Annotated in this window: 92 protein-coding genes and 1 pseudogene (2 of these 93 cut by a window edge); 49 read left to right on the forward strand and 44 right to left on the reverse strand. The window is 64.6% G+C overall.

Features of this window, described 5'->3' with window-relative positions; genetic code table 11:
• On the forward strand, positions 1-53 hold the 3' portion of the coding sequence (locus I6F28_RS01565) for an AAA family ATPase (RefSeq protein ID WP_225139117.1). 790 nt of this gene lie to the left of the window's left edge; only the last 53 of its 843 coding nucleotides appear in the window; the start codon falls outside the window, past its left edge; it ends in the stop codon at positions 51-53.
• 1362 nt (positions 54-1415) lie between these two features.
• Here I6F28_RS01565 and I6F28_RS01570 read toward each other — a convergent pair.
• The 5 genes from I6F28_RS01570 to I6F28_RS01590 all read right to left on the reverse strand — a co-directional run bounded on the left by I6F28_RS01570 (position 1416) and on the right by I6F28_RS01590 (position 5862).
• Entirely contained in the window at positions 1416-3062 is a 1647-nt protein-coding gene (locus I6F28_RS01570) for a GMC family oxidoreductase (RefSeq protein WP_036028528.1), read from the reverse strand.
• 16 nt (positions 3063-3078) lie between these two features.
• Entirely contained in the window at positions 3079-3672 is a 594-nt protein-coding gene (locus tag I6F28_RS01575) for a GNAT family N-acetyltransferase (RefSeq protein WP_225139118.1), read from the reverse strand.
• Between the two features lie 119 nt (positions 3673-3791).
• On the reverse strand, positions 3792-4718 hold the full coding sequence (locus tag I6F28_RS01580) for an SMP-30/gluconolactonase/LRE family protein (RefSeq protein WP_225139119.1): 927 nt from the start codon (positions 4716-4718) through the stop codon (positions 3792-3794).
• A gap of 136 nt (positions 4719-4854) precedes the next feature.
• On the reverse strand, positions 4855-5688 hold the full coding sequence (locus tag I6F28_RS01585) for an AraC family transcriptional regulator (protein WP_225139120.1): 834 nt from the start codon (positions 5686-5688) through the stop codon (positions 4855-4857).
• Positions 5689-5694: 6 nt separating this feature from the next.
• A complete protein-coding gene (locus I6F28_RS01590) occupies positions 5695-5862 on the reverse strand; it encodes a hypothetical protein (RefSeq protein ID WP_225139121.1) in 168 nt (55 codons plus the stop codon).
• Between I6F28_RS01590 and I6F28_RS01595 the strand changes: the two genes are divergently transcribed.
• Entirely contained in the window at positions 5861-6964 is a 1104-nt protein-coding gene (locus I6F28_RS01595; RefSeq protein WP_225139122.1) for a mandelate racemase/muconate lactonizing enzyme family protein, read from the forward strand. The two genes, I6F28_RS01590 and I6F28_RS01595, sit on opposite strands and share 2 nt — an antisense overlap.
• A 9-nt stretch (positions 6965-6973) precedes the next feature.
• Here the strand turns inward: I6F28_RS01595 and I6F28_RS01600 are convergent, their stop codons facing one another.
• Positions 6974-7330, reverse strand: coding sequence for a hypothetical protein (locus I6F28_RS01600; protein ID WP_225139123.1), 357 nt, complete (start codon positions 7328-7330; stop codon positions 6974-6976).
• 183 nt (positions 7331-7513) lie between these two features.
• Between I6F28_RS01600 and I6F28_RS01605 the strand changes: the two genes are divergently transcribed.
• Positions 7514-7738 carry a hypothetical protein gene (locus tag I6F28_RS01605; protein ID WP_036028537.1) on the forward strand — a complete coding sequence of 75 codons (225 nt, stop codon included), beginning with the start codon at positions 7514-7516 and terminating at the stop codon, positions 7736-7738.
• Positions 7739-8018: 280 nt separating this feature from the next.
• Here I6F28_RS01605 and I6F28_RS01610 read toward each other — a convergent pair whose 3' ends face one another.
• The gene (locus I6F28_RS01610) at positions 8019-8675 is read right to left on the reverse strand and encodes a glutathione S-transferase family protein (RefSeq protein ID WP_109144728.1); all 657 of its coding nucleotides are present in this window, start codon (positions 8673-8675) and stop codon (positions 8019-8021) included.
• Between the two features lie 165 nt (positions 8676-8840).
• Between I6F28_RS01610 and I6F28_RS01615 the strand changes: the two genes are divergently transcribed.
• The gene (locus tag I6F28_RS01615) at positions 8841-10064 is read left to right on the forward strand and encodes a polyhydroxyalkanoate depolymerase (protein WP_081492994.1); all 1224 of its coding nucleotides are present in this window, start codon (positions 8841-8843) and stop codon (positions 10062-10064) included.
• Positions 10065-10095: 31 nt separating this feature from the next.
• Here I6F28_RS01615 and I6F28_RS01620 read toward each other — a convergent pair whose 3' ends face one another.
• From I6F28_RS01620 to I6F28_RS01670, 11 genes are all read right to left on the reverse strand, one after another.
• Positions 10096-12000 carry a diguanylate cyclase domain-containing protein gene (locus I6F28_RS01620; RefSeq protein WP_225124021.1) on the reverse strand — a complete coding sequence of 635 codons (1905 nt, stop codon included), beginning with the start codon at positions 11998-12000 and terminating at the stop codon, positions 10096-10098.
• A gap of 172 nt (positions 12001-12172) precedes the next feature.
• Positions 12173-14365, reverse strand: a complete 2193-nt coding sequence (locus tag I6F28_RS01625; RefSeq protein ID WP_225139124.1) for a glycosyltransferase — start codon at positions 14363-14365, stop codon at positions 12173-12175.
• A gap of 12 nt (positions 14366-14377) precedes the next feature.
• Entirely contained in the window at positions 14378-15658 is a 1281-nt protein-coding gene (locus tag I6F28_RS01630; protein WP_225139125.1) for an HlyD family secretion protein, read from the reverse strand.
• A 316-nt stretch (positions 15659-15974) separates the two neighbouring features.
• Entirely contained in the window at positions 15975-19304 is a 3330-nt protein-coding gene (locus tag I6F28_RS01635; protein WP_225139126.1) for an adenylate/guanylate cyclase domain-containing protein, read from the reverse strand.
• A gap of 302 nt (positions 19305-19606) precedes the next feature.
• The gene (locus I6F28_RS01640; RefSeq protein ID WP_225139127.1) at positions 19607-20125 is read right to left on the reverse strand and encodes a hypothetical protein; all 519 of its coding nucleotides are present in this window, start codon (positions 20123-20125) and stop codon (positions 19607-19609) included.
• 442 nt (positions 20126-20567) lie between these two features.
• The gene (locus I6F28_RS01645; protein ID WP_225139128.1) at positions 20568-22436 is read right to left on the reverse strand and encodes an ABC transporter ATP-binding protein; all 1869 of its coding nucleotides are present in this window, start codon (positions 22434-22436) and stop codon (positions 20568-20570) included.
• Positions 22437-22445: 9 nt separating this feature from the next.
• On the reverse strand, positions 22446-23372 hold the full coding sequence (locus I6F28_RS01650; RefSeq protein WP_225139129.1) for a 2-hydroxyacid dehydrogenase: 927 nt from the start codon (positions 23370-23372) through the stop codon (positions 22446-22448).
• Positions 23373-23379: 7 nt separating this feature from the next.
• Positions 23380-24708, reverse strand: a complete 1329-nt coding sequence (locus tag I6F28_RS01655) for an NAD(P)/FAD-dependent oxidoreductase (RefSeq protein ID WP_109144734.1) — start codon at positions 24706-24708, stop codon at positions 23380-23382.
• Between the two features lie 52 nt (positions 24709-24760).
• On the reverse strand, positions 24761-25636 hold the full coding sequence (locus I6F28_RS01660; protein ID WP_109144735.1) for an ABC transporter permease: 876 nt from the start codon (positions 25634-25636) through the stop codon (positions 24761-24763).
• A gap of 4 nt (positions 25637-25640) precedes the next feature.
• Positions 25641-26591 (reverse strand): ABC transporter permease, encoded by a 951-nt coding sequence (locus I6F28_RS01665; protein ID WP_225139130.1) that lies wholly within the window; start codon positions 26589-26591, stop codon positions 25641-25643.
• 27 nt (positions 26592-26618) lie between these two features.
• Positions 26619-28307 (reverse strand): peptide ABC transporter substrate-binding protein, encoded by a 1689-nt coding sequence (locus I6F28_RS01670; protein WP_225139131.1) that lies wholly within the window; start codon positions 28305-28307, stop codon positions 26619-26621.
• A gap of 219 nt (positions 28308-28526) precedes the next feature.
• On the opposite strand from I6F28_RS01670, the gene I6F28_RS01675 reads away from it, so the two are divergent.
• The gene (locus I6F28_RS01675; protein WP_225126063.1) at positions 28527-29159 is read left to right on the forward strand and encodes a cupin domain-containing protein; all 633 of its coding nucleotides are present in this window, start codon (positions 28527-28529) and stop codon (positions 29157-29159) included.
• A 29-nt stretch (positions 29160-29188) separates the two neighbouring features.
• On the opposite strand, the gene I6F28_RS01680 is transcribed toward I6F28_RS01675, so the two are convergent.
• Positions 29189-30214 carry an AraC family transcriptional regulator gene (locus I6F28_RS01680; RefSeq protein WP_109144736.1) on the reverse strand — a complete coding sequence of 342 codons (1026 nt, stop codon included), beginning with the start codon at positions 30212-30214 and terminating at the stop codon, positions 29189-29191.
• Between the two features lie 188 nt (positions 30215-30402).
• On the opposite strand from I6F28_RS01680, the gene I6F28_RS01685 reads away from it, so the two are divergent.
• The 6 genes from I6F28_RS01685 to I6F28_RS01710 all read left to right on the forward strand — a co-directional run bounded on the left by I6F28_RS01685 (position 30403) and on the right by I6F28_RS01710 (position 39178).
• A complete protein-coding gene (locus tag I6F28_RS01685) occupies positions 30403-30852 on the forward strand; it encodes a cupin domain-containing protein (protein ID WP_036027225.1) in 450 nt (149 codons plus the stop codon).
• Between the two features lie 99 nt (positions 30853-30951).
• Positions 30952-32442, forward strand: coding sequence for a flavin-containing monooxygenase (locus I6F28_RS01690; RefSeq protein ID WP_225139132.1), 1491 nt, complete (start codon positions 30952-30954; stop codon positions 32440-32442).
• 82 nt (positions 32443-32524) lie between these two features.
• Positions 32525-33601, forward strand: coding sequence for a hypothetical protein (locus tag I6F28_RS01695; protein ID WP_225139133.1), 1077 nt, complete (start codon positions 32525-32527; stop codon positions 33599-33601).
• Positions 33602-33668: 67 nt separating this feature from the next.
• Entirely contained in the window at positions 33669-34649 is a 981-nt protein-coding gene (locus I6F28_RS01700; protein ID WP_109144739.1) for an NAD-dependent epimerase/dehydratase family protein, read from the forward strand.
• 167 nt (positions 34650-34816) lie between these two features.
• Positions 34817-36013 carry an efflux RND transporter periplasmic adaptor subunit gene (locus I6F28_RS01705; protein ID WP_057026060.1) on the forward strand — a complete coding sequence of 399 codons (1197 nt, stop codon included), beginning with the start codon at positions 34817-34819 and terminating at the stop codon, positions 36011-36013.
• A gap of 12 nt (positions 36014-36025) precedes the next feature.
• On the forward strand, positions 36026-39178 hold the full coding sequence (locus I6F28_RS01710; RefSeq protein WP_225139134.1) for an efflux RND transporter permease subunit: 3153 nt from the start codon (positions 36026-36028) through the stop codon (positions 39176-39178).
• Here the strand turns inward: I6F28_RS01710 and I6F28_RS01715 are convergent.
• Positions 39175-41436, reverse strand: a complete 2262-nt coding sequence (locus I6F28_RS01715; RefSeq protein WP_225139135.1) for a cation:proton antiporter domain-containing protein — start codon at positions 41434-41436, stop codon at positions 39175-39177. The two genes, I6F28_RS01710 and I6F28_RS01715, sit on opposite strands and share 4 nt — an antisense overlap.
• 396 nt (positions 41437-41832) lie before the next feature.
• A complete protein-coding gene (locus I6F28_RS01720; protein WP_036027240.1) occupies positions 41833-43005 on the reverse strand; it encodes an MFS transporter in 1173 nt (390 codons plus the stop codon).
• Positions 43006-43066: 61 nt separating this feature from the next.
• Between I6F28_RS01720 and I6F28_RS01725 the strand changes: the two genes are divergently transcribed.
• Together I6F28_RS01725 and I6F28_RS01730 are read left to right on the forward strand one after the other, a co-directional pair.
• Positions 43067-43918, forward strand: a complete 852-nt coding sequence (locus I6F28_RS01725; protein WP_225139136.1) for an AraC family transcriptional regulator — start codon at positions 43067-43069, stop codon at positions 43916-43918.
• Positions 43919-44142: 224 nt separating this feature from the next.
• Positions 44143-45495, forward strand: a complete 1353-nt coding sequence (locus I6F28_RS01730; RefSeq protein WP_057026055.1) for a malonyl-CoA decarboxylase — start codon at positions 44143-44145, stop codon at positions 45493-45495.
• Positions 45496-45803: 308 nt separating this feature from the next.
• On the opposite strand, the pseudogene I6F28_RS01735 reads toward I6F28_RS01730, so the two are convergent.
• The 6 genes and pseudogenes from I6F28_RS01735 to I6F28_RS01760 all read right to left on the reverse strand — a co-directional run bounded on the left by I6F28_RS01735 (position 45804) and on the right by I6F28_RS01760 (position 50570).
• Positions 45804-46089 (reverse strand): annotated as a pseudogene (locus I6F28_RS01735) (GIY-YIG nuclease family protein).
• 525 nt (positions 46090-46614) lie between these two features.
• Positions 46615-47784, reverse strand: coding sequence for a D(-)-tartrate dehydratase (gene tarD, locus I6F28_RS01740; RefSeq protein WP_225112127.1), 1170 nt, complete (start codon positions 47782-47784; stop codon positions 46615-46617).
• Between the two features lie 161 nt (positions 47785-47945).
• Positions 47946-48188, reverse strand: coding sequence for a DUF3297 family protein (locus I6F28_RS01745; protein WP_036007363.1), 243 nt, complete (start codon positions 48186-48188; stop codon positions 47946-47948).
• An 11-nt stretch (positions 48189-48199) separates the two neighbouring features.
• The gene (locus tag I6F28_RS01750; RefSeq protein WP_225139137.1) at positions 48200-48676 is read right to left on the reverse strand and encodes a glutathione peroxidase; all 477 of its coding nucleotides are present in this window, start codon (positions 48674-48676) and stop codon (positions 48200-48202) included.
• A gap of 2 nt (positions 48677-48678) precedes the next feature.
• Entirely contained in the window at positions 48679-50079 is a 1401-nt protein-coding gene (locus I6F28_RS01755; RefSeq protein WP_036027256.1) for an amidase family protein, read from the reverse strand.
• 233 nt (positions 50080-50312) lie between these two features.
• Entirely contained in the window at positions 50313-50570 is a 258-nt protein-coding gene (locus I6F28_RS01760) for a DUF6894 family protein (protein ID WP_036007354.1), read from the reverse strand.
• Positions 50571-50832: 262 nt separating this feature from the next.
• Here I6F28_RS01760 and pqqA point away from each other — a divergent pair, with 262 nt between their 5' ends.
• The 10 genes from pqqA to I6F28_RS01810 all read left to right on the forward strand — a co-directional run bounded on the left by pqqA (position 50833) and on the right by I6F28_RS01810 (position 60826).
• Positions 50833-50913 carry a pyrroloquinoline quinone precursor peptide PqqA gene (gene pqqA, locus I6F28_RS01765; RefSeq protein WP_007595659.1) on the forward strand — a complete coding sequence of 27 codons (81 nt, stop codon included), beginning with the start codon at positions 50833-50835 and terminating at the stop codon, positions 50911-50913.
• Positions 50914-51043: 130 nt separating this feature from the next.
• The gene (pqqB, locus tag I6F28_RS01770; protein ID WP_225126078.1) at positions 51044-51973 is read left to right on the forward strand and encodes a pyrroloquinoline quinone biosynthesis protein PqqB; all 930 of its coding nucleotides are present in this window, start codon (positions 51044-51046) and stop codon (positions 51971-51973) included.
• 20 nt (positions 51974-51993) lie between these two features.
• Entirely contained in the window at positions 51994-52749 is a 756-nt protein-coding gene (gene pqqC, locus I6F28_RS01775; RefSeq protein ID WP_249781794.1) for a pyrroloquinoline-quinone synthase PqqC, read from the forward strand.
• Positions 52750-52760: 11 nt separating this feature from the next.
• Positions 52761-53072, forward strand: coding sequence for a pyrroloquinoline quinone biosynthesis peptide chaperone PqqD (pqqD, locus tag I6F28_RS01780; RefSeq protein ID WP_057026049.1), 312 nt, complete (start codon positions 52761-52763; stop codon positions 53070-53072).
• A complete protein-coding gene (gene pqqE, locus I6F28_RS01785; protein WP_225139139.1) occupies positions 53069-54250 on the forward strand; it encodes a pyrroloquinoline quinone biosynthesis protein PqqE in 1182 nt (393 codons plus the stop codon). Before pqqD ends, pqqE begins: the two co-directional genes overlap by 4 nt.
• A complete protein-coding gene (gene pip / locus I6F28_RS01790; RefSeq protein WP_225139140.1) occupies positions 54240-55226 on the forward strand; it encodes a prolyl aminopeptidase in 987 nt (328 codons plus the stop codon). Before pqqE ends, pip begins: the two co-directional genes overlap by 11 nt.
• A 13-nt stretch (positions 55227-55239) precedes the next feature.
• On the forward strand, positions 55240-55917 hold the full coding sequence (locus I6F28_RS01795; protein ID WP_036027271.1) for a DUF4286 family protein: 678 nt from the start codon (positions 55240-55242) through the stop codon (positions 55915-55917).
• 240 nt (positions 55918-56157) lie between these two features.
• Positions 56158-57957, forward strand: coding sequence for an FAD-dependent oxidoreductase (locus I6F28_RS01800; protein ID WP_036007315.1), 1800 nt, complete (start codon positions 56158-56160; stop codon positions 57955-57957).
• Positions 57927-59774, forward strand: a complete 1848-nt coding sequence (locus I6F28_RS01805; protein WP_225112121.1) for a 2-oxoacid:acceptor oxidoreductase subunit alpha — start codon at positions 57927-57929, stop codon at positions 59772-59774. Before I6F28_RS01800 ends, I6F28_RS01805 begins: the two co-directional genes overlap by 31 nt.
• Positions 59771-60826 carry a 2-oxoacid:ferredoxin oxidoreductase subunit beta gene (locus tag I6F28_RS01810; RefSeq protein WP_225139141.1) on the forward strand — a complete coding sequence of 352 codons (1056 nt, stop codon included), beginning with the start codon at positions 59771-59773 and terminating at the stop codon, positions 60824-60826. The genes I6F28_RS01805 and I6F28_RS01810 overlap by 4 nt, the downstream gene beginning before the upstream one ends.
• On the opposite strand, the gene I6F28_RS01815 is transcribed toward I6F28_RS01810, so the two are convergent.
• Positions 60827-61273: a DUF4399 domain-containing protein gene (locus I6F28_RS01815; RefSeq protein ID WP_036007306.1), complete on the reverse strand. Its 447-nt coding sequence runs from the start codon at positions 61271-61273 to the stop codon at positions 60827-60829.
• 17 nt (positions 61274-61290) lie between these two features.
• On the reverse strand, positions 61291-62856 hold the full coding sequence (locus I6F28_RS01820) for an SUMF1/EgtB/PvdO family nonheme iron enzyme (RefSeq protein WP_225139142.1): 1566 nt from the start codon (positions 62854-62856) through the stop codon (positions 61291-61293).
• 321 nt (positions 62857-63177) lie between these two features.
• On the opposite strand from I6F28_RS01820, the gene I6F28_RS01825 reads away from it, so the two are divergent.
• The 6 genes from I6F28_RS01825 to I6F28_RS01850 all read left to right on the forward strand — a co-directional run bounded on the left by I6F28_RS01825 (position 63178) and on the right by I6F28_RS01850 (position 65951).
• A complete protein-coding gene (locus tag I6F28_RS01825; RefSeq protein ID WP_225139143.1) occupies positions 63178-63798 on the forward strand; it encodes a hypothetical protein in 621 nt (206 codons plus the stop codon).
• Positions 63799-63837: 39 nt separating this feature from the next.
• Positions 63838-64287: a DsrE family protein gene (locus I6F28_RS01830; RefSeq protein ID WP_225139144.1), complete on the forward strand. Its 450-nt coding sequence runs from the start codon at positions 63838-63840 to the stop codon at positions 64285-64287.
• Positions 64288-64503: 216 nt separating this feature from the next.
• Positions 64504-64827 carry an ArsR/SmtB family transcription factor gene (locus I6F28_RS01835; RefSeq protein ID WP_225139145.1) on the forward strand — a complete coding sequence of 108 codons (324 nt, stop codon included), beginning with the start codon at positions 64504-64506 and terminating at the stop codon, positions 64825-64827.
• Positions 64824-65252 carry an SRPBCC family protein gene (locus I6F28_RS01840; RefSeq protein ID WP_225139146.1) on the forward strand — a complete coding sequence of 143 codons (429 nt, stop codon included), beginning with the start codon at positions 64824-64826 and terminating at the stop codon, positions 65250-65252. The genes I6F28_RS01835 and I6F28_RS01840 overlap by 4 nt, the downstream gene beginning before the upstream one ends.
• 43 nt (positions 65253-65295) lie before the next feature.
• On the forward strand, positions 65296-65499 hold the full coding sequence (locus I6F28_RS01845) for a hypothetical protein (RefSeq protein ID WP_225139147.1): 204 nt from the start codon (positions 65296-65298) through the stop codon (positions 65497-65499).
• Between the two features lie 11 nt (positions 65500-65510).
• A complete protein-coding gene (locus I6F28_RS01850; RefSeq protein WP_109145916.1) occupies positions 65511-65951 on the forward strand; it encodes a DUF1801 domain-containing protein in 441 nt (146 codons plus the stop codon).
• 213 nt (positions 65952-66164) lie between these two features.
• Here the strand turns inward: I6F28_RS01850 and I6F28_RS01855 are convergent, their stop codons facing one another.
• From I6F28_RS01855 to I6F28_RS01865, 3 genes are read right to left on the reverse strand one after another with little or no spacing between them, the layout of a single operon-like run.
• Entirely contained in the window at positions 66165-67703 is a 1539-nt protein-coding gene (locus tag I6F28_RS01855) for a SpoVR family protein (RefSeq protein ID WP_225112114.1), read from the reverse strand.
• On the reverse strand, positions 67700-68977 hold the full coding sequence (locus I6F28_RS01860) for a YeaH/YhbH family protein (RefSeq protein ID WP_193374965.1): 1278 nt from the start codon (positions 68975-68977) through the stop codon (positions 67700-67702). Before I6F28_RS01860 ends, I6F28_RS01855 begins: the two co-directional genes overlap by 4 nt.
• A gap of 30 nt (positions 68978-69007) precedes the next feature.
• Positions 69008-70951 carry a PrkA family serine protein kinase gene (locus I6F28_RS01865; RefSeq protein WP_036007284.1) on the reverse strand — a complete coding sequence of 648 codons (1944 nt, stop codon included), beginning with the start codon at positions 70949-70951 and terminating at the stop codon, positions 69008-69010.
• A gap of 849 nt (positions 70952-71800) precedes the next feature.
• On the opposite strand from I6F28_RS01865, the gene I6F28_RS01870 reads away from it, so the two are divergent.
• The 7 genes from I6F28_RS01870 to I6F28_RS01900 are packed head-to-tail and all read left to right on the forward strand — an operon-like array spanning position 71801 to position 79991.
• Positions 71801-74650: a bifunctional transaldolase/phosoglucose isomerase gene (locus I6F28_RS01870; RefSeq protein ID WP_225126087.1), complete on the forward strand. Its 2850-nt coding sequence runs from the start codon at positions 71801-71803 to the stop codon at positions 74648-74650.
• A 13-nt stretch (positions 74651-74663) separates the two neighbouring features.
• Positions 74664-75662, forward strand: a complete 999-nt coding sequence (gene gnd / locus I6F28_RS01875) for a phosphogluconate dehydrogenase (NAD(+)-dependent, decarboxylating) (RefSeq protein ID WP_225139148.1) — start codon at positions 74664-74666, stop codon at positions 75660-75662.
• 28 nt (positions 75663-75690) lie between these two features.
• Positions 75691-77202 (forward strand): glucose-6-phosphate dehydrogenase, encoded by a 1512-nt coding sequence (zwf, locus tag I6F28_RS01880; RefSeq protein WP_036007281.1) that lies wholly within the window; start codon positions 75691-75693, stop codon positions 77200-77202.
• A complete protein-coding gene (gene pgl, locus I6F28_RS01885; protein WP_225139149.1) occupies positions 77202-77951 on the forward strand; it encodes a 6-phosphogluconolactonase in 750 nt (249 codons plus the stop codon). Before zwf ends, pgl begins: the two co-directional genes overlap by 1 nt.
• A gap of 22 nt (positions 77952-77973) precedes the next feature.
• A complete protein-coding gene (locus I6F28_RS01890; protein ID WP_050996012.1) occupies positions 77974-78480 on the forward strand; it encodes a gluconokinase in 507 nt (168 codons plus the stop codon).
• Complete coding sequence (locus I6F28_RS01895; RefSeq protein WP_036007275.1) at positions 78477-79289, forward strand: Cof-type HAD-IIB family hydrolase; 813 nt, start codon at positions 78477-78479, stop codon at positions 79287-79289. Before I6F28_RS01890 ends, I6F28_RS01895 begins: the two co-directional genes overlap by 4 nt.
• Positions 79290-79313: 24 nt before the next feature.
• Positions 79314-79991: a phytanoyl-CoA dioxygenase family protein gene (locus I6F28_RS01900; protein WP_036007272.1), complete on the forward strand. Its 678-nt coding sequence runs from the start codon at positions 79314-79316 to the stop codon at positions 79989-79991.
• Positions 79992-80193: 202 nt separating this feature from the next.
• On the opposite strand, the gene I6F28_RS01905 is transcribed toward I6F28_RS01900, so the two are convergent.
• Complete coding sequence (locus I6F28_RS01905) at positions 80194-81996, reverse strand: glycoside hydrolase family 15 protein (RefSeq protein ID WP_225139150.1); 1803 nt, start codon at positions 81994-81996, stop codon at positions 80194-80196.
• A gap of 30 nt (positions 81997-82026) precedes the next feature.
• Complete coding sequence (malQ, locus tag I6F28_RS01910) at positions 82027-83988, reverse strand: 4-alpha-glucanotransferase (RefSeq protein WP_225139151.1); 1962 nt, start codon at positions 83986-83988, stop codon at positions 82027-82029.
• A 204-nt stretch (positions 83989-84192) separates the two neighbouring features.
• On the opposite strand from malQ, the gene I6F28_RS01915 reads away from it, so the two are divergent.
• From I6F28_RS01915 to treY, 6 genes are read left to right on the forward strand one after another with little or no spacing between them, the layout of a single operon-like run.
• Positions 84193-86139, forward strand: coding sequence for a maltotransferase domain-containing protein (locus tag I6F28_RS01915; protein ID WP_225139152.1), 1947 nt, complete (start codon positions 84193-84195; stop codon positions 86137-86139).
• 11 nt (positions 86140-86150) lie between these two features.
• On the forward strand, positions 86151-89444 hold the full coding sequence (treS, locus tag I6F28_RS01920) for a maltose alpha-D-glucosyltransferase (RefSeq protein WP_036007260.1): 3294 nt from the start codon (positions 86151-86153) through the stop codon (positions 89442-89444).
• Complete coding sequence (gene glgB, locus I6F28_RS01925; protein WP_225139153.1) at positions 89437-91575, forward strand: 1,4-alpha-glucan branching protein GlgB; 2139 nt, start codon at positions 89437-89439, stop codon at positions 91573-91575. Before treS ends, glgB begins: the two co-directional genes overlap by 8 nt.
• A 3-nt stretch (positions 91576-91578) precedes the next feature.
• Positions 91579-93657: a glycogen debranching protein GlgX gene (glgX, locus tag I6F28_RS01930; protein ID WP_225139154.1), complete on the forward strand. Its 2079-nt coding sequence runs from the start codon at positions 91579-91581 to the stop codon at positions 93655-93657.
• A complete protein-coding gene (treZ, locus tag I6F28_RS01935; protein ID WP_225139155.1) occupies positions 93654-95405 on the forward strand; it encodes a malto-oligosyltrehalose trehalohydrolase in 1752 nt (583 codons plus the stop codon). The genes glgX and treZ overlap by 4 nt, the downstream gene beginning before the upstream one ends.
• 1 nt (position 95406) lies before the next feature.
• Entirely contained in the window at positions 95407-98193 is a 2787-nt protein-coding gene (gene treY / locus I6F28_RS01940; protein WP_225139156.1) for a malto-oligosyltrehalose synthase, read from the forward strand.
• A gap of 2 nt (positions 98194-98195) precedes the next feature.
• Here treY and I6F28_RS01945 read toward each other — a convergent pair whose 3' ends face one another.
• Complete coding sequence (locus tag I6F28_RS01945; RefSeq protein WP_036027316.1) at positions 98196-98513, reverse strand: polyhydroxyalkanoic acid system family protein; 318 nt, start codon at positions 98511-98513, stop codon at positions 98196-98198.
• Between the two features lie 179 nt (positions 98514-98692).
• Between I6F28_RS01945 and I6F28_RS01950 the strand changes: the two genes are divergently transcribed.
• The gene (locus I6F28_RS01950) at positions 98693-98857 is read left to right on the forward strand and encodes a DUF3309 family protein (RefSeq protein ID WP_009798696.1); all 165 of its coding nucleotides are present in this window, start codon (positions 98693-98695) and stop codon (positions 98855-98857) included.
• A gap of 130 nt (positions 98858-98987) precedes the next feature.
• Here I6F28_RS01950 and ligD read toward each other — a convergent pair whose 3' ends face one another.
• Positions 98988-101663, reverse strand: a complete 2676-nt coding sequence (ligD, locus tag I6F28_RS01955) for a DNA ligase D (RefSeq protein ID WP_225126108.1) — start codon at positions 101661-101663, stop codon at positions 98988-98990.
• 118 nt (positions 101664-101781) lie between these two features.
• On the opposite strand from ligD, the gene ku reads away from it, so the two are divergent.
• A complete protein-coding gene (gene ku, locus I6F28_RS01960) occupies positions 101782-102666 on the forward strand; it encodes a non-homologous end joining protein Ku (RefSeq protein WP_225139157.1) in 885 nt (294 codons plus the stop codon).
• Positions 102667-102783: 117 nt separating this feature from the next.
• On the opposite strand, the gene I6F28_RS01965 is transcribed toward ku, so the two are convergent.
• The 7 genes from I6F28_RS01965 to I6F28_RS01995 all read right to left on the reverse strand — a co-directional run bounded on the left by I6F28_RS01965 (position 102784) and on the right by I6F28_RS01995 (position 111175).
• Complete coding sequence (locus tag I6F28_RS01965; RefSeq protein WP_109144771.1) at positions 102784-103473, reverse strand: response regulator transcription factor; 690 nt, start codon at positions 103471-103473, stop codon at positions 102784-102786.
• On the reverse strand, positions 103470-106193 hold the full coding sequence (locus tag I6F28_RS01970; RefSeq protein WP_225139158.1) for a DUF4118 domain-containing protein: 2724 nt from the start codon (positions 106191-106193) through the stop codon (positions 103470-103472). The genes I6F28_RS01965 and I6F28_RS01970 overlap by 4 nt, the downstream gene beginning before the upstream one ends.
• Positions 106194-106233: 40 nt before the next feature.
• On the reverse strand, positions 106234-106839 hold the full coding sequence (locus tag I6F28_RS01975) for a K(+)-transporting ATPase subunit C (protein ID WP_109144773.1): 606 nt from the start codon (positions 106837-106839) through the stop codon (positions 106234-106236).
• Positions 106840-106950: 111 nt separating this feature from the next.
• Complete coding sequence (gene kdpB / locus I6F28_RS01980; protein WP_225139159.1) at positions 106951-109068, reverse strand: potassium-transporting ATPase subunit KdpB; 2118 nt, start codon at positions 109066-109068, stop codon at positions 106951-106953.
• Positions 109069-109091: 23 nt separating this feature from the next.
• Positions 109092-110795, reverse strand: a complete 1704-nt coding sequence (gene kdpA / locus I6F28_RS01985; RefSeq protein WP_225139160.1) for a potassium-transporting ATPase subunit KdpA — start codon at positions 110793-110795, stop codon at positions 109092-109094.
• Positions 110796-110906: 111 nt separating this feature from the next.
• On the reverse strand, positions 110907-110996 hold the full coding sequence (locus I6F28_RS01990; RefSeq protein WP_035698142.1) for a K(+)-transporting ATPase subunit F: 90 nt from the start codon (positions 110994-110996) through the stop codon (positions 110907-110909).
• A gap of 11 nt (positions 110997-111007) precedes the next feature.
• On the reverse strand, positions 111008-111175 hold the full coding sequence (locus I6F28_RS01995; protein ID WP_225139161.1) for a hypothetical protein: 168 nt from the start codon (positions 111173-111175) through the stop codon (positions 111008-111010).
• 356 nt (positions 111176-111531) lie between these two features.
• Between I6F28_RS01995 and I6F28_RS02000 the strand changes: the two genes are divergently transcribed.
• Positions 111532-111996, forward strand: coding sequence for a hypothetical protein (locus I6F28_RS02000; protein ID WP_225139162.1), 465 nt, complete (start codon positions 111532-111534; stop codon positions 111994-111996).
• Between the two features lie 23 nt (positions 111997-112019).
• On the forward strand, positions 112020-112211 hold the full coding sequence (locus tag I6F28_RS02005; protein WP_225139163.1) for a hypothetical protein: 192 nt from the start codon (positions 112020-112022) through the stop codon (positions 112209-112211).
• Positions 112212-112251: 40 nt separating this feature from the next.
• Here the strand turns inward: I6F28_RS02005 and I6F28_RS02010 are convergent, their stop codons facing one another.
• Complete coding sequence (locus I6F28_RS02010; protein WP_036007209.1) at positions 112252-112833, reverse strand: TetR/AcrR family transcriptional regulator; 582 nt, start codon at positions 112831-112833, stop codon at positions 112252-112254.
• 85 nt (positions 112834-112918) lie between these two features.
• Here I6F28_RS02010 and I6F28_RS02015 point away from each other — a divergent pair, with 85 nt between their 5' ends.
• The 3 genes from I6F28_RS02015 to I6F28_RS02025 all read left to right on the forward strand — a co-directional run.
• A complete protein-coding gene (locus I6F28_RS02015) occupies positions 112919-113659 on the forward strand; it encodes a crotonase/enoyl-CoA hydratase family protein (protein WP_225139164.1) in 741 nt (246 codons plus the stop codon).
• Positions 113660-113743: 84 nt separating this feature from the next.
• On the forward strand, positions 113744-114379 hold the full coding sequence (upp, locus tag I6F28_RS02020) for a uracil phosphoribosyltransferase (RefSeq protein WP_225139165.1): 636 nt from the start codon (positions 113744-113746) through the stop codon (positions 114377-114379).
• 33 nt (positions 114380-114412) lie between these two features.
• Positions 114413-115343: the 5' portion of an AMP-binding protein gene (locus tag I6F28_RS02025; RefSeq protein WP_225139453.1), read on the forward strand. The gene runs 644 nt beyond the window's last position; 931 of the gene's 1575 nt are visible here — the first part of the coding sequence; it begins with the start codon at positions 114413-114415; its stop codon lies off the right edge, out of view.

Here is a 115343-nt window from a genome sequence, read left to right on the forward strand (position 1 = left end):
AGGACGTGCACCTGTTCGAGCGGCTGGCGTTCTTGAGCCGACGGGAAGTGTAAGGCACGCCGTAACGCATCGTACGGTGCCGTAGGGTGGGCAAAGGCGCAAAGCGCCGTGCCCACCATTCCTCCGTGATGGATGCAGATCGTGGGCACGCTTCGCTTTGCCCACCCTACGATATCGAGTGTGTCGCGAGCAGCCTCCCCGATCTCGTCATTGCGAGCGCAGTGACTTGTCCGCCGAAGCCTTGGCGAAGGCGGAAGCAATCCAGAATGCCTCCGCGGCGGCAGTCTGGATTGCTTCGTCGCAAGGGCTCCTCGCAATGACGGAGCAAGACGCATTGGCGTCGCTCTCTGACTCACATTTTGACCTGCAGACACAGCTTCGCAGCCTCGCGGCTCATCTCGCCCGAGCTTTGCTTCATTCCATCGCCCCAAAAGAAAGAGGGCGCAGGGAAGACCGGGTGCCGACGGGCACCCGCGGTCCGCTGCGCGAAAAGCACACGCAGAGAAACCGCACAGCAGCATACAGGTGTCGCCGATCACTCGGCCTTCCCTGCGCGATGGTCGGACGGCTTATGCCGTGCTCTCCCGGGAGCCGAATTCCTTCTGGCCTCCCTCGCCCCGCGAATTGACGATGCCGTCTGCCCGGTTGGGCTCGCGCGCATCTCCGCAAAGGGCTTGACCGTAGCAACGACGGCCAGGACCACACGGTTTTGCCGTACGCAGCTCATCCGGCTTCGCCCAAGAGGCTTCGCCGGACTTCAGCGCCGCTCGTCCGCACGCGGCCTCGGGCTCACAGGGACTACCCGCCCTGCCCGCGCCTCTCGCGCACGACGCTGCCGCGTCCACCGCAACCCGGCCCGCGTTTCGAACGACTCGCGAACCGCCCCTCTTTCGTGAGCCGGGCTGGTTCGATCTATGCCGCAATTCCGAATTTCGGTAAAGCGGAATATTTTATGGAGAGGGGTTGACGGGGTGACGGGGTGTTTTGCCCGACGGGCTACGGGCCGTGAAGCGTCGCCGCCCACTCCAGCGCCGGCAGCACCGTGCCTACGAGCAGACCATATGAGAAGGCCTTTTGAACTGGTGTGGGCCGAGGAAACCATCCTATTCCGCCCATGAAGTACATTATCGCCCAGAGGCCGGCAAGGAGGGTCCAATCGCGCCAGCCCACGCGGAGCAGCAGACCGAGCGGAATAGCGGTGCAGAGAAAGACGATGCCGCAGATGGCAATCTGGCCAACGGATTGCCGCTCAGCGCCGGATTGGGGCATTTGGCGTTTTGCCTATCGGTGAAGCGCGTAGGGCGGATTGGCCGAAGGCGTAACCGCCACGGCTCGTTTTCACATCGAAAGAAACGGTGGGTTACGCCTACGGCCGCGCTTCGCGCCGCCGCTGGCTAACCCACCCTACGAAGATATCACGCCACCGCTGCGTCCGGAATCCTTGCGGCTTCCAGCGGCTGCTTACCGCGGATGAGGTCGGAGGCGCGGTCGGCGATCATCATCGTCGACGCATTCAAATTCGCCGAGATCATGCGCGGCATGACGGAGGCGTCGATGACGCGGAGGCCTTCGAGGCCGTGGACGCGGAGGTGGTCGTCGACGACGGCCCAGGTGGAATCCGCCGGGCCCATGCGGCAGGTGCAGCCGGGGTGGAAGGTGGTGGTGCCGCGTTGGGTGGCGGCGGCTAGGAATTCGTCGTCGGTGTTGACGTTGGGGCCGGGGAAATCCTCGTAGGCGTAATAGGGCGAGAGCGGCGCACTCTTCAAGAGGCGCCGCGCCAGCTTCATGCCGCCGACGATGACGCGGCGGTCGAGCTCGGCGTCGAGATAATTGGTCTGGATGATCGGCGGCGCGAACGGATCGCTGGAGCGGATCCGGACATAGCCGCGGCTCTCGGGACGCTGCTGCCAGGACGCCACGGTCATGCCGGGCTCGTCCTCGAGCTGGCCCTGCACGCCTTCTTTGTAAGAAGCCGGCGTGAAGGTGAGCTGCAGGTCGGAGCTCTCGGCGCTCTCGCCGGAATGCCAGAAGCAATAGACCATGGTCGGCGACAGCGACAGCAGGCCCTTGCGCTGGGTCGCCCATTTCAACGCCTCGATCCACAGCGAGAAGCCGCGGCGGAGCTCGTTGATGGTCTTGATGTCCTTGACGCGCGCCACCGTGCGCGGGGCGTAATGGTCCTGCAGGCCTTCGCCGACCGGTAGCGCGTGACGCACGGCAATGCCGTGCTGCTGCAATAGGTCCGGCGAACCGATACCGGAGAGCTGCAGCAGCTGCGGCGAATTATAGCTGCCGCCGGACAGGATCACCTCCTTGTTGGCGCGCACCTCGACCGGCTGGCCGCCGCGACCGCCCTTCATGTAGCGCACGCCGACCGCGCGCTTGCCCTCGAAGATGATCTCGGTCGCGTGCGCATGCGTATGCACATGCACGTTGGGCCGCTTCATCGCCGGCTTGAGGAACGCGGTCGCGCCGGAGACGCGCAGGCCGTTGTTGATGGTGCGCTGGCAGTAGGAGACGCCTTCCTGGGTCTTGCCGTTGTAATCGGGGTTGCGGGGAATGCCGAGCGAGACCGCGCCTTCCATGAAGGCCTCGCAGAGCGGATCGCGCCAGTTCATGGTGGTGACGATGAGGCTGCCGTCGCGGCCGCGATAGGTGTCCTCGCCCTCGCCGATCCGCTTCTCCAGCCGCCGGAAGTAGGGCAGCACGTCGGCATAGCCCCAGCCGCGATTGCCCATCTGCGCCCAGGTGTCGAAATCCATGCGCTGGCCGCGATTGTAGATGTGGCCGTTGATCGAGGACGAGCCGCCGAGCGTCTTGCCGCGCGGCGCGTAGATGCTGCGCCCGCCGGTCCACGGACCGGGCTCCTGCTGGTAGGCCCAGTTGATGCTCTTCATGTGGAAGGTCTTGATGAAGCCCGCCGGCAGATGGATGTAGGGATGCCAGTCGGACGGGCCCGCCTCGAGCACGCAAACGGAGGTGTTGGGGTCCTCGCTGAGCCGGCTGGTGAGCACGCAACCGGCGGAGCCCGCGCCTACGATCACATAATCAAATCTATCCATGGTCCCTCGGCCGCCCCTAGCGCGGCTTGTCGTTGAGTTGGAATTCGAGATGCGCCTGCACCGTCGGCCATTCAGCGGCGGTGATGCTGTAGACGACAGTATCGCGCAAGGTGCCGTTCGGCGCGATCTGGTGGCTGCGCAGGATACCGTCCTGCTTAGCGCCCAGGCGCTCGATGGCGCGGCGGCTCTGGTGGTTGAAGAAGTGCGTGCGGAACTCGATCGCGATGCAGTTCAGCGTCTCGAAGGCATGGCGCAGCAGCAGCAGCTTGCACTGCGTGTTGAGCGGGCCGCGCTGCGCGCTCTTGCCATACCAGGTCGAGCCGATCTCGACGCGGCGGTTGGTGGCATCGATGTTCATGTAGGTGGTCATGCCGACGATCTTGCCGCCGGCATCGAACACGGTGAAGGGCAGCATCGAGCCCGCGGCCTGCAGGCCTAAGCGGCGGTCGATCTCCTTGCCCATGTCCTCCGGCAGCGGGATTGCGGTGTACCACAGCTTCGACAGCTCGCCATCCTTGACCGCCTCGACCAGCCCTTCGCGATGGTCATGCGACAGCGGCTCGAGACGGGCATGCTGTCCGCGCAGGGTGATGGGATCGGGCCAGGGCATTCTATCGTTCCTTATGATTGTCATTCCGGGGCGGCTTGAAGAGCCGAACCCGGAATCTCGAGATCCCGGGTTCTATGCTCCGCATAGCCCCGGGATGACAATCGCGTTTTACGCGATTGTCACTTGTTCAGAAAATTCAACGGCAATCCGGCGCGCGGCCAGTCCATGGCGATCAGCTCGCCCTTGCCCGACAGCGTGATATAGGCGGTCTTCAGCTCGGGGCCGCCGAAGGCGATGTTGGTGGTGACGCGGTCGCCGGTCGGAACCTGTTCCACCGGGGTGCCGTCGGGCGCGATCACCGAGATGCAGCCGGAGACGAGCGTGGCGACACAGACATTGCCGTTCGCTTCCACCGCGAGCGAGTCGAACATCTGGTAGCCGCCAAGGCCGCAGATCGGCTGGCCGCGCTCGCCGCGATAGATCGGATCGCGCGGCTTGAGCGTGCCCGGCGCCGAGAGCTCATAGGCCCAAAGCCGCCCGGTCGGCGTCTCCGCGATGTAGACCGTATTCTCGTCCGGCGACAGGCCGATGCCGTTCGCCGGCAATACGCCATGCACGATTTCGACGATCTCGCTCATGCCGGGCTTGAGGTAATACATGCCGCCGACATCCATCTCGCGCGCGCGCCGCTTGCCGAGGTCGGAGAACCAGAGGCCGCCGTGCTTGTCGAAGACGAGGTCGTTCGGCCCGCGCAGATCGTGCGCGCCACATTTGGTCACGACGGTCTCGACCTTGCCGGACTGCAGATCGACGCGCTGGATCGCGCCGCCGAGATAATCGTCCGGCTGCGGACCCGGCATGATCATCTTGCCGGCCGGAATCCAGGAGAAGCCGCCATTGTTGCAGATGTAGATCTTGCCGTCGGGCCCGAGCGCGGCGCCATTCGGGCCGCCGGGAATCTTCGCCACGATCTCCTTGCGGCCGTCGGGATAGACGCGCGTCAGCCGCTGGCCGCGGATCTCCACCAGCACCACCGAACCGTCCGGCATCACGACCGGCCCTTCGGGAAATTCGAGGTCGGTGGCGAGAACGCGGACGTTGGACATTGGAGACCCTCCCGGCTGCTTGTTATGGCTTGCACGGGATGTCCGGCACGGGCCCCCGCAGGCAAGATTTGCCTGCGGTTATGGCAAAGTCGCCGGAGCTTGCCAAGCAAGCGGGACGGTATGCCAGCGTTGCGTGTTATTCTCTGACCGGTATCCAGATTTCGAAGCCGCCGTTGCCGGTCGCGGGATCGAATTTTTCGTCATAACGCTCGAAGTTCGGCGCGTCCGCGGCTTTCAGGCCAGACGCCGGCAGCCATTGATTCCAGATCGTGTTGACGGTGCGCCGGATCGAGGCGACGTGATCCTTGTGCGTGAACACCGCATAGCGCTGCTCCGGAATGCGGATGCGACCGAAGCGGCGCGGCAGGTCGGAGAAATCGGCGACCTCGACGCCGGCAATGTAGTCGAAATTGCCGGCATCATCGCCGTTGCAACAGACGCCATAGGCGATGTTGCCGACGCGCGCGGGAATGTCGGCGACCTCCCGATTGAAGCGCTGCCATAGACCGGGGATCATGGCACCGTTGTCGCAGGAGATGCGCTCGGCGGGGCCGGCGACGAGGAAGGCCTTTGCCGTCTCGAAGCGCGGTGGGGCGAGAGTATCGAGCATGGTGGAATCCATGAGGATCGGCTCCTGTAGCCTGAGCTGGTTGACGCACGCTGCCGCCCTCACCGCTTCGGGCGTAGCGCCGAATTGGTCGCGGAACGCGCGGGTGAAAGCTTCGTGCGAGCCGTAGTCCGCCTCCAGCGCCAGTGACAGGATGTCGGGTGCGCCCTTTGCCAGACTGCGCGCGGCCTCCGTCAGCCGCCGCGCGCGTACGTAGCGCATCACCGGCAGACCGACGGCTGCGGCAAACGCACGCACAATGTGGAACCGCGACACGCCCGAGATCGCAGCGATCTCGTCGAGCGTCATCGGCTCGGCCAGATGGCTCTCGATATACCAGAGCGCGCGCTGGGCTGGATTCATGGTGGTTCAGGCCCTCGTTCGAAGCGCGGTGATGATGCGCCGATCGGCATCGCTCTGCTTGATCGGCATTGCTGTCGTTTGCATGATGATAGCCGGCCAATGGAAGCTGGCAACGCCCCGGTGTTCGTGGCTACACTCGCCGAAACCGCTCACGAGAAAGAGGAACCGGGTCATGGAAATCACCGATGTGCGGGCGCACCATATCCGTATCCCCTATGATGCCGGTGTCGCGAGCTTCCGCCAGGGCGCTTCCGCCATCACCGCACTCGACATGGTCCTCGTCGAGGTCACGACCGATGCCGGGCTGACCGGCTGGGGCGATGCTTTCGCCTATGTCTGCCCGCGCACGGCGCGCAGCGCGGTCGAGGAGATGATCGCACCGCAGGCCCGCGGGCTGGAGGTGCCCGATGCCGCCGGCATCCCCGCCGTGATGGAGCAGATCCAGCGCAATTTGCATCTGTTCGGCCGCTACGGCATCACCATGTTCGCGATCTCCGGGCTCGATATCGCATTGTGGGACCTCGCCGCAAAGATCAAGGGCGTGCCGCTGCACCGCCTGCTGGGCGAGATCAGGCGCACGGCGATCCCGGCTTACGCGAGCCTGCTCCGGATCGGCTCGCCCGACAACATCGCCGCCGAATGCAGGAAGGCGCTCGCGCTCGGCTATGGCGCGATCAAGCTGCACGAGACCACGACGCCTGCGGTGCTTGCCGCGCGCGAAGCGATCGGTCCCAACATTCCACTGATGGTCGACATGAACTGCCCGCTGACCGGGGAGCAGGCGATCGCTTTCGCGGCGACATGCCGCGACGCGCAGCCGATGTTCCTGGAAGAGCCGGTCTGGCCGCCGGAAGACTTCGCCACGCTTGCCGAGGTGCGCAGCAAGAGCGGGCTCGGAATTGCCGCCGGCGAGAATGCCTGCACCGAATATCAATTCCGCCAGATGATGGAAGCGGGCGCGGTCAGCCACGCCCAGCCGTCAGTCATCAAGGTCGGCGGCATCACGGAATTCCTGAAGGTCGCAGGCTTGGCCGATCGGCTCGGCATCAGGATCGTGCCGCACTCGCCTTACTTTGGCCCGGGCCTGCTGGCGACGCTGCATCTGCTCGCGACGCGCGACGACGGGCTGGTCGAGATGTTCTATTTAAAGCGCGAAGCCTGCCTCTGGGGCGGCCGCGCCGATGTCGATGCAAGCGGCCATGTCGCGGTGCCTGCGGGTCCCGGGCTCGGCTACGAGCCCGATCGTGGCGTGATGGAGCGATATCGCGTCGCGTGATCGACGCGCCTATTTCGCAGCATCCTTCGCCGGCGGCGCGTCCTGCTTCTTCTTCAGATCCTCAGTGGTCTTTGCGTGCGCGGCCTGGAGATCGAGAAGCGTCTTCTGCAGGCCGGCGATGGTCGTCTTCAACGCGTCGATCTGACGACCCGCCGCATCCAGCTTTTGCTGGTGGTCGAGGCTGAGCTTGGTGATCGTCTTCTGCAGGAAGTCGACATTGCTCTGGAGGCAGCTGGTACGGCGCTCCATGGTTTTCTCGACCGTGCAGATCTCGATGCCGGGCACGTCCTGCGCGAGCACCGGCAGAGGCGCCAGCGTGGCGAGCAGCAACATTGCGAAACAAATTCCGGCGTTTCGAAGCAGCATGAAAGTTCCTCGGCCAGTCGATCACATCAATGTGCGCTGTTTGCGCGCTGCAGCGTGAGGCTACCACACTCGCACCGCATTCTCGCGTTGAGCTTGGGCCCGTTCCCCTGGGACGGGGAGCAGTGGACCGCTTGCGGGAGAAGTGGGCGCTCTCCGCGGCTTTGTTTAGGGGAGATTGTTGGAATGGCAACGCGCGATAGACGTTTGGCGGAATTCGACGGCGCCGGAGAACCACCGCCGGGCCTGCCACTCGAAGTGCTGTGCGAGGATCACAGCGGGACATATCAACTGCCGTTCGCCTGCCGCTATGTCGAGGGACGCTGGCAAAACCACGAGGCCGGGATTGCGGTGGAAGCAACCGTGATCGGCTGGCGCCTGCCGCGCCTGAAGCAGCGCGGGGCCGCCTGAAGGCGGTGTCTGTTTCAAAATGCGACGGGGCCGCGCTGCGCTTTAACCTTCGGAACGCGGCCCGAACGAATCACGTCCGAATCAGCCGAAGCGCCTTGTACGCACCTGTTCACGGCTAGATCTCGCTGCGGTTCGGCAGGCGCGCACAATATCTGCGCAGCCGGCCGGATCGCAGGCGCCTGTCGCCGGGTCCAAAGGTTAATTGTTGCAAGGGCATAGCGCCGCGGTCCGCAGCGGAGGGCCGCCGCCCTCGAAACAGGCACAGCCGTGCAACGCCTGCCTAATACTCGACCTCGAGCTCCTCGATCTCGGCCGGCTCCTCCTTCGCCGCCGCGACCCATTCCTGCATCTCGGGCATGGCCATGATGGTGTCGGCATAGGCCTTGAGCGGCGGTGCGAGCTTGACGTCATAGGTCACGAAGCGCGTTACGACGGGAGCGTACATCGCATCCGCCATGGTGCGCTTCTCGCCAAACAGGAAGGGACCGCCCGATTTCTCCAGGCAGTCGCGCCAGATGAACCAGACCCGGTCGATATCGGCCTGCGCCCGCGACCAGATCTTGAAGCCGGGAAAGTGCCCCTTCAGGTTGACCGGCAGCGAGGCGCGCAGCGTGGTGAAGCCGGAATGGATTTCGCCCGAGATCGAGCGGCAATGGGCGCGCTGGATGCGGTCGGCCGGCAACAGGTCGGCGTCCGGCATGACCTCGTTGAGATATTCGGCAATCGCCAGCGTGTCCCAGACCACGGCGCTCTCGTGCCGCAGGCACGGCACCAGGATCGAGGACGACAGCAGCAGGATCTCCGCACGCGCCGACGGATCGTCCGGCGCGGTGACGATCTCCTCGAAATCGAGCCCGGAGAATTTCGTCAGCAGCCAGCCACGCAGCGACCAGGACGAGTAGTTCTTGCTGCTGATGGTCAGTGTCGCCTTCGCCATAGAGCCCTTCCCTCACGCCTGGGCAACGCACCGCCGCGCGTGCGTGCCCGTGATCTGTGCCTACCCGACCGGGGCGCAGCAAGCGACGTGCCAATTTTCCGGGCGGTCCGGCTCCCGTCTGGCTTCGATATTGCATCACGACAGGAGGCAAGTGGGCGCTTCAGTATGATGTCGATGTATTATCAGGCTTTTCAGAACCACATGGACCTGACGGCGCCATGGCGCGCGGGGGCTTCGTCCGCACTCAAATTCCTCAATCTGGTGCCTCAGGGCTCATCGGACCAAGTGGTCGGCCGGCTTTCGGCCGCGCTGGAGCTGATCTCGCGCTCCACCCTCACCTATGACCGTCCCGCCTACGGCATCGACAGCGTCATGGTGGGCAACCGCGACGTCGCGGTCAGCGAGGAGATCGCCTACGCGACGCCGTTCGGCTCGCTGCTGCACTTCAGGAAACACGGCGTGGCCGAGCAGCCGCGCATGCTGCTGGTTGCGCCGATGTCCGGACACTTTGCCACGCTCCTGCGCGGCACCGTGAAGACGCTGCTGCAGGACCACGACGTCTACATCACCGACTGGCACAATCCGCGCGACATCCCGCGCAGCGAGGGCCGCTTCGGGCTCGACGACTACACCGAGCACCTGATCGATTTCCTCGGGCAACTGGGGCCGCGCCCGCACATGGTGGCGATCTGCCAGCCGTCCGTCTCCGCGCTGGCGGCCGCCGCGATCATGTGCGAGGACAACCATCCCTCGCGTCCGGCGACGCTGACGCTGATGGCCGGCCCGATCGACACGCGGATCCAGCCGACCAGGGTCAACGAATTCGCCAAGAGCAAGCCGATCGAATGGTTCGAGCGCAATCTGATCAACTACGTGCCGGTGCAGTGCCGCGGCGCTCTGCGCAAGGTGTATCCCGGCTTCGTGCAGCTCACCGCCTTCGTCTCGATGAATCTCGAGCGCCACATCAAGCAGCATCTCGACCTCGCCAACCACATTGCCAAGGGCGAGAAGGAGAAGGCCGCGACCATCAAGACCTTCTACGACGAATATTTCGCCGTGATGGATCTGCCGGCCGAATTCTACATCGAGACCGTGCGCGACGTGTTCCAGGAGCATCTCCTGCCGCAAGGCAAGCTGATGCATCGCGGCCGTCCGGTGAACACCAGGGCGGTCAGCCGCATGGGGCTGATGACGGTCGAGGGCGAGAAGGACGACATCTGCTCGATCGGCCAGACGCTCGCCGCCCAGGACCTCTGCACCGGCGTACGCGCCTATCGCCGCGTGCACCACATGCAGGCCGGCGTCGGCCATTACGGCGTGTTCTCCGGCAAGCGCTGGAACAACGAGATCTATCCGCTGCTGCGGGATTTCGTGCACGTGAATTCGTGAGGCGCACGCCGCGGCGCACGAGAGCTACTCTTCAAGCTCGTATCGCGCTGGGCCACGCGATGATTTGCCCTGACATCACAAGGCGGTTGCGCCCGCTCTCCTTGGCGGCGTAGAGCGCCTTATCCGCGGCCGCTATCAACGACGTGAAATCAGCATTATCGCCGAACGACATATGTGTGGCGCCACCAATACTGAGGGTGACCTGCTTGGATGGCGGGTTGAGCGCGTGCAGGATGCCGAGGTCTTGAATCGCTTGCCGGATTCGCTCGCCGACCTGCTCGCACCCTCCCGTGTCCGTATTTGGTAGCAGCAAGGCGAATTCCTCACCACCATACCGAGCGGCCAAGTCTGCTGGCCGCCGGGCCTGTTCTGCCAGGACCCCGGCGACCGAGCGGAGACATGCATCGCCCGCCTGATGCCCGTACTGATCATTGAAACTCTTGAAATGATCGACATCCATCAGCAACAGTGACAGAGGCCTTCCTTCGCGCCTGGCTCGGTCCCATTCCGCCTCTAGCCGCTCGTCGAAGTGTCTGCGGTTTGCCAAGTCCGTCAGGCCATCCGAACTGGCGAGAGCCGCCAGCTTATCCTCCAGGTCCTTACGTTCGGTCATGTCGCGCGAGATCGCCACCACGCCGTTGATGTCTCCACTCTGCGCACTCCTGGCGACGCGCAGCGCGGTTTCGATCCAGACCTCGCCTTTCTCGCGATGCCGAGTGCGATAAGTGATTCTCGCCTCCTCGGCTTCGCCGTTCATCAACGCGGAGATCGTCTCCTCAACCCGCGCCAGATCCGCCGGATTTATGCCGGCGAGGGCCGACGTATCCACCAATTCGTTCGGAGCCCAGCCGAGGACTCGCGCGCTGGACGGCGACGTATAGAGAATCCGTCCATCGACCGCTATACGCATGACCATGTCTCCCGACTGCTCCGCGAGGAGACGAAAATCCGCCTCCTTGGCGATCAGAGCAGCGGCCATCTTCTGCCGCATGTGCAACTGGCGCACCAGCCAAACCCCCGCAACAGCGAGCCCTCCTATCAGTCCCAGCACCGCAGCCACGCGCGTCAGCGCCGCTTTGCGCCAGGGGGCCAAGACGTCGTCTTCCGATTCCGTCGCAACCACGACAACAGGGTAGCGACTGCTGAGTTGATAAAAGCTCAGACGCCGAACGCCGTCGAGAGGCGACGTGAAGTAGTAGACGTCCGCACTTGGCCGCTCGCGGAAATTCCTAAAAAGCGGTGCATTCGACAGATCGCGACCCGTATATCCGTTGTCCGGGCTACGCGCGAGGACAACGCCCTTCGCGGTCGCCAGTGCAATTGAGCCGTTCTGGCCAACGTCGAATCCGCGATAGAATTGCAAAAAATAGTCGACATCGATCGTGGTAAGAGCCACTCCGGCAAAACTGCCGTCAGGATGGTCGAAGCGCCTTGACGCTGTGATGATCCATTGCCCCCCCGATCTGCTCCTCACTGGACCCCCAATGAAGGTTCCTCGCTCAGCCACGGCGCGATGATGCTGGAAATACTCGCGGTCGCTGTTGTTGAGGCCGGCGAAATCCACGGGCTCGCTGGTTGCGAGCCAGCGGCCGGTCTCGTCATAGACGAACACAGCTCGAATGCGGTTCGCGGCTTTGCGCCGGGAAAGAAAGGTCTGAATCTTCGCGATCGCCGCCGGGCTGGTCCCCTCGAGTTCGAGTTGGCCGACCAACACATTGAGAACGGTGTCCGCGAGTTCGAACGTATCGTCCGCGTGTTGCGTCACCGACCGGGCCAGATTGGCCACGTCTGTTTCGGAGCCCTTCAGCAGCGTCTGTCGCTGGGACCACTCCCGCCAGCCGCTGAGCGCGACAATCGCCAAGCAAGCGACCGCCACGAATGCGGAGGCCCAGAGCGTCAGACGCCCCTTCCGAAGATCGCTGCGGTGATCGATCAAGAGATGCTCCCTGCACCCTCAACCCCGTAAACGCCTTGGGCTAAAGGATGGTTGCTCGTTCCGCTTGTGATTTTTTGGGAGAACACCGGAAGGAGATTGACGGCATCGATGAGCGGCTTGACCGTCGATCGATAGCGCATGGACTGGTCCGGCGAGAAAGACAACACAGCAATCAACTCGGCGCGACGGCTTCGATTACTGTGCCGGCCACTCGGCCAAAGCCAGGTTCAGTAAAACTCGTCGGATGCAGGCTTCGAGCTCCGGCAAGAAGTGCAAAATCGTCTGTCCGCGGTTGAGGCCGAATGACCATGCTCTCTGCCGGCAGACGCTCGGTCGGCGAGACCGACGCGGGCTTCGCGCCGCCTGCAACAATGTGGGGCAACGGTGCGGCCATCAACCAGATGTTCTTAAGCATCGCCCTATTCACCGAGCACGCGACGACACCTTTCCGCTTCAGACGGGCGACGGTAAAGAGCTTGCGGATCAGCAGGTCTCGTTCAAGCGACTGCGGCAATTTGAACTGCACCCCGATGAGCCGGCCCCTTTGTTGCGCAATCACCGCATCGACCCATCCGACCTGCATGATGTGCACGCGCAGCGGTTCTCCGGCGCGAGGAAAGTCAATACCGGAGCCAAGCAGAACGCCGGCGCCAGAGAGGGAGATGTTGCTCACGCGTCCAGAAAGCTGCTCGCCGGTCGCGGTCTGGATCAAGATAGTTTCGTCGATGTCGAAACGCTCCTCGGTACGTCCCATCCGCGCCTGCAGCGAGGTCATGCAGACGAAGAAAAGCACGACGATGTTCACGACCGACCAGAAGGCGACCATCGGTAGAGCGGCCGGATGATCGATGATGCGCCATTCCGGGATCGTGTTCAGAACCACACCGACAACCGTCAACGCCATCAAGACCGCCGACGGCCAGAATATCTCCGCAGCGTAACTTGCGCGCCGCGCGGCAGCGCCCTTCGGCGTCACCCTGAACGCATGTCCCGCCGGCTTGACGAGAGTCCCCAGCACCGTCGGCAATATCTTGAAGCTCTGGATCGTCGCCGACACCTGAGCGGCGAGCGGAAAATGCACGTGCGGCGCGAACCAGGAGATGCCGCCGTTGAGCGCCAGGATCGCGGGGAACAAGTAGTAGAACACCGATTCGGGGGTGACATCGACGACAGGCGCCAAGCCGGTCCACATGAACACGATCGGAACCACCACGACCATGAGCGCCCGCAAGCCCAATGAGAGCCAATGCGTCGGAAAGAAGAGGAGCCGATGCATCAAGCCCAGTCCGGGGCCGAGCGGACCGGCGGCGAGGTACAGCGTCTGAATCGCGCCACGCGCCCAGCGTTGCCGCTGCACGAAAAAGGCATCAAGGCTTTCCGGCGCCAGTCCAATCGCCAGCGGTTCGCAGAGATAGCGGGTGACGTATCCCTTGCGCAGCAGGACGAGCGTCAGCAGGATGTCTTCCGTAATGGACTGGGTCGGCAAGGCATCGCCTACCGCGCGGAGTGCTGCGCGACGCGTGACGGAGTTGGAACCACAACAAAAGGCACCATCCCAGCCGTCGCGCGCGGGCATGATGGAATCGAAGAAGAACCGTTGCTCGTCCGGCAATCCCCTGTGCAGGCCGAGATTCGCCTGCATCGGGTCCTCATTGTAGAAGGCGTGCGGGATCTGAACGATTCCGACCTTTGGATCAGCGAAGAAGCCCATCGTGCGCATCAGGAAATTCCGCTGCGGCACGAAATCCGCATCAAAGATCGCGAAGAACTCGCCGCTCGTCTTGGTCAGGGCATGATTGATATTGCCGGCCTTGGCATTCAAATTGTCGGCGCGCGTGAGATAGCCGGCGCCCTTTTGCGTGCAGAGTGCCCTGAGCCAAGGCCTGCGACCATCATCCAAGACCCACACCTGGACGTCCGGATAGTCCAGGCACAGCGCGCCGGTGATCGTCTTTTCCAGCACCTCGAATGGCTCGTCGTAGGTCGGAATAAAGACGTCGACCGAGGGCAGCTCATCATCCGGCAGGCTGCGAAGCCGACGCTCGTGCTGATCTGCTTCGCTTCGGCGATCGGTCCTGCGAAGGAACGTCAGATAGAGAATGAACTGATCTGTGAAAGTCAGAAGCTCGACGAACAGACAGAACCAGATCCAGCCGACCTGATACCAGGTCCCGCTTGCCGGCAGCACTGTGGTGAAAATACGCCATTCGAGATAGTGGGCCACCACAAGCCAAACCACAACAAAGACCGCAAGACGCGCCCAAGGGCGCGCGACCGGAAAGGTCGGCGCCAACAGATACATCGCAGCAAAGATGCCCAGCATCGGCGCGAACAGCTGAGAGAGAGGCAGAGTCATGGCTTGCATGGAACATCTCGCTCACAGGAGCGATTGGTCGAGTTCCAGGCGAGCGGTCAGCCATTTCAACTTCGAGCTGACCAATCGTAGCAGGCCGTCGGCTCTGCGCTCGAAGCGCACCTCAGCCAATCGTCCGATATCGCAGGAGCCGTTGCGGTCGGCCGACGTCTCATTGGGCGGAAGCGATATCTCAATGGTAATGTTGCCCGGATCAGGCCGCGGCACCCGAGCCGCAAGCAGCCGATCATCGCCGTACGCGGCCGATCCGCGGACCTGCCGGATCTGGCCGCTCTTCCATTCGCGACTCCCAATCAGACGGACGGTAGCCGCATCTCCAGCCTTGATCTTCTCGAAATCGCGCTCGGGTAGTTCAACGACGATAAACCGGCGTTTGCAATCTGCGAAATCGAAGACCGACTGCCCTTCCGTGACCATCGAGCCCGGGCTGGCCGCGACCGACCAGACCACATGGGCTGCGGGCAAGGACAGATCGTAGTGATCGAGACGATCAAGTCGAGTGCGTTCCTCTGCAATTTCCGCGGCCAACTGCGCGGCACGTGAGCTGTTCTGCAACAGGTCTGTCTCGAGCTCCTGGCGGCGGAGGACAAGCCGCTCGCGCTGCTGCTGAGAATAGGGCACGTCGTTGGCATCGCCACGAAGATAAATGCCCTTGTCGGCCGCCTCCAATTCCGTCTTGAGGCGCCGCAGGCGTTCATCGGCCATCTGGCACCGCGTTGCGGTTGCCTCCTGCGAGGCCTGGGCCTCACCGGAGCGGATCTGCGAACTGATGCCGAGCTTCACGAGCCTCTCCATCCGGCCCGCGACATCGTTCCGCTGCCGCGCCTCAGCGAGACAGCCGCCTTTTTCAACTTCCGTTTCACCTATCTCGTGGCGCAGGCGCGCTACCATCCCCGAACGATAGTCCTCGCTTCGCTCGCGGAGCTTGCGATCGAGCTCGGCGATTTCCTCGAGTTGCCGGCGTGCGAGCTCGGCGCGTTTGGTGGACATGGCCAGCTGCTGATCAAGGTCCATGAGGTGCCGGCGATCCGGCGAACGCGCCTCGACCAGCGGCACCATCCGGGTGTGCTCGAAATATTCGCCCTTGCGTGGAAGATCTGACGAGAGCTGACCCGCCATCGGCGCAGTCACCCGCATGAGCTCGGCATTGACATAGGCGGAGGGCGCGATTCGGTAGGTCACATACGGCAACAGGGCCCATCCGCTGAGAGCGATGATCCCGAGCGCCAGGGACCGCCGAGCGATCCGGCTGCGAATGAAACGTTCGACATGCAGGCGAACCACGACTGGATCTCCAAATGGGCTTTGGTCGCTCCGCCTGCCCTTGCGAAGGCAAGCCTATCACCGCATGGCCCAGGTGTTGGCCTGAAGCCTGCGCCTTGAGACAATGAGCAATCCGACAACAGCTGCTTGCCGAAATCAGGATTCGCCGCCGCAGCAGACTCCCCCTCGCAACCACGAGAAGCATATCTAGCTTTCACCACAGCAGGTTAAGACGTGTCAAAACCGGAGAACTACGGCTCGGGAATCGAGAACAAGATGCCGACCTATTCTGGCTTGAAGTCGGCGCGGCGCTTGTACTGATCGAATGGCGGCGCGGCTAACGCCCATTCCTAAGCAGCTCTTTCGCTTCCGCGAATTCGGGAAGACCATGCTCCGCCTCGAATTGAGCGACCACGGGCGCAAGCACTTCGGATAGCGTACGCGCTCGGCCATTTGTCTTGTACAGGCGTGCAAGTTCAAGAGCGCTGCGCAGCTCAAAGGTCTTGGTCTGCTGATGTTGTGCGATGTCCAGCGCCCGCTTGAGGGCGTCTTGGGCACTGGATTCGTCCGAAGGATTATGGCGCGATAAGAGTTTACCGCGGACACGATGCAGCTCGGCATCAAGCCAATGCTGGCCGGATTGTCCCGTCCCGGCGATCAATTCGTCCAGGATTTCCAGCCCGGTCTCGACGTCGCCTAAATCTGCAATCGCCAGGGCGACATGCATCCCCCAGAACGGTTCGCAGAGGTAGCAATCGTTCTCGTGCAGGAAGGTCCAGCCGTGACGCATGTCCGCCAGCCCGGTCATTCGGTCTCCCGCACGCCACTTGGCGAGGCCGTTCAGGTAGGTGCCGGCGGCCACGTACAGCGGCATCGTGTGGTCGCGCGCGAGACCGAGCGCCAGGATCGTCTCTGTCTGCTGCAACATGCCGCCGCATACTCCGTCGAACACCGCGCGATGAACCAACGCATTGGCCTGGGACAGCGCCCGTTTTTCTCCCGGAGTACCCACCGCTTCCGCGGCGAGCTTGCGCGCACGAGCGATGTCGCCGAGCGGCCAGAGCACCAAAGCGAGAAATCGCATGATCACGAACGGGAGATCCAGCGCCGACGCCCTGAAGGTCGCGGGATCCGGTTCGGCCCGATAGATCGCCAGCGCCCGCTCAAGATGCGTACGCGCGTTCAAATACTCGCCGGCGAACCAGCAGGTCACGCCCCCAGTCCAATGGGCCACGACGGCGGCCACCGGCGAGTCCGGCCGTCGCTCAGCGGCGCTCCTGATGGCATCCGCCAGCTCCCGCATCGGAGCAAGTTCGCCATGGGTCAGGCAGGCATTGAAGAGGCCGGAATGGACCGGCGCAAGTTCAACGGGATCATCGATACCGGTTCCGAATTGTCGCGCGCGCGTCCATGCGGCGACCGTTTCCGGAGCACTGTGGCCGAGGCTGCCCCGCAAGGCACGGCCATATGCGATTTGAAGATGCAGCCTGCTCATCATCCGGTGGGGCTCGCCAGGCAATTGATCGGCGATCGCGATGGCCTTGCCGAAATGCGCGATCGCCTCGGAATAGGCCGAGCGTTTCAACGCCTGCTGGCCCGCCTTGCGCCACCATTCGAGGGCGATCTCGCTCAGCCCCGCCTCGGTGAAGTGGTGCGCGAGAACTTCCGGCTCGGTCTCGGCGACGATTGGAAACTTGTCGCGCAGGACATCGCCAATCCTTGTGTGAAGCACCTGCCGTTTGCTCTTGAGCAGGCTCTCGTAGGCCGCTTCTTGAACAAGGGCATGCTTGAAACTGTAGTTTGCTTCGGGCGGCGTCCCACGACGCAGCAGCAGTTCGGCCTCTTCAAGTTGTCCCAGCGCAGCGCTCAGCGTCAGATCGTCGCGTGCCGCCACGGTTTTCAGCAGCGCGTACGAGAAGTCGCGGCCAATGGCGGCGCCTATCTGAGCCACCTCCTTGACCGGGGCGAGCCGATCGAGCCGCGCCATCAGCGAATCCTGCAGCGTCGCAGGGATAGCAAGCGGCGGCAGCGGACTATTCAAGCGGTAGCGCCCGGCATCCTCAACGAGCAGCCCGGACTCCAGCACCATCTTGGTCAATTCCTCGACGAATAGCGGAATGCCATCCGTCTTGTCCATGATCTGCTCCATCATCTCGCGTGGCAGCTGGCGACCGACGACAATCTGCTCGACGAGCGCGCGCGTGTCCTGCCGATCGAGCCGGTCGAGCCGCAACAGACTGACGTTGGCAAGGCCCGACCAGGAGGGCTCGAACTCCGGCCGCGACGTCAAGAGCACGAGTATCTGCAGTCCTCTGATCCGATCGACCGCGAGATCGAACAGTTCAAGTGTCGTGGCATCGGCCCAATGCATATCCTCGCAGATGATCAGCAGCGGCTGATCTCGCGCCAGTCCCTCAAGCTGATCGAGAAGGGCGGCAAATGTCTGCCGCCGCTGCTGCGCCGGGCTCAAGCCGAGGGGTGGGCAATGGTCGCCGGTGGGAATCGAAAGCAGAGCCGCAATGAGCGGTGTTGCCCGGGCGACCTGCTGGGTTGCTATTGCCAGCATTGCCTCGAGCTTGCCGAGCTTTTGATCCGGCGTGTCGTGAGAGCGAATTCCGGCGGCGCGTTCGAGCTGCGCAACAAACGGATGAAGCGCACTGTTGGTGTGGTAAGGCGAACACTGATATCGCACGCGACGGTGCGTCCCCAACGAGGGGCTTTCGGACAGCGTTGCCACAATACGCGACTTGCCAATGCCCGCTTCGCCGGAAATCAATACGATCTGGCCCCGGCCCTGCCATGCCTCCCGCTGGCGCGAGAGGATGAACTCGATCTCGTTCTTGCGGCCGACAAAGCCGATCGAGCGCGCGGCACGGACTGCCTCGAAGCGACTCTCGGATGCGGTCGCTCCTTCCACCGCCCAGACTGCGATGGGGTCTGCCATTCCCTTGACCTCCCGGCGGCCGAGATTGCGGAGGGAGAAGAGATCGCCAAGCAGCCGGCGCGTCGATGAAGCAACAACGACGACCCCGGGCTCCGCCAGGCTCTGGAGCCGGGCGGCGAGGTTTGGTGTATCGCCGATGGTTGCGTGCTCCTCCGACGCATCTCCGCTGATGAGGTCGCCGACCACCACAAGTCCGGTCGCAATTGCGATCCGCAGTTCAGCTCGTTCGTCAGTTCCTGTCTTGAGCTGGCGTATCGCGGAGATCATGTCGAGGCCGGCGCGCACCGCGCGCTCGGCATCATCTTCGTGGGCGCGCGGATAGCCGAAATAGACGAGTATTCCGTCACCGACGAATCTGGCTATCCTGCCGTCATAAGCGGCGACCACGCTCGCGCAGGCAGCGCGATAGGCCCGGATCACCTCCCACATATCCTCGGGATCGAGACGCGCGGAGAGCGCAGTCGAGCCGACCAGATCGCAAAACATGACGGTCAGGTGACGCCGCTCGGCGTCCTGAGGAGGAGCGGACGATGCGATCAACGCGGCCGGATCGAGGTCAGCGATAGCACGCAGCATTTTGCGGCGATGGCCGAGCAGGACTCCGAGCTTATCGAAGTCCTCGTCCATCAGTTCGGGAAGGACGCCTATGTCGATTCCATTTTGGGCAAAGCGCTCCGCGTATTGCGCAAGCCCCAGCTTCTCGAGCCACTCCGCAATCTGCATTGGCTCCACCGATCGTGTGGTTAGCGGTTAGCAGAAGTTTTGGACCAAGGCGCGCGGGGACAATATACCAACACCACCATGATGGCACGTCTTGTTTGTTGCGCGACAACTTAGGTTTCTCATTGCCGATATCACTTTCAAGTGGTGACGCTGCTCGATGCGAACGGCTTTGCTACCAAACATCGTTGGCACGCAGCATTGGATGGCGGAGGTTGCGATGAGTCGTGGCGGTCATTTCGAACCGAAACCGAACCAACACTGCGGCTTGTGCCGAGCGGATGTTTTCCGCGACCGGAGCTTCTTCATTGCTCGCTGACTGGCGCTTCGTAGTTGCGAGCCATCGTGCCCGCCGCAACCTGCAGCGAAGAACCAATTACCCAGCAGCCGGCAACAAAGCCGATCAGGCCGTTTGGCAGATTCTGATCAAGGACAAGGATGCTGACGGACAGAGTTGCAGCGATTGCCGCGCCGAACGTGCCGGCCGCACTCATGATCTCTATCGGCTCGGAACCGTTCCACTCTTCCGAGATGCTCGATGTCGACCTCTGCGCGGGGGCATTGCCCGACAAATCAATCCCCATGTAATAGCCAAGAGCTCCGTAGAGTATCGTTATCAGGACGATCCAGCCGCTTTCAAACAGTCCGGCCTTTTGACGTAACACGGTCGCACCAACATAGAGGCCGCCAGAGGCCCCAACCGCGGCCAGTCCGATTCTTTCAAGAAGATGGGCCGATTTGATCAAACTGGAACGGGGGATCCGAAGATTGCCGACCCGCCTTGTTGCGGAGAAGGCGTTGGAAATTGCGCTGCTTATCTTCATAGGAGCTCCTTCTGAGTAAGTAGCAGCCTACCGGCCGACCCCGAACAGAAGCTGCGTGAGTTGCGCGATGCCCTTTCATTCCAATTTCTGAAGAATCTTTGCTGAGTGATGGGACTGGCTTTGCTCGTGAGCGAGACGGAACCAATCCAAAGCTGCGAGCATGTGGCTGCGCAGGCATTGCATCTCACCCGTGTTTCAAATGATCCGGGTGCGGCAATTTTCGTTGCGAGAGTGGTAATTCAGAAAGAGAGCGAGCGCGTATGAAGCGGTTCACACACGGTCCTCCCTGTCGCTCTATTCGGTCACAATTTCCGAAGGACGCATCTCATTTCGCGATAACGGACGGCGAACATGCTGGATCTGCAACGCGCGGTTGGTCAGCACGCTGCCCGCGTCTGGCCGAAATCAAAGATACGCGCTTGGTTTCGTGAAGCTCGCAGCCTCAGGCCGACCATTCCTCGCCCCACATCTGCACGACGTGACCGGGCGACACTTCGCGATAGCGCCGCACGGGGGGCTGATAATCCGGCGCGCGGACCGGGCTTCTGATCTCGTCGTTGGAGGTTGGACGCGGCGTGCCGCGGCGTGACGGATCGGGCACCGGCACGGCGGCCATCAGCTTTTTGGTGTAGGGATGCTGCGGATTGCCGAACACCGACGCGCGCGGGCCGATCTCGACGATCTCGCCGAGATACATCACGGCGACGCGGTGGCTCATGCGCTCGACCACGGCGATGTCGTGGGAAATGAAGAGATAGGCAAGGCCCATGCTGGCCTGGAGGTCGAGCATCAGGTTGACGACCTGCGCCTTGACCGAGACGTCGAGCGCGGAGACTGCTTCGTCCGCGACGATCAGTTTCGGGCCGAGTGCGAGCGCGCGCGCGATGCAGATGCGCTGGCGCTGGCCACCGGAGAATTCGTGCGGGAAACGCGCCGCCATGTCGGCGGAAAGACCAACACGGACGAGCAGGTCGGCGACCTTGTCGCGCGCCTGCGACGCCGTCGCGAGCCCGTTGGCGAGCAGTGGCGCAGCGATCGCCGTTCCCACCGACATGCGCGGATTGAGGCTCGCGAACGGATCCTGAAACACGATTTGCATGTGCTTGCGGACATCGCGCAAAGCCCGGCCGTTCATGGCCAGCACATCCTGGCCATCGATCAGGACCGTACCGCTGTCCGGCTGCGTCAGCTTCAGGATGGAGCGTCCGGTGGTCGACTTGCCGCAGCCGGATTCGCCGACCAGCGCCAGTGTCTCGCCGGCGCGCAAGGTGAAGGAGACGTTCTCGACCGCATGGACGCGGCCCGAGACCTTGCCGAACAGGCCCGAGCGGATCGGAAAGCGCGTCGTGAGGTTTGAGACTTCCAGCAGAGGCCGCTCGGCGGGCGAGACCGTATCGGGCGTCTCGGCCGGCTCGTCCGACGTGCCCGTCACCTTGTCGACGATCGGAAACCGCATCGGCCGCATCCGCCCGTCCATCGAGCCGAGCCGCGGCACGGCCGCGAGCAGCGCGCGCGTATAGGGATGCGCGGGCGCGGCAAAAATGCGCGCGGTGGCGTCCGTCTCCACCGCCTGCCCGCCATACATCACCACGGTGCGGTCCGCGATCTCGGCGACCACGCCCATGTCGTGGGTGATGAAGAGGATCGACATGCCCTCCTCCTGCTGAAGTTCTTTGAGCAGTTCCAGGATCTGGGCCTGGATGGTGACGTCGAGCGCGGTGGTCGGCTCGTCCGCGATCAGAAGCTTCGGCTTGCAGGCCAGCGCCATCGCGATCATCACGCGCTGGCGCATGCCGCCGGAGAAGCGATGCGGGTGCTCGTGGAAGCGCGACGCCGCCGCAGGGATGCGGACGCGATCGAGCAGGCGGACGGTCTCCGCCTCCGCCGCCGCGCGCGACAGGCCGCGATGCTGGATCAGCGCCTCCGCGATCTGGAAGCCGATGGTGAGCACCGGATTGAGGCTCGTCATCGGCTCCTGGAAGATCATGGCGACGTCATTGCCGCGGATATCCTTCATATCAGCCTCGGGCAGCGCGAGCAGATCGCGCCCCGCCAGCATGACGCGGCCCTCGACCCGGCCGATCTCGCTCGGAATGAGCCGCATGATCGACAGCGCGGTGACGCTCTTGCCCGAGCCGGACTCGCCGACGATCGCGACGGTCTCGCGGGCCGCGATGTCGAACGAGACGTTGCGAACGACCGGAATCCATTGCCGCTCGAGCATGAAGGAGGTGGTGAGGCTGGAGACGGAGAGTACCGCTGCCTGTGCTTCGGCAACGGCCTGATCAGATCTTTTTGTGCCGATGCTCATGCGATTGCCCTAATAGCCCCGCCTGCGATCGACCAGCCCCGGCAGCTCCTCGCCGCGGCGGTGACGCGCGATGACGTCGAGCACGAAATCGACGGCCGTATCGGGCGTGGTCATGCTGGCGTTGTGCGGCGTCAGCAGGATACGCGGATGGCTCCAGAACGGGTGGCCTGCCGGCAGCGGCTCGGGATCGGTGACGTCGAGCACCGCACCTGATAGCGCGCCGCTGTCGAGGGCTGCGAGGAGATCGGCCTCGACGAGATGCGGGCCGCGTCCGACATTGACGAGCCCTGCCCCGCGCGGCAGGCGCGCGAACAGCTCGGCATTGAGAATGCCGCGCGTTTGATCCGTCAGCGGCAGCAGGCAGACGAGAATGTCGGCCTGCGCCAGAAATTCTGGCAAGGCATCGGCCCCCGCGTAACAGGTGACGCCTTCGATCTCGCGCGGCGAACGATTCCACCCAAGAAGCGGAAAGCCGAACGTCTTGAGCCGTTCCAGCACGGCCTGGCCGAGCTGGCCGAGCCCCATCACGCCGACGTGCCGGCGCCTGGCCGGCGTGATCCGGATCTCGCGCCAGACCTGCTGCCTCTGCTGACTGACGAAATCGAGGAGATCACGGTGCAGGGCAAGCACGGCCATGGTGACGTATTCGACCATGGTCTCGGCAATGCCGGGCTCCAGCATGCGGACCAGCGGGATGTGCGCCGGGACTGTCGTGGTGTCGAACTGATCGACGCCCGCGCCCACCGAGAAGACCAGCTCGAGATTGGGAAAGGTCGTCGTGATGTCATCCGGCGGCACCCAGGCCACGAGATAGCGCACCGCGGCCGGATCGCCGATGTCGGGCCAGAGCCGGAACGGCACATCAGGCGCGCGCTCCGCGAAGAAGAGCGCCCACTCGGCGCCGCGCACCATATTGGCCTTGTAGAGAACCGTCATGCCGGCCTCAGAACGGGCTGACCGGCGCGAGACGACGGCCGTCGATCATGCGCTTGTGGCTGTAAGCGGCGGGATCGACCAGCGGCGTCGCGCCCGTCACGAGGTCGGCCGCAAGCTTGCCAGCGGCGGGACCGATGCCGAAACCGTGGCCCGAGAAGCCGGTCGCGAGGAAGAAGCCCGGCAGCGCATCGACCGGTGAGATCACCGGTATCGTATCGGGCGTGCAGTCGATGGTGCCGCCCCAGGCTTCGGCGATTTCGATGTCCTTCAATTCCGGATTCGACTTGATCAGCGCCGCCAGCGCCGAGTTGACCAGCGACATGTCGGGCGCCGGATCGCGCACGCGCTCGGCCTCGAACGGCGATGGCTTGTCGAAACTCCAGCTGGTGCCGCGCATGAGCTGATCGAAGAACGACTTGCCGAACGAGAGCTTCAATCCGTTCTTGCGATGCTGATAGGTCGGCCAGAACGTGCGCGCGTAACGGAACAGGTCCGGCGACAGCTCGACCGTGCCGCGGTTGCGCAGCGCCAGCGTGAAGCCGCCGTCGAGGCGGCGGCGGATGCAGTAGAAATCGGTGCCGAGCGCGCCGGAGGTGATCTCCGGTCCCGGCGTGGTCCGGCACGCGGTGGCGTTGACGAGGCCGATCGGCAGCTCGATGCCGTGGCGGCGGCAGAACAGCGATGACCACGCGCCGCCCGCCAGCAGCACGGATTGCGTGCGGATGGTGCCCTTCTCGGTGACGACGGCGCTGACCCTCCCGCCCATCGTCTCCAGCCCGCGCGCGGCGCAGCCCTGGTGGATGGTGACGCCGTGCTTGCGTGCGGCGGTGGCGAGCGCAGGGACGGCCATCGACGGCTCGGCGCGGCCATCGCTCGGCGTGTGCAGGCCGCCGACCCATGTGTCGGCGTTGCCGGGCATGCGCTCGGCGACCTCGGCCGGCGTCAGCACGGTGGAGTGAACCTGCATCTCGCGCGCGACCGCGGCCCAGCGCTCCCAGCTGGCGAGTTCGTCCTTGCTCTTGGTCAGGAACAACACCCCGGTTCGCCGGAAGCCGGCATCGACGCCGGCATCGTTCTGCATGTCCTCCCACAGAAGCAGCGCCTCGCGCGCGAGCGGGATCTCCTCGCGTGCGCGGCCTTGCTGGCGGCACCAGCCCCAATTGCGGCTCGACTGCTCGCCGCCGACATGGCCCTTCTCGACCAGCGCGACGGAGTGCCCCTTCTGCGCCAGATGATAGGCGGCCGAGACGCCGATGACGCCGCCGCCGATGACGACGACATCTACCTGCGCCGGCAGGCGTTCGTCGCTGTTGATGCGGTTGAGCGGCGGGGACATGGGGCACTCCTGGAGTTCAGTTCGAGCTCTTGCGCGTCAGAGGTCTTGCGCGTCACGGGATGTTCATTCGCGGATCGAGCGCATCGCGCAGGCCGTCACCGAGAAAGTTGAAGCTGGTCACCGCGAGCGTGATGGCGACGCCCGGCGCGATCGCGAGCCAGGGCGCGCTGGTGAGATAGATCTGCGCATTGTTGAGCATGTTGCCCCAGCTCGCCGCCGGCGGCTGGATGCCGTAGCCGAGATAGCTGACATAGGATTCGAGCAGGATCGCCTTGGCGACGTTGAGCGTCGCGGCAACCACGATCGGCGCGATCGCGTTGGGCACGAGCTCGCGGAACATGATGCGCAGGTTCGAGGAGCCGAACGCGAGCGCGGCCACCGCGAATTCCCGCTCGCGCAACGAGCGCACCTGGGCTTCGACCACGCGGGCCACCGCCATCCAGGCCGTGGCGGCGATCAATATGGTGGTGGTGACGAGACCGGGCTCGGTCAGCGCTGCGAGGGCCAGCAGCAGGAAGATGGTCGGAAAGCACAGCACGGCGTCGACGAGCCGCATCAACACCGCGCCGACCGCGCCGCCATAGAACCCGGCAAAGGCGCCGACGACAATGCCGACCGCCATCGCGATCACCATCGCGACGATGCCGATCGAGAGCGAGACCCGCCCGCCCATCATCAACCGTGCCAGCACGTCGCGGCCGAGCTCGTCGGTGCCGAGAATATGCGCGCCGGAGAGCGGCGGCGCGAACCGCTTCATGATGTCGATGTAGGTGTCGTCGAACGGCAGCAGGTAGGGGCCGAACGTCGAACCGAGCACGAGCACGAGGATGATCAAGGCGCCCGCGAGCGCCAACCGATGCCGGCGAAAGCGCCGCCACGCGGCCTGGCCGGGCGAGAGCTGAACGGTGGAGAGGGCTGCGGTCGCCATCGCTTCAGCCCACCCGGATGCGCGGATCGACGACGGCATAGAGGATGTCTGCCAGCAGCGAGCCGATCAGCACCATCGTCGCCGAGAACATCAGGATGCCCATCACAACGGGATAGTCGCGGTAACCAATCGAATCCAGGAACAGGCGGCCCATGCCCGGCCAGGTGAACACGGTCTCCGCCACCAGCGCACCGCCCAGCAGCGTCGGAAACTGCAGGCCGGCGACCGTGATCATCGGCAGCAGCGCGTTGCGAAGCGCGTGCACCGTGAGAATGCGCCATTCCGGCATGCCCTTGGCGCGTGCAGTGCGGATGTAGTCCTGGTTGATGACCTCGAGCATCGAGGATCGCATGAAACGGCCCCACATCGCGGTCTCGACCAGCGCCAGCACCATGGCCGGCGCGATCAGATGATGCAGCAGGTCGAGGAAGGAGCCGTCGCCAATGGTATGCCGGTTGCCCGCCGGCAGCCAGCCGAGCTTGACCGAGAAGACGTAGATGGTGACGAGGCCGAACCAGAAGGTCGGGATCGACAGCGCGATCATGGCGCCGACGGTGGCAAGCGTATCGAACAGCGAGTAGCGGCGTAGCGCGCCAAGGATGCCGATCCAGCAGCCGAGCAGCACGGCGATGATGGTCGCCGTCGCCATCAGCTCCAGCGTGGCGCCGAGATGCGAGGAGATCACCGACAGCACCGCCTCGCTGTCGCGATACGACTTGCCCCAATCACCCCGCACCATGCGGCCGAACCAGTCGAGATATTGGACCGGCAGCGGACGATCGAGGCCGAGCTGCCTGGTGACGCGGTCGAGATCCTCCTGCGTCATCTGGCTTGAGACGGCAAACTGCGACAGCGGCCCGCCGGGCGCCAGATGCAGGATGGCGAAGCCGATCCCCGAGACGATCACGAGCAGCATGATCGCCTGCGCCAGGCGATTGACGACGTAGCGGGCCATCTCAGGCGATCCGACCAGCCCGAGACATCAGGCCCAATACCATTCGCGGATGTTCCAGCAATTGATGGAGGTGTTGATGTTGGGACGGAAGCCTTGCAGCCCCTCTTTTACGCCCTCCGCAATGAAGCCCTGGAACAGCGGCAGGATCGCAAAATCGTTTCGGATCAGCTTCTGCAGGTCGCCATAAGTGGTCTTGCGCTGGGCGAGTTCGAACTGCTTGGCGCCTTCGGCGAGCAGACGATCCGCCTCCGGGCTTCTGTACTGATAGGTGTTGAAGCCACGGCCGCCCTTAGCGGGAATGGCGCCGGAGCCGAAGCGCGGCGTCACGTCGGGGTCACTGCCGAGCATGAAGTTCACGGACACCAGCACCGAGTTGAACTTGGACTGCTGCCAGAACTCGCCCCAGATCACCGCCGCCGGCATGTTATTGACGCGCATCGCAGCGCCGATCGCGCGCCAGTCCTGGATCAGGAGCTGCTGGGTCTGCTCGCGCACCGCATTGCCCGATGTCGTGGAATTGGTGAATTCGAGCTTGACGCCGCCCTTCTCGCGAATGCCGCTGGAGCCGCGAACCCAGCCCGCGGCATCGAGCAGCGCGTTGGCCTTGGCGGGATCGTATTTGTGCTGCGGCAGACCCTGCTGGAACGACCAGGCCTGCTGCGGCACGAAGCTCTCGGTCGGCGTCGGCAGGCCGTAGTTCAGCGCGTCGATGATCGCCTGCTTGTTGATGGCGAGATAGAGCGCCTCGCGCACGGTGCGATCGGCAAAGGGACCGAATTCCAGATTGGGCGCGATGTGCTCCACCGAAGACGTCGAGGAAACGAAGATCTTGCGGCCCTTCAGCGCCTTCGCCTCCTGCACGAAGTTCGGCAGGATGCCCTGCAGGCCGGTGTAGTCGACCTGGCCGGTGCGGAACTGGGTGTAGAGAACGGTCAGGTCCGGAATGTATTTGAAAACGACGCGTTCGACGTAAGGTCCTTTGCCGTGATAGCCGGCATGGGCATTCAGCTGAATGTGGTCGCCCGGCACGCGCTCGGCCCAGCGGAACGGCCCGGTCCCGACGGGTGCGTTGTGGAACGGCGAGGAATTCGGATCGGACACCTTCTCCAGGATGTGCTTGGGCACGATGAAGGTGAGCGAGAGGATCGACATGTATGGCGAATAGGGAGCCTCCATTCGCCAGTGGATCTCGTCGGGCGCGACGACCTTGATGTCCTTGACGAGGCTGTGGCCGACGCGGTTGCGGACGCGGAAATCGGGATTGTTGATCAGCTCGAGCGAGAACTTGACGTCCTCGGCCGTGAACGGCGTGCCATCGTGCCATTTCACGTCATTGCGCAGCTTGATCTTCCAGGTCAGGCCATCGGCGGAGAGGCCGCCATTCTCGATGGTCGGGACTTCGCGGGCGAGGTCGGGGACGAACTTGCCATCGGGCTCGATGTACCAGAGCGGCGAGAACACCTGCCACCAGATGCCCTGATCGACCTCGATGCCCGGCATCAAGGGATGAAAGACGGTCGGCTCTTGCGACAGCGCCGCAATCACTTGGCCACGCGGCTTGCCCGGCGGATTGGTGGGACGTTCGGTCTGCGCGGAAGCGTTCCCTGAAAGCGTCCAGCCTGCGGCCGCGCCCGCGCCGAGCTGGAAGAATTGACGGCGATTCGGAATGCCGAGATGTCCTGCCCCAACGCCGAACTTGCCGGTGTCGTCCGCCATGACCCACTCTCCGTTTCCGCACGCGGCACCGTCTCCCGCGCCCCCGAGACCCCGGCAAAGGGACAGGAGTGGGCTTTAGTGCTTCTAAATTTTTCTCCCAAAAGTTCATCACGACTAAATACAGCTGTCAATCGCATTGCTAGAATGCGCCAGCTTTTCACTCTGACTGAAGGCGCGGGGCTCGATCCCCGACGCTGAGATGATGCATGGGAGAGCGACATGGATGGTCGCGGCGACACGAACAGTCTGAAGGACGCTCCGACGACCGAGGCCGAAGATGCGGTCGACCAGCGCCTGGGTGAAACAGTGCGGCTGCTGCGTCAGCGCGCCGGCCTCTCGATCCAGGACGTCGCCAACAAGACCGGCCTGTCGACCGGCATGATCAGCCAGCTCGAACGTGCGCGCGCGATGCCGTCGATCCGCACGCTGCGCCTGCTCTCAATCGCGCTCGACGTTCCCATCTCCTATTTCTTCGAGAGCAGCGATCCTGCCGAAGCGCCGCGCTACACCGTGCGCAAGAACGCCAGGCGGCTGCTGCGGCTCACCGCCAGCGGCGTCGTCAAGGAAGCGCTGACCCCGGAAGGCAAAGGCCAGCTCGAGCTCTACGAGCTCACGCTCAACCCCGGCGCCTCCTCCGGCACCGACTTCCTGCAGCACACCGGCGAGAAGGCGGGCTACATCCTCTCGGGCAGCCTGCGGCTGTGGCTCGACAACCAGGCCCATGTGCTGGAAGCCGGCGACAGCTTTCGTTTTCCGAGCATCGTGCCGCACATGTTCGACAACCCGACCCAGCAGGTGGCGCGCGTGATCTGGGTGACGACGCTGCGCCAGACCGACTCGCCGGAGGGTTGAGTCCGGCATCAAGGCCTGGCGAGACGGATCTAGCTCATCCTTCGCCGCAGCGTGGCTGACGGCGTCTCGCCGAATTTCTCGCGGTAGGCGCCGGCCATGCGGCCGAGATGGGTGAAGCCGAGATCGAAGGCCATCTCGGTGATGGAAACATCGGGTGCGGCTTGCGCGAGGCGCGCATTGAGGCCGGCGAGGCGCATGTCGAGCAGCATCTGCGAGATCGACACGCCGAAGTGACGGCGGAAGCCGAGCTGCAGCGCGCGGATGCCGATGCCGGAGGCGCAGGCGAGCTGCGCGAGGTCGAGCGGCTCGCCGGCATGGTCGGCAAGGTGGTCGCGCGCGGCGCGAAGGGCACGCGGCAAACGCTCGGCCTGTCCTGAGAAAGTTTCAATCGCATCCGACAGGCCATGCCGCTGCCGGTTGAGCAGATGATCGAGCAGCGCTTCGCGCCAATCGGCCATTGCGGCCGGCGACAGCCGGCCTGATGGTCCGAGACGCTCGGCGAGTGTCATCAGCTCGGCGAGCCTCGTCTGCAGGGCCCGCCCGGACGGCGCATCCAGCTCGATCACCGGATCGAACTCGACCACCCCGGTCGCCCTGCCCGACAAGGCCGCGGCGCGCTGCTCGACCATGCGGCGATCGAGCAGCAGGATCGCCTGCGCACAATCGCTCCACATCATCCGGGTCGGAATTGTCGGCGACAGCAGCGACGCGATCCGGTCCGGGGCCGCATCGAGCTCACGACGACCGGCACGAATGCGGGCGCTGCCAGCAAGCGGGACCTGCACCAGGAAGAAGCGCTCGAGGCAGCCCGGATCGATGCTGACCGCTCCGCCATAGGCGACGTAGTTGATGGAGAAACCCTCGAACGCCGCGCAATTGTGCCGGGCCGAGAAGCCGGCCGCGCGCGCCTGTGTCGGCTTGAGATCATGCGGGCAGAAGATGCGCCCGATCTGCTCGGCCGCCTCGTCGACGTCATCAGTGGTTACGCGGGCGAAGGCCGCAAGCCGTTCGGCTGCAGAGGCTGTTGCGCTCATTTCCAGCTCGGCTGCGGACATCGTCGACCATGCTTCGCGCCCGGAATTCCTTTAAGCCTATAATAGTTCCGCGGGGGCGAAAAGGGCCGGAGCTCGCAAATTCGTCGTGCTGCATGGCAATAGGTTCATCCGGATTCGTTTAGCGGATAGACAGGCGGTCCGTCCTCGGACGATGCTCCGTCCCCGCCGGAATCCATGAGGAGCAAGCCATGACTGCACTCGAAAAAGGCATCACCGCGAACGGGAAAGGCTACGGCGGCAAGAGCTGGAACATCCTTGGCCAGGTCTATTTCCCCAAGGCCGTCACCGACTCCACTTTCGCGTTCGAGACCAACAGCGATCCCGGCCAGTTCGTGCCGGTGCATATCCATCCGACCCAGGACGAGTTCATCCTGGTGCAGGAAGGCACGCTCGATCTCAAGCTCGACGGTCAATGGGTCAAGGCCAATGCCGGCGACCTCGTGCGCATGCCCCGCGGCATTCCGCACGGCTATTTCAACAAGTCCGACAAGCCGTGCCGCGCGCTGTTCTGGGTCTCGCCGATGCAGAAGCTGGAGGCGCTGTTCAACCAGCTGCACAATCTGACCGACCCGGCCGAGGTCGTGCGCATTTCGGCGCTGCACGAGGTCGACTTCCTGCCGCCCGAGGCCAACGACTAGCGGTCGCCGCTCCCTCCACTTGCATCTGCTTGCAGCCTGGCCGGCCGCACCGTGCGGCCGAACGCGGTCGCTTGCGCGCCAAACACATCGAGCAAACCCATGGTCAGCCCAAAACATGTCTGCGTGATCGGCGCCGGCGTCTCCGGCCTTGCCGCCGCGAAAGCATTCTCCACCCGAGGCCACCGCGTCACGATCGTCGAGCGCAGCTCAGATCTCGGCGGCGTCTGGGAGCCGGCGCGCTCCTACCCCGAGGTGCAGACCCAGAGCCCGAAGGAGCTCTACCGCTACACCGACCGCGCCATGCCGGATGCCTATCCGGAATGGCCGACCGGGCCGCAGGTCCACGCCTACCTCGCCGATTATGCCAAGAGTTTTGGCCTCGAGCGCATGCTGCGGCTCAACACCGAAGTCGCCGGCATGGCGCGCCGTGCCGACGGCAGGCCGGGATGGACGCTCGCCTTGAAGGACAAGAACGGCACGACCACGAGCGAGGATTTCGATTTCGTCGCGGTCTGCACCGGGCAGTTCAACGAGCCGCGCGAGCTGCATTGCCCCGGCGAGGACGGCTTTCTGGCGCAGGGCGGCCAGATCCTGCACTCGTCGAAATACGGCGATCCGACCCTGGCGAAGGAACGCCGCGTCGTCGTGCTCGGCGGCTCGAAGTCCGCAACCGACATCGCCGTGAATGCGGTGAAGTCAGGCGCGCGCGAGGTCACCATCGTGATGCGTGAGCCGGTCTGGCGCATTCCCTATTTCATCGGCGGTCTCGTGAACTTCAAGCGCATCCTCTACATCCGCGCGCAGGAGGAGATGTTTCCGGGTTGGGGCATCAGCACGATGGGACGGCTCGCGCACCGCCTCGCCGCGCCGCTGGTCTGGGCCAATTGGCGCGGGCTGGAGAGCCTGTTGAAGGCGCAGCTCAAGCTCGGCCGCTGCAACATGGTGCCGAAGGAGCGCATCGAGGACGGCGTCAACTGCTCGGTGCCCATCGCAACGCCGGGCTTCTACCCGATGGTCGCCGACGGCCGCATCAAGGCCGTGTTCGGCACGTTCGACCATTATGAGGGCGACAGCATCGTGATGAGTGGTGGCGAGCGCGTGGGCGCCGACGTCGCCGTGCTCGCGATCGGCTACAAGCTCGGCGTGCCGTTCCTGCCCGAGGCCTACCGGCAGAAACTGGTCGATGCCGACGGGCAGTACCGGCTCTATCGCCTGATCGCCAATCCGGATCTGCCCGAGCTCGGCTTCGTCGGCTTCAACTCCTCGTTCTGCACCGTGCTCTGCGCCGACCTCGCGGCGAACTGGCTGGTGCGTTATGCCGACGGCCAGCTCGCGAACCAGCCGACGGCACAGGCGATGCGCGACAACATCGAGATGATGCTGCACTTCAAGCGCGTCGAGCGGCCGGCCGCGGGCGTCTATGGCGGCCTCTGCGTCGCCCCTTATCACTACCGCCATTTCGACGAGCTGATGGCCGATATCGGCGCGAAAAACCAGAAGCGCGGCGGACTCGCGGGCCGCTTCCAGCCGCCGGATGCGGATGCTTACGCCAAGTTCCTGGCGACGGCGCCGGACTACCGGGCGGCGTGAAAGGAGAATTGCGGCGGCTCGCCTCCGACGTCTACGATCTCGCTGGCCATCGAATCGACGGGAACCAGCCATAGGATCGGCCATGGGATCGAGACGACTTGCCGCCGCGGCCCTTGCGGCTGTTGCCATCTTCGGCGCGGTGCCCACCGTTGCGCAAAAGGCGGCGCCGACGCCACAGCAATCGGAGGCGCTCGCGGCTTACGAGCGCGCGCTCGGCGACTTCAAATCCATCCTCACTGAGCGGCGGCGCCAGATCGAGGCGAAGGAGCCGCTGCCGAACCTGCCGGGACAGGCGCTCTATCTCGCGCGCGTCGCTGTGATCAGCAGCTACAAGGACCTCACCGACGTCATGCCGTCGCGGATCGGCCGGCCGAACAAGTTCGAGATTCCTCCGGCCTATTTCGATGCCGAGATCGAGCCGCTGGTCGAGGAATACGGCAGGCTGTTCGACCTCATGGAGGCGCCGCCTGCCAACGCGCAGAGCTCGCCGACGCCGTTCGAGGACGTCGTCGATCTTGCGGCCGCGATTGCGCGCGCCAAGGGCCTCGCTCCCGAACACGCCGAAGCTGCCGGGCGGATCAGCCTCGGGCTGTTCTTTGCGGAGACCAACGGCAAGCAGAATGTCCGCAATGCACGCTCGAACACCTATAGGGGCAGCAGCTTCCAGACAGGCCCCTCCGAAGACCGCAACGGCCGGCGGAAATGGGAGAAGATCAAGGGCGACGTAGCTGCGATCGACCCGGGCTTGAGCGCGCGAGACGACAAGGAGGAGGCGCGTGCCCGCGGCACCGATCAGCGCTTCAACCACTGGACCAACGTCCGCAACGGGTTGATGAACGCGCACTCCGATCTGTTCCGCGAGATTCCGGGTATCGTCAAGACGCTGCCTGATACGATCGACCAGATGAAGCTTTTCCAGCTGATCCAGATCGTTCCAACCCCGACGCGGTCCGCGCTCAAATCGGGCGATCTCCTGAATTACCGGGTGTCAAGCCCCAGAATCATGGGATACCTGCGCAACAACAGCATCTTTGCCTTCGGACGGGCCGACCGGGCGAAAACCTCGGCAAGCTATCGCGAAATCTTCGCCGCGATGTGGCTGTTCAACCGGAAGTTCGAGAAAGCGATGGCGAAATACGCCGAGATCAGGACACGCTGAGAAAGCGGGTTGCAACTGCCAGCGCAGGTTGTAGTCTCGCGGTGGCATCGACCCCACGGACCATTTCATGCGCATTCTCGTTCTCGGCGGCAGCCAGTTTCTCGGCCGGGCGATCGCAAGCCATGCCTCCGCTGGCGGGCATGACGTGACCTGCGCGGCCCGCGGCCTTGCGGGGCCGATTGCCGCCGGCGCCCGCTTCCTGCGGATCGACCGCGACGTGGCCGACGGACTTGCGCCGCTCGCGGGTGAGACATTCGACGCCGTGGTCGATGTCTCGCGTCATCCCGGCCAGGTCCGTCGCGCAGTCGCCGCGCTGAAGCGGCCGGGCGTGCATTGGACCTTCGTCTCGACGATCAGCGTTTATGCGGACAACCGCATCCCGGGGCAACGCGCCGACACGGCGCCGCTGCGCGAGCCTGTTGCGGGAGAGATCGAGCACAGCACCGAGGCGATCTACGGCGCAGCCAAGGTCGCCTGCGAACAGGCGGTCGGCGATGACGCCTTCATCTGCCGCGCCGGACTGATCGCAGGCCCCGAGGACCCGACCGGACGGTTCGCCTATTGGCCGGCGCGGCTTGCGCGCGGCGGCGAGGTGCTGGCGCCGGGATCGCCGGAGGATGCGGTCCAGTTCATCGACGTGCGCGATCTCGCGCAATGGATCGTGCATGCGGCAGAGAGCGGTCTCGTCGGCATCTATGACGGGATTGGGCCGATCCGCACGCGCGGCGGATTCCTGAGCGAATGCGCTTCCGCGCTGAACGCGTCCTGCACCTTCACCTGGATCGATCGCGCCTTTCTGGAAGCGCATGACGTCAGGCGTTGGGCGGGCCCGCGGTCCTTACCGATGTGGCTGCCATTGCCGGACTACGCCGGCTTCCTGACGCGCGATACCTCGCCGGCACGCGCGGCCGGATTGACCTCGCGACCGCCGGGAGACACCGCGCGCGATACGCTTGATTGGCTCAACGCCGTCAACGGGCCCGTCGTCGGTCTCACTGCCGAAGACGAGAAGGATGTGCTCGCGGCGTGGCATGCGCGCCAGCTCTAGGTGCGGACGGGCCAATCGTTCGCAAAGCGCCTTGTCGTGACAAATCTGTCAAAGGCCACACTGCCGTTTTCGGTGCAAGACCCGTGACCGCCATGGCTATGGTGTTCCACGACTGCCCGTTTGTTGGTAGCCTGCCGCACCGACAGACAGCAATCGGGGACCACCGAATGAGCCGCGCAAATCCCGCATCTCCCGCACGACGCAATGGAGCAGCGAGGAAACATATCGGTCGGGCACTCGCCGCAACCGCGGCATTGGCTGTGCTCGCCGGCTGCGAGGACAAGAACACGTTCGTGGCGCCGCCGCCGCCCAAGGTCGACGTCGCGACGCCGGTGCAGCGTCCGGTGACGCGCTACATCGAGGCGACCGGCAACACGGCACCGATCAAGAGCGTCGATCTCGTCGCGCGCGTGCAGGGCTTTCTGCAAACGATCGACTATCAGGACGGCACATTCGTGAAGCAGGGCACCCAGCTGTTCACGATCGAGCCTGAGACCTACAAGCTCAAGCTCGAGCAGGCGCAGGCGGCCGAAGTCGGCGCGCAGGCCTCGCTCCGGCAGGCGGAGGCCGACTACAAGCGACAGGCCGAGCTGGTGCAGCGCCAGGCGGTCTCGCAAGCCACGCTCGACACCTCGACCTCGAACCGCGACAACGCCCAGGCCAATCTGCAGCAGGCCCAGGCCAACACCAAGCTCGCCGAAGTCAATTACGGCTACACCAAGGTCACGGCACCGTTCGACGGCATCGTCAGCGCGCACATGGTCTCGATCGGCGAGCTCGTCGGCGTCTCCTCGCCGACCCAGCTCGCCACCATCGTGGCGATGGACCCGATCTATGTGAACTTCACCGTCAACGAGCAGGACGTGCTGCGCATCCGCGCCGAGGCGACCCGTCGCGGACTGACGCCCGCGGACATGAAGCACTTCCCGATTCAAGTGGGGCTGCAGACCGATACCGGCTACCCTCATGAGGGCAAGCTCGACTACGTCTCGCCGACCCTCAACCAGTCGACCGGCACGCTGGCCGTGCGCGGCCTCGTTCCCAACGACAAGCGGGTGCTGCTGCCTGGCTATTTCGTCCGGGTCCGCGTGCCCTTCGACCAGGAGAAGAGCGCCTTGCTCGTTCCCGACACCGCGCTCGGCAGCGACCAGGGCGGCCGCTATCTCCTCGTCGTCAACAGCGACAACGTCGTCGAGCAGCGCAAGGTACAGATCGGCCCGGTCGACAACGGCCTGCGCGTGATCGAGAGCGGCCTGAAGCCAGAGGATCGCGTCGTGACCGCGGGGCTCTTGCGCGTCATCCCGGGCCAGAAGATCGACCCGCAGGTGACGAAGATCGAGCAGACGCAGGCCTCGAGCAAGTAGGGGCTGCCAGCCATGATCTCAAAGTTCTTCATCGAGCGGCCGGTCCTCTCGAACGTCATCGCGCTGTTGATGATCCTGATCGGCGGCGTCGCGCTGTTCAATCTCGCCATCGCGCAATATCCCGACGTGGTGCCACCGACCGTGCAGGTCACCACGCGCTATCCCGGCGCCAGCGCCAAGACCGTGATCGATACCGTGGCGCTGCCGATCGAGCAGCAGGTCAACGGCGTCGAGGACATGCTGTACATGCAATCCTACAGCGGCTCCGACGGCACCTACACGCTGACCGTGACCTTCAAGATCGGCACCGACCTCAACTTCGCGCAGGTGCTGGTGCAGAACCGCGTCTCCAGCGCATTGTCGCAATTGCCGCAAGCCGTGCAGAACCAGGGAGTCACCGTGCAGAAGCGGTCGACCTCGATCCTGTTGTTCGTGACGCTCACCTCGCCGGATGCGAGGTACGACAGCCTCTACTTGAGCAACTACGCCACCATCAACATCCGCGACGAGCTCTCGCGCCTGCCCGGCGTCGGCAACGTCACCGTATTCGGCGCCGGGCAATACTCGATGCGGATCTGGCTCGATCCCAACAAGCTGCAGGTGCGTGGCCTGGTGCCGCAGGACGTGATCCAGGCAATCCAGCAGCAGAGCCAGCAGGTCGCCGCCGGTCAGGTCGGCGCGCCGCCGACGCCGCCGGGACAAGCGTTCCAGTACACGCTGAACGTCAACGGACGGCTCGACGATTCCGGCCAGTTCGAGAACATCATCGTCAAGACGGGCACGAGCGGCGACGTCACGCGGGTGCGCGACGTCGGCTGGGTCGAACTCGGCGCGCAGACCTACAGCCAGATCTTCTCGCTCAACAAGCAGCCCGCGGTCGGCATCGGCGTGTTCCAGTCGCCGGGCGCCAACGCGCTGCAGGTCGAGCAGGCCGTCGAGAAGAAGATGGCGGAGCTCGCCAAGCGCTTCCCCGAAGGCATCAAGTACGACACGCCGTTCGATACCACCAAGTTCGTCGAGGCCTCGGTGCACGAGGTCTATATGACCCTGATCGAGGCCGGCCTGCTGGTGCTGGTCGTGATCCTCATCTTCCTGCAGGACTGGCGCGCGATGCTGGTGCCGGCGACGACCGTGCCTGTCACCATCATCGGCGCCTTCGCCGCGATGGCGGCGCTCGGCTTCACCATCAACATGTCGACGCTGTTTGCGATCGTGCTCGCGATCGGCATCGTGGTCGACGACGCCATCGTCGTGGTCGAAGGCGCCGCCCACAACATCGAACAGGGCATGAACGGCCACGACGCCGCGATCCGCGCGATGGACCAGCTGTTCGCGCCGATCGTCGGCATCACGCTGGTGCTGATCTCGGTGTTCCTGCCCGCTTCGTTCCTCGCCGGACTGACCGGGCGCATCTACTCGCAATTCGCGCTGGTGATCGCCGCGACCGCCCTGCTCTCCGCCATCAACGCCGCGACCTTGAAGCCGACGCAATGCGCGCTGTGGCTGCGGCCGGCCGTGCCGCCGGAGCAGCGCAATTTCTTCTATCGGGGCTTCAATGCGGTCTACAACCGCGTCGAGCGCGGCTACACAAGGCTGATCACGTTCCTCGTGAAGCACGCCACCATCTCGGTCGCGTTCGCACTGCTGATCATCGCCGCCAGCGGCTATGGCCTGTCGCGGGTGCCGACCGGCTTCCTGCCGATCGAGGACCAGGGCTATCTGATCGCCGCGGTGCAGCTGCCCGACGGCGCCGCGCTGGAGCGGACGCAGGCCGTGCTCGACAAAGCGAGCGGGCTGATCAAGGACACGCCCGGCGTGGCGCAGGTCATCACCATCGCCGGCATCTCCGCGCTCGACAACAGCGCCAGCCTCGCCAATGCCGGTGTCGCCTACATCATCCTGAAGGATTGGGACGCGCGTAAAGGGCCCGGTGAGGATCTGCGCTCGCTGGTCTTTGGCCTGAACGACAAGCTCGCTGATATCATGGAGGCGCGCACCATCGTGTTGCCGCCGCCGCCGATCCAGGGCATCGGCAACGCCGCCGGCTTCTCGATGCAGGTCGAGCTGCGCGACGGCAACAGCGATTTCGCCAAGCTGCAGGCCATCACCGGCGCGATGGTCACCAACGCTCAAAGCCAGAGCGCGCTGCAGCGCGTGCAGTCCTCGTTCCGCTCCTCGGTGCCGCAATTCAACGTCGAGATCGACCGCGTCAAGACTCAGACGCTTCATGTCACCACGGATCAGGTGTTCTCGGCGCTGTCGACCTATCTCGGCTCTTCCTATGTCAACCAGTTCAACAAGTTCGGCCGCGTGTTCCAGGTCTATACGCAAGCCGATCCCGCCTTCCGCGTCACCGAGCGCGACATCGCCAACATGCAGGTGCGCAACTCGAATGGCGACATGATCCCGATCGGCACCGTCGCAAAGATCACGCCGGCCACCGGCCCGTCGCTGATCAGCCTCTACAATCTCTATCCGTCCTCGACCGTGATCGGCCTGCCGGCGCAGGGCTATTCGTCGGGCCAATCGCTGAAGCTGATGGAGGAAATCGCGGACAAGACGTTGCCGCCGGGCACCGGCTATGAATGGACCGCGATGTCGTATCAGGAGAAGGCGGTCTCGAACCAGATCTACTGGGTGTTCGGGCTCGCCATGCTGCTGGTCTATCTCGTGCTCGCCGGCCAGTACGAGAGCTGGTACGCGCCGATCTCGGTGATTCTCGCCGTGCCGCTGTCGCTGCTCGGGCCGATGCTGATCCTCTCCGCTCTCAAGATCGACAACAATCTCTATTGCCAGATCGGCCTGATCCTCTTGATCGCGCTCTCGGCCAAGAACGCCATCCTGATCGTCGAGGTCGGTCTCGAGCTGCACGGCCGCGACGGCAAGCCGATCATCGAATCCGCGATCGAGGCGGCGCGCGCCCGCTTCCGCCCGATCCTGATGACCTCGTTCGCCTTCATCCTCGGCGTCGTCCCGCTGGTGCTCGCCACCGGCGCCGGCGCCAGCGCGCGCAAGTCGATCGGCATCACGGTATTCTCGGGCATGCTGGCCTCGACCTGCCTTGCGGTGCTGTTCGTGCCGGCCTTCTTCGTGGTGGTGCAGCGCTTCGAGAACTGGCGGGCGTCGAAGAAGAAGCCGCAGGCGGTGGCGGAGGTGAAGCCCTAACCCTGCTCCGCCGGCGCCTGCCGCGCCTCGCCGCTCGAGACCAGGAGCACCGAGACCTTCGACTGTCGCAGCACTGCATCGGCGACGCCGCCGAAGGAGAGATGGTCGGCCTGGATCCGGTCAACGCCCATGACGACGAGGTCGACGTCGGTGGTGTCGATCTCGCGCAGAATCGCCGCCTCCGGCGCGCGGTTCACGCGCAGGGTCGTGGTGATGTCGACGTCGTGGCGGGCGGCGAGATCGCTGGTGTCCTTGAGGATGCCTGTCTCCTGGCTCAACCCGCGCGAGCGACCGCGCTGCGCACCCTTGTCGCGCGTCGTCGCTACATAGACCACCCGGAGCGAACCTGAGCCGGCCTGCGCCAGCGCCACGGCGACCTCGGCACCGCGCTTGGAGACGGCGCTGCCGGACACGGGAACGAGGATGTTGAGCGCCTCGGGCATCGGCTGTTTCAGGTGCTTGCCCTTGGCGGCCACGATCGCAAGCGGTCCTTCGAACTTCGCGGCAATATCCTCGACCTTGCGATCGAAACGGTCCTTGGTGGCGGCGACCTTGGCGATGCCGACGACCAGGAGATCGAAGCCTTTGCGCGCCTCGTCGGCAATGGTCTCGCCAAGCTCCGCGCGCCTGGTGCGGCTGATGACATCGACGCTGCCGGCATCGTTGTCGCTGTTGGCGGAGACGGTTTCGGCCGCCTTCTTCACCACGGCTTCGTGGCTCACTTCCTCGCCGCGCCCCTTCTCTTGTTCCTCGGCGCGCTTGCCGATATGCAGCACCGTGATCGGCAGGCCGCGCATGCCGGCGATCAGTCCGGCGACATGCGCGGCGAAGGTGGCGTTGACGCTCTCGTCCACGGCGAGCAAGGGACGTTCGAGATTGGCGACGAAGCCGCGCCTCTCGAACTCCTCGCGCTCCAACCGCTCCTTCTCCTCCGCGCTCATCGGCAGCCTGGCCAGCGCCGCGCGCAGCATCGGCGGCATCGCCATGGTGGTCACGATCGCCATCGTCACGATCATCGTGAACAGGTTCTGGCTGAGCACGCCGATCGACAGGCCAATGGTCGCGATGATGACCTCGGTCGAGCCGCGCGCGTTCATGCCGCTGGCGAGGGCCAGCGACTCCCTCCCGTTCAACCCGCCCACGGTGCCGCCGACGAACGCGCCACCGAACTTGCCGACGCTGGCGATCACGACGAGCAGGCCGGTGAGCATCAGGAGGTTGGGATCGCGCAGCACCGTGAGATCGGCGCTGAGTCCGGCGAGACCGAAGAACACCGGCATGAAGAAGCTTGAGATCAGCCCGCGCAGGCGCTCGTCGATCTGCCGCGTCAGGATCGGCGATTCCCCGACCAGGATGCCGGCGACGAAGGCACCTAATACGGTGTGGACGCCGATCAGATGCGTGATCATCGCCATGACGCTCATCAGCAGCAGGATCACGGAGATGACCGCGGCCGCGCTGACGAGATTGTCGTTAGCCCAGCGGATCAGCTGGAACACCAGGCGGCGGCCGATGGTGAAGCTGACCGCGAGGAAGGCGAGCGTTCCCAGCACCGACTTGGTCACGGAAACGATGTCGAGCGAGCCTTGCGAAGCGAGGCTGAAAATGACGGCGATGATGATCCAGCCGATGGTGTCGTCGATCACGGCGGTCGCGACGATGATCTGCCCAACGTTGCGGCGCATGAAGTTCATCTCGCGCACGACGACCGCGACGATCTTCACCGAGGAGATCGACAGCGCCGTGCCCATGAACAGCGACGCCACCAGGCGCTCCTGCGGATTGGGCAGCAGCGCATCCGGCAGGAACTCGCCGAGTGCGAAGCCGCAGGCGAACGGCACGACGATGCCAGCGATCGAGATCGCGATCGCGGCCCTGCCCACCTTCCGGACCAGCTTGAGGTCGGTTTCCATGCCGGTCAGCAGCAAAAGCAGCAGGATGCCGAACTGGGCGATGCCGGCGATCATCGCCTTCTGCTCGGGCGTGTTGGGAAAGATCGCGGCTTGCGCCTCGGGCCAAATCCAGCCGAGCAATGACGGCCCCAGGATGATGCCGGCGAGCAGCTCGCCGATCACTGAGGGTTGGCCGACGCGCATCATGATCTCGCCGAGGCCGCGACCCACCGCGATCAGCAGGACGATCTGCGCCACTAGCAGGAATTCGGACGGGCCGGCCGATTTGCCCGCTTCGGCGCCGGCCGCAATGGTGGTGAGGATGAGCGCCGCGGGGACGAGGCCGACCGGCCGGAGCAGGTCCACAGCATGCAGGCGTCATTTCCCCTTTACCCGGCCCCGCTGTCGGGGCCACGGGGATAGAACCCGCGGGAGGCGGCGGGAGTTCCTGCCGCGCACGACGGGACGGAGGGGGCAAAAACGCCAAACGCGAAAACAACCCCATGCACAGTAGGGATGCCGTTGAAAACTTTCAATAAGTTCGGCTTTGCCGAAACGGCTTGCTCCGTCGGGCAAAACACAGGCAGAATGGCATCGTGGGTGGCATGGCGAGGGTGCCTCCTCATTCTCCGTCATTCCGAGCGCAGCGACTTGTCCGCCGAAGCCTTGGCGAAGGCGGAAGCAATCCAGAATTTTTCCGCGGCGGCAATTTGGATTGCTTCGTCGCAAGGGCTCCTCGCAATGCGGTGGAGAGAGTCTCCCTCACACCACCTGCGGCGTGCGGATCTCGCGCGGCAGGATCAGCGCGGCGGCGATGGCGAGCAGGCAGAGGGCGGCGAAGGCGTGCAGCATGGTGACGAATCCGCCCCGCTCATAGAGCCAGGCGACCAGACCGACGGAGGCGCCGGCCGCGGTGAAACCGACGAAATAGCGCACGGCATAGGCGCGCGAACGCCACTCTTCCGTGGTGTATTTGCCGACCATGGCGTCGTTGACCGTCACCTGCCCGAACGCACCCATGACGATGCCGATCGAAACGACGATCAGCGGCAGGTTGGACAGGCTCGCGGCCAGATACAGGAATGGCGCCAGCATGAAGGAAAGTGGCAGCGCCACCGTCTTCAGGGAGTAGCGGTCGAGCAGCCGGCCGATCGTGTACTGCGTCATCGCGCCGAACACGTAGACGCCGGCGGCGATGACACCTAACAGAGCCGGGCTCTTGGTCAGGTCCGCAAGGCGCTCGGCGAACAGCTTTGGCAGCGCCACGGTGACGGCGTTGAAGGTCGTGGAGATCGCGATCACCACGATCAGCAGCGCCAGGATCACGCGCCACATGTCCTGCCTGGCCACCCGCGCCTGCGCCGCCGCTTGCTTCGAGCCCTTGCGGTCCTCATGCACGACGCTCAGCGCGAAGGCGATGCCGATCAGGACCGTAACCGCGCCAGGAACGATGAACGCAAAACGCCAGCCGAGATATTGGCCGATCACGCCGGTGACCAGGGCCGACGACGCCACGCCGAGATTGCCCCAGACGCCATTGATGCCCATCTCGCGGCCGAGCCGGTCGGCGTAGGACACGATCATGGCGGTGCCGACGGGATGATAGATCGACGCAAAGATGCCGATCGCAAGCAGCGCCGCGCCGAGCTGCACGGGGGTCTGCACGAAGCCGACCGCGATCATCGAAAGGCCGATGCCGACGAAGAAGATCAGCATCATGTGGCGGCGGCTCCAGCGATCGCCCAGCCAGCCGGTGAGCAGCGAGCCGGCGCCGAAGGCAACGAAGCCCGGCGTCGCGTAGGGCAAGAGTTCCGAATAGGCCATGCCGAGCGCCGGGCCCATGATGATGACAGCGGCGGCGAAGATCAGCATCGAATAATGGTCGATGAAATGACCTGCGTTGACGAAACCGATGACCCGACTGGGGCTGTTCATTCCCGAATCCTCTCCTGCTCCGAAATGAGTTATATGTCCTCCCCATGACGGGATGCTGCCAATGACTGTCTTGGAAACGCCAATCCTGCGGGAGGTCCGGAGCAACCACCGCTCGCCCGCGGGCGTGCACCTGGTCGCCCGCGACTATCCCAAGGGGATGCGGATCGATCTGCACATGCACCGCGAGGCGCAGCTGATCTATGCGGCAAAGGGCACGATGCAGGTGACGACGCCCGCCGGACGCTGGCTGGTGCCGCCGGACCGCGCGGTCTGGGTGCCGGCCGGGCTCGAGCATGCCATCGACCTGCTGGCCGACATCGAGATGCGCACGCTGTATTTCGACCTGTCCTGGCTGAAGCGCGAGCAGCGCTATGACGGCCTGACCAGGGAATTCGTGGTGCGGGTGTCGCCGCTGCTCAATCAGGCGATTCTCGCGCTGTTCGACGGGCGCAACACCGAAGAGCGCACCGAGCTCCTGGTGCGCCTGGTGATGCTGGAATTGCACCAGGCCGAGGATTCCGCGACCTTCGTGCCGCTGCCGAGCGAAGCGCGCTGCCGCCGCGCGGCGATGATCGTGCTCGACGATCCCACCGGCCTGCACGACATCGACACGCTGGCGCGCGCGGTCGGAACCTCCGCGCGTACGCTGTCGCGGCTGTTTTCGAGCGAGACGCAGCTGAGCTTCAAGAGCTGGTGCCAGCGCGCGAGGATTGCGGCGGCGATCGAGCGGATATCGACGGATGCGAGCGTGTCGGTGAAGCAGCTCGCGACCCAGCTCGGCTATGCCAGCGTGCCGGCGTTCTCGGCCGCATTCCGCCAGGTGACGGGTCGGACGCCGACGGAGTTTGCAGCACACGCGGTGTCGTCGCCCGGCTTGACCGGGCGACCCAGTACGCCGAGACGGCTCGGCTAGGATCGAGAAGCTGCGGCGTACTGGATGCCCCGGTCAAGCCGGGGCATGAAAGCGCGTTGGAATGAGCACTGCCCGGCATATCATCGACCCGTTCCGGCATGCCCTCATTCTCCAAACGCACGGCGGAGCGAAAGATGCCGCATTCGCCTGCTTGATTGTGATCGGCTTGCACCCAAATCCCGTGTAAGCTTGCCGCATCGCACAGACCTGATACGAAAGTCCCGATGGCCAACGCCTTCTTCTCCGACCTGCTTGCCACCATCTCCGAGCGCGGCCGCACCTTGCTTCGCCGGGGGGACGCCGCCGATACCAAGCATGATGCCGACGGACTGCTCGAGCTCTGCGATGCGCTGCTGTCGGGCCGGGGCGAAGCCTCGGGCACCGCGATGGCGCGCGAGGTGCTCGACATCTACCGGGAGCTGGACGCGGCGGCACGCCGCGCCTTCTTCGAGGGCTTGGTGCGCGATTTCGGTCCCGACCGGGAGCGCCTGTCCAAGGCGATCGAGACATGGCGGGCCGCGCCCAGCGACGAAGACGCAAGCTCGCTGCATTTCGCTTCCGAGCCGCGGCGGCAGGAATTGATCCGCCGGCTCAATCGCGCGCCCGGCGGTACTGGTGATCTCGTCAACATGCGCGCCGATCTGCTCGGCATGATGAACGGGCACACCGATCTCGCCGCGCTCGACCGCGACGTCTCGCATCTTCTTTCTTCGTGGTTCAATAGGGGGTTTCTCGTGCTGCGCAGGATCGACTGGTCGACGCCGGCCAACATCCTCGAAAAGATCATCCGTTATGAGGCCGTGCACGAGATCTCGGACTGGGATGATCTGCGCCGCCGCATCGATCCGGTCGACCGGCGCTGCTACGCCTTCTTCCATCCTGCGATGGTGGACGAGCCCTTGATCTTCGTCGAGGTGGCGCTGACCGAGACGATCCCCGGCGCGATCCAGCCCCTGCTCGCAGTCGACCGCCAGCACCTGCCGATCGAGCGCGCGCGCACCGCCGTGTTCTATTCGATCTCCAACACCCAGCGCGGCCTGGGCGGCATCTCCTTCGGCAGCTTCCTGATCAAGCAGGTGGTGGAAGAGCTGCGCCGCGAGTTGCCGAAGCTCGACACCTTCGTCACGCTGTCGCCGGTGCCGGGCTTCATGGCCTGGGTGAAGCAGGACAAGGATCTGCCGCTGTCGGACGAGGACCGCGAGGTGCTGAGGCGCCTCGACGATCCCAGATGGTTCGAGAGCCCGGAGACGGCGGCGCTGCTCCGCGCCGTGCTGGAGCCGCTCGCGGCGCACTATTTCCTCAAGGCGCGCACGCCGAAGGGCAAGCTGATCGATTCCGTCGCCCGCTTCCATCTCGGCAACGGCGCTCGGCTGGAGCGCATCAACTGGCTGGGCGACCTCTCGCCCAAGGGAATGCGCGAGTCCGCCGGCGTCATGGTCAACTACCTCTACCGCCTCGACGACATCGAGAAGAACCACGAGGCCTATGCCAATGACGGCGAGGTCGTGGCGTCGAGCGCGGTGAAGAAGCTGCTGAAGGGCGAAGGGCGAAGGCTGCTGGATATGCGGCTGTCGTAGGGGGCGGACGCTTACCACATCGTCATTGCGAGCACAGCGAAGCAATGCCGCCGTGGAAAGATTCTGGATTGCTTCGCTGCGCTCGCAATGACGGAGTATGTGGTGACAGCTTGCGAAACCCAACGACCGCCCGCTGCAGGCTCGGACGACGACCGGATGACTTCCGCTCCCTCCCCGTCGTTGCGAGGAGCCCTTGCGACGAAGCAATCCAGACTGCCTCCGGGGAGAGATCCTGGATTGCTTCGCTACGCTCGCAATGACGGAGGACGTGGCAGCGGCTCGCCGAGTAGCCGCAGATCTCCTGCCGGTCAGATCAGCGTCTCGTACAAATCGTCCCAATTCGGATTGAGGCTCTCAATGAGCGCAAGCTTCTTCGCCCGGCTGCCACCTTTGATCTGCTTCTCGCGCACAATCGCGTCGGACATGGTCGCGTGCAGCTCGTACCAGACGAGGAGCTTGCAGCCGTACTTCGATGAAAAACCCTTTACCAGTCCTTCGCGATGCTCGAACGCGGCGCGGCGGATTGGAGGTGACGCCCGTGTAGATCGTTCCGTTGCGACGATTGGCGAACATGTACACGCAGGGTTGCTTCATAATCGTACTCGGCTGAGGACAGCTTCTACAATAGCACAACCAGGAGATGACTACGAGGCTTTCGCCAGCGTCATTGCGAGGAGCCGTTGCGACGAAGCAATCCAGACTGCCGAAGCGGAAAGACCCTGGATTGCTTCGCTGCGCTCGCAATGACGGAGTGTGTGGCGACAGCTCGCGCAATTCGGCACATTGGGCTGCGGGCCAGACGCCCGCGAGCGGCCAGTGGCTCCTCCACCGTCATTGCGAGGAGCTCTTGCGACGAAGCAATCCAGACTGCCTCCACGGAAAGATTCTGGATTGCTTCGCTGCGCTCGCAATGACGGAGTGTGTGGCGACAGCTCGCGCAATTCGGCACATTGGGCTGCGGGCCAGACGCCCGCGAGCGGCAGTGGCCCCTCCACCGTCATTGCGAGGAGCTCTTGCGACGAAGCAATCCAGACTGCCTCCGCGGAAAGATTCTGGATTGCCTCGCTGCGCTCGCAATGACGGAGTGTGTGGCGCGGACGTCGCGCTCCAACGATACTCCTACTCCGCCAGCGCCTGCATCTCCTTGTAGAGATCGGACTTGCCTTCGAAGCCGATGCCTGCAAGCTCGGGCATGGTGATGTGGCCGTTCTCGACGCGGACGCCGTCGGGGAAGCCGCCATAGGGCTGGAACAGGTCGGGATAGCTTTCGTTGCCGCCTAAGCCGAGGCCGGCGGCGATGTTGAGCGACATCTGGTGGCCGCCGTGCGGGATGCAGCGGCTCGGCGACCAGCCGTGGGTCTTCAGCACCTCCAGCGTGCGCTGGTATTCGCACAGGCCATAGGACAAGGCGCAATCGAATTGCAGCCAGTCGCGGTCGGGGCGCATGCCGCCGTAGCGGATCAGATTGCGGGCGTCCTGATGGCTGAACAGGTTCTCGCCCGTCGCCATCGGGCCCGGATAGAATTCGGCGAGCGCGGCCTGCAGCGCGTAGTCGAGAGGATCGCCGGCTTCCTCGTACCAGAACAAGGGATAGTCACGCAGCATCTTGGCGTAGGCGATGGCGGTCTCCAGGTTGAAGCGGCCGTTAGCATCGACGGCGAGCTGCGCGTCCTTGCCGATTTCCTTCAGCACTGCCTCGATGCGCCTGCGGTCCTCGTCGATATCAGCGCCGCCGATCTTCATCTTGACGACATTGTAGCCACGATCGAGATAGCCGCGCATCTCGGCCCGCAGCATCGAGAGATCCTTGCCGGGATAATAGTAGCCGCCCGCGGCGTAGACGAAGACGCGCGGATTGGCTTTGACGCCGTGGCGTTCGGCGAGCAGACGGAACAGCGGCTTGCCCGCGATCTTCGCCACCGCGTCCCACACCGCCATGTCGATGGTGCCGACCGCGACCGAGCGCTCGCCATGGCCGCCCGGCTTCTCGTTGGTCATCATCGCGGCCCAGACCTTGTCGGGGTCGAGATTGTCGCCGGCCGCGTCGAGCAGCGACTTTGGATCGGCCTCGACGATGCGCGGAGCAAAACGCTCGCGGATCAGGCCGCCCTGCCCGTAACGGCCGTTGGAGTTGAAGCCGTAGCCGACGACGCGCTTGCCGTCACGGACGACATCGGTGACGACGGCGACGAGGCTGGTCGTCATCTTCGTGAAGTCGATATAGGCGTTGCGGATCGGCGAAGAGATCGGCTTTGTAATTTCGCGGACGTCGACGATGCGGACGGACATGGGGTGGGCCTTCAGTGGTTTTGCGAGGAGCGAAGCGACGAAGCAATCCAGACTGCCTCGGCGGAAAGATCCTGGATTGCTTCGCTGCGCTCGCAATGACGAGGAGAGAGTGCGCGCTCCTCGCAATGACGAGAAGCGAACGGCGCGCGCTCAGGTCAAGCCTATTTCTTATCCCTGAAATACGGCTCCACCGGACCGTGCACCTTGATTGTCAGCGGGTTGCCGTGGCGGTCCTTGGCGTTCCCTGCGGTGACGCGGACCCAGCCTTCGCTGATGCAGTACTCCTCGACATTGGTCTTCTCGATGCCCTTGAAGCGGATGCCGACGTCGCGCGACAGGATCTCCGCGTTGTAATAGGGGCTGTTCGGGTCGACCGACAGGCGGTCCGGAAATTCGTCGCTCATGATTGTCTCGCTCACAATAGTGTTTCGATTTGATTGCGCAATCCTTCGGGCCGGGCGGTCGGCGCGTAGCGCGCGACCACGCGGCCCTTACGGTCCACCAGGAATTTGGTGAAATTCCATTTGATGGCGGCCCCTAACAGGCCGGATTGCTGGCGTTTCAGGTACTCATACAGTGGATGCGCCTTCGGCCCGTTGACGTCGATCTTCTCGAACAAGGGAAACGTGACGTCGTAGTTCGAGGAGCAGAATTCCTGGATCTCGCTCGCCTGCCCCGGTTCCTGCGCGCCGAACTGGTTGCAGGGAAAGCCGAGCACCGAGAAGCCGCGCGGAGAGAGGTCGCGATGGAGATCCTCGAGGCCGCGATATTGCGGCGTGAAACCGCATTTGCTCGCGGTGTTGACGATCAAGAGCACCTGCCCCTCGAAACGCCGCAGGGCGACCTCCTCGCCGGCCAGCGAGTTGGCCTTGAAGTCGTAGATGGCGGTCATCGCTAGCCCACGGGATCGATCGGCGATGGCGGCACGCCGCCGGCCTCGATCGCTTCGCCCGCGAGCAGGCACAGATCCTCGCGATAGCGGCCAGAGACGATGTGCACGCCGACCGGCGCCCTGCCGACGAGACCTGTGGAGACCACGAGGCCCGGCAATCCCATGAAGGGAATCGCGATCTGCGGCAGCTGCGCTTCCCAGACCCGCTTGAAGGAATCCTCGTCCTTGCGATCGAGATGGTCGGGGAACGGCAATTCGCCGGAGACCGGCGTCAGCAGCACGGCGTATTTTTCGAAGAACAGCATCCAGTCGCGGGTCAGCGTGGCTCGCCGGGTCAGCGCCTTGGCGTAATTGGCCTGATCCATCGGCGTGACCCTGGCGCGGTTGCCGCGCAGGCAGGCCAGTGCGCCGGGATCGCCCTCGCGCTCGGCCATCTCCAGCTGCGCCTCATAGCCGTCACCGAGCCAGAGCTTGATCTGCCATTCCACCGCTTCGCGCATCGGCGGCGTGTCCTCGATCACATCGACGGTCCAGCCCGCGCGCTCCAGCCGCTTGCCGGCATCGCTCACCGCGGCCTTCACCTCCGGTGCGGTGGCAAGGCCACCCGGATTGAGGCACAGCGCAGCGCGCTTGTCCCGTGCGGGTCCTTGCAGCGGCACCGGCGCGAACCAGGGATCGCGGATGTCGCGGGCCGACATCGCTTCAAGCGAGATGCGCAAATCGTTGACCGTGCGCGCCAGCGGGCCCGAGACCGCCATGATCTGCGGACCGATCGGGCGCTCCGGCAGCGCCGGGTTGAAGGCGGGAATGCGTCCGAGCGTCGGGCGCAGACCGTGCACGCCGCAGGCATAGGCGGGATAACGGATCGAGCCGGCGATGTCGGTGCCGTGCGCGATGTGGCCGATGCCGGCCGCGACCGCCGAGCCGGCGCCGCCGGACGAGCCGCCCGGCGTCAGCGAAGCGTCGCGGGGGTTCTTGGTGTCGCCGTGGATGAGATTGGTGGTGAACCAGCGGTAGGAGAAGGCCGGGCAATTGGTGCGGCCGAGCAGGATGGCGCCCGATTTCCGGAAATTGGCGACCACCGGATTGTCCTCGCGCGCGATCAGGTCGCGCTGCAGCTTGAGGCCGTTGGTGGTGGCAAAGCCTTCCTGGTCGACATTGGCCTTGATGGTGACGGGCACGCCCGCGAGGACGCCGGGGTCCTCGCCCCGGCTAATTGCGGCATCGACGGCATCGGCCTGCTTGAGCACGTCATCCGGCCGGTGGTCGATCACCGCGTTGAGCTGGGGATTGACGGCATCGAGCCGCGCGAGACCGGCCTTGGCGGCCTCCCTGGCGGAGACTTTTTTGGACCTGACGAGGGTGGCGAGGTCGGCGGCCGACAGGCGCCAGAGATCTTGCATGGCTTGCTCCGTATGACAGGCGTCTTTTAGCGCCGGGAACGCGGCAAAGCCATGCGGATTTCGCGGGGGTGAAAGGCGGGTTTTGCGCCGGGCGTTGCCTCATTCTCCGTCATTGCGAGGAGCCCTTGCGACGAAGCAATCCAGGCTGCCTCCGGGGGGAGGGATTCTGGATTGATTCGCTACGCTCGCAATGACGTGGAGAGAGCGGTGAGCCCCTTACCTATCGCGTCCGGCTAATGCCTCGTCGCGGACTGGTCCGGCATGTCGAGCAGCGCTTCGGTGAAGGGAAACTCCAGCACGATCTCGCCGTCGGCGTCGGTGACCTCGATGACGGCCTCCAGCAGCGCCGGCTGGGTTCCTTCCGACTTCACGACCTCAAGGATCATCTGGCGCGCGACCTCCCAGGCGCGATCGGGGTTGCGCAGGTCCTCGCCGTCAGGATCCACGATCAGTTCGTCTCCGATGCGGGTGTTGAAGAAATATCTGGGCATGCCTGATCCATTGGGGTCGTCTGTCGCCGATGAGAAGCCGGTCCATACTCACAACTGGTTTATCCCGACAGGGATCACGACCTATCGGCAATTTTGCGTATCTGATCCGCTCATCTTTGCGGCCGCAATACGCCATCTTTGCAGTGCAACAATTCCCGCAGCCTACTACCTAGGTCGGGAAAATTTCACTGGCGAACTTTGCCGTCCGCACTAATTTGTCCAATGGGCGGATACGTCCGAATTCGCGAAAATGGAGAGCCAAATGGCCTGGAAAGCCCCTAAGATCGTCGAAGTGCCCTGCGGCATGGAAATCAATATGTATGTGAGCGCCACCCGCAAGTAAGCGGCTGGTGGAAACGCGTTCTGCGCAGGTGGTTCTTTCGGTCACGATACGTTTCCGGCAGAGAGAAACCTTGTCCGAAACTGTCTCGGCCTGAGATCCACCTCGCCAATTCGCCTCCAGGAGACGGATCATGCTTCGCGTCGTCGTCCTGGGCGCCGGGGCCGGCGGCGGAGTTCCGCAGTGGAATTGCGGCTGCGAAGGCTGCCGCGCGGCTCGTGCGAAGGGACATGAGCTGTTTCGAACCCAGGCTTCGGTCGCCTTCAGCGGCGACGGCGAGCACTGGTTCCTGATCAACGCCTCACCCGATCTTCGCCAGCAATTGAACGCCACGCCGCAGCTGCACCCAAAGGCGGGCGCGCTGCGCCACACGCCGATTGCGGGCGTGATCTTGACCAACAGCGAAGTCGATGCGGTGGCCGGCCTGCTGTCGATGCGCGAAGGCTCGCCCTTCACGATCTATGCGCACGAGAAGGTGCTGGCGATCCTCAGCTCCAACAGCATCTTCAACGTGCTGAACGAGAAGAACGTGCGGCGCCAGCCGATTGCTCTCCGCGAGCCGTTCGAGCCGCGGCTGCCCGACGGTGCGCGCTCGGGGCTCGAGGTGCTGCCCTTTGCCGTGCCGGGCAAGTCGGCCTGGTATCTCGAAGGCAAGGTGCATCCGGGCGGCGAGAGCGGCGACGGCGACACGCTGGGCCTGAAGATCACCGACAAGGCCACGGGCAAGTTCTTCTACTTCATCGCGGCCTGCGCCGAAGTGACCGACGCGCTCAAGGCCGAGATCGACGGCGCTTCACTGGTGTTCTTCGACGGCACCGTCTGGCGCGACGACGAGATGATCAGGGCCGGCCTCGGCCACAAGACCGGCAAGAGCATGGGCCATGTCGCCATGTCCGGCGAGGACGGCGCCATCGCCCGGCTGGCCGATCTCAATATCGACAGGAAGCTGTTTCTGCATATCAACAACTCGAATCCGGCGCTGCTGCCCGGCTCGCCCGAGCGCAAGCTCACTGAGGAGGCGGGCTGGCAGATACCCGCGGATGGAACGGAGATCGTGCTGTGAACGCCGCATCACTGACTGGAATGACCGCGCTCTCGATCGGCAAGGACTTGAAGCTCAACTCCGCCGAGGAGCTGGAGGCAACGCTGCGCCACATCGGCGCCACGCGCTATCACAGCCTGCATCCGTTCCATAAGCTGCTGCATGGCGGCAAGCTGAACAAGGGCCAGGTGCAGGCCTGGGCGCTCAACCGCTACTATTACCAGAGCACGATCCCGATCAAGGACGCGGTGGTGATCTCGCGCTTCCGCGACCGCGCCACGCGGCTGGAATGGCGCCATCGCATCGAGGACCATGACGGCGACGTCGGCAGCGAAGGCGGCATCGAGCGCTGGATCAAGCTGACCGAAGGGCTCGGGCTCGACACCGCTTACGTCGAATCCACCGAAGGCATCTTGCCGGCGACGCGCTTCGCGGTCGAAGCCTATGTGCACTTCTGCCGCGAAAAAAGCCCGCTGGAGGCGATCGCCTCCTCGCTCACCGAGTTGTTCGCGCCGAACCTGCATGAAGAACGCATCTCGGGCATGCTGGAGCACTACGACTTCGTCAACCCCGATATCATGAGCTACTTCAAGCGCCGCCTGACCCAGGCGCCGCGCGACGCCAATTTTGCGCTCGATTATGTCAAGAGGCAGGCCACGACGCCGGAGCAGCGCGCGCAGGTCTGCAACGCGCTGATCTTCAAGACCAACGTGCTGTGGGTGCAGCTGGATGCGCTCCAGCATGCCTATGTCGAGGGCCACATTCCGCCGGGCGCGTTCGTGCCCAAAGCGAGCTGAGGATTAAAGCGATGGCCGGGCCGCGGAACATCAGCGTCAGCGAGGCGAGCCGCCCCGTGCTGCCGCGGCATGCCAAGCTGAAATATGACGAGACGCGCAAGGTCTGGGTGATCCTGGCGCCGGAGCGGGTGCTGGCGCCGGACGAGATTGCGGTCGAGGTCTTGCAACTCTGCAACGGCGAGCGCAATGTCGGCGACGTCGCCGATCAGCTCGCCGCAAAGTACGCAGCGCCGCGCGAGGCGATCCTGGCCGACGTCATCGCCATGCTGCAGGATCTCGCCGACAAGGGCTTTCTCACCGAGATCAGGGAGAAGACGTCATGAGCGACGTGACCATCCCGCCCAGCGACAGCCTCGCGGTGCTTGAGAAGCAACGCTCGACGGCGGAGACCTTCGGCATTCCGCTGGCCGTGCTGCTCGAGATCACCCATCGCTGCCCGCTGCAATGTCCCTATTGCTCCAACCCGGTCGAGCTCGACCGCTCCGGCAAGGAGCTGACGACGGACGAGTGGAAGAAGGTGCTGAGCGAGCTCTCCGAGATCGGCGTGCTCCAGGTGCATTTCTCCGGCGGCGAGCCGACGGCACGAAAGGATCTGGTCGAGCTGGTCAAGCATGCCAGCGACGCCGGGCTCTACACCAATCTCATCACCTCGGCCGTGCTGCTGACGCGCGAGAGGCTCAGCGATCTCGCAGATGCCGGGCTCTGCCATGTGCAGATCTCGTTCCAGGGCATCGAAGACGGCCTCGCCGATCGCGTCGCCGGCTACAAGGGCGGCCACCGCAAGAAGCTCGAGGTCGCGAAATGGACGCGCGAGCTCGACCTGCCGCTCACCGTGAACGCGGTGATGCACCGGCAGAACCTGCACCAGTTTCCCGACATCATCCAGATGGCGCTCGATCTCGACGCCGACCGGCTCGAGGTCGCCAATGTGCAATATTACGGCTGGGCGCTGAAGAACCGCGCCGCGCTGATGCCAACCGTGGCGCAGCTCGATGAGTGTACCCGCCTCGTTGAGGAGGCGCGCGAGCGGCTGAAGGGCCGACTGACCATCGACTACGTGGTGCCGGATTATTACGCGCTGCGGCCGAAGAAATGCATGGGCGGCTGGGGCCGGCAGTTCTTCAACATCTCGCCCGCCGGCAAGGTGCTGCCCTGCCATGCCGCCGAGAGCATCACCGGGCTCGATTTCGAATCGGTGCGCTCCAACCATTCGATCGCCTGGATCTGGCAGAACTCGGAGGCCTTCAACCGCTATCGCGGCACCGGCTGGATGAAGGAGCCGTGCAAGAGTTGCGAGTTCCGCGAGATCGATTTCGGCGGCTGCCGCTGTCAGGCCTTCGCGCTGACCGGGGACGCCGCCAACACCGACCCGGCCTGCGCGCTGTCGCCGCTGCACGAGACCATCTTCAAGCAGGCGGAAGCCGAAGCCGAGGGCGAGACCAGCCGCTTCCTCTATCGCAACTTTGCCGGCGGCACCCTGGAATCCGAGAATGACGCCTGACGCCGACGCGGGCTCAGCGGCCAAACGCACTGATCCCTTTGCGCCGCTGACCTCCGATATGCTCGACGTCGGCGATGGCCATGAGCTCTATGTCGAGAGCGTCGGCCGCAGCGACGGCATCCCCGCGGTCTATCTGCACGGCGGGCCCGGCAGCGGCTGCCAGCCCGACCATCGCCGGCTGTTCGATCCCGACCGCTTCTGCGCCGTGCTGTTCGACCAGCGCGGCTGCGGCCGCAGCCGGCCCAAGGGATCGCGCGAGCACAACACCACACAGCATCTGATCGCGGACATGGAGACGATCCGCGAAAAGTTCGGCTTCGAACGCTGGATGGTGGTCGGCGGTTCCTGGGGCGCGACGCTGGCGCTGGCTTATGCAGAGGCGCATCCCGAGCACGTCTCCGGCATAGCGCTGCGCGCGACGTTTCTCGGCACGCGGGACGAGGTCGAGACGGCCTTCACCTCGCGCCTGTCGCAATTCCATCCGGCGCTGTACGAGGATTTCCTCAGCGTGCTGCCGCCAGAGGAGCGTGACCGGCCGGTGGATGCCTATTGGCGCCGCATCCTCGATGCCGACCCTGCCGTGCATGGCCCGGCGGCGAAGGCCTGGCACGACACCGAGCGCGTCTTGTCCGAGCACAAGCCGGCACGGACGCGGCTCGACCTCGCCGGGCTGAACGTCTGGCGCACATTGCCGGCGACGCCGTTCATGGAAGCGCATTATTTCACCAACGACAGCTTCATGAACGAGGACCAGCTGCTGCGGAACGCGGGCCGGCTCGACGGCATTCCCGGCATGATCGTGCAGGGGCGCTATGATCTGTTGTGTGCTCCCGCGACAGCGCAGGCCCTTGCGAAAGTATGGCCCGGTTCCGAGCTTCGCATCGTGGAAGAAGCCGGGCATTCGCTCTATGATGGCGGCGTGAGGGACGCCGTCATGAAGTCGATCGCGGACCTTGCGTCGAAGATCGGGCGATGAGAGGACAAGAAGAATGCCGCTCGCCGGAAAGGGCATGCTGCTGACGTCGATGAACATCGACGCTGCGGACGAGGCCGATTTCAACCGCTGGTACGATCGCGAGCATCTGGAAGAGCGTGTCGCAATCGACGGATTTCTCGAAGCGCGGCGCTATGTCGCGCATGCCGCCAACCCCAAATATCTCTCGCTGTACTCGACCGAAACGCTCGGCGTGCTCGACAGCCCCGCCTACCGGGCGCGCCTCGCCGACCAGACCGAATGGTCGCGGCGATCCATGGCGCGCTTCAGGGACATGCTGCGCGTGGTCGCGCGCATCACAATCAGCAAGGGTACTGGCCGCGGCGCGTCGCTCGGCCTGGTGCGGCTGCGGCCGACGCCCGACAACGCCGGTGCGTGGCGTGATGCGCTGCAAGAAAAGCTGGCGCCGCAGGACCGCGACGGCATCATCTCGATGCACCTGCTCGAAAGCGAGCCGGAATTGTCGGGCGCAACGGCGGGAATTCCGGCGGTGCGCAACGAGGGCGCGCGCGACTGGTTCGTGCTGATCGACGGCACGCACGTCAATGCCGTCTCCGCCGTTATCGCCGAGCGCTTCACCGGCCCGGCTGCGGCGCCCTTCCCGCTCCCCATCTCCGTCGGCACCTACTGCCTGATGTGGGACCTCGCCAAGAGCGATGTCGCGCGCGGCTGAACGGCATCCGCATCGCAGCATATTGCACCGCACGCATCTCGTGCGCCGCGCGTTAATGCCGTGCACGCGTAGCTCCCATGAAAGCGGTGACGCGCGCAAATTTGCCGTTGTACTTCGGAACGGTTCTAATAAGCTAACCCAATGACGTCATTCAGAAACCAGATCAAAGCGCGTTAAGCGCTCGCCAAGCTCAAACAAAAAAGGCCGCGGGGTCTTCGGACCTGCGCGGACAGGGTAGGAATGAAACCGACCGACATCGCGGCCCCCGACTACTTTCACAAAGTGGTCGATTGTCAATGGGCCTGTCCTGCGCACACCCCGGTTCCCGAATACATCCGATTGATCGCCCAAGGCCGCTACAGCGATGCCTACATGATCAATTGGAAATCGAACGTGTTTCCCGGCATTCTGGGACGCACCTGCGATCGTCCCTGCGAGCCGGCGTGCCGGCGCGGACGCGTGGAGGAAAATCCTGTCGCGATCTGCCGCCTCAAGCGTGTTGCAGCGGATTTCAAGGACGACATCAGGCAGCGGCTGCCGAAGCCCGGGCCGAAGAACGGCAAGCGCGTCGCGCTGGTCGGCGGCGGTCCCGCTTCGCTGACGGTGGCGCGCGATCTCGCGCCGCTCGGCTATCACTGCACCGTGTTCGATGCCGACCCGGAAGCCGGCGGCATGATGCGCACGCAGATCCCGAAATTCCGCCTGCCCAATTCGGTGATCGACGAGGAGACCGGCTACATCCTGGGTCTCGGCGTCGAGTTCAAAGGCGGCCACCGCATCGACAGCATGAAGGCGCTGCTTGCCGAGAAATACGACGCCATCTTCGTCGGCTCCGGCGCGCCGCGCGGCCGCGAGCTCGAGCTTCCCGGCCGGAAAGAGGCCGCCGCCAACATCCATATCGGCATCGAATGGCTGGCCAACGTGTCGTTCGGCCATGTCGACAAGATCGGCAAGCGCGTCATCGTGCTCGGCGGCGGCAACACCGCGATGGATTGCTGCCGCACCGCGCGCCGGCTCGGCGGCGAGAAAGTCACGGTGGTCGTGCGGTCCGGCTTCGACGAGATGAAGGCCTCGCCCTGGGAGAAGGAAGACGCGATCCACGAGGATATCCCGATCCTCAACTACATGGTCCCGGTGGCCTTCAAGCATGTCGCCGGCAAGCTGATCGGCGTCACCTTCCAGCACGTCAAAGCCGAATACGACGCCAAAGGCCGCCGCAATCTGGTGCCTTCGGGCGATCCCGATCAGACCATTCCCTGCGACGACGTGCTGGTCGCGGTCGGTCAGGAGAACGCCTTCCCCTGGATCGAGCAGGATTGCGGCATCGAGTTCGACAAATGGCACATGCCGAAGGTCGATCCGAAGACCTTCGCCTCGACCAATCCGAAAGTGTTCTTCGGCGGCGATGCCGCGTTCGGCCCGAAGAACATCATCTGGGCGGTCGCGCACGGCCATGACGCCGCGCTGTCGATCCACAAGATGCTCTCGGGCGAAGCGGTCGACGAACGGCCGCTGCCGGAGGTGCAGATCTCCTCGCAGAAGATGGGCATCCACGAATGGAGCTATGACAACGACATCTCGCCCGACAAGCGCTACAAGGTACCGCATCGCGACAAGGTCGTTGCGCTGAAGGACATCCGCGCCGAGGTCGAGCTCGGCTATGATGTCAAGCTGGCGCTCGGCGAAGCGCATCGCTGCCTGAACTGCGACGTGCAGACCGTGTTCTCGACCTCGCTCTGCATCGAGTGCGACGCCTGCGCCGACATCTGCCCGATGGATTGCATCACCTTCACCGCCAACGGCGAGGAAAGCGATCTGCGCCAGCGCCTGAAGGCGCCCTCCGCGCATCCGGACCAGGACCTCTACGTCTCCTCGGACCTGAAGACCGGGCGGGTGATGGTGAAGGACGAGGATGTCTGCCTGCATTGCGGGCTGTGCGCCGAGCGCTGTCCCACCGGCGCCTGGGACATGCAGAAATATTTCATCGAGATGACCCACGCAGGTTCGACATGTCCGACAAAAAGCCGATCAGCAGCGTAAACGACTTCGTCGTCCGCTTCGCCAACGTCAACGGCTCGGGCTCGGCCAGCGCCAACGAGATGTTCGCGCGCGCGATCCTGCGCCACGGCGTGCCTGTCAGCCCACGCAACATCTTCCCCTCCAACATCCAGGGCCTGCCGACCTGGTACGAGGTGCGCGTGACGGAAGCCGGCCATCTCGGCGCACGCGGCGGCGTCGACATGATGGTGGCGATGAATCCGCAGACCTGGGACAAGGACGTCGCCGGCATCGAGCCCGGCGGCTATTTGTTCTACGATTCCACCAAGCCGATGCCGTCGACCAAATTCCGCGACGACATCACCGTGATCGGCGTGCCGCTGACCGCGATCACCAACTCGACCTATACCGATCCGCGTCAGCGACAGCTGTTCAAGAACATCATCTATTTGGGCGCGCTCAGCGCGTTGCTCGACATGGACCCCAAGCTGATCGAGCAGCTGATCGGCGAGCAGTACAAAGGCAAGGAGAAGCTGCTCTCCTCCAACGTCCATGCGCTGCATCTCGGCCGCGACTGGGCGCTGCAGAACCTGAAATGTCCGATTGGGCTGCGCGTGAAGAAGTCCGACAAGGTCGGCGACCGCATCTTCATCGAGGGCAACAGCGCCGCCGCGCTCGGCGCGGTCTATGGTGGCGCCACCGTGTGTGCCTGGTATCCGATCACGCCGTCCTCGTCGGTGGCCGAGGCTTTCACCGCCCATTGCAAGAAGTACCGGCACGATCCTGAAACGGGCAAGGCGAAATACGCGATCGTGCAGGGCGAGGACGAGCTCGCGTCGATCGGCATCGTGATCGGCGCGTCCTGGAACGGCGCCCGCGCCTTCACGGCGACCTCCGGCCCCGGCATCTCACTGATGACGGAGTTCATCGGCCTCTCGTACTTTGCCGAGATTCCGGCCGTGATCATGAACATCCAGCGCGCCGGCCCCTCCACGGGCATGCCGACCCGCACCCAGCAATGCGACATCATCGCCTGCGCCTATGCCTCGCATGGCGACACCAAGCATGTGCTGCTGTTCCCCGAGGACCCGGCCGAGGCCTTCGAGTTCGCGGCCGCCGCCTTCGATCTCGCCGAGCGGCTGCAGACGACGATCTTCCTGATGCTCGATCTCGACATCGGCATGAACCACCGGCTCTGCCGCCCGCTGAAGTGGGACGATGCCAGGCAATATGACCGCGGCAAGGTGATGACGGCGGCGATGCTGGAGGAAGGCCGCGACTTCGGCCGCTATCTCGACGTCGACGGCGACGGCATTCCCTACCGCACCTATCCCGGCACGCATCCGACCAAGGGCTCCTACTTCACCCGCGGCACGTCGCGGGACCGCTATGCGCGCTACTCCGAGGAAGGCACGGTCTACGCCGACAACATGCAGCGCCTGATGCGCAAGTTCGAGACCGCGCAGGACCTGGTGCCGCGTCCGCTGCAGGCCAATGCGGAACGGCCGACCAAATATGGCGTGATATATTTCGGCTCGACCTCGCCGGCGATGGACGAGGCGATCGGCCTGCTGGAAGCGCGCGGGCATCAGCTCGACCGTCTGCGCATCCGCGCCTTCCCGTTCCATTCCAGCGTGGCCAGCTTCCTCGCCGAGCACGATTTCGTATACGTCGTCGAGCAGAACCGCGACAGCCAGCTGCGCCAGCTCATCGTCAACGAGAACGGCATCGATCCCGTCCGGCTGGTGCCGATCGTGCATTACGACGGCACGCCGATCACTGCTCGCTTCATCGCCAAGGCCATTGGCGACCACCAGGACCACCTCAAGGTGACCCCGCTCCGCAAGGCCGTGTCATGACTTACATCGCAAAACCGAAATTCCATCATCCGGGGCTGAAGAAGAACGCGCTCGGCTACACGCATCGCGATTACGAGGGCAAGATCTCGACGCTGTGTGCCGGCTGCGGCCACGATTCGATCACCGCCTCGATTATCGAAGCCTGCTACGAGCTCTCGATCGAGCCGAATCGGGTGGCGAAGATCTCCGGCATCGGCTGCTCGTCGAAGACGCCGGACTATTTCCTCGGCAATTCGCACGGCTTCAATTCCGTGCACGGCCGCATGCCATCCGTGCTGACAGGCGCCAATCTCGCCAACCGCGATCTGATCTATCTCGGCGTCTCCGGCGACGGCGATTCCGCCTCGATCGGTTTCGGCCAGTTCGCGCACTCGATCCGCCGCGGCGTCAACATGACCTATATCGTCGAGAACAACGGCGTTTACGGCCTGACCAAGGGTCAGTTCTCGGCCACCGCCGACCGCGGCTCGAAGAGCAAGAAGGGCGTCACCAACACCGACAACGCCATCGACCTCGTCGCCATCGCGCTGCAGTTAGGGGCCACCTTCGTGGCGCGCTCGTTCTCCGGCGACAAGAGCCAGCTGGTGCCGCTGATCGCCGCCGCGATCGGCCACAAGGGCGCGTCCTTCATCGACGTGATCAGCCCCTGCATCGCCTTCAACAACCATGCCGGCTCGACCAAGAGCTTCGACTATGTCCGCGAGCACAATGACGCCGTGAACCGGCTGGATGTGCTGGTCGGCCGCGACCCGATTGCGGTGGACTACGCGCCCGGCACGGTGCAGGTGGTCGAGCAGCACGACGGCAGCAAGATCGCGCTGCGCAAGATCGATGCCGATTACGATCCGCACGACCGCCTGGGCGCCCAGACCTTCCTCGCAAGGCACGCCGCCAAGGGCCAGATCGTCACCGGTCTTCTGTACGTCGACCCTGAGGCCGAAGACCTGCACGAGCATCTCAACACGGTCGAGACGCCACTCAACGCGCTCGAGGCGGACACGCTCTGCCCGGGCTCGGCGGTGCTGGACAAGATCAACGCCAGCCTGCGGTGATCATCTTCGCGCTGATGCCGCCGGCCTGACGCGTATCGTGATCTTCTCCGACACGACGGGTGGTTCGAACGGATAGTGCTTGGCGTCGCCAAGCACCAGTTGCAGCGTGTGCGTGCCCGGCGGAAGCTCGAGAAACGTTTCGGTTTGTCCGGCTCCGAAATGCAGATGGGACTTGTCCTGCGGAATCGGCTCCTTGGCATCAATGGGGTCTTTCACATCAATCAACAGATGATGGTGGCCGGCATTGTGGTAGTCGTCACCGGCATGCGTCACGCCCATGTTGCGCAGGCCGAACCGGACCCAAAACCCACCACGGATCTTCTGGCCGTCATACGGCGAGATGAAATAAAGCTTGGCGTCCTTTGGCGCAGTTTTGCCTTGCGGATAGGCCGCGCCGGGGAGCAATGCGATGGCGGCCGCGAGCGCGATACAGGAAACGATCTTCATCAAATTGACTCCAGTACCTACGGACTGAGCGCGATCCGGAATCCATGCGTGGGGTAACGGACGCCGGTGTCGTATCCACCGCGGTTTGACGGCCGCACATATCTCGAATCGTTCTTCCAGGAGCCTGAGCGCAGGACATGAGAGCCGCAGTCAGGGCTAGTCCACGCCGAGCCGTCGCTGGGCGCGCCCTGATACGTCCGGTGCCAGCAGTCTGCGACCCACTGATCGATGCCGCCGCCCATGTCGTAAAGCCCGAATGGATTGGGCTTGAAACTGCCGACCTTGGCCGGCTGCTCGGCCGCAAGTTCACCGCAATCCTTGCAGCCGGCCATGCCCGGCTGCAGCTTGTCGCCCCACCAATATTTGGTCTGTGTCCCGCCGCGTGCCGCATATTCCCATTCGGCTTCGCTCGGAAGCCGGTAGGGCTTCTTTGTCGCCTGCGCGAGCCAGGCGACATATTGCTGCGCATCGGTCCAGCTCACATTGCTGACCGGGGCATCGTCCTTGCCAGTGGCCGTGAATCCGCACGCCTTGGCGGCAGCGCATTCGTTCCACTCCTGCACCGTTACCGGATATTTTCCGATCGAGAACGGCTTGATCGTGACCTGATGGACGGGTCGTTCGGTCGGATCGTCATTGCTTCCCATCGCGAAGCTGCCGCCACGAATGGCGATCATTTCGGGTTCCCGGACCGGCGTCACCGATGGACTGGATGCCGGAGACGGTGAAGGCGATGCTGCGGGCGGTGGCACCGTTGTGGGCAACGGAGAAGCCGCGGGTGCGGCTTGTGGCGCCGGTGCTGCCGGGCTCGGTAATGACGGAACGGATTGCGGCGTCGGCGAAGCCAACGGCGCCGCGATCGGGGGAGCGGCAGCCTGTTGCCCCACCTGGCTGCGGTGCTGCACCAGCACGTACCAAAGCACGTAGCCGGCAATCACCAGCAATGCCGTGATCAGAAGAAAGAGCAGGACGTTCTCACGCCGGCTTCTTGTCTTGCCGACCGCATCAGCGTCCGGCAGCACACGATACACGCGCACCGGATCGGTGATGTTCTTGACCTTGCGGTCGCCGAGCGACTCATAGCCGCATACGATCTTGTGTTTGATCTGCTCGTAGATCGCGCCGGATATGAAGACCTGCCCCGGCTCCGCGATGCCCTCGATACGCGTGGCGATGTTGACGCCGTCACCGTAGATGTCGTCCGGCTCCACGATGACGTCACCGAGATTGACTCCGATCCGATATTCGAGCCGGGAATGCTTGGGAATGGAGGCGTTGCGGCCGACGAGATTCTGCTGGATGACGATGCTGCATCGAACGGCTTCCACGGGACTGTCGAATATGGCGATGAAGCCGTCGCCGGTCGTCTTCACCAGACTTCCATGGTGCTCGATGATGCTGGGCTGGATGATGTCGCGCTCGATCCGCTTGACGCGGGCATGCGTGCCTTCCTCGTCGGCCTGCATCAACCGGCTGTAGGAGACGATATCGCCGACGATGATCGCGGCGAGACGGCGAGGCATTCCGCTGTGCGGCGGCGGCTCGTCGGGATTTCCGGGTCTGAAGTTGCGAATTTCGCCCATGCAGGGGACTCCACAAACTTACAAGGCAGCCCCAACCTACGACCGCCAAAGGCGATCGTCTGTGAAGGCTATCACATTGACGAACCGAGACAATGTCGCAGCGATTGCAGGCTTCAAGTTCCGAAGAGCCGCCCGCTTCACCGCTTGAACCTTCTCGAGCCCATCAGTGACTAAGGCGGAGCGTGAAGCGAGTTGCGCGAATCCGCACCGCGACCACCGCTCGAGCGGCTTGCGACGGTTGAACGCGGGTCACCAATTCTGCGTCTAACAGACAGCAGCTCTGTCCTGCTGCGACGAAATTGTCGTGTGCACGAGGCCTTTATGAAGCTCGTCATCCTTGCTGCCCTCACTTTTGCTGCGCTGACCAGCGTCGGCCGCACCGAGGAGGTCGACGATATCCGCGAGGCCAGCAAGGCCGAGGCCGAGACCTTCAATACGCGGATGTATGTGAAGCCTCCCGGCGACAAGGCCTATGCCTGCTTCGTCCGCCGCTACGATGCCGACCATTTGGCGCGGCATCCGAAGCAGAAGGTCGCTTCGATGAAGCTGCTGGTCTCCGCGGAGTACGACAAGGAGGACAAGGAGCTGCACCACTCGTTCCGCCTTGGCTTCAGGTACCGTCACCGCAGCGGCGATTTCGACTCCAGCGGCTCGTGCAACCACGCCGTATTCACCAAGAGCGGCGACGAGGTGCGCCTCGGCTGCGGCGTCGACTGCGATGGCGGCGGCATCGGCGTTGCGCTCTCCAAGGACGACAAGTCCGCGATCGTCCGGCTCGAACGTGTCAGGGTCTGGCAGAACAACAAGCCGGACGATGACGCTGAGCATTCGCTGACCGCCGGCGCCGACGACAAGATTTTCCGGCTCGACCGGGCCGACAATCGCGAGTGCGCCTCGCTGGTGACCGACCGCAAGGAACTCGCGGCGCTGCGCCACAAGTGATATGCCTGCGGCAATGTCAGGCAATCCAGGGAGAATGCCATGAACCGCCGCAGCATCTTGTGGAGCGCCGTCTCGGCTTTGGGCGCAGCACTCGGCGCCTCCGGCGCCAGAGCCGCGACGGAAGTGAGCGCGAGTAGCAAGCTGAAAGTCGCCTATCACCTCAGCGACGCCGAGAAGGTCCATTTCGTGCTCGGCAATATCCAGAACCACATCGACGGCGTCGGCGGCCCCGAGCACGTGACGATCGCGCTGGTGATCCACGGCCCGGCGCTGAAGGCGTTTCACTCGGCGCAGGCCAACCCCGACGTCAGCAAGCGCGTCGGTGACTTCTCAAAGGGCGGCGTCGAGCTCGCCGCCTGCGGCAACACGATGAAGGCGCAGAACGTGACGCTGAGCGAGCTGCTGCCAGGCTTCGTCAACGCCGAGAACGGCGGCGTGGTGCGGCTCGCCGAGCTGCAGTCGCAGGGGTATCTGTATTTGCGGCCGTAGGCGGGCACGGCGATGGCTGGCGCAGCCCTTTCCGCGTCATTGCGAGGAGCCCTTGCGACGAAGCAATCCAGACAGCCTCCGCGGACAGATTCTGGATTGCTTCGCTGCGCTCGCAATGACGGGGAGTATGGCGGCGCCGCAGCCCTCGTCGTACTTGACTTACCCATAACTCCACAGTTATGTGTCTATCCATAACCTCCCGGGTATGGATTTTTCATGACTCCCACCCCCGACCTTCTGTTCAGAACGCTCGCCGACCCCACCCGGCGCGCGATCTTCGAGCGGCTGTGCCGTGAGGGGGAGCAGACGGTCGGGGCGCTGACGGCGCGATCAGGCGTGTCGCAGCCGGCGGTGTCGAAACATCTCGGCGCCCTGAAGCAGGCTGGGCTCGTGCGCGACCGGCACGAAGGACGGCAGACCCATTACAGCGCGCAGCCCGGTGCGCTCAATCCGCTGATCGACTGGACCGGTCAGATGGCCGCCTTCTGGCAGAAAAGGCTAGATGCCCTCGACGATCTCCTGAAGAGGATGGACCAATGAACGAACCCGCCGAGACGCGCTCCGTCGTCATCGAGCGCGAATTTGCCTATCCCACCGAGCGGCTCTGGCGCGCGCTGACGCAGCCGCATCTGATCGAGGAATGGCTGATGAAGAACGACTTCAAGCCGGTCGTCGGCCATCGCTTCAACCTGCGCGGCGAATGGGGCGGCGTGCTGGACTGCGAGGTGCTCACCATCGAGCCGCAGAAGACGCTCGCCTATACCTGGAATTTCTCGCATGAGGACGCCGCGTTCGATCTCAAGAGCATTGTCACCTTCACGCTGACGCCGACCAGCGCGGGCACGCATCTGCGTGTCGAGCAGGCGGGCTTCCGCCCCGCCCAGAAACAGGCGTTCGGCGGCGCGCATGCCGGCTGGAAGCAGTTTTTGGCCAAGCTGGATGATTTGCTGGCGCGAGCGAGCTAGCTCCGGCGCGGTCCATTCCGATCGTTCTTCAAAGGAGGTCCCAATGAGCACGTCCATGTGGATTCGGCAGATTCATCGCTGGCTGTCGATGGCTTTCACGCTCGCCGTCATCGCCAACATCGTGGCGATGACGATGCAGGTCGAGGCCGTGTGGATCGGCTTCCTGGCGCTGGTGCCGCTGATTCCGCTGCTCGCGACCGGGCTCTATCTGTTCGCGCTACCTTATCGCGGCCGCAGCAACGCGTGAACGAGGCCATGATGAAGAAGCCCGTGGCGGCGAAGACGAGCAGCGCGAAGCAAGCAGGTACCGCCTCGCCATCCAAGCTGATCGACGGCCGGATCAAGGAGCTCGGCGACTGGCGCGGCGAGATGCTGGGGCGGGTTCGCGCGCTGATCAAGGAGGCCGACCCTGATGTCGTCGAAGAGTGGAAATGGCGCGGTGTTCCCGTCTGGGAGCACGACGGCATCATCTGCACCGGCGAGACCTACAAGGAGGTCGTGAAGCTGACCTTCGCCAAGGGCGCCGCGCTGGCGGATCCCGCAGGTCTCTTCAATTCCAGCCTCGACGGCAATGTGCGCCGCGCGATCGATATTCGCGAGGGCGAAACGATCAACGAGAACGCGTTGAAGGCGCTGATCCGCGCGGCGGTCGAGCTGAATGCGAGCAAGAAGAAGCCGGGGAAGCGATCAGCCTCGTAGACGCGATGGGCCGCCACAAGTGCCTTCCTTCTCCCCTTGCGGGAGAAGGTGGCGCGAAGCGCCGGATGACGGGTCTCCATCGGCACGGGAGAGTGCGGAGAGATACCCCTCACCCCAGTGAGCTTATGTCTGCCGGCGTCGCTGCCCTCTCCCGCAAGGGGCGAGGGCACATCAATGCGCATCTCGCGTGGTGCCCCATGTAGGCAGCCCCCGTCACGCCACCGCCGCCGCTATCGGGCGCGGGCTGACGACGTATTCGCGCAGGACCTTGTCGTTGGCGTCGACCTCGATCAGTGCGACGTCGTAGGTCCAGAGATCGGCCAGGTGCTGGAGCACGCGCTTGGCGTCGGTCTCGTTGAGCTGCGAGCCCTTGATGACGTGGTGATGCAGGATCAGGCGGCGGTCGCCGGAGAGATCGACGTCGACCACCTCGATATTGGCATCGATGAAGCCGACATCGTGCTGCCGCGCCAGCTCACGGCGGACGCGGCGGAAGCCGCGCTCGTCGTGGATTGCGTCGACCCGGATGCCGGCGCGCTCCTCGGGATCGTCGTGCAGGTGGAACATGCGGAAGTGCCGCATCAATTTCGGGCTCAGGAATTGGCCGATGAAGCTCTCATCGCGGTAATTGGCCCAGACGTCGCGCAGCACGCCCATGACGTCGCCCTTGCCGGCGATGTCGGGGAACCACTCGCGGTCCTCGTCTTCGGGATTGGCGACGATGCGCTCGATGTCCTGCATCACCGCGAAGCCGAGCGCGTAGGGATTGAAGCCCGAGAAGCGCGGGTCGTCGAATTCGGGCTGGAACACCACATTGGTGTGCGACCCCAGAAATTCGAGGAAGTTGCCGTCGCTGATGCGACCCTGCTCGTGCAGCTTGGTCATGATGCGATAATGGACGTAGGTCGCCGTCCCCTCGTTCATGACCTTGGTCTGGCTCTGCGGATAGAAATATTGCGCGATGTGGCGAACGATGCGGAGCAGCTCGCGCTGCCAGGGCGCCAGCCGCGGCGCGCTCTTCTCCAGGAAATAGAGCAAATTCTCCTGCGGCAGGCCGAGCAGCTTGCGGCGGCGCTCGATGCTGAGCGTGGAGCGGCTCTTGGCGGCGCCCTTCGGCACGGTGCGCCAGAGATCGTTGAAGACCTCCTCCTCGTGCTGGCGGCGACGCCCTGCCCGCTTCTCCTCGGCGCGCAGATCGAGCTTCTTCTTGCCGGGATAACGGTCGATGCCGTGCGACATCAGCGCGTGCGCGGCGTCTAGCGTGCGCTCGACCTCGATGCGGCCGTAGCGATCCTCGCACTGCATGACGTAGTTCTTGGCGAAGTCGAGATAGTCCAGGATGCCGTCGGCATCGGTCCATTGCTTGAACAGATAATTGTTCTTGAAGAAATGGTTGTGGCCGAAGGCGGCGTGCGCGATCACCAGCGTCTGCATCGTCGCCGTGTTCTCCTCCATCAGATAGGATATGCAGGGCGAGGAGTTGATGACGATCTCGTAGGCCAGCCCCATCAGGCCCTTGCGGTAGGACGCCTCATGGAACGCGAAGTGCTTGCCGAACGACCAGTGCTTGTAGAACAGGGGCATGCCGACCGACGAATAGGCGTCCAGCATCTGCTCGGCGGTGATGACCTCGATCTGGTTCGGATAGACGTCGAGGCCGAGATCCTTCAGCGCCACCTCCTCGCAGGCATCGGTGATGCGCTGCAAGGTGTGGAAATCCCAATCGGCGCCTTCGAACAAACGTTCCTTCATGGAGCGGCCTTCTCCTGGGCAGTGTCGCGGCGCTGGAACAGATCGTGGAATACCGGGAAGATCTCGCTGCGCTCCGAGACCTTGCGCATCGAGAGCGGGGCGCCGCTGTTGCGCAGGCGTTCGTAGAGGCTCCAGAGCGAGGAGTCGGAGAGATCGAAGGCGCTGCCGCCGGCCTCGCCGACCTCGAGATAGGCGAAGAACTGGCAGACCGGCAGGATCTTCTCGGTCAAGAGGAGCCCCGTGAGCTCGCCGTCGGAATAGGAATTGTCGCCGTCGGAAGCCTGCGCGGCGTAGATGTTCCAATCCGACGGGTTGAAGCGCTCGCGCACGATCTCGTGCATCGCCTGCAGCGCACTGGAGACCAGCGTGCCGCCCGAGGCCGGACCGTAGAAGAAGGTTTGCTCATCGACCTCCTCGGCGCGGTCGGTGTGGCGGATGAAGACGATCTCGACGTGCTTGTAGCGCCGCTTCAGGAACACGTAGAGCAGCATGTAGAAGCGTTTCGCCAGGTCCTTCATGTGCTCGGACATCGAGCCGGAGACGTCCATCAGGCAGAACATCACGGCCTGCGCGACGGGCTTGGGCACCGTCTCGAAGCGCCGGTAGCGGATGTCGAGCGGATCGATGAAGGGGATGCGCTTCGACTTCGCCTTCAACGTTTCGAGCCGGGCCACGAGAGCCGCACGCTCGTCCTCGTCCGTGCATGCTTCGATCGCGGCTTCCAGCTCCTCGATCTCGTCCTTGCGCGGACGCTTGAGCGCGATGCGGCGGGCGAGCGCGAGCTTCACCGTCCGGCTCACCGAGATGTTGGCGGGCGAGCCGGTCATGGTGTAGCCGGCGCGCTGGATACCTTCGCTCTCGGTCTGCGCGATCTTGCGCTTGGCGAGATCCGGAAGCTCGAGGTCGTCGAGGAAGAGATCGACGAACTCGTCGCGGCTCAGCACAAAGCGGAAGGCGTCCTCGCTGTCGCCTTCGCCGGGACCGGAATCCTTGGCGCTGCCCTGGCCGGAGCGCTGGAGATAGTCGCCTTCGATGAACTTCTTGTTGCCGGGCAGCACCATGTCGCGCGTCCCGCCTTCACGGCGGAAACGCGGCTCGTGCATGCCGTCGAGCGGGATCGTGACCTCACCACCCTCCAGGACGTCCTTGATGTCGCGTTCCTGCGAGGTCTTCTTGACGGCGCCCTGCACCAGGGATTTGGCCCGACGCAAGAACCGCTGGCGGTTCTCAAGACTCTTGCCGCCTGGATTCAGGCGCCTGTCAATAATGTGAATGGGCACTTTACCATTCGCCTCCCATCCGCCTCAACCGGCCTGCTTCACGCGCATGTACCATTCGACGAGCCGGCGAACCTGACGTTCGGTATAGCCGCGCTCCACCATGCGTGCGACGAACTCGCCGTGCTTCTTCTCCGTCTCGCCGTCCTTCTTCGACCCGAAGGAGATGACCGGAAGCAGGTCCTCGACCTGGGAGAATATCCGCTTTTCGATCACATCGCGAATCTTCTCGTAGGAGGTCCAGGTCGGATTCTTGCCGCCGTTCTGGGCCCGCGACCGTAACGAGAATTTGACGACCTCGTTGCGGAAATCCTTGGGGTTGGCGATGCCCGCCGGCTTCTCGATTTTCGTCAGCTCCTGGTTCAAAAGCTCGCGATCGAGCAGCTGGCCGGTATCGGGATCCTTGAAGTCCTGGTCCTCGATCCAGGCGTCGGCATAGTCGACGTAGCGATCGAACAGGTTCTGCCCATAATCCGAGTAGGATTCGAGATAAGCCTTCTGGATCTCGTTGCCGATGAACTCGGCGTAGCGCGGTGCGAGCTCGGCCTTGATGAACTCGAGATAGCGTTTCTCGGTCTCCTCAGGCAGCTGCTCGCGGCGGATCGCCTGCTCCAGCGCGTACATCAGATGCACGGCGTCGGCGGCCACCTCCTGCGGATCGTGGTTGAACGTCGCAGCCAGGATCTTGAAGGCGAAGCGGGTCGAGGCGCCATCCATGCCTTCGTCGACGCCGGCGGCGTCGCGATATTCCTGGACGCTGCGCGCCTTCGGATCGGATTCCTTCAGGCTCTCGCCGTCGTAGACCCGCATCTTGGCGAACAGGGTGGAGTTCTCGTGCTTGCGCAGGCGCGACATCACCGAGAACCGCGCCAGCGTCTCCAGCGTCGACGGCGCGCAAGGAGCCGAGGCGAGCTCGGAGCCCTGGATCAGCTTCTCGTAGATCTTCTGCTCCTCGGTGACCCTGAGGCAGTAGGGCACCTTGATGACGCAGATGCGGTCGATGAAGGCTTCGTTGTTCTTGTTGGCCTTGAAGCTCGCCCACTCGGCCTCGTTCGAGTGCGCCAGGATGATGCCGGTGAACGGGATCGCGCCGATGTTCTCGGTGCCGATATAGTTGCCTTCCTGGGTTGCGGTCAGCAACGGGTGCAGCATCTTGATCGGCGCCTTGAACATCTCGACGAACTCGAGCACGCCCTGGTTGGCGCGGTTGAGGCCGCCGGAATAGCTGTAGGCGTCGGGATCGTTCTGGGCGTAGGTCTCGAGCTTGCGGATATCGACCTTGCCGACCAGCGAGGAGATGTCCTGGTTGTTCTCGTCACCGGGCTCGGTCTTGGCGATCGCGATCTGGCGCAGCCGCGACGGCTGGATCTTGGCGACCCGGAATTGCGAGATGTCGCCGCCGAAGGCTTCGAGCCGCTTGTAGCACCACGGGCTCATCAGGCCGGTGAGGCGACGGCGCGGAATGCCGTACTTCTCCTCCAGCATCGGACCGAGCTGATCGGGATCGAACAGGCTGAGCGGGCTCTCGAACACGGGCGAGAGCTCGTCGCCGGCCTTGAGCACGTAGATCGGCTGCACTTCCATCAGCGACTTGAGCCGCTCGGCGAGCGAGGACTTGCCGCCGCCGACCGGGCCGAGCAAATAGAGGATCTGCTTGCGCTCTTCGAGACCTTGCGCCGCATGGCGGAAGAAACCGACGATGCGCTCGATGGTTTCTTCCATGCCGTAGAAACCGGCGAAGGCCGGATAGGTGCGGATGGTGCGGTTCAAAAAAATACGGCCAAGGCGTGGGTCCTTGGCCGTGTCAATCGTCTGAGGCTCACCGATCGCCGCTAGCAGTCGTTCAGCCGCGTTCGCGTATTTCATGGGATCGCTTCGACACGATTCCAGATATTCCGCCATCGACATGTCGTGCTGGCTTCTCGCCTCGAACGACCGAGCGAAAGCGTTGAATAGAGAATCGTTGTACATGATCCCTCTCCGCGTGAGTTCCGCTACAAGCTGAAACGAAAGCAGTTACCGGACCGTTCCTCAGGCCGTTTCGAATCAGCGTGAGCACATGACAATCATTGGACACCCTGGTGCCGACTCGACGCAACGCACAACGTAGGCACTCCATGAGTTACGAACAGGCACCTGCCTGTAATTTGTGCGAATCTCCGTCTATTCTGGCTCATTTCCAGAAAATGTCACTCGGTCGCCACATCCGGGCGTTCCCGGGGATGGCCCCATCCGGCGGTGCAGCATAGCGATTGGGGAGCGGCGATCTTATGACGCTTGTACGGCGAAGCCTTGCGGTCCCCGTTCATCTTCCTGCTGCAATGCGGTGTGCTGGCGGCCTGTACGTCGCGGCAACGCGCAGCACCGTGTCACAGTCGCTGCCAGGCCAGGCCCACCCCGACGGATGACAACGCGATCGTTCTGTGCGTAACGGCCAGCTTGGGATGCTGCGGAGCTCTTCGCATGTCCGGCGTCGGCCTCAGCACGATCATTTCGTGACCGCGGCAATCTTCGAGCAAGATCTCCGCTATCGAACCCCGTGGTAGAAATTCATTGTCGATACGGAGAGCGCGGATGCGAAGGAGTGGATGACGACGACATGCCCGCTGGGCAGCGAGGCGCTAAGATCGGCCGGATGGTGACGACCTTTACGCAACAGTAAGCTGCCCGTCTGGATCGCCATGATCGCGACGGAGTTACACTGGAGGGTATGACTCCCGCACCCTTGATTGGTTCCCTCCCGGGTGCATGTAGGCTAGAGGATAGCGCGTCAGACCTTCGCGAAAACCCTCGTCCGCAGGCTTGGAGATAATAAGCATCATGAATCCCGTCAAAGAACTGGAAAAGCACGGACAGGCGGTCTGGCTCGACTTCCTGGCCCGCGGCTTCATCGCCAAGGGCGACCTGAAGCGGCTGATCGACACCGACGGCGTCAAGGGCGTCACCTCCAACCCGTCGATCTTCGAGAAGGCGATCGGCAGCTCGGACGAATATGACGCCCCGATTGGCAAGGCGCTGAAGCGCGGCGACCGCACCGTGGCCGACCTGTTCGAGGCCGTTGCGATCGAGGACATCCAGAACGCCGCCGACGTGCTGCGCCCGGTCTACGACCGCCTCAAGGGCGGCGACGGCTATGTCAGCCTGGAGGTCTCGCCCTATCTCGCCATGGACACATCGGGCACGATCGCGGAGGCGCGGCGGCTCTGGAAGGACGTCGGTCGCAAGAACCTGATGGTGAAGGTGCCGGCGACGCCGGAGGGCCTGCCGGCGATCGAGCAACTGATCAGCGAGGGCATCAGCATCAACATCACGCTGCTGTTCTCCAAGGCCGTCTATCTCGAGGTGGCCGAAGCCTACATCGCCGGTCTGGAGACCTACGTCGCCGGCGGCGGCGATCCGTCGCATGTGGCCAGCGTCGCCAGCTTCTTCGTCAGCCGGATCGATTCGGTGGTCGACAAGCAGCTGGACGAGAAGATCGCCCGCGCCAACGATCCGTCCGAGAAGGAACGTCTCGCCGCGCTCAAGGGCAAGGTGGCGATCGCCAACGCCAAGCTCGCCTACCAGGACTACAAGCGCCTGTTCGCAGGCCCCCGCTGGGAGAAGCTCGCCGCCAAGGGCGCCAAGCCGCAGCGCATGCTGTGGGCCTCCACCGGCACCAAGAACAAGGATTACAGCGACGTCCTCTATGTCGAGGAGCTGATCGGCCCAGACACCATCAACACCGTGCCGCCGGCAACGCTGGATGCGTTCCGCGACCACGGCAAGCCGCGCGACAGCCTGGAAGAGAACGTCGAGGACGCGAAGCGCGTGCTGGACGAGCTGGAGCGCTCCGGCATCTCGCTCGATGCGATCGCCGAGGAGCTGGTCAAGGACGGCGTCAAGCTGTTTGCGGATGCCGCCGACAAGCTCTACGGCGCCGTCGCCCACAAGCGCGCCGTCGTGCTCGGGCCCGCACTCGACCGCCAGCAGCTTTCGCTGGGCGAGGCGCTCGGCAAGGCGCTGGCCAAGACCACGGAGGAATGGCGGGCGTCGGCCAAGATCCGCAGGGTGTGGCAGCGCGACAAGTCGGTCTGGACCGGCGCGGACGAGGACAAATGGCTGGGCTGGCTCGACAGCCCGGCGAAGGCCGACATTGCCGATTACGAGGACTATGCGGGCCGCGTGAAGGGCCAGAAATTCTCCGACGCCGTCGTGCTCGGCATGGGCGGCTCCAGCCTCGGCCCCGAGGTGCTGGCGGAGACCTTCGGCAAGAAGCCCGGCTTCCCCAAGCTGCATGTGCTCGACTCCACCGATCCGGCACAGGTGCGGGCGATGGAGGCGAAGATCGACATCGCCAACACCGTCTTCATCGTCTCCAGCAAGTCCGGCGGCACCACCGAGCCGAACGCGATGAAGGACTATTTCCACGAGCAGGTTGCCAAGGCGGTGGGTGCAAAGGTGAAGACCGGGCATCGCTTCATCGCGGTGACCGACCCCGGCTCGTCGCTGGAGAAGGCGGCGAAGCAGCTGAACTACGCCCGCATCTTCCATGGCGAGCCCTCGATCGGCGGACGCTATTCGGTGCTCTCGCCCTTCGGCTTGGTGCCGGCGGCAACCGCGGGCATCGACGTCAAGAGCTTCGTCAAGCATGCGCTGGCGATGGCCCGCTCCTGTGGCCCCGATGTGCCGCCGTCCGAAAACCCGGGCGTGCAGCTCGGCCTTGCCATAGGTCTCGCGGGACTCGAAGGCCGCGACAAGGTGACGATCCTGGCGTCGAAGAAGATCGCCGATTTCGGCGCCTGGGCCGAGCAGCTGATCGCGGAATCGACCGGCAAGGAGGGCAAGGGCCTGATCCCGATCGAGGGCGAGCCGCTGGGCGATCCCTCCGTCTACGGCAACGACCGTTTCTTCATCGACATCCGCGTCGAAGGCGAAGCGGACGCCGCACATGACTCCCAGCTTGCCGCGATCGAGGCGGCGGGTCACCCCGTGGTGCGCATCGTCATGAAGTCGATCGAGCATCTCGGCCAGGAATTCTTCCGCTTCGAGATGGCAACCGCCGTGGCCGGCAGCATTCTCGGCATCAACCCGTTCGACCAGCCGGACGTCGAAGCAGCCAAGATCAAGACCCGCGAGCTCACCGCCGCGTTCGAGAAGACCGGCAAGCTGCCGGCGGAAGAGCCGGTGGTCAGCACCAAGGACGCCGATCTCTACACCGACGAGACCAATGCCACGGCGCTGCGCGCCGCCGGCGCCAATGGCGATCTCGGCTCCTGGCTGAAGGCGCATCTGTCGCGATCCAGCGACGGAGACTACGTCGCCCTGCTCGGCTACATCGCGCGCGACAAGGCCACGATCGACGCGCTTCAGGCCATGCGCCTCGAGGTGCGCGAGAAGCGGCATGTCGCGACCTGCGCCGAGTTCGGCCCGCGCTTCTTGCACTCGACGGGACAGGCCTACAAGGGCGGGCCCGACAGCGGCGTCTTCCTCCAGATCACCGCCGATGACGCCAAGGACCTGCCTGTGCCGGGCCAGAAGGCGAGCTTCGGCGTGATCAAGGCGGCGCAGGCCCGCGGCGATTTCGACGTGCTGACGGAACGCGGCCGGCGTGCGCTGCGGGTGCACCTGAAGGGCGGGCTCAAGAAAGGCCTTGCCGCGCTCAATGCAGCGCTCAACGACGCGCTGAACTAAAGGAATAATGCAGATGCAACTCGGCATGATCGGCCTCGGCCGAATGGGCGGCAACATCGTTCGCCGCCTGATGCGCCACGGGCATTCGACGGTGGTCTACGACAAGGACGCCAAGGCCGTCGCGGGCCTTGCCGCCGACGGCGCGGTCGGCTCGGCGACGCTGGAAGAGTTCGTCGCCAAGCTGGAGCGGCCGCGCACGGCCTGGGTGATGCTGCCGGCAGGACGCATCACCGAGACCACGATCGAGACGATCGCCGGCGTGATGCAGGAAGGCGACGTCATCATCGACGGCGGCAACACCTTCTGGCAGGACGACGTCCGCCGCGGCAAGGCGCTGAAGGCGCGCGGCATCCATTATGTCGATGTCGGCACCTCAGGCGGCGTTTGGGGGCTCGACCGCGGTTACTGCATGATGATCGGCGGCGAGAAGCAGGTGGTCGACCGGCTCGATCCGATCTTCGCGGCGCTCGCGCCGGGCGCCGGCGACATTCCGCGCACGCCGGGGCGCCAGGGCCGCGATCCCCGCGTCGAGCAAGGCTACATCCACGCCGGGCCCGTCGGCGCAGGCCATTTCGTCAAGATGATCCACAACGGCATCGAGTACGGCCTGATGCAGGCCTATGCCGAAGGTTTCGACATCCTCAGGAATGCCAATATCGAGGCTTTGCCGGCAGATCATCGCTACGATTTCGATCTCGCCGACATCGCTGAAGTGTGGCGGCGTGGCAGCGTGATTCCGTCCTGGCTGCTCGACCTCACCTCGACCGCCCTCGCCGACAGTCCGCAACTGTCGGAATATTCCGGCTTCGTGGAGGATTCCGGCGAAGGCCGCTGGACCGTGAATGCGGCGGTCGACGAGGCCGTGCCGGCCGAGGTTTTGACCGCGGCGCTCTACACACGTTTCCGTTCCCGCAAGGAACACACCTTCGCCGAAAAAATTCTTTCGGCGATGCGTGCAGGGTTCGGCGGGCACAAGGAGCCGACGCAGCCGGGCGCGGCGAAGCCGAAGTAACGAGTAACCAAGCGAAGGCCGACCATTCGTGACAAAAGACCCGCAGCCAAAGCGCAAGCCGGAAAATTGCGCCTTCGTCATCTTCGGCGTCACCGGCGATCTCACCCATCGCCTGGTGATGCCCTCGCTCTACAACCTGGCCGCCGAGCATCTTCTGCCGGAGAAATTCTGCGTCGTCGGCGTCGCCCGCAGGGGCCAGTCGGATGAGGAGCTTCGCGACAGCCTGCTGAAGGGCTTGCGGCAATTCGCGACGCGCCCGGTGGACGACGACATCGCGACGAGGCTTTTGGAATGCGTGACCTTCGTCGAGGCCGACGCAAAGGATCCGCCCTCCTTCGACCGCCTGCGCCAGCATCTGGATTCGCTGGAATGCGCGCAGGACACCGGCGGCAACCGGCTGTTCTATCTGGCAACGCCGCCGGCCGCGTTCGCGCCGACCGCGCGGGAGCTCGGCCGCACCGGCATGATGAGGGAGAACGGCGCCTGGCGGCGGCTCGTGATCGAAAAGCCGTTCGGCACCGATCTGGCCTCGGCCCGCGCGCTGAATGCCGAACTCTTGAAGATCATGGACGAGCACCAGATCTACCGGATTGATCATTATCTCGGCAAGGAAACGGTGCAGAACATCCTGGTGCTGCGCTTTGCCAACGGCATGTTCGAGCCCATCTGGAATCGCAACCACATCGACCACATCCAGATCACCGTGGAAGAGAAGCTCGGGGTCGGCCACCGCGGCGGCTTCTATGATGCCACCGGCGCGCTGCGCGACATGGTGCCGAACCACCTGTTCCAGCTGATGTCGCTGGTCGCGATGGAGCCTCCCGCCCGCTTCGACGCACATTCCGTACGCTCCGAGAAGGCGGACGTGCTGACATCGATCCAGCTGCCCAGCCGGGAGGACGCACTGAAGAATTCGGTGCGCGCGCAATATCTCGCGGGCCGCAGCGGCGACGACGAGATCACGGACTATCGCAAGACCGCGGACGTCAAGCCCGACAGCACCACCGAGACCTTTGTCGCGCTCAAGCTGATGATCGACAATTGGCGCTGGGCAGGCGTGCCGTTCTACTTGCGCACCGGCAAGGCGCTCGGCCACAAGCGCACCGAAGTCGCGATCAAGTTCAAGCAGGCCCCGCTGTCGATGTTCTCAGGGACGGACGTCGACCGCCTGTCGCAGAACTTCCTCACCATCGGCATCGCGCCGACTGAGACCATCGAGCTGCAGTTCAACGCCAAGATCCCGGGGCCGAGCATCACCATCGACGGCGTCGAGATGAAGTTCCGCTATGGCGACTATTTCCGCGCCGATCCCTCGACCGGCTATGAGACGCTGATCTACGACTGCATGATCGGCGACAACATCCTGTTCCAGCGCGCCGACGGCATCGAGGCCGGCTGGCAGGCCGTGCAGCCGTTCCTGGATGCCTGGAAGGGCGCGGGCAGCAACGGCATCGAAACCTATGAAGCCGGCAGCGACGGCCCTGCCTGCGCCGACGAGCTGCTCCGGCGCGACGGGCGAAGCTGGCGGAAGTTCTCGTGATGGCTCAGGCCGAGCAGCCGAAGCTGATCGTCGAGGCCGATGCCGAAGCTCTCGCCCGCGCCGCGGCCGAACGCGTGCTGGCGCGGATCGCGGCCAATGCCGGCCGGATTGCAATCTGCCTCACCGGCGGCTCCAGCCCGAGGACGCTGTATCAGTTGCTCGGCAGCGAGGCCTGGCGCGGCAGGATTCCGTGGGAGCGCGTGCACTGGTTCATCGGCGACGAGCGTTTCGTGCCCGACAGCGATCCCCTCAACAACATGGCGGTCGCCCGCGCGACCTTTCTCGATCGCCACGCGCCCGCCGGCCATATTCACCCGATCCCGACCACAGCCGACAATCCCGATGCCGCTGCGGAAGCCTACGCGCGTGAGCTGCAGGCCTTCTATGGCGGAGACCAGCTCGATCCCGCACGTCCGCTGTTCGATCTCGTCCTGATGGGCGCCGGACCGGACGGCCACACCGCCTCGCTGTTTCCCGGTTACCCCGACATCGAGGAGACCCGACGCTGGGTCGTCGGCGTTCCCAAGGCGAACGTTGCGCCGTTCGTGCCGCGGGTCTCGCTCACCCTGCCCGCTTTGGCCTCCTGCCGCGAGATGCTGTTCGAGATTGCCGGGCACGACAAGCGGCCGATCTTGACGCGCCTCTGCAATGGCGAGAATCTGCCGGCCTTACGCGCGCGCTCGGACGGCGAAACCGTCTGGCTGGTCGACAGGGCCGCGCTTCCGGAGGACATTCGTGGGCCGCGCTGAAGCACCCTGTGCATTGATCGTGATGGGCGTGTCGGGCTCGGGCAAGAGCACGGTCGCGAAGGCGCTCGGCGAGCGCCTCGGCTGGCGCTTCGAGGACGGCGACAGCTTCCATCCCGCCAGCAATGTCGAGAAGATGCGAGCCGGACATCCCCTCACCGACGAAGATCGCTGGCCCTGGCTGAATGCCATCGCCGACGAGATCGCGCGGGTCTGCGGCCGCGGCGAGCACGTCATCATCGCCTGCTCGGCGCTGAAGCACGCCTATCGCGACGTGCTGCTGCGCGGACGCGATGACGTCCGCTTCGTGTTCCTGAAGGGCACGAAGGAGCTGATCGCCGAGCGGCTCGCGCAGCGCAAGGGGCACTTCATGCCGCCCGGACTGCTCGCCAGCCAGTTCGAGACGCTGGAGCCTCCGGAGCCGGGCGAGCACGTCATCACCGTCTCGATCGACGAGACCGTCGAGGCGATCGTAGACGGCATCGTGCGGCAGCTCAAACTGGGCGGCGCAACACCCAAGGTTCTGCCATGACCCAAATCTCACTCGTGGTCTCCGACGTCGACGGCACGCTGCTGACCAAGGACAAAACGCTAACGGAGCGCGCGAAGAACGCCGTGCAGCGGCTGCACCAGGCTGGCATCGGTTTCACCATCACCTCCAGCCGTCCGGCGATCGGCATGCGCTTCTTGATCGAGCCGCTGGCGCTGTGGCTGCCGGTTGGGCCGTTCAACGGCTCCTCGATCGTCGATCCCGAGATGCGGCCGGTCGAGCAGCACCTGATTCCCGCGCGCGCGGCCGAGCGCACCTTGCAGATCCTCCGCGATTACGGCGCCGATATCTGGCTGTTCACCACCGACAAATGGCTGATCGACAATCCCAGCGGCAGCTACGTCGCGCACGAGCGGCACACGATCCGCTCCGATCCGACGATCGTGACTGACTTCTCGCCCTATCTTGCCAGCGCCTGTAAGATCGTCGGCGCCAGCGCCGACGCCGCCCGGCTCGAGGCGTGCGAGAAGGTGATGCAGGAAGCCCTCGGCAGCGCGGCGACCGCGGTGCGCTCGCAGACCTATTATCTCGACATCACCCCGCCGGGCTTCAACAAGGGCACGTTCGTGCAAGCGATGGCCAAGCGCCTCGGCATCTCGACCGACGCGGTCGCCACCATCGGCGACATGCAGAACGACCTCGCGATGTTCCGCGTCAGCGGCACCTCGATCGCCATGGGCAACGCCGCCGACAACGTCAAGGACGAGGCGACGCACGTCACTGCGACCAACGAGCAGGACGGTTTTGCCGAGGCGATGGAGATGATCTTGACGCGGAATGGGATGGGCTGAGCGATCGGCCAATGGTGCGTAATTTTGGAAATTGAGCGGCTCACCTTCCAGCACGACGGCGCGCAGCTGTTCCGCCGGGCGCTGACATCCGATCGAGTACACGAACTCGGGGCAGCCCTGTCCCATTTGCCGCCCGATCACGCCGGACTGAGGTTGAGAGGCATCGACGCTCTCGCCCCCTTCCTTGTCGCCAGCGGAGATGTCGGAAGCTGTGCTGCGTCGGTGCTTGGGGAGGCATGCCGCCCGGTCAGGGCCATCCTGTTCGACAAGACGGCCGCGACGAACTGGGCCCTCGGCTGGCATCAGGACCGCACCATCGCGGTGAAGGAGCGTATTCCGGTCGATGACTTCGACATCTGGAGCATCAAGAGCGGCATGCAGCATGTCGAGCCACCCTTTGCGTTGCTGTCAGGCATGGTGACCCTGCGGGTTCATATCGATCCGGTCCCGGCCAGCAATGCGCCGCTGCTGATCGCGCCCGGCTCGCACAAGCTCGGGCGGATTCCGGAAGATGAGGTGCGGGACGTCGTTCGACGTTGCGACACGGTTGCGTGTCTGGCTGATGCCGGCGACCTCTGGCTGTACGCAACGCCGATTCTCCACGCGTCTGACGCCGCCACCTCCCCAATGCATCGCCGCGTCCTGCAAGTCGACTTTGCCGTCAGCGAGCTTCCGGGCGGTCTGGAGTGGCTTGGGGTCTAAAGCGGAGTGGCTTTAGGTCGAATCGATTGCCGCGGCTCGTTCACCTCTCCCCCTTGCGGGAGAGGTCGGCGCGTAGCGGCGGGTGAGGGTTCTCTCCTCTTGGGGGTTCGCCCAGCGGAGACACCCTCTCCCCAACCCTCTCCCGCAAGCGGGAGAGGGAGTGCACCGTGCTCGTGGAGGCAAAAGCGCCTGACGGCGCTTCCTACTTCGACCGCTGCACTGCCGGCTTCTCGCTGCCCTGCCTTGCCGCCGATAAATTGTGCGCCGTGTTGATCAGCGCGATGTGGGTCAGCGCCTGCGGGAAATTGCCGGTCTGGCGGCGGGCCACGGAATCGTATTCTTCGGCCAGCAGCCCGACGTCGTTGGCGATGCCGACCACGCGGTCAAGCAGAACTTGCGCCTTGTCGAGATCGCCCGACAGCACATAGGCATCGGCGAGCCATAGGGTACAGGCCAGGAAGGCGCCTTCGAGCGGCGGCTGGTCCGGGGGCAGCTCGCGCGGGTCGTGCCGCAGCACGAAACCGTCGCGCATCAGGCATTTTTCGGCCGCGGCGATGGTGCCGCGGATGCGCGGGTCGTCCGCCGGCAGGAAGCCGACGGCGGGCAGCAGCAGCACGCTGGCGTCGAGCATCTTCGAGCCGTAGGATTCGACGAACGCATTCTCCTCCGCATCGAATCCCCTGTTGCAGACATCTCGATGAATGGCTTCGCGTAGCGCACGCCAGTGCAGCAGCGGCGCCTTGAAGCCGAAGGTCTCGGCGCTCTTGATGCCGCGGTCGAAGGCGACCCAGGTCATCACCTTGGAGAAGACATAGTGCTTGGGCTGGCCGCGCCGCTCCCAGATGCCGTGGTCGGGCCGGTCCCAGACTTCGGCCAGATGATTGAGCACGGCGCATTCCAGCGCCCAGGTCGTCTCGTCGTCGAGCTTGAGCCTCGCCATGCGCGACTGGTGGAAGGCGTCGATCAATTCGCCGTAAACATCGAGCTGGAGCTGCGCGTGGGCGGCATTGCCGACGCGCACCGGCTGCGCCCCCTCGTAGCCGCCGAGCCAGCCCGCCTCCCATTCCAGGAGGCGCCGCTGGCCCCAGATGCCGTACATGATCTGCATGTTCGCGGGCGAGCCGGCCGCGGCGCGCAGCAGCCAATTGTGCCAGGCCAGGGCTTCCTCGGTGTAGCCCGAGTTCATCAGCGCCAGCAGCGTGAAGGTGGCATCGCGCAGCCAGCAGAAGCGATAGTCCCAGTTCCTGCTGCCTCCGAGCTTCTCCGGCAAGGAGGTGGTGGGTGCCGCGACGATGCCGCCGGTCGGCGCGAAGGTCAGCGCCTTCAGCGTGATCAGCGAACGCAGGACCAGCTCCTGATAGTCGCCGTCACGGGTGCAATGGCCGCACCAGTCCTCCCAGAATTTTTCGGTCTCCTGAAGCGCCAGCTCCGCATCGATCGGCGCAGGCGGGGCGAGATGCGAGGGACCGTAAGTCAGCACGAATGGCACGGTCTCGCCTTCCTTCACCTCGAAATCCGAGACGGTGGTCAGATCCTCGCCGCGGGTCTCGACCGGAGTGCGCAGCACCGTCATGTCCTGGCCGGCGATGGCCATCAAGGAATGGTCGATCCGCCGCACCCAGGGAATATCCGCGCCGAAGCCGAAGCGGATGACGAGCTCCATCCGCATCTTCACGGTGCCACGGATGCCGCGGACCAGCCGCACGATGTCGGACGCCTTGCCGCGTAGCGGCATGAAATCGATCAGCGCGACGGTGCCTTTCTTCGTCTCGAACCGCGTTTCGAGGATGAGGGTGTTGCCGAGATAGCGCCGCGAGATGGAGGTTGCGGCCTCGCTCGGCGCGACCAGCCAGCGGCCGTTTTTGTGGGTACCGAGGATGGCGGCGAAGCAGGCGTCGGAATCGAAGGCCGGCCAGCACAGCCAGTCGATCGAGCCGTTGCGCCCGACCAGCGCCGCGGTCTCGCAATCGCCGATCAGCGCATAGTCCTCGATCCTCTGAGCCAATGTCGTGCGAGCCTGGCAAGTCCCGGCGGCTCAATTCCCGCCGGGCAATGAACGTTCCCGTGTCGCAGCCTTCAAAGCTGCGAGATCGATCTTGGACGCGATCTTGTCGAGCGCGACCGGCAGGCGCTGGCGCCAGTTCGGATGCTCGTCGATCGTGCCGGGAATGTTGGGCTGGTCGATCACGCCGAGCAGATCCTCCATCGACACCGCGAGCAGCCGCGACGGCGTGCGCGACAGGAAGGCCAGCACAGAGTAGAGATCGTTGGCGCTGATGCCGTTCTGGCGCAGGATCTCGTCGAGCCCGCCGAGCGCATCCCATCGCGCCTGGTCGTTCTCGCCGGGATCGAGCCCGAGCGAGCGCTTCATCTTGAGATCGCCGAAGGAGCGCCAGCCGGCATAGGTCGACAGATCATGGGTGTTCAGCGTCACCAGCGCATTGGGCCGGTAATGGTCGACATTGCGGAAATGGCCGGCATCGTCGCGCTCGAACATCATGACGAGATAGGACCAGATGCCGAAATCCTGCATCATCTCCCGGAAACCCTCCGGCACGGTGCCGAGGTCCTCGCCGATCACGATGCATTTATGGGCCGCGCTCTCGCGCGCCACGGCGGCCAGCAGCGCCTCGAACGGCATCTGCACATAGGCGCCGTTGTCGGGCTTGAAGCCGCGCGGCACGAGATAAAGCCGTTTCAGGCCGAGCACGTGATCGAGCCTGATGGCGCCGGCATGGCGCATCGACGCCGCGAGCATGTCGGCGAACGGGACGAAGGATTGCGCTTCCAGCCCACCGGCATTGAAGCCGGCAAGGCCCCAATCCTGGCCGATCGTGTTGAGCACGTCGGGCGGCGCGCCGACCGCGAGATGACGCGAGATCGCCGTCTGCTCGTTCCAGGCATCGAAGCCGTTGGACTGCACGCCGACGGCGACGTCGAGATAGAGCCCGACCCGCATGCCGAGCTGGCCGGCGAGCGTCTTGGCGGCATGCAGCTGGCTATCGGCCGTCCATTGCACGAATTCGACGAACTCGACCTCGCGCCTCTCCGCGCCATTACGCAGCTCGGCGCATTTCGCCTCGTCCGGCTGCTGCCATTCCGCCGGCCATTCCCACCAGGGTGCGGTGAAACGATGCCGCAGCACCTCGAAACAGGCAAAGCGGGACAACAGCGGCGCGCGCTCCGCACGGAAGGCGTCAAACGCCTTGCGACGCGCCTCGCTCGCGCTTGTCACGAAGCTGTTAAAGGCGGCGCGCAGGCCCAGCCATTTCACCGCCGCCATGTCGGGATAAGGGACGCGGTCGCCCTCGCGCAGACGGGCGGCGGTTGCGGCCGCGTCGGGCACGAGGTCGGCCGAGAATTCAGGGATAGCCTCGACGTCGATATAGAGCGGGTTGAGGAAAAGCCGGCTGTTCGGCGAATAGGGGCTGCAATCGGCCGGGTGATCGTCGAACAGGACATGCAGCGGATTGAGCCCGACGCCGTCGGCACCGAGCTGCTTGGCGAGCCGGACCAGGCCCGCGAGATCGGTGAAATCACCGATGCCCCAATTGCGGTCGGAGCGGACGCTGTAGAGCTGCACGGCGAGCAGCCAGCCGCGGTCGAAATCGCCGCCGAAACAGCGCTCGGGCGCCACGATCATCGGCACGTCTTCGCTCGCACCTTCGGCATCGGTCAGCGTCAGGCGGTGATACCCGAGCGCCAGGCCCGCGGGCCAGGCGATCACGGGCTCCCGCGTCTCTCCTGCCGCGATCACATTGCCGTTGCCGGCGATTTTCCATCGCAGCGGCGGCGCGCCAACCGACGCCAATTCCGTGCGCGGGCGTCCGAGCGCACGGACCACGACCGGCCCGCTGACGAAGCGATAGACCCGCTTCTCCGGCAGGGCATCGAGGATGGATTTGAGGGCCTCGGGCGCGGTGACCCGCAGCTTGCCGAGGGCATCGATGAATTCGGATTGAACGCCCTTGATCCGGGCTTGAGCTAAAAGATCCATTCGGCACGCAGCTTGCAGGCCATTGTTTGGCCAGGGGCATCGAGAATAACGAGATCGCGGAAGAGGTTAGTCAGGGGTAACTCGCAAACTGCGCTTGCCGTTCCCAAGGGAACCAATGACACACAAGCGGCTTTCTATCATGGTACCAAGCGTGGGTTCCCGACAAGGGAAACGGGCTCCTGCTTTCTTGTCAATGGCATCACCGTGAACAAGACAATTCAAACTGTCGAGAGTGCCGCGGCCGGCAGCGCTTTCCTGATCGAGGACGTCTATCCCGCGATCGACGGCGGCCGTTTCGCCGTGAAGCGGATCGCGGGCGAACCGGTCGAGGTCTGGGCCGACATCTACCGCGATGGCGAGGCAGTGATCTCAGCCGCGCTGATCTGGCGAGGAGAGCAGGAGCGCGAATGGCGGAGCGAGCCGATGACCCATCACGGCAATGACCGCTGGTCCGGCGCGTTCACGCCCCCCGAGCCCGGCCAATATGTCTACGCGATCGAAGCCTGGACCGACGAGTTCGCCACGTGGTCGCACGCCGCCGCGCGAAAGCGGCGCACCGGGGCCGATGTCAGCCTCGATGCGATCGAGGGCGCCGGGCTTTTGACCAAGGCGCATGGCGCGCGGCAGGACGCCGCAGCTATCATCATCAGGCAGTGCGAAGATTACCTGAGGAACGGCGACATCACCTCGCTGCTCGCGACCGAGCTCGGCGAAGCCATGGCCGAGAGCCAGTCGCGGCCGGACCTGACGCGTTCGCCATTCTTCCCGCTGACTGCCGACCGCGACAAGGCCCGCTTCAGCACCTGGTATCAGATGATGCCGCGCAGCCAGAGCGCATTGCCAGGCCGGCATGGCACGCTGCGCGACTGCATCGCGCGCGTGCCTGACATCGCCGCGATGGGCTTCGACGTGCTCTACTTCACGCCGATCCACCCGATCGGCAAGACCAGCCGCAAGGGCCGCAACAATGCGCCGGTGGCCCGTGAAGGCGATCCCGGCTCGCCCTATGCGATCGGCTCGGCCGAGGGCGGCCACGATGCGCTGCATCCGGAGCTCGGCACGATCGAGGACTTCCGCGCGTTGGTCGCCACATGTCTTGAATACGGGCTCGAGCTTGCGCTGGACTTCGCGGTGCAGTGCTCGCCGGATCATCCCTGGCTGACGCAGCATCCGGAATGGTTCAAATGGCGGCCCGACCGCTCGGTGAAGACGGCGGACGGCCCCTATTCCGACATCGTTATCCCCGACTTCAATTCGGTCGATCGCGTCGGGCTGTGGAATGCGTTTCGCGACGCCATGCTGTTCTGGATCGACAAGGGTGTAACCATCTTCGCCATCGACAATCACGACACCGCGCCGCTCGCGTTCTGGGAGTGGCTGATCCGCGACATAAGCCGCCGTCATCCCGACGTGATCCTGTTCTCCAAGACCTATGCACGGCCAAAGCCGATGAAGGGCCTCGCCAAGCTCGGCTTCGCGCAGTCCTTCACTTACTTCCCCTGGCGCACGGAAAAATGGGAGCTGGAGCAATATCTCGGCGAGCTGACGCGCTATCCCGAACGCGATTTCTACCGTCCGAACATGTTCGTCAACACGCCTGACCTGTTGCCCTTTCACCTGCAGAGTGGAGAGGCGTGGGCCTTCAAGTCGCGGATCGCACTGGCGGCGACGCTGTCAGGCAATTACGGCATCTACAGCGGATTCGAGCTGCTGGAGCATGAGGCCATTCCCGGCCGCGAAGAATATCTGGATTCCGAGAAGTACCAGATCAGGCAGCGGGACTGGGATCGTCCCGGCAACATCAAATCGTACATCGCCGCGCTCAACCGCATCCGCAACGAGAACGCGGCGCTCCAGCAGACCGCGAATTTGCGCTTTCTCGCCATCAAGGACGGCCAGACGATCGCCTTCGCCAAGGAGGCGGCCGATCCGGCCAACATTGTCGTCGTCGTGATCGCGCTGTCGCGCCGTGAGCGAGAATGCTGGCTGCCGCTCGGCGATCTCACCGTTGACGCCGGCGGGCGGCGTCACCATGTGACGGCACTCGAAAACCTCCTCACCGGCGAACAGTCCCGCATCGAATGGGGCGGCATCAAGTTGCGTATCGATCCCGACCGCGATCCGGCACTTCTGTTCCGCTGCCTGGCGTAAGGGGTCACGCCATGAATGTTCTGTCTTCCGTCGATACCAAGAAGGCTGAGGCTGCCGAGGTCGTAGATGAGCTCTGGTACAAGGACGCCATCATCTACCAGCTCCACGTCAAAGCCTTCGCCGACAGCAACAATGACGGCATCGGCGACTTCGCCGGGCTGACCGAGCGACTGCCCTATCTGCAGGAGCTCGGCGTCACCGCGCTGTGGCTGCTGCCGTTCTACCCTTCGCCCGGCCGCGACGACGGCTACGACATCGCCGATTACGGCGCGGTCAATCCCGATTTCGGGACGATGAAGGACTTCAAGCGGTTCATCCAGGAAGCGCAGAAGCGGGGCTTGCGCGTCATCACCGAGCTCGTGGTCAACCACACCTCGGACCAGCACAAATGGTTCAAGCGCGCGCGGCGCAGCCATCCGGGCTCGAGCGCGCGCAACTGGTATGTCTGGAGCGACACCGACCAGAAGTACCAGGGCACGCGCATCATCTTCACCGACACCGAGAAGTCGAACTGGACCTGGGATCCGGAGGCCGGCGCGTTCTACTGGCACCGCTTCTTCTCGCACCAGCCCGATCTCAATTTCGACAATCCGCGCGTGGTCAGCGCCATCATCCAGGTGATGAAGCGCTGGCTCGATGCCGGCGTCGACGGCTTCCGCCTCGATGCCATTCCCTATCTGTGCGAGCGCGAGGGCACCTCGAACGAGAACCTGCCCGAGACGCATGCGATCATCAAGCGCCTGCGCCAGGAGCTGGACGCGTATTCCAAGGGCAAGCTGCTGCTGGCCGAGGCCAATCAATGGCCGGAGGACGTGCAGGAATATTTCGGCCGTGGCGACGAATGCCACATGGCTTACCATTTCCCGCTGATGCCGCGCATCTACATGGCGATCGCCCAGGAGGACCGCTTCCCGATCACCGACATCCTGCGCCAGACGCCGGATATCCCGGCGAGCTGCCAATGGGCGCTGTTCCTGCGCAATCACGACGAGCTCACGCTGGAGATGGTCACCGACGTCGAGCGCGACTATCTCTGGACCACCTACGCCAACGATCCCCGCGCGCGCATCAATGTCGGCATCCGCCGGCGCCTTGCGCCGCTGATGGACAACGACCGGCGCAAGATCGAGCTGATGAACTCGCTGCTGCTGTCGTTCCCGGGCACGCCGATCATCTATTACGGCGACGAGATCGGGATGGGCGACAACATCTATCTCGGCGACCGCAACGGCGTCCGCACGCCGATGCAGTGGAGCCCGGACCGCAACGGCGGCTTCTCGCGCTGCGACCCCGCCCGCCTCTACGCGCCGCTGATCATGGATCCCGTTTACGGCTATGAATCCGTCAACGTGGAGGCGCAGTCGCGCAGCCTGTCCTCGCTGCTCAGCGCCACCAAGCGGCTGATCTCGGTGCGGAAGTCGACGCTCGCCTTCGGCCGCGGCACCATGACCTTCATCCGCCCGGCCAACCGCGCCGTGCTCGCCTATGTCCGCCAATACCGCGACGAGGTGATCCTCTGCGTCGCCAATCTGTCGCGCGCCGCGCAGGCCACCGAGCTCGACCTGTCGCCGTGGAAGGACCGCATCCCGCAGGAGATGCTCGGCCGCACGCGCTTTCCCGCGATCGGCGAATTGCCCTACATGATCACGCTGGGGCCCTACGGCTTCTACTGGTTCCAGCTTCAGGAGCGCGACAAGTCCGAGCCGGTTGTGCCGCGCGCGGTGCCGGAATTCGAGACGCTGGTCGTGCCGGTGAACTCGAACTGGGTCTCGCTCGCCCGCGAGCGCGGCGTGTTCGAGCGCGACGTGCTGCCGGGCTTCCTGTCACGGACGCGCTGGTATCCCGAGAACAATCCCAAGCACATCCGGACCACGCTGACCTCCGCGGTACCGTTCAGCGACATCGGCGACAACAGACCCTGGATCGCGTTCTTCGAGACGACGCGGGACGAGGTGACGACGCGGTACGTGATGCCCATGCAGATCGAATGGGTGCGTTTCGACCGCGAGCGCTTCAACCCGAAGGCGCTCGCCGCCGTCCGCCAGGGCGCACGCGAAGGCACGCTCCTCGACGTCGCGACCGAGCAGATCTTCATCGGTCTGTTCTTACGAGGGCTGTCGCAAAACCTGGTCGTGGACGAGAACAATCTGCGGCTCGAGTTCAAGGCGACCAGCCGTTTCGCCGACTACACCATCAAGGAGCCCGAACGCATCCGCGCCATCGAACAGTCGAACAGTACCGCGCTGGTCGACAACAAGTACGTTGCCAAGATCTATCGGCGGCTGGAAAGCGGCATCAGCCCTGAGATCGAGATCGGCTACTATCTCACCGAGGTCGCCCGCTTTGCCAATACGCCGGCGCTGCTCGGCAGCGTCGAGCTGGTCGACGGCAACCAGCGCAGCGCGCTCGGCGTGCTGCATGCCTATGTCGAGAACCAGGGCGACGGCTGGACCGTGACGACCGGATATCTCGACCGCTATATCGACGAGCAGCGTGTGGCGCCGGCCGACGAGATGCCGCGCGAAACCCAGGAGCAGGCGCCCTATCTGCATTTCATCGCGCAGATCGGCCGGCGGCTCGCCGAGCTGCATGTCGCTCTCACCGCGGCAGAGCCCGCCGATCTCGCCCCGGAGCCGATCGACTCCGCCCAGATCAAGGCTGCGCTCTCCGACCTCAAGGCGCGTGCCGAGCGGATTCTCGAGCTGCTTGCCGACAGCCGCGACGGGCTGCGAGAGGTGGACCGGCCCCTGATCGACCGGCTCATCGCTGCACGCGCGGACCTGTTCGACCGCCTCAATGCGCTCTTGCCATCCGAGATCGGCGGGTTGAACATCCGTCATCATGGCGACTTCCGGCTCGGGCAAACTCTGATCGTGAAGGACGATATCTTCATCATCGACTTCGACGGCGATCCGCGTGTGCCGCTGGCCAACAAGCGCCGCAAGGCGCCGGCCGCGCGCGACGTCGCCGGCCTGATCCATTCCATCGACCTTTCTGTGAACGTGGCGCTGAGCCGCGCGCTCACGGGTGCTTCCGACGAGCAGGACCGGCTCGCGGCCGCCCTCGACGAATGGCGCGAGCGCGCCACCGCGACCTTCCTGTCCGCCTACCGCGAAGCCATGACCGATCGGAGGCTGTGGCCGGACGATCGGTCCTGCGCGGAAGGCCTGTTGAGATTTTTCCTGCTGGATCGAGCGTTCCACGACGTAGAGTACGAGCTGTCCCGCCGGCCTGAGGGACTCCATGCGCCGCTGACCGGACTGCTTCGCATTCTGTCAAGTGCCGAGAGCGAAGCCCATGCCTAAACTGCCTGCAGAAGCCTACGCGATCATCGAAGGCCGCCACTCCGACCCCTTCCACTATCTCGGGCTGCATCCTGAGGGCGGAAAGAGCGTTGTCCGCGCGTTTCTGCCCGAGGCCACCAATGTCGAGGCGGTCGGCGACCACGGCGAGGTCGCGCCGCTCGACCGCGTCCACGATTCCGGCCTGTTCATTGGCGCCCTGCCCAACGGTTCGAAGCACTACCAGCTGCGCGCGAAGTTCGGCAACGACGTGGTCGAGTTCGAGGATGCCTACCGTTTTCCGCCGATCCTGACCGATTTCGACCTCTATTTGCTCGGCGAAGGCACCCATCAGCGCCTCTATGACAAGCTCGGCGCGCATCCGATGCGGCTCGAGGGCGTCGATGGCATCGGCTTCGTCGTGCTGGCGCCGAACGCGCGGCGCGTCTCCGTGGTCGGCGACTTCAACTACTGGGACGGGCGGCGCCATCCGATGCGGGTGCGCGGCAACGGCTATTGGGAATTGTTCATCCCGCATGCGAAGGCCGGCGATCACTACAAGTTCGAAATCGTCGGACCGCATGGTCATCTGCTGCCGCTGAAATCCGATCCGATGGCATTTGCCAGCGAGCTGCGGCCGAAAACGGCCTCGATCGTGTTCGACGAGGCGCGCCTGCCGCGGCCGCGCCCGGCGCCTGAAGGCATCAACGCATTGTCGGCGCCGATGTCGATCTACGAGGTGCATCTCGGCTCGTGGCGGCGCAAGGACAACAATGAATGGCTGACCTATCGCGAGCTGGCCGAGCAGCTGCCGGCCTATGCCCGCGACATGGGCTTCACCCATCTCGAATTCCTGCCCGTGAACGAGCATCCGTTCGATGGCTCCTGGGGCTATCAGCCGACCGGCCTCTATGCGCCGACCAGCCGTTTCGGCGGCCCCGAGGATTTTGCCGCCCTGATCGATGCCTGCCACCGCGAAGGCATCGGCGTGCTGCTCGACTGGGTCCCGGGCCACTTCCCCGACGATCCGCATGGGCTCGGCCATTTCGACGGCACCGCGCTCTACGAGCACGCCAACCCGCTGCAGGGCCGCCACCTCGACTGGGGCACGCTGATCTACAATTACGGCCGCACCGAAGTGACGAACTTCCTGGTGTCGAATGCGCTGTTCTGGATGGAGCGTTACGCCATCGACGGTCTGCGCGTCGATGCGGTCGCCTCCATGCTCTATCTCGACTACAGCCGGCCGCCCGATGCCTGGATCCCGAACCAATATGGCGGGCGGGAGAACATCGAGGCGATCAACTTCCTGCGCCGCTTCAACACGGAAGTGTTCGCCCGCTTCCCGCAGGCAACCACCGCCGCCGAGGAGTCCACCGCCTGGCCCCAAGTCTCGCGCCCGGTCGAGTTCGGCGGGCTCGGCTTCGGCTACAAGTGGAACATGGGCTGGATGCACGACACGCTGAACTACATCAGCAAGGATCCGATCCACCGCAAGCATCACCACGGCGAGATCCTGTTCGGCCTGCACTATGCGTTCTCGGAGAACTTCATCCTGCCGCTGTCGCATGATGAGGTCGTGCACGGCAAGCGCTCGATCCTCGGCCGCATGCCCGGCGACGAGTGGCAGCGCTTTGCCAATTTGCGCGCCTATTACAGCTTCATGTTCGGCCATCCCGGCAAGAAGCTCTTGTTCATGGGCGCCGAGATCGCGCAGAGCCGCGAATGGAATCACGACCAGTCGCTCGACTGGCACCTGCTCGAATACAAGGTCCATTCCGGCGTCCAGGCCTTGATCCGCGACCTCAATCGGCTCTATCGCGCGGTTCCGGCGCTGCACCAGATGGATTGCGAGCAGGCCGGCTTCGAATGGCTGATCACCGACGATGCCAACCGCAACGTCTTCGCCTGGCTGCGCAAGGGATTCGACGAGCACGCGCGGTGTCTCGTCATCGCCAACTTCTCGCCTAACGTCTACCAGAACTATCGCGTTCGCGTGCCCTTCGGCGGCAAGTGGAAGGAAGTTCTCAACTCCGATTCCGCCCATTACGGCGGCAGCAATGTCGGCAATGTCGGCGAGGTCCATGCCGAGGGCGGCGAGCTGCGCCTCACCATTCCGCCGCTGGCTGCGATCTTTCTCGTTCCGGAAAGCTGATCGATGCGCCTGACTGCCGGATCGCCCGCACGGCTCGGCGCAAGCTGGGACGGACGCGGTACCAATTTCGCGCTGTTCTCCGCCAACGCGCAGAAGGTCGAGCTCTGCCTGTTCGACACCCAAGGCCGCCGCGAGCTCGAGCGCATCGAGCTGCCCGAGAAGACGGAGGATGTCTGGCACGGCTATCTCAACGACGTCTCGCCGGGCCAGCTTTACGGCTATCGCGTGCACGGCCCCTACGAGCCCGAGCACGGCCATCGCTTCAACGCCAACAAGCTGCTGCTCGACCCCTACGCCAAGCGGCTTGCCGGGCGTCTGGTCTGGAGCGATGCGCATTTCGCCTACCGCACCGGAAGCCCGCGCGAGGACCTGTCGTTCGACCGGCGCGACAATGCGCGCGGCATGCCCAAGGCCGTCGTGGTCGACGAGACCTTCAACTGGGGCCGCCGCGAGATCCGGCCGAATATTCCCTGGGAAGACACGATCATCTACGAGGCCCACGTCAAGGGCCTGACGCAGAAGCGCGAGGACGTTCCGCCGAATCTGCGCGGCACCTATGGCGGCCTGTCATCGCCCGCGATGATCGAGCACCTCAAGAAGCTCGGCGTCACCACGGTCGAGCTGTTGCCGGTGCACAGCTTCGTCGACGACCGCATCCTGGTGGAAAAGAAGCTCGCCAATTACTGGGGCTACAACACGCTGTCGTTCTTTGCGCCCGAGCCACGCTACGCCCAGGACAACGCACTCGATTCCTTCCGCACCACGGTGGCGCGGCTGCACGATGCCGGCATCGAGGTGATGCTCGACGTGGTCTACAACCACACCGCCGAGGGAAATCATCTCGGTCCGACGCTGTGCTATCGCGGCATCGACAACGCCTCCTATTATTGGTTGAACCGCGAGAACCCGCGCTATTACGACGACTTCACCGGATGCGGCTCGTCGGTGAACCTCGCCCATCCCCGCGTGCTGCAGATGGTGATGGATTCCCTGCGCTACTGGGTCGAGGTCTGCCATGTCGACGGCTTCCGCTTCGACCTCGCCACCACGCTGGCGCGCGGGCCGAACGGTTTCGATCGCGGCAGCTCGTTCCTCACCGCGATCCGGCAGGATCCGGTGCTGGCTGCCGTCAAGCTCGTCGCCGAGCCGTGGGACCTCGGCCTCGGCGGCTACCAGGTCGGAGCCTTTCCCTCGCAATGGTCGGAATGGAACGACCGCTATCGCAGCGCCATGCGCCGCTACTGGAGCGGTGAAGGTAGCCTGATCGGCGACATCTCCAGCCGCATGACCGCGTCCTCCGACTTGTTCAATCACGACGGACGGCGGCCGCGCGCCAGCATCAACCACATCACCGTCCACGACGGCTTCACGCTCGCCGACCTCTTCAGCTACAACGAGAAGCACAACGAGGCCAACGGCGAGGACAATCGCGACGGCTCCAACGACAATCACAGCAACAATTGCGGCGTCGAGGGCCCGACCGATGATCCTGGTATCATCAGCCTGCGCCGCCAGCTGCGCAAGAACGTGCTGGCCTGCCTGATGCTGGCCCAGGGCGTTCCGCTGATCCTCGCCGGCGACGAGGTCGGCAACTCGCAATCCGGCAACAACAACGCCTATTGCCAGGACAACGAAGTCGGCTGGGTCGGCTGGGACAATCTCGGCAAGGACGGCGACGATATGGTGGACTTCGTTGCCCATCTCGCCGACATCCGCCGCCGTTTCTCACAGTTGCGCAGCCATCGCTGGCTCGACGGCCGCCCCAAGGACGGCGTCTCCTACGGCGCATTGTGGCTGACGCCCGCCGGCAACGAGATGACGGAGAGTGACTGGACATTCCCGGATGGGCGGTTTCTCTCCTATGTGATGGGCCCGATGGAACCGGGCGGCGCTGCGATCTTTATCGTACTGAACGCCGCTCCCGAAGAGATCGCATTCAAATTGCCCAAAATGACCGAATACAAGCGCTGGCAGCAGATCCTGAACACGACCGATGCCAAGCTGAATACGATCGACTTCCTGCCCGGGAGCGACAGCAAGGCGCCGCCGCGCTCCGTGCTCGCCTTCGCAGGCGCACTATGAGGCCATCCTTCGGGGCGAGGCCGACCAAGGACGGCGTGTCGTTCCGGCTGTGGGCGCCGGCCGCGCGCCGCGTCGATCTCCTGCTCGACCGCAGGCACGCGATGCAGCGCCGGCAGGATGGCTGGTTCGTCGCCGAGATCGCCGGCTTGTCATCTGGCAGCAAGTACAAGTTCAGGATCGACGACGACATCGACGTGCCGGATCCCGCTTCGGCCTTCCAGCCCGACGACGTGTTCGGCCCGAGCGAGGTGATCGATCACGATGCCTTCGTCTGGCGCGCGCGCGATTGGCGCGGCCGTCCCTGGGAAGAGACGGTGCTGATCGAAACCCATGTCGGCACCTTCACGTCCGAAGGCAGCTATCACGCCATGATCGACAAGCTCGATCACCTCGCCGCGACCGGCATCAATGCGCTGGAATTGATGCCGCTCGCCGATTTCGCAGGCCGCCGCGGCTGGGGCTATGACGGCGTGCTGTGGTATGCGCCGGACAGCGCCTATGGCCGGCCCGAAGACCTGAAGACGCTGATCGACGAGGCGCATCTGCGCGGGCTGATGGTGTTCCTCGACGTCGTCTACAATCATTTCGGCCCGGAAGGAAACTATCTCGGCCGTTACGCGCCGACCTTCTTCACCGATGCGCACACGCCGTGGGGCAGCGCGATCGATTATCGCGTGCCGCAGGTGCGAGCCTTCGCCGTCGAGAATGCGCTGTCCTGGCTCGGCGACTACCGCTTCGATGGCCTCAGACTCGACGCCGCCAACCACATCATGGCTGTCCCGGGCGAGCAGTCCATGCTGCAGGACCTCAGCGTTGCCACCGGCGAGCTCGCCAAGGCCACGGGACGCCACATCCATCTCGTGCTGGAGAACGGCGACAACCGCGCCAGCCTGCTCGATGCCGCGCAGGAGCCGCCGAACGGCAAATATCGCGGGCAGTGGAACGACGATTATCATCACGTCTGGCACGTGATGCTGACCGGCGAGCATGCCGGCTACTATGGCGATTACCAGACGCCGCGCCTGGATCTGGCACGCGCTCTCGCCTCCGGCTTCGTCTATCAGGGCGAGATCTCGGAATTCTGGGGCAAGAAGCCGCGCGGCGAGCCGAGCGGCCAGCTGCCGCCGGCGACCTTCGTCAATTTCCTGCAGAACCACGACCAGATCGGCAATCGCCCGCTGGGCGAGCGGCTGGAAAGCCTGGCATCGCCACAGCAGATCGAGGCCGCGCTCGCGGTCACCCTGCTCGCGCCGATGGTGCCGATGCTGTTTCAGGGCGAGGAATGGGGCTCGACGGTCCCCTTCCCGTTCTTCTGCGATTTCCAGGGCGAACTCGCCGATGCCGTGCGCAAGGGCCGCAAGCGCGAATATGCCTGGGCTTACGAGAAATACGGCGACGAGGTGCCCGACCCGCTCGATCCGGCAACGCTGCAATCGGCCGTGCTCGACTGGACCGGCCGCACGCCGCAACAGGAAGCGCGGCTCACGCTGGCGCGAGAGCTGCTCGGCGTCCGTCGCAAGCAGATCGTGCCGCGGCTGAAGGGCGCAAGCTTCGGTGATGCCGAAGCGGCCGACAACGGCCTCGTCACCGCACATTGGCGCATGGGCGACGGCACCACGTTGCGTCTTGTCGCCAACCTGTCGGATCATGAGATCACCTCCAGCGTCAGCGCGGGCACGCCGATCTGGGGCGGCGGAGCCGGCGAGCGGCTCACGCCCTGGTCGGTGGTTTGGCGCCTCGGAGGTTAGAATGCCTCCCGCCATTCCGCTCGCGACCTACCGGCTCCAGCTCACCGCGGATTTCGATTTCGACAAGGCCGCCGCGGTCGTTCCCTATCTCAAGGCGCTGGGCATTACGCATCTCTACGCCTCGCCGGTGATGAAGGCCCGCAAAGGCTCGACCCATGGCTACGACACCGTCGATCACGGCCAGTTCAATCCCGAGCTCGGCGGCGAGGCCGGCTTTGCGCGGCTGAGCCAGGTGCTTCAGCAGCACGATCTCGGGCTCATCATCGATTTCGTTCCCAACCATGTCGGCGTGCATTTTGCCGACAATCCGTGGTGGCTCGACGTGCTGGAATGGGGCCAGGCCTCGCCGCACGCGGCGTCCTTCGACATCGACTGGGACCAGCTGGCCTACCGCGCCCGCGGCGGCGTGCTGCTGCCGATCCTCGGCGCGTCCTACGGCGAGGCGCTGGAGCGCGGCGATATCGAGCTGCGCTACGACCCGGACGAAGGGACTTTTTCCGCCTGGTATTTCGAGCACCGCTTACCGATCGCGCCGGAGCGCTATGGCGAGATGCTGCGGATTGTCGTCAAGGAGGCGGACGCGGCGGAAACAGAGCCCGGCAAGCGCCTGCTGTCGCTCGCGACCCGCACCACAGGGCTGCGGCGCCCCAATCGCAAGGAAGCTCCCGGCTTCAAGTCCGAGCTCAAGGAGATCGCAGGCGCCGCCGACATCATCAAGCGCGGCCTTGCCGCCTATCGCGCCGGCAAGGACCGCCCGGCACAGACGTTGACGCTGCATCATCTCCTCGAGCGCCAGCACTACAAGCTCGGGCACTGGCGGCTTGCGTCCAGCGACATCAATTATCGCCGCTTCTTCGACGTCAACGGCCTCGCCGGCCTGCGCGTCGAGGACGCGAGCACGTTTGCCGCTACGCACCGGCTGGTGAAGCAGCTCATCGCCGACGGCAAATTGCAGGGAATCCGGCTCGATCACATCGACGGCCTGCGTGACCCGGCCCAGTATTGCCAGCGATTGCGCCGCCTGGTGCGCGACGCGCAGGGCAACGCAAAGCCCTTCTACACCGTGATCGAGAAGATCCTGTGCGAGCACGAACGCCTGCCGCATTTCGCCGGCGTCCAGGGCACCACCGGCTACGAGTGGATGAATGTCATCACCCACGTGCTGGTCGATCCCAGGGGACTGGAGGCGCTGGACGAGACCTGGCGGCAGATCAGCAACCGGCCGCCGCGGCTTGTGCCTTACGTCAAGGACGCCAAGCGGCGGGTGCTGGAGACGCTGCTCACCAGCGAGTTCACCGTGCTGACGCGCCTGCTTGCGCGCATCGCCAACGGCCATTATTCGACGCGCGACTTCTCGGCCGACAGCCTGCGGCAGGCGCTCGAGCTCTATGTGTTGCATTTCCCGGTCTATCGCACCTACCTGACGCATAGTGGCCCGACCGCAGCGGACCGCAAGCTGATCGACGACACTATTGCGCGCGCCCGCCGCGACTGGTTCGCCGCCGACGAAGGCATTTTCGACTTCCTGCGCGATGCCTTGACCATGGACCTGCTCAAGCCGGGCCGTCCGCCGCACAGCGCCCCGCGCGTGCGCCGCTTCGCGCTGAAGGTGCAGCAATTCACCGGCCCGATGATGGCAAAGTCGCTGGAGGACACCGCGTTCTATCAATTCCACCGGCTGCTGGCGCTGAACGAGGTCGGCGGCGACCCCGCCAGCACCGGCCTCAGCATTCCCGCCTTCCACCAGGCCATGCTGGCCCGCGCCAGGGAATGGCCGCAAGGCATGACCGCAACCGCCACCCACGACACCAAGCGTGGTGAGGATGCGCGCACGCGCATCGCATCGCTCAGCGAGATTCCCGGTGAATGGACCAGCGCAGTGGCGCGCTGGAAGGTGCTGAACGCGCCGCACCTCACGCTGCACGGCAATTTCCGCGCGCCGTCGGCGACGTTCGAATACATGCTCTACCAGACCCTGCTCGGTGTCTGGCCGGTTCAAGCGCCGGCCGATGCTGGCTTCATCGAGCGCATCCAGGCCTATGCCCTCAAGGCCGCGCGCGAAGGCAAGGAGGAGACGAGCTGGCTCAACCCTCATGAAGCGTATGAGAACGGGATCCGCGATTTCATCGCGAAGATCCTCGACCCCGACCAGTCCGCGGAATTCCTTCAGGCCTTGCAGACGCTGGCGCGCCGCGTCGCGCTGCTCGGCACGTTGAACTCGCTGAGCCAGCTCACGCTCAAGGCGACGCTTCCGGGCGTGCCGGACTTCTATCAAGGCACCGAATTCTGGGACCTGTCGCTGGTCGATCCCGACAACCGCCGCCCGGTCGACTTCGCCGCGCGCCACGCGGCGCTGCCATCACTGGAAGCGCCGGACTGGAGCGGCCTGATCAAGAGCTGGCCGGACGGCAGCCTCAAGCTGGCCTGGACGCGGCATCTGCTCAAGCTGCGCAACGAGCTTGCCGACGTCTTCGCGCAGGGCGACTACCAGCCGCTGGAAGTACGGGGCGCCCATGCCGATCATGTCATCGCCTTCGCGCGTCGTCATGGCCGCGCCGCCGCGATCGTCGTGGTCGGGCGTCAGTTCGCGCCGTTCACCCAAGCAGGCCGGGAATGGCCCGCACCGGAAGCTATTGACGCCACTATCGACACCACGGGCTATGTCGTGCCCGGCCTTGCCGGCAACGACTTGCCGCTCGCGCAGGCCTTCCGCGATTGTCCTGCCTTCGTCGTCGCAGGCCGAACGGCGAATGCCGTCAGGGCGGCGCGGCAGCGCGTGCGCGCCTGAAGTCACTTTCCCCCGTCTTTGGTCAGCAGCAATTGGCCGCGCTTCCTGATCGTCGCCTGCGCCATCTCGGCAAAGCGCTGCAACAGCCAGGGCAGCACCACCTCGACCCGGACCTGATCGTCGCCGACATGGACCTGCCCCGTCGCGACCTGGCCGAGCGCGCGGACGCGGAAGGCCAGAGTGTCGCCGCTCCAGCTTTCCTCCTCGACCTGCATCACGGGAATGCTCGCCGCGGCGCGGCCAAGCCCCGTCTTGAGCCGGCGCACCGCCTCCTCACGGCCGAGACGATGCGGAATCGAGACGACGAGCGGTGCTGACATGGGTCCTGCCTTTCTGACTGACGTCACATAGTCATGTCGCGTCCACCAACAAAGGTTCCATGCAAGTTGATCCCCCGGCCGTGTTTCAAAGCCGGAACTTTACAACCTGCGGCAAGTTGCTCCCGCACAACGGGACAGGTTGCAATGACCCTTCTTACGAAGGGCTGGAGGAGATTCGCATGTCAATCGGCACGATCATTCTGATCATCTTGATCATCGCCCTGCTCGGCGGCTTCAGCGGCATCGGCGGCGGGCCGTTCTATGGCACCGGCTATTACGGCGGCGGCGGCCTCGGGCTTGTCATCGTCATTCTGCTGATCCTGATCCTGATGGGAAGGATCTAGTAGTGGCTCCGTAGGGTGGGCTAAGGCGCAACGCGCCGAGCCCACCACTTCGCTCGAACGAAACAAGGTGGTGGGCACGCTCCGCTTTGCCCACCCTACGACACCCGCCTTCCCCGCAACAGCGGCAGACCTACTTCACCTTCCCCGCCAGCTTCTTCATCGCGGCCTTGATCGACACGGCTGCATCCTCATACCCCTCCCATGCCTTCGATCGCGCCAGCAGGGCCGGCACGGTGCGCAGCGTATAGCGCTTGGGATCGAGGTCGCTCTTCACCTGCGCCCAGGTCACCGGCATCGAGACCGTGGCCCCGGCGCGCGCTCGGGGCGACAACGGGGCCACCGCCGTCGACATGCGGTCGTTGCGCAGATAATCCAGGAAGATCTTTCCCTTGCGCAGCTTCTTCGACATGTTGAGCAGATAGCGCTCGGGATCGTCGTCCGCCATCCACTGGCAGACGCCTTGGGCAAACGCCTTGGCCTCCTTCCAGCTCACCTTGTCGCGCGCGCCATGGAGCAGCGGCACCACGACGTGAAGGCCCTTGCCGCCGGTGGTCTTGCAGAAGCTCTCCATGCCGATATCAGCGAGCCGCTGCCGCATCTCCTTGGCGGCCTCGACAACGTCGGGAAAGTCCACGTCAGGGGCGGGATCGAGATCGAACACCAGGCGGCCCGGGGTATCATAGGCATAGGGCGCGCAGTTCCAGGGATGCAGCTCGACGCCGCCGATCTGCGCCACCGCGGCGAGCCCTTCGATCCGGTCGATCTGAAGATACGGCTTGCGGTCACCGGAGACCCGCGCGAGCTCAAGAAGGTTCGACGTTCCCTGCATCGCATGGCGCTGGAAGAAGCATTCGCCCTTGATTCCGTCGGGCGCGCGGATCAGCGAACAGGGCCGGCCCTTGAGATGCACGATCATCCATTCGCCGACGGCTTCGAGGTAGCGGGCAAGATCCAGCTTGGTGACGGCACCACCATCGCCGTCATCCGGCCAGAGCTCCTTGTCCGGCTTGGAGATGACGACACCCATGACCTCGGCATTTTGAGCGGCCTGCTTCGAGCGCCCGCCCGCCTTGGTGCGCGCCGTCTTCCTGGCCCGGGGCTCGGCGAGCTCGGTGTCGACGGGCGTCTCGGCCTCGACCTCCTCGGCCGCCTTGTCCTGCCGCAAGCCCTTGAAGGCCGCCTGGCGAATATTGCCGTCGGCCGTGAAGCCCGCGAACTCGATTTCGGCGACGAGCTCCGGCTTCAGCCAATGCACGTCCCGCGTCTTCTTCGGCGCGTTCTTGCCGCCGAACGGGCTTTCCTTGCTCTCAATCGCCTTCAGCGCCGGCATGATGCGCTTGACTTTATCAGCGCCAAAGCCGGTGCCGACCATGCCGACGAAGGCGAGATGATCGCCGCGCTGCACGCCTGCCATCAGCGAACGGAATTTGCCGTTGGTGGTCTTGTAGCCGCCGATCACCACCTCGTGTCCGGCGCGGCATTTCGACTTGACCCAGCTCTCGGTGCGCCCCGAACGATACGGCGCGTTCAGCTTCTTCGACACCACCCCTTCGAGCTCGAGCTTGCAGGCCGATTGCAGCACCGCATCGCCGCCGCTCTCGAAATGCTCGACATAGCGGATCTGAGTCGATTTCCGCTTGCGCGCTTCCAGCAGCTTCTTGAGCTGCGCCTTGCGCTCCCCAAGCGGCAGCCGACGGTAGTCCTGCCCTTCCGCGAAGAGCAGATCGAAGGCGAAGAAGATCAGGTCGTCGGTCTTGCCATCGGACAGCGCAGCTTGCAGCGAGGAGAAGTTCGGCGCGCCGTTATGGTCGAGCGCGACGATCTCGCCGTCGATCATCACGTCCGGCAGCGCGGCGGCTTCCTCGGCGATGGAGGCGAACTTGCTGGTCCAGTCGAGACCCTTGCGCGTCTTCAGCGTCGCCTCGCCGTCCTCGACCCGGAGCTGGACGCGATAGCCGTCGAACTTGATCTCGTGGCACCAGCCCTCGTCTCCGGGCGGCCGCTCGACCAGCGTGCAGAGCTGCGGCGCAACGAAATCCGGCATCGCCGACACCGTCTTGGCCCTCGTCGCGGTCGCGGCACTTTTCTTCGCCGCTTTGCCGCGCTTCAACGCGGTGCGCGGCGACGGCTTCACCGTGCGCCCTTTGGTCTCCTCGGCACGATTGGACTGCCAGACCGCGTCGGCCTTGCCCTTGGTCCCCTTCGCCAGCATGAACGGCTTCGGCGCGCGGCCCTTTCCCTCCGCGATCTGTTCCATCGCCCGGCCCGAGGCGACGGACTTGTCCTGCTCGAGAATATCGTTGTCCGCGCCTTCGCGGACATACTCGTCACGATGCTTGATCAAGAGCCAGTTGGTCCGCTTCTCGCCGCCGCGGTTGCGCATCCGCACCAAGACCCAGCTTCCCTGCAGCTTGTCGCCATGGAGCGTGAACTTCAGGTCGCCTTTCTTGAAGCCGGCTTCCGGATCGTCCGATTCCCAGGTGCCGCGGTCCCACAACATCACGGTGCCGCCGCCGTACTGGCCTTCCGGAATCGTGCCTTCGAAATCGCCGTAGTCGAGCGGATGGTCCTCGACTTCGACGGCAAGCCGCTTGTCGTGGGGATCAAGCGAAGGCCCCTTCGTCACCGCCCAGGACTTGAACACGCCGTCGAATTCGAGCCGGAGGTCGTAGTGCAGCCGGGTCGCATCATGCTTCTGGATGACGAAGCGCCGCTGTTTCGATGGCGCCACGGCGGTCTTGCCCGAAGGCTCCGGCGTCTTCTCGAAGTCCCGCTTCTGTCGGTAGGTGGAGAGTTTCTGCAGCACGTCCGGTCCCGCTTCTCGTTCGGCACTTGAAGCCTATCACGGCGAAAGTCCCGCCCGGAACCAAAACCCGATGGGACGGTTGGGGTTCCAAAACGCCTTGAAAACGCTGGAGAATGGAATGGCCCCGCGCGCCTACTGGAAGGGAACGTTGAAGCTGTCGCTGGTCAGTTGCCCGGTCGTGCTCTATCCGGCGACCACCGCGGCCGAGAAGACGCGGTTTCACCTGATCAACCGCGAGACCGGGAACCGGCTCAAGCAGCAGATGATCGATTCCGAGACCGGCGACGTCGTCGAGAGCGACCAGAAGGGCCGCGGCTACGAAGTGCGCAAGGGCAAATACGTCGAGATCGAACCGGAGGAGCTCGAGGCAGTCCAGATCGAGAGCAATCACACCATCGACATCGAGAGCTTCGTGCCGCGCGAGGAGATCGACCAGCGCTATCTCAACCATCCCTACTACATCGCCCCCGACGGCAAGGCCGCGGTCGACGCCTTCGCGGTGATCCGCGACGCCATGAAGGACCAGGAGCGCGTGGCGCTCGCCAAGATCGTTCTCACCAACCGCGAACACGTCATGGCGATCGAGCCGCGCGGCAAAGGCCTGCTCGGCACCACGTTGCGTTTCCCGTACGAGCTGCGCGAGGAGGACCAGTTCTTCGACGACATCAAGAGCCCGAAGATCACCAAGGACATGGTCGAGCTCGCCGGCCACATCCTGCAGACCAAGGCGGCGCATTTCGATCCCAGCAAGTTCAAGGACGAATACGAGGACGCGTTGAAGGCCCTGGTGAAGCGCAAGGCCAGCGGCAAGAAGATCGAGCTGCCCGAGCCCGAGGAACGGCCGAGCAATGTCGTCAGCCTGATGGACGCACTGAAGCAGAGCCTGAAGGGACGCGGCGGGAAGAAGTCGGCGGCGAAGTCGCATGCGCGGCGCGCGACGGGACGGCATCGAAGTGCGAAGCAGGCGCACCGGTCGACGGCAAGGCACAGGAAGGCGGGTTAGTTCGTCATTCCGGGGCGATGCGAAGCATCGAGCCCGGAATTCATCGTGCCAAGCGCGACGCAGAGAAATGGATTCCGGCCCGCGCCAACGGGCGCGTCCCGGAATGACAGCCGGGATCTATTCCCCCGCCTTCAGCCGATACCCGATCCCCGTCTCCGTCAGCACGTATTGCGGCCGCTCCGGATCGGCTTCGATCTTCTGGCGAAGCTGACGGACATAGACGCGTAGATATTGCGCGTCGGTCAATTCGTCCCACAGCTCCTTCAGCAGGAAGCGGTGGGTAAGCACCTTGCCGGCGTGCTGCACCAGCACCCGCAACAGGTCATATTCCTTCGGCGAGAGCTTCACCTCGCGCTCCCCGACCTTGACGATGCGGCGGACGAGATCGACCGAGAGATCGCCGGTGCGGAACACCGGGCGTTCGCCCTTGACCTGAAGCTGGTGACGCAGCGCGGCGCGCAGGCGCGCCAGCAGCTCCTCCATGCCGAACGGCTTGGTGAGATAATCGTCGGCGCCGAGATCGAGCGCCTGGACCTTGCCGGCTTCGTCGCCGCGGCTCGACAGCACCACGATCGGCACGCCGTCGTTGCGGGCGCGGATGGTGCGGAGCAGCTCATGGCCCTGAACGTCGGGCAGGCCGAGATCCAGGATGATCAGCGCCGGCTCCTCGCCAAGTTTCTCCAGCGCCGTCTTGCCGTTCGGCGCTTCCAGGATTTCGTAGCCCTGGGTCGTCAGCCCCATTCGCAGCAATTTGCGGATCGGCGGCTCGTCGTCGATGACCAGGACCTTGATCGGAGCAGCGCTCATGCGGCGGTATCCAATGCGTGGCTCTCTGCCGGAACCGGCAGGCGAATGGTGAGGACCGCGCCGCTCCGCTCGCTGCGATTGGCGGCGGAGATCGTGCCGCGCATCGCCTCGACGAAGCCGCGCGAGATGGCAAGCCCGAGCCCGGTGCCGGGACGGACGTGATCGCCCTTCTGCACGCGATAGAACTTGTCGAATACGCTCTCGAGCTCGTCCGGTGGAATGCCGGCGCCCTCGTCGACGACCTCGAGCACGACATGAGCGCTGTCGCGCCGGCCGCGGATCGAGATCGTGGTTTCGGGGGGCGCGTATTTCGCGGCATTGTCAAGCAGGTTGAACAGCACCTGCTCGAACAGCACGGCGTCGAGCTGGAGCATCGGCAGATCGGCGGCCAGCACCAGCTCGACCTTGTGGCGGCTGAGGATCTTGCTGGCGCGCCGGAGCGCGCTGCCGACGATCTCGCTGAGATCGTGCAGCGCTGTGTTGGGCACGATGGCGCCGGATTCGAGCTTGGTCATGTCGAGCAGATTGGCGATGAAGCGGTTGAGCCGCTCGGATTCGTCGATCACGGTGGCGAGCAAATCGCGCTTCTCGGTGTCCGAGAGCGCACCGGCGAGATCGCGCATGGTGGAGGCCGCCCCTAACACCGAGGCGAGCGGCGTCTTCAGATCGTGCGAGATCGAGGTCAACAGCGCCGAGCGCAGCCGCTCGGATTCGACGGTGCGCTTGACGCGGTCCATGTCCTCGACCAGCAGCACACGCTCGATCGCGAGCGCGCCCTGGTCGACCAGCGCATCGAGCAGCCGCCGCTGGTCCGGCGTCAGCAGTGGGCCGGTACGATCGTTGTCGATGCCGATCACACCGATCGGGCCCCGCCCGGTGCGCATCGGCAGAAACAGCCGCTTGGCGCCCGGCAAGGTATCCGAGCCGCGACCGGCGGGACGATCGTTGCTCCAGGCCCAGTTGGCGGCGGCAAGATCGGCCTGGTCAAGCTCGTCCTCGGGCGGATAGCCTGATTTCACCGTCAGCAGGCCTTCATCCGGCAACAGCAGCACCACGCGGACCTTCAGCATCAATGCGGTCTGGTAGGCACTGGCCCACAAGACGTCGTCCAGCGTGGCAGTACCGGCGAGCTTGCGGCTGAAGGCATAGAGCTGCTCGGTCATCCTGATCCGGCCGATCGCGGTGTCGGCCTGGATGCGCACGCGCGCCGCGACATTGGAGACGATCATCGCCACCACCATGAACAGCACGAAAGCGGCGACATTGGTCGGGTCGGTGATCGTGAAGGTGTAGATCGGCGGGATGAAGAAGAAATTGTAGCAGAGCGAAGCCGCCACCGTGGCCAGCAGCGAGGGCCACAGGCCGTAGCGCACGGCAACCGCGACGACCGAGGTCAGCAGCACGAGATCGACGTTCTCGATGCCGAAATAGGGCTGGATCAGCTTGGCAGCGCCGAGACCCACAAGCACGATCCCAAGCGCCTTGAGAAAAGGCAAAGGATCGAACGGCTCGGATCGTGCGGCGGTCTGCACCGCCATCTTGGGCGCGGCCTCTCCGGAAAGCTCGTTGCCGGGAATGACGTGAACGCTGATATTGCCCGCACGCCGTACCAGGTCGTGCACGACCGAGCCGCGCGTCATCTCGAACCAGCGCGAGCGCGTCGACTTGCCGATCACGATCTGGGTGACGTTGTTGCCGTGCGCGAAACCGATGAGATCGTCAGCGATGCGGCGGCCGACGGCGGGAATGGTCAAGGCTTCGCCGCCGAGCGATTCCGCGAGCCGCAGCGTATCGGCCAGCCGATCGCGCTCCTCGTCGGACAATTGCAGCGATCGCCGCGTCTCGATCGAAATCGCGGTGAACGGCGCATGCAGCCGGTCGGCCAATCGCTTGGTGTAGCGCACGAGGCCGGCCGCGCGCGGGTCTTCGCTGACGCAGACCAGGATGCGCTCACCCGCGGCCCAGGGCCCTGGAATCGCATTCGCCTGCATGTGGTTGAGCAGCTGCTCGTCGACCCGCTCGGCGGTGCGCCGCAGTGCGAGCTCGCGCAGCGCCGTGAGATTGCCTGGCGAGAAATAATGCTCCAGCGCCCGCTCGGCCTGCTTGGGCACATAGACCTTGCCCTCCTTCAGGCGCTGGATCAGGTCGTCGGGCGTGAGGTCGATCAGCTCGATCGCGTCGGCGCGGTCGAACACCGAATCCGGCACGGTCTCGCGCACCCGGACATGGGTGATCTGGGCAACGACGTCGTTCAGGCTCTCGATGTGCTGGATGTTGACGGCGGTGTAGACGTCGATGCCGTGCGACAGCAGCTCCTCGACGTCGAGATAGCGCTTGGGATGGCGGCTTCCGGACGCATTGGTGTGGGCGAGCTCGTCGACGAGCGCAATCTGCGGCCGCCGCGCGATCACCGCGTCGAGGTCCATCTCCTCGACGATCTGGCCGCGGTAGTCCAGCCTCTTGCGCGGGACCACTTCGAGGCCGCGCACCAGCGCCTCGGTCTCGGCACGGCCATGGGTCTCGACGAAACCGACCACGACATCGATGCCGGCCTTGCGCTTGGCCTGGGCGCTTTGCAGCATCTCGTAGGTCTTGCCGACGCCGGGAGCGGCGCCGACGAAGATCTTCAGCCTGCCGCTCGCACCCTCCTCCCGGCGCGCCGCTTCCAGCAGGGCCTCCGGTGACGGACGTTGTTCGGGATCGCGACGCTCTCGGACCATCTTGCCAGTATAATCACCCGTCCACTGCGAGCCTAGACGGCTACTTCGCGGCCATGCGATCGAGCGCGAGATTCAATGCCAGAACGTTAACCCTGGGTTCGCCGAGCAGGCCGAGCAGGCGGCCCTCGGTGCTGGCGGACACGAGCTGCTTGACCTGATCCTCGGGCAGATTCCGCGCCTTCGCCACGCGCGGCACCTGGAATTGCGCCGCTTCCGGCGAGATGTTCGGGTCGAGGCCGCTGGCCGACGTCGTCACCAGGTCGACCGGCACCGAGGCGTTCGGATTCTCGCGCCTGAGCTTGTCCACATCTTCCTTCAGCCGGTCGGCCAGCGCCCTGCTGGTCGGACCGAGATTGGAGCCGCCCGAATTGGCGGCGTTGTAGGGCGCGGGCACCGTCTTGGTCGAATCGTTCGGGTCCGGCGCCAGCGTCGCCGAGCGGCGGCCGTGGAAGTACTTGTCGTCCTTGAACTCCTGCCCGATCAGGGCGGAGCCAATCACCTTGCCGTCTTTCTCGATCAGGCTGCCTTGCGCCTGCACGGGAAACAGCGCGCCGGCAATGCCGGTCATGGCGAGCGGATAGGCAAGGCCCGTGATGGCGGTGAGCGCCAGCAAGAGGACGATGGCGGGGCGGATTTCTCTGAGCATGTGCGTTCTCCAATTTCTCCCGTCATTGCGAGGAGCGAAGCGACGAAGCAATCCAGGCTATCAACTGCTGAGATATTTCTGGATTGCTTCGCTTCGCTCGCAATGACGAATTCAAGCCAAATGCAAGGCGGTCACCGCGAGATCGATCGCTTTGATGCCGATGAAGGGAATGACGATGCCGCCGAGCCCGTATATCAGGAGGTTGCGGCGGAGCAGTGCGCCGGCACCGACGGCGCGATAGGCGACGCCCTTCAGCGCGAGCGGGATCAGCGCGATGATGACGAGCGCGTTGAAGATGATCGCCGACAGGATGGCGCTCTGCGGGCTCGACAGGTTCATGACGTTGAGCACGTTGAGCTGAGGGTAGAACGCCAGGAACATCGCCGGGATGATCGCAAAATACTTGGCGACGTCGTTGGCGATCGAGAACGTCGTCAGCGCACCGCGCGTCATCAGGAGCTGCTTGCCGATCTCGACCACCTCGATCAGCTTGGTCGGGTTGGAGTCGAGATCGACCATGTTGCCGGCCTCGCGGGCGGCTTGCGTGCCGGTGTTCATGGCGACGCCGACGTCGGCCTGGGCGAGCGCCGGCGCGTCGTTGGTGCCGTCGCCGCACATCGCCACCAGCTTGCCCTTGGCCTGCTCGTCACGGATCAGCTTGAGCTTGTCCTCGGGCGTTGCCTGCGCCAGGAAATCGTCGACGCCGGCTTCCGCGGCGATGGCGGCCGCCGTCATCGGGTTGTCGCCGGTGATCATGATGGTGCGGATGCCCATGCGGCGCAGCTCGGCGAAGCGTTCGCGGATGCCGCCCTTGACGATGTCCTTGAGCTGGACGATGCCGAGCAGCTTGCCGTCCTTCGCGACCGCCAGCGGCGTGCCGCCCGATTTGGAGACCTCGTCGGCAATGGCGCTGATCTCGCGGCCCGCCTCGGATAGGGCCGCGGGCTGCATCGCCCGTGCCGCAGTACCGGCGGAGATCGCGGTCGGCGCCCTGCCGGCGATATAATTGAGCATGGCATCGACCGCGCCCTTGCGCACCGACGAGCCGCCGGCGTCGACGCCGCTCATGCGGGTCTGCGCCGTGAACGGAACGAAGGTCGCGCCAAGCTCGGCCATATCGCGGCCGCGGATGCCGTACTTCTCCTTGGCCAGCACGACAATGGAGCGGCCTTCTGGCGTCTCGTCCGCCAGCGAGGCGAGCTGGGCGGCATCCGCCAGCTCCTGCTCGGCGACGCCGCGCACGGGACGGAAGGCCGTCGCCTGCCGGTTGCCGAGGGTGATGGTGCCGGTCTTGTCGAGCAGCAGCGTGTCGACGTCGCCGGCGGCCTCGACCGCGCGGCCCGACATCGCCAGCACATTGAAGCGCACCAGGCGGTCCATGCCGGCGATGCCGATCGCCGACAACAGCGCACCGATCGTGGTCGGGATCAGCGTCACGAACAGGGCCACCAGCACGACCACCGAGATCGAGCCGCCGGCATAGGCGGCGTAGCTCGGGATCGTCACGGTGGCGAACACGAAGATGATGGTGAGGCCGGCGAGCAGGATGTTGAGCGCGATCTCGTTCGGCGTCTTCTGCCGCTCGGCGCCCTCGACCAGCTTGATCATGCGGTCGATGAAGGTCGATCCCTGCGCGGCGGTGATGCGCACGCGGATCCAGTCCGACAGCACCTGCGTGCCGCCCGTCACCGCCGAACGGTCGCCGCCGGATTCGCGGATCACGGGCGCGGACTCGCCGGTGATGGCGGCCTCGTTGACGGAGGCGACGCCCTCGACCACCTCGCCGTCCGAGGGGATGGTGTCGCCGGCCTCGACCAACACGAGATCGCCGACCTTCAGGCTCGTGCCCGGCACGAGCTTGTAGTCCCGGCCCGCGCCGCTCAGGAGCTTGGCCTGGCTCTCGGTGCGGGTCTTGCGCAGTGTCTCGGCCTGCGCCTTGCCACGGCCCTCGGCCACGGCTTCGGCGAGATTGGCGAACAGCACGGTGAACCACAGCCAGAGGATGATCTGGAAGGTGAAGCCGAGATTCTCCCCGCCGGTGACGAGGTCGCGCAGGAAGATCACGGTCGTGAGCGCGGCCACGATCTCGACCACGAACATCACAGGGTTCTTGATCATGGCGCGCGGATCGAGCTTGGTGAAGGCAGCGCCGATCGCTGGCATCACGATCTTCGGATCCAGCATCGCCGAGACCGGCATGCGCTTGTTGGATTTGTGGACAGGTTCCATGGAGGTCACTCCGAAAAGCGAGATCAGAAGACGTTGCCGGCGTTCATTGCGAGATGCTCGACGATGGGGCCGAGTGCGAGCGCCGGGAAGAAGGTCAGGCCGCCCATGATCAGGATGACGCCGACGACGAGGCCGACGAACAGGCCTCCGGTGGTCGGGAAAGTGCCCATCGACGGCGGGATCGATTTCTTGGCCGCGAGCGAGCCTGCGATCGCCATCGCCGGCACGATCATGAAGAAGCGGCCGACGAACATCGCGGATGCGCCCGTCAGGTTGTAGAACGGGGTGTTGCCGGTCAGGCCGGCGAAGGCGGAGCCGTTGTTGGCGGTCTGCGACGTATAGGCGTAGAGCACTTCCGAGAAGCCGTGCGGGCCCGCATTCGCCATCGAGGCAACGCCGGTGGGCAGCACGACCGTGACGGCCGACCAGCCCAGGATCATCAGCGGCAGGATCAGGATCGCGAGCATCGCCATCTTGACCTCGCGGGCCTCGATCTTCTTGCCGACATATTCCGGCGTACGGCCGACCATCAGGCCTGCGACGAAGATCGCGAGAACGACGAACAGCAGCATGCCGTATAGGCCGGCGCCGACGCCGCCGACGATGATCTCCCCTAACTCCATGTTGATCAGCGGGACCATGCCGCCAAGCGCGGTGAAGCTGTCGTGCATGGCGTTCACGGCACCGCAGGACGCGGCGGTGGTGATCACCGCGAACAGCGAGGACGCGACGATGCCGAAGCGGACTTCCTTGCCCTCCATGTTGCCGCCGGTCAGGCCGAGTGCATGCAGGGTCGTGGTGCCGCTGGCTTCAGCCCAATAGCAAACGGCGACGCCTGCGACGAACAGCACGCCCATCACGGCGAGGATCGCCCAGCCCTGGCGCTGGTTGCCGACCATGCGGCCGAACACGTTGGTGAGCGCCGCGCCGAGCACGAAGATCGACAGCATCTGCACGAAACTCGACAGCGCGGTCGGGTTCTCGAAGGGGTGAGCGGCATTGGCATTGAAGAAGCCGCCGCCATTGGTCCCTAGCATCTTGATTGCGACCTGCGAGGCGACCGGGCCGACCGCGATGGTCTGCTTGGCGCCCTCGAGCGTGGTCGCTTCGACGTAGTCGCCAAGCGTTTGCGGGATGCCCTGCCAGACCAGGAACAGAGTGAACACGACGCAGATCGGCAGCAGGATATAAAGCGTGCAGCGGGTCACATCGACCCAGAAGTTGCCGATTGTGCGCATGGACGCGCGGGCAAAGCCGCGGATCAGGGCAACGGCGAGCACGATGCCGGTGGCCGCCGACAGGAAATTCTGGTGCGTCAGGCCGACCATCTGGGTCAGATAGGAAAGCGTGCTCTCGCCGCCGTAGTTCTGCCAGTTGGTATTGGTGATGAAGGAGATCGCGGTGTTGAAGGACAGATCCTCGGCGACCGCGGATTGGCCGGCTGGATTGAACGGCAGCACGGCCTGCAGCCGCATCAGGCCGTAGATGATGAGGAAGCCGCCGACATGAAACAGCAGCATCGCGACCGTGTAGGTCAGCCAGTGCTGCTCGCGCTTCTCGTCGACGCCGGAGATCCAATAGATGCCGGCCTCGATCGGGCGCAGGACGGGCGACAGGAACGTGCGCTCGCCGTTGAACACGCGCGTCATGTACCAGCCGAGCGGCTTGGTCAGCGCGACCACGATCGCGCAATAAAGAATGATCTGGAACCAACCGATCGCAGTCATGGCATTAACCCTTCAGGCTTTTGGTCCGGCGCAAAAGCGGCAGGAGCAGCGCGAGCAGGCCCGCGACGAGCAGCGTCGGCCAGCAGCAATTTTGCGAGCAGCAGCACGGCGTCAGAACCGCTCGGGCCGCAGCAGTGCATAGGTGAGATAGATCAGGAGGCCGAACGAGACGGCGCCGGCGAGCGCATAATCGAAGATCATGGTCCGCTCCCTCACAGCCGTTCGCAGGCGTAGGTGTAGCCGATCGCGAGGGCAAAGAAGAAGAAGCCCAGCGCCAGCATCAAAAGGTCCATCATGGCGATACTCCTTAGGAGAGACGATGTCCGGCATAGCCCGTCTCTGGATCCCAGCGGGCCGCTTGCTGCGATCGAGCGCGGCACGGGCGGGAACTTCACCGCGCTGAAGTGCCACCGCGCCCATAGGTTTTCGAGATGAGACCTATGGCGACGTTATAGGAATCTCATAAAGGCCGGCCCGTCCCGGCGCAGGGCTCGCGCCTGAGAGCTTTCCCCGCAGCCATCCTTCGAGACGCCCGCTTGGGGCGGGCTCCTGAGGATGAGGGCGGAGTGCGCGGCCATAGTTTCAGCGGGCACTGACGCCGATGAGCCTCATCCTGAGGAGGCCGCTTATGGAATCCTTATATCTCTCACCCGAACCCTCTCTCGTTTTCAAATGCCCTCCAGGCCATCTTGGCGAGGCCGGCCGACTGACCGACGCCAATTCCAGGAGGCCTGATATGACCGCTCTCCACCCGCTCGATCTCCCCTCGCTCGCCGAGCAGCTGCGCAAGGCCCATTCAATGACGCGGCCGCTGATGCTCGACATCATCGGTCGCGCCTGCCGACGCTTGCCGTCGCTGGGCCGGAGCGAACGCTCAGCCCGCGTCGTGCGCCTGATCGATGCGGAAGCCTGGGCCGATGCGGCGCTGGCGCTGCTGGAGCTCGAGCTGCCGATGTGGCAGGTCCGCCGCATCGCCTACGATGACGGCGAGTGGCATTGCGCGCTGTCGCGCGAGCGCGAGCTGCCGGACTGGCTGGATTCCGCGGTCGATGCGCGCCATGCCGACCTCGCGCTCTCTCTGTTGTCGGCCTTCATCGAAGTCCGAACGCTGGCCATCGAAGTGTCGCGGCCGAGCGTTCCGTCGGTGCGCCCTATGCTGGATCCGCTTTACGAGCCGGTCGCCTGCCACAATTCCCGCTAGACGCATCTGAAAGGACACGAGAAATGCCGACGCCGATTCTCGGCTTTGAGCGACCCCGTCTGAGGGCTGAACAGCAGTTGCCCATATCGAAGCTGCGCAAAGCTCGACTCGAGCGTATCGCCCTGCATGGGTTGGCCATGCTGTCGATGGGCAGCGTGCTCACCGCGCTGATCGCGCTGAGGACCGCAATCCATATGTGGCATCTCCAGGCCTGACCGGCATTGCGGACGTGATGATCTTTCGCGGCCTCGGCGGCTAGCTCCTCACCTCCGCCTCGATCAGTCGCGCCAGCTCCGACGCGGTGACCTCGATCGGCCGGCCGCTGCGCTCGACGCGCGCCTGGATCAGCGCGCCCTGGAGCGCCGACGTGCAGAGCACCGCCAGCGCCTCCGCCCGCGGCCTGGCAAACCCGTCGGCGACGAGCTTGTCACGCAGGATCGATAGCCGTGCCGCATAGGCCTTGCGACCGGCCTCCGACACGGCGCGCTCGCGCGGCGCCAGCTCGAGCAGCACGGTCGTGATCGGGCAGCCATTGCGGAAGCCGGAGCCCTGCATCCAGCCTGCCAGCAGTCTGGCGTGCGCGCGCAAGAGCTCGCCGGTCGAGCCGCACTCTGCCGCGAGCTCGGCGACCGTCGCCGCGACGCGGCGGCCCGCCTCCTCCACCGCTGCCACCGCGATCGAGGATTTTCCGTCCGGAAAGTAATGATAGAGCGACCCCTTCGGCGCGCCGCTGACGTCGACGATGTCGTTGAGGCCGGTGCGGGCAAATCCCTGGCGGCGGAATAGCGTCACCGCGGCATTGATGATGGGCTGACGGTGCTTCGGCACGGCCGGCATGGCACTCTCCTCCGCTCGGAAATTATATTGATTGGTCTACATCAGCCTCCGACAGTCAAGGCATGACAATGACGGAGAGAGGCAGATGCCTGAGAGAGTGACCTATGAACTGAACGACGGCGTGGCGCGGATCGGGCTCGACGACGGCAAGGTCAACGTGATGTCGGCCGCGATGCTGGGCGAGATCGGCGCCGCCTTCGACCGCGCCCAGACGGAGGCGGAGATCGTGGTGCTGCGCTCGGGCCGGCCAGGCATCTTTTCCGCGGGCTTCGATCTGAAAGTGTTCGCCTCGGGCGATGCTGCCAAGAGCCTGGAGATGGTCCGGGCCGGCGCCGAGCTTGCGCTGCGGCTGATGTCGTTTCCACATCCGACCATCGGCGTGATGGAGGGCCATGCTTACCCGATGGGAACGTTCCTGCTGCTCGCCTGCGACGTCAGGCTGGGCGCGCGCGGACCGCACCACATGGGGCTGAACGAGGTGGCGATCGGCATCGCGCCTCCCAGCTTTGCCATCGAGCTCGCGTGCAGCCGGCTGCATCCGGCCTGGCTCAGCCGTACCGTCACGCTGGGCGAGATGTACGAGCCCGAGGAGGCGCAGACGGCCGGCTTTCTCGATCGCGTGGTTGCACCTGAGATGGTCGACGCCACGATCGAGACGATCATCACCGGCCTGCGCGCCATCCACATGCCGTCGCATGCCACCGCAAAGCGGCGCCTGCGCCAGGGAGCCATGGACGCCATGCGCGCGGCGATCGACCGCGAGCTGACCATGGCTGCCTATGAGGCAAGCAACCGCGCGCGCAGCGCAGTCGCGCTGCCCGGTTGAGGCCGGCTATCCCGCGGAAAAGGCGTTGCCTAAAACTACCTGGCCGATCTGGCGCAGTTTCACGGAACCGTGTAGAGCGGTTTCATGAGCACAGGCAATGTCAACGTCGTCGCCCACCCCCTGGTCCAGCACAAGCTCTCCCTGATGCGGGAGAAGGACCGCTCGACCAAGAGCTTTCGCGAGATCCTGAACGAGATCGGGATGCTGCTGGCCTACGAGGTGACGCGCGACCTGCCGCTGGAGCTGGTGGACATCGAGACGCCGATCGCGCCGATGCAGGCACCCAAGATCGCCGGCAAGAAGCTCACGCTGGCGCCGATCCTGCGCGCCGGCGTCGGCTTTCTCGACGGCATGCTCGCCCTGATGCCGTCGGCGCGCATCGCCCATATCGGGCTCTACCGCGACCCCGAGACGTTGCAGGCCGTGGAATATTACTTCAAGGCGCCGCAGGACCTGTCCGACCGCACCGTGATCCTGATGGATCCGATGCTGGCGACCGGCAATTCCGCCTGCGCCGGCGCGTCCCTGCTCAAGGCTCGCGGCGCCCGCGACATCCGCTTCGTCTGCCTCCTGGCCGCGCCCGAGGGCATCTCCAAGTTCCAGAGCGAGCATCCCGACGTGCCGATCTGGACCGCCGCGATCGACGAGCGGCTCAACGACCACGGCTATATCGTGCCAGGCCTGGGCGACGCCGGCGACCGGATGTTCGGCACCAAGTAGACAGGTTTGCACGACCGGGTTAGTCCGATGGCCATGAGTGCCAACGATTTTTCGCTGCAATCGCTGCTCCGGATCAAGACCGCCGCCGACCCTGCCCTGGTATTCGACGGCAAGGCCGTCTCTCGCGCGGAATTCTCGGCGAAGGTCGAGCAGAGCGCCGCCTGGCTAGCCGCGCAAGGCATCGGCAAGGGCGACGTCGTTGCGGTCTGGCTGGTCAACCGGGTCGAATGGCTGACACTGCTGTTCGCCGCCGCACGGCTCGGTGCGGTCGCCGCCGCCGTCAACACGCGCTACCGCAGCGCGGAAGTCGCGCACCTGCTCAAGCTGTCAGGCGCGAAGCTCATGGTGGTCGAGGCGGCATTCCGCGCGATCGACTTTGCCGCCATCCTCGCCGATGTCGCCGAGGCCGAGGTGCCCGCGCTGGAACGGCTGGCGGTGGTCGGCGCGGATGCGATCCCCGCACGCTGGCCCTGCGTGCGGTTCGATGCGTTCGAGACGACTTACCCTTCCCCTCCGCCGCGCCAGGATGATGTCGACCTGCCCGTGCTGCTCTACACCACGTCGGGCACGACCAAGGGGCCGAAGCTCGTCGCGCATTCGCAAGCGACGCTGGCGACGCACGCCGCCTCCGTCGCCCACGCGCTCCAGCTCGATCACCACCGTCATTCGCTCCTGGCGATGCTGCCGTTCTGCGGCACCTTCGGCATGACGAGCCTGCTCGGCTTCCTCGCGGCCGGCGCGACCATTCATGTGCTCGATGCCTTCGAAGCAGCGCCGGCGCTGCAGATCCTCAGCACGGAGCGCATCACGCATTCCTTCGGTTCGGACGAGATGTTCCGGCGCATCCTCGCCCTCACCGATGCGCCACACCCGTTTCCGCATCTCGAAGTCTGCGGCTTCGCCGCGTTCCAGCCCGGCTGGCGCGAGCTGGCTGTGGAAGCCGAAGCGCGCGGCATGAAGCTGT

Source organism: Bradyrhizobium sp. NBAIM14, from assembly GCF_020193895.1.
GTDB lineage: Bacteria > Pseudomonadota > Alphaproteobacteria > Rhizobiales > Xanthobacteraceae > Bradyrhizobium > Bradyrhizobium yuanmingense.

Excerpts from the sequence above, each read along its gene's own strand:
- I6F28_RS01570 (WP_036028528.1), bottom strand. The coding sequence starts at position 3,062 with ATGGATAGATTTGATTATGTGATCGTAGGCGCGGGCTCCGCCGGTTGC.
- I6F28_RS01610 (WP_109144728.1), bottom strand. The coding sequence starts at position 8,675 with ATGGCGAAGGCGACACTGACCATCAGCAGCAAGAACTACTCGTCCTGG.
- I6F28_RS01705 (WP_057026060.1), top strand. The coding sequence starts at position 34,817 with ATGAGCCGCGCAAATCCCGCATCTCCCGCACGACGCAATGGAGCAGCG.
- treS (WP_036007260.1), top strand. The coding sequence starts at position 86,151 with ATGAATGTTCTGTCTTCCGTCGATACCAAGAAGGCTGAGGCTGCCGAG.
- I6F28_RS01585 (WP_225139120.1), bottom strand. The coding sequence starts at position 5,688 with ATGAATCCAGCCCAGCGCGCGCTCTGGTATATCGAGAGCCATCTGGCC.
- pqqC (WP_249781794.1), top strand. The coding sequence starts at position 51,994 with ATGACCGCGCTCTCGATCGGCAAGGACTTGAAGCTCAACTCCGCCGAG.
- ku (WP_225139157.1), top strand. The coding sequence starts at position 101,782 with ATGGCCCCGCGCGCCTACTGGAAGGGAACGTTGAAGCTGTCGCTGGTC.
- I6F28_RS01665 (WP_225139130.1), bottom strand. The coding sequence starts at position 26,591 with ATGGCCCGCTACGTCGTCAATCGCCTGGCGCAGGCGATCATGCTGCTC.
- I6F28_RS01830 (WP_225139144.1), top strand. The coding sequence starts at position 63,838 with ATGAACCGCCGCAGCATCTTGTGGAGCGCCGTCTCGGCTTTGGGCGCA.
- I6F28_RS01825 (WP_225139143.1), top strand. The coding sequence starts at position 63,178 with ATGAAGCTCGTCATCCTTGCTGCCCTCACTTTTGCTGCGCTGACCAGC.
- I6F28_RS01685 (WP_036027225.1), top strand. The coding sequence starts at position 30,403 with ATGACTGCACTCGAAAAAGGCATCACCGCGAACGGGAAAGGCTACGGC.
- pqqA (WP_007595659.1), top strand. The coding sequence starts at position 50,833 with ATGGCCTGGAAAGCCCCTAAGATCGTCGAAGTGCCCTGCGGCATGGAA.
- I6F28_RS01975 (WP_109144773.1), bottom strand. The coding sequence starts at position 106,839 with ATGCTCAGAGAAATCCGCCCCGCCATCGTCCTCTTGCTGGCGCTCACC.
- glgX (WP_225139154.1), top strand. The coding sequence starts at position 91,579 with ATGCGCCTGACTGCCGGATCGCCCGCACGGCTCGGCGCAAGCTGGGAC.
- I6F28_RS01895 (WP_036007275.1), top strand. The coding sequence starts at position 78,477 with ATGACCCAAATCTCACTCGTGGTCTCCGACGTCGACGGCACGCTGCTG.
- upp (WP_225139165.1), top strand. The coding sequence starts at position 113,744 with ATGAGCACAGGCAATGTCAACGTCGTCGCCCACCCCCTGGTCCAGCAC.
- I6F28_RS01710 (WP_225139134.1), top strand. The coding sequence starts at position 36,026 with ATGATCTCAAAGTTCTTCATCGAGCGGCCGGTCCTCTCGAACGTCATC.
- I6F28_RS02005 (WP_225139163.1), top strand. The coding sequence starts at position 112,020 with ATGCCGACGCCGATTCTCGGCTTTGAGCGACCCCGTCTGAGGGCTGAA.
- I6F28_RS01625 (WP_225139124.1), bottom strand. The coding sequence starts at position 14,365 with ATGCAAGCCATGACTCTGCCTCTCTCTCAGCTGTTCGCGCCGATGCTG.
- I6F28_RS01815 (WP_036007306.1), bottom strand. The coding sequence starts at position 61,273 with ATGAAGATCGTTTCCTGTATCGCGCTCGCGGCCGCCATCGCATTGCTC.
- I6F28_RS02010 (WP_036007209.1), bottom strand. The coding sequence starts at position 112,833 with ATGCCGGCCGTGCCGAAGCACCGTCAGCCCATCATCAATGCCGCGGTG.
- I6F28_RS01605 (WP_036028537.1), top strand. The coding sequence starts at position 7,514 with ATGGCAACGCGCGATAGACGTTTGGCGGAATTCGACGGCGCCGGAGAA.
- I6F28_RS01990 (WP_035698142.1), bottom strand. The coding sequence starts at position 110,996 with ATGATCTTCGATTATGCGCTCGCCGGCGCCGTCTCGTTCGGCCTCCTG.
- I6F28_RS01760 (WP_036007354.1), bottom strand. The coding sequence starts at position 50,570 with ATGCCCAGATATTTCTTCAACACCCGCATCGGAGACGAACTGATCGTG.
- I6F28_RS01595 (WP_225139122.1), top strand. The coding sequence starts at position 5,861 with ATGGAAATCACCGATGTGCGGGCGCACCATATCCGTATCCCCTATGAT.
- I6F28_RS01650 (WP_225139129.1), bottom strand. The coding sequence starts at position 23,372 with ATGACGGTTCTCTACAAGGCCAATATGGTGCGCGGCGCCGAGTGGGCG.
- I6F28_RS01835 (WP_225139145.1), top strand. The coding sequence starts at position 64,504 with ATGACTCCCACCCCCGACCTTCTGTTCAGAACGCTCGCCGACCCCACC.
- I6F28_RS01845 (WP_225139147.1), top strand. The coding sequence starts at position 65,296 with ATGAGCACGTCCATGTGGATTCGGCAGATTCATCGCTGGCTGTCGATG.
- I6F28_RS01850 (WP_109145916.1), top strand. The coding sequence starts at position 65,511 with ATGAAGAAGCCCGTGGCGGCGAAGACGAGCAGCGCGAAGCAAGCAGGT.
- I6F28_RS01670 (WP_225139131.1), bottom strand. The coding sequence starts at position 28,307 with ATGGCGGACGACACCGGCAAGTTCGGCGTTGGGGCAGGACATCTCGGC.
- pgl (WP_225139149.1), top strand. The coding sequence starts at position 77,202 with ATGGCTCAGGCCGAGCAGCCGAAGCTGATCGTCGAGGCCGATGCCGAA.
- I6F28_RS01870 (WP_225126087.1), top strand. The coding sequence starts at position 71,801 with ATGAATCCCGTCAAAGAACTGGAAAAGCACGGACAGGCGGTCTGGCTC.
- I6F28_RS01820 (WP_225139142.1), bottom strand. The coding sequence starts at position 62,856 with ATGGGCGAAATTCGCAACTTCAGACCCGGAAATCCCGACGAGCCGCCG.
- I6F28_RS01945 (WP_036027316.1), bottom strand. The coding sequence starts at position 98,513 with ATGTCAGCACCGCTCGTCGTCTCGATTCCGCATCGTCTCGGCCGTGAG.
- I6F28_RS01675 (WP_225126063.1), top strand. The coding sequence starts at position 28,527 with ATGGATGGTCGCGGCGACACGAACAGTCTGAAGGACGCTCCGACGACC.
- I6F28_RS01660 (WP_109144735.1), bottom strand. The coding sequence starts at position 25,636 with ATGGCGACCGCAGCCCTCTCCACCGTTCAGCTCTCGCCCGGCCAGGCC.
- I6F28_RS01965 (WP_109144771.1), bottom strand. The coding sequence starts at position 103,473 with ATGAGCGCTGCTCCGATCAAGGTCCTGGTCATCGACGACGAGCCGCCG.
- gnd (WP_225139148.1), top strand. The coding sequence starts at position 74,664 with ATGCAACTCGGCATGATCGGCCTCGGCCGAATGGGCGGCAACATCGTT.
- I6F28_RS01750 (WP_225139137.1), bottom strand. The coding sequence starts at position 48,676 with ATGACCGCCATCTACGACTTCAAGGCCAACTCGCTGGCCGGCGAGGAG.
- I6F28_RS01700 (WP_109144739.1), top strand. The coding sequence starts at position 33,669 with ATGCGCATTCTCGTTCTCGGCGGCAGCCAGTTTCTCGGCCGGGCGATC.
- I6F28_RS01695 (WP_225139133.1), top strand. The coding sequence starts at position 32,525 with ATGGGATCGAGACGACTTGCCGCCGCGGCCCTTGCGGCTGTTGCCATC.
- I6F28_RS01840 (WP_225139146.1), top strand. The coding sequence starts at position 64,824 with ATGAACGAACCCGCCGAGACGCGCTCCGTCGTCATCGAGCGCGAATTT.
- I6F28_RS01640 (WP_225139127.1), bottom strand. The coding sequence starts at position 20,125 with ATGAAGATAAGCAGCGCAATTTCCAACGCCTTCTCCGCAACAAGGCGG.
- I6F28_RS01590 (WP_225139121.1), bottom strand. The coding sequence starts at position 5,862 with ATGACCCGGTTCCTCTTTCTCGTGAGCGGTTTCGGCGAGTGTAGCCAC.
- tarD (WP_225112127.1), bottom strand. The coding sequence starts at position 47,784 with ATGTCCGTCCGCATCGTCGACGTCCGCGAAATTACAAAGCCGATCTCT.
- I6F28_RS01655 (WP_109144734.1), bottom strand. The coding sequence starts at position 24,708 with ATGTCCCCGCCGCTCAACCGCATCAACAGCGACGAACGCCTGCCGGCG.
- treY (WP_225139156.1), top strand. The coding sequence starts at position 95,407 with ATGCCTCCCGCCATTCCGCTCGCGACCTACCGGCTCCAGCTCACCGCG.
- glgB (WP_225139153.1), top strand. The coding sequence starts at position 89,437 with ATGCCTAAACTGCCTGCAGAAGCCTACGCGATCATCGAAGGCCGCCAC.
- I6F28_RS01745 (WP_036007363.1), bottom strand. The coding sequence starts at position 48,188 with ATGAGCGACGAATTTCCGGACCGCCTGTCGGTCGACCCGAACAGCCCC.
- I6F28_RS01865 (WP_036007284.1), bottom strand. The coding sequence starts at position 70,951 with ATGTACAACGATTCTCTATTCAACGCTTTCGCTCGGTCGTTCGAGGCG.
- pqqB (WP_225126078.1), top strand. The coding sequence starts at position 51,044 with ATGCTTCGCGTCGTCGTCCTGGGCGCCGGGGCCGGCGGCGGAGTTCCG.
- I6F28_RS01580 (WP_225139119.1), bottom strand. The coding sequence starts at position 4,718 with ATGTCCAACGTCCGCGTTCTCGCCACCGACCTCGAATTTCCCGAAGGG.
- I6F28_RS01615 (WP_081492994.1), top strand. The coding sequence starts at position 8,841 with ATGATGTCGATGTATTATCAGGCTTTTCAGAACCACATGGACCTGACG.
- I6F28_RS01725 (WP_225139136.1), top strand. The coding sequence starts at position 43,067 with ATGACTGTCTTGGAAACGCCAATCCTGCGGGAGGTCCGGAGCAACCAC.
- I6F28_RS01720 (WP_036027240.1), bottom strand. The coding sequence starts at position 43,005 with ATGAACAGCCCCAGTCGGGTCATCGGTTTCGTCAACGCAGGTCATTTC.
- kdpB (WP_225139159.1), bottom strand. The coding sequence starts at position 109,068 with ATGGAACCTGTCCACAAATCCAACAAGCGCATGCCGGTCTCGGCGATG.
- I6F28_RS01805 (WP_225112121.1), top strand. The coding sequence starts at position 57,927 with ATGTCCGACAAAAAGCCGATCAGCAGCGTAAACGACTTCGTCGTCCGC.
- I6F28_RS02000 (WP_225139162.1), top strand. The coding sequence starts at position 111,532 with ATGACCGCTCTCCACCCGCTCGATCTCCCCTCGCTCGCCGAGCAGCTG.
- I6F28_RS01645 (WP_225139128.1), bottom strand. The coding sequence starts at position 22,436 with ATGAGCATCGGCACAAAAAGATCTGATCAGGCCGTTGCCGAAGCACAG.
- pqqD (WP_057026049.1), top strand. The coding sequence starts at position 52,761 with ATGGCCGGGCCGCGGAACATCAGCGTCAGCGAGGCGAGCCGCCCCGTG.
- I6F28_RS01755 (WP_036027256.1), bottom strand. The coding sequence starts at position 50,079 with ATGCAAGATCTCTGGCGCCTGTCGGCCGCCGACCTCGCCACCCTCGTC.
- I6F28_RS01635 (WP_225139126.1), bottom strand. The coding sequence starts at position 19,304 with ATGCAGATTGCGGAGTGGCTCGAGAAGCTGGGGCTTGCGCAATACGCG.
- kdpA (WP_225139160.1), bottom strand. The coding sequence starts at position 110,795 with ATGACTGCGATCGGTTGGTTCCAGATCATTCTTTATTGCGCGATCGTG.
- I6F28_RS01680 (WP_109144736.1), bottom strand. The coding sequence starts at position 30,214 with ATGTCCGCAGCCGAGCTGGAAATGAGCGCAACAGCCTCTGCAGCCGAA.
- I6F28_RS01730 (WP_057026055.1), top strand. The coding sequence starts at position 44,143 with ATGGCCAACGCCTTCTTCTCCGACCTGCTTGCCACCATCTCCGAGCGC.
- I6F28_RS01800 (WP_036007315.1), top strand. The coding sequence starts at position 56,158 with ATGAAACCGACCGACATCGCGGCCCCCGACTACTTTCACAAAGTGGTC.
- I6F28_RS01600 (WP_225139123.1), bottom strand. The coding sequence starts at position 7,330 with ATGCTGCTTCGAAACGCCGGAATTTGTTTCGCAATGTTGCTGCTCGCC.
- I6F28_RS01855 (WP_225112114.1), bottom strand. The coding sequence starts at position 67,703 with ATGAAGGAACGTTTGTTCGAAGGCGCCGATTGGGATTTCCACACCTTG.
- malQ (WP_225139151.1), bottom strand. The coding sequence starts at position 83,988 with ATGGATCTTTTAGCTCAAGCCCGGATCAAGGGCGTTCAATCCGAATTC.
- I6F28_RS01690 (WP_225139132.1), top strand. The coding sequence starts at position 30,952 with ATGGTCAGCCCAAAACATGTCTGCGTGATCGGCGCCGGCGTCTCCGGC.
- pip (WP_225139140.1), top strand. The coding sequence starts at position 54,240 with ATGACGCCTGACGCCGACGCGGGCTCAGCGGCCAAACGCACTGATCCC.
- pqqE (WP_225139139.1), top strand. The coding sequence starts at position 53,069 with ATGAGCGACGTGACCATCCCGCCCAGCGACAGCCTCGCGGTGCTTGAG.
- I6F28_RS01795 (WP_036027271.1), top strand. The coding sequence starts at position 55,240 with ATGCCGCTCGCCGGAAAGGGCATGCTGCTGACGTCGATGAACATCGAC.
- treZ (WP_225139155.1), top strand. The coding sequence starts at position 93,654 with ATGAGGCCATCCTTCGGGGCGAGGCCGACCAAGGACGGCGTGTCGTTC.
- I6F28_RS01890 (WP_050996012.1), top strand. The coding sequence starts at position 77,974 with ATGGGCGTGTCGGGCTCGGGCAAGAGCACGGTCGCGAAGGCGCTCGGC.
- I6F28_RS02015 (WP_225139164.1), top strand. The coding sequence starts at position 112,919 with ATGCCTGAGAGAGTGACCTATGAACTGAACGACGGCGTGGCGCGGATC.
- I6F28_RS01950 (WP_009798696.1), top strand. The coding sequence starts at position 98,693 with ATGTCAATCGGCACGATCATTCTGATCATCTTGATCATCGCCCTGCTC.
- I6F28_RS01575 (WP_225139118.1), bottom strand. The coding sequence starts at position 3,672 with ATGCCCTGGCCCGATCCCATCACCCTGCGCGGACAGCATGCCCGTCTC.
- I6F28_RS01810 (WP_225139141.1), top strand. The coding sequence starts at position 59,771 with ATGACTTACATCGCAAAACCGAAATTCCATCATCCGGGGCTGAAGAAG.
- I6F28_RS01970 (WP_225139158.1), bottom strand. The coding sequence starts at position 106,193 with ATGGTCCGAGAGCGTCGCGATCCCGAACAACGTCCGTCACCGGAGGCC.